Below are 115,343 nucleotides of genomic sequence, written 5' to 3' on the forward strand. Positions count from 1 at the left end.
CCAGGGCGACCTGAACAACCAACACAACCTCGCCGCCCGCGACAGCATCAGCCTCAGCGCCGGCGGCCGGCTGAGCAACAACGCCATCATCGAAGCCGGGGTCAACGCCGACAACAGCCGCAATACCGACGGCGACGTCAGCCTGAGCGCGCAGACCCTCGATAACCGCGGCAAGAGCGTGGTCGCCAGCCGCCACCTGACGGTCAACGCGGCGCAAACCCTGAACAACCAGGGCGGGACCTTGAGTGCGGGGCAGAGCGCCAATATCAATGCCGCGACGCTGGATAACCAGAGCAAGGGGCGGGTTTTGAGTGGCGGAAGCCTCCATTTGACAGCCAGTCAGGTGCTCAATGGCCAGGGCCTGATCAGCGGCGACGGCGACCTCAGCGCCACGTTGGGCCATCTGAATAACCACGAGGGCGAAGTCTCCAGCGCCGGCATCACCACCCTGACGGCCAGCAGCCTGGACAACCGCACCGGTCAGGTCAGCGGTGACGTGGCGTTGAACATCGGCTTGATCGGCGCCCTGAACAACCAGGGCGGCGTGCTGGGTTCCGGCAAGCGAGTGAGCATCAGCGCCGCCAGCCTGGATAACCGCCATGCAGGCAGTCTGGCCAGCGATGGCAGCCTGACCACGCGGATCGCGGGTCTGTTCGATAACCAGAACGCAGGAGACCTGGGCGCCAAGGGCGTGGTGGACCTGCAGGCCGGCACTCTCGACAACCGTGGCGGCAGCCTGACCGGCAAGGATCGCCTGACCCTGGACACGGCTTCGCTGGACAACCGCGGGGGCAAGGTACGCGCCGACAAGGACCTGCAACTCGATGTCGGCCAGCTCGACAATCGCGAGAAAGGTGTGATCACCAGTCAGGCAGGGATCGGCCTGACCGGTACCCGCCTGGACAACCGTGGCGGCTTGCTCAGCGCCGTCGGCCCAGTGACGCTGAAGGCTCAGAACGTGCAAAACGCCCTGGGGCGGATCGCCAGCCAGGACGATGTACAGGCGACCGTCGACAGCCTCCAGCAGCAGGGCGGCACCCTGGTGGCGCAAGGCAACCTGACGTTGATCGGCAGTGTTCTCGACAACCGTGACGACGGCCTGGTCGCGGCGACAAAAGCGTTGAAACTCGAGGTTCAGGGCATCGACAACCGTGCCGGAAAACTGTCCAGCGGAATTAACACTGAGGTTGACGGCCAGCAGCTCGACAACAGCGCCGGCGGCAGAGTCCTGGCCGGCAGCGATCTGGAGCTGAAGGTTGCCCATCTTATCAATCAGAGCAAGGGGCTGATCCAGGGCAAGGGTTCCTCGACGCTGAACAGCCAGAGCCTCGATAACACCGATGGCGAGATCGACAGCCGCAACGGGCTGGAGATCACCCTGGCCGGTGGGCTCGACAACACCCGCGGGCTGGTCCGCAGCAACCGCACACTGACGCTGGTCACCAGCAAACTGACGAACACCGCCGGCCGTATTGAGAGCGTGGAAGACCTGTCGGTCACCAGCCGTGGCGAACTGCTTAATCAAGGTGGCTCCATCAAGTCCGAGAAGGGCTTGACTGCCGCCAGTGGCGATCTCGATAACAGCCACAATGGCCTGCTGTCCGGCAAGCAGGCCACGCAAATCACCGCGACGATTCTCAACAACAGCCAGGGCGGACGCCTGCGCAGTGAAAGCAGCCTTGGCCTGATCGCCACCCAGGTCAATAACGCCGATGGCAGCATCAGCAGCGCACAGGACCTCACGGCCAGCGTGACCGGGCTCGATCAGCAACATGGGGAGCTGTTCAGCGAAGCCGCCCTGAGCCTGGACCTGAACAACGGACAGCTCAATAACCAGGGGGGCTACATCCATGCGCCGGGAGCCCTGCTGCTCAAGAACCTGAAGGGTGTCGACAACCGAAAGGGTGAGATTTCCAGCGCCCGGGCTTTCAGCCTGGAAGCGCAAAGCCTGGAAAACAACGGCGCCAAGCTGATCAGTGGCCAGGGGCTGACACTGCGCATCGCCGAGGCCCTGAACAACATAAAGGGCCTGGTCAGCGCCAGTTCCCTCGACAGCCACAGCGTCAGCCTGGACAACACTGATGGCGTGCTCAGCACGACCGGCAATCTGGACCTGAAGGTCGATACGGTTTTCGCTAACCAGCGCGGCACTGTTGTTGCCGACGGCGCGTTGTTGCTCACTGCTGCCAGCCTGGACAACCGCGCCGCCGATATCTCCGGCAAACAGGATGTGACCGCCCGGATCGGCACCCTGGACAACCAGGACGGCAAGTTGATTGCCACTGGCGTGCTGGACCTGACGGGGGCGAGCCTCGATAACCGTCAAGGCGGTCTGGTAGGGGCTACAAAAGCGCTGAAACTCAAGGTCGATAGGCTCGACAACCGAGGCGGCGAGCTTTCTACCCAGGCCGGCCTGAGCCTGACAGGCAAGCACCTGGATAACAGCGACCAGGGCCTGGTCGAGGCCCATGACACACTGACGCTCAAGGTCGATGAGGTGATCAACCAGGCTGCTGGCTTGATCAATGCGCTGGCCGACCTGACGATCACGGGTGGGCGTATCGATAACCGCAGCGGGAAAATCCAAAGCCAGCAAGGCCTGGACCTCATACTCAAGGGCGACCTGCAAAACAACCAAGGGCTGATCAATAGCCAAGCCACCCTTGATGTGGCCGCGGCAGCCCTGGATAACAGCGGCGGTCGTCTCATGAGCGCTGCTGCGCTGGAACTCGGCGTTCGTGGCGCCTTGAGCAACGTGGACGGCAAGCTGGTGAGCGAGGGCGGTGTGCAGTTGCGCAGCGCCAGCCTGGACAACAGCCACAAAGGCGTGATCAGCGGCAAGGGCGCGGTACAGGTCACGACCGGCGACTTCGATAACAGCCAGGCCGGCAGCCTTGACAGTGGCGACACCCTGGACCTGACGGCGGCAAAACTGACCAACGCGGCCGGGCGCATCGGCAGTGAAAAGGCACTGACCGCGAAGGTCAGCAGCCTTGAACAGCAGGGCGGCCAACTGTTCAGCAACACGCGCCTGAGCCTGGACCTGAACCATGGTCGGCTGAACAACCGGGACGGCTTCATTCACGCGCCGGGTGCGCTGCTGCTGAAAAATCTCAGTGACGTCGACAACCACAACGGCGAAATCTCCAGCGACACGACGTACGAACTCAACGCCAAGAGCCTGAACAACGACGACGGCAAGTTGCTCGGCAACCAGGCATTGACCTTGCGGGTCGAACAGGCGCTCAGCTCCATCAAGGGCAAGATCGGTGCCGCGGCGCTGGAGGTACAGGCCGCCAGCCTGGATAACAGTGCCGGCGAATTGACCAGCCGTTCGGGGCTGAAACTGACGGTACAGGGGCAACTGACCAATCAGGACCAGGGGCTGATCAATGCCATTAACGGCTTGAGCATCGCCAGTGGTGACTTGAACAACCGTCACGGTTCCGTGCTGGCGGGTGACTGGCTGAACCTGTCGGCCAAGGCGCTGAACAACACGGACAGCGGGCTGATCAACAGTAAAGGCGCGCTGGAGCTGACCGCGCACCAGTTGGACTCAAGCGATGCCGGTGAGGTGTCGGCCAAGGGCGACATGAACCTCAAGGTCACGGGGCTGACGCAGCGTGGCGGTCGCCTGTTGGGCGACGGCGCGGTGACCCTGGACCTGGCCAATGGCGATCTCGACAACCGCCTCGGCCGGCTGAATGCCAAAGGCTTGTTGAGCATCAAGCAACTGCAGGACCTGAAGAACCAGCAGGGGACATTGTCCAGTCGCCAAGGCTTCACGCTGACTGGCCGCACACTGGATAACACCCAAGGCAAGTTGATCAGTGAGGCGGCGCTGGGCGTCGTGTCCAGCCAGTTGCTGAATGAAAATGGCCTGGTATCGGGGATCAACGGCCTGACCGTCGAGACGGGGAGCCTGGATAACCGCAACCACGGGACGCTCTCCAGCAAGGCGGGCAACCTGGTCGTTGACGTCAGCGGCGCCCTGCTGAACAGCGGCGCCGGTGCCCTGGCCAGCAATGGCACGCTCAAGCTGAGCGCTGCGAGCCTGGACAACAGCGGCGAAGGGGTGGTCTCCAGTGTCGGCGGCCAGACGCTCACGATCGCCGGCCTGCTGAATAACGCGGGCGGCGGTCTGCTCGACAGCGGTGCCACCCTTGATCTCAAGGCGGCGACCTTGAATAACCAGGCCGGCAACCTCAGTGCGTTGCAAGCGGTCGATCTGCGCGCCGGCAGCCTGGACAACAGTGGCGGCAGCCTGGCGACAAAAGGTGCCCTGACCCTGGACGTGGCGGCCAGCCTGGACAACGTCCTGGGTACCATCAGCAGTGACGGGGCCTTGCTGCTCAAGCATGCGGCTCACGTCGATAACCGCGGCGGCAAACTGATCGGCCAGGATCTGTTGACCTTCAACGCCGACAGCCTGGACAACCGTGACCACGGCACCGTGGCAGCCAACCGGCAAGCCACGCTGGGTGTCGCGGGAGCTATCCAGAATGCTCAGGGCGGCTTGATTTACAGCCGCGATGCGGGCCTTGAACTGAAGGCTGCCAGCCTCGACAACAGCAAGGCCGCGGTGCAAAGCCAGAACGGACTGACGCTGAACATCAGTGGCGACTTCAACAACCAGGGCGGCAAGGTCATCGGTCAGGACGGCGCGGTCAGCATTACCGCGGCCAATGTCGACAACCGTGGCGGGGTGCTGTCGAGCCTCAAGGGAGCTCTTGAAACCCACATCAGTGGCGTGCTGCTCAACGGTTATGACCTGAATGACCAGCGCCAGCGTGGCGTGATCGAAGCCCAGCGCTTGAACCTACGTGCCTTGGCCGGGCTGAACAACAACGGGGGGCGCATTGCCGCGCGCCAGGGCGATGTCATCGTCAACACCGCCGGCTTCGATAACCGCAATGGCGGGCTTTACGCCAGCGGTCAGCTTGGCGTCACCGCGACTACGTTCGACAACGGCGGTGACAAGGGCGGGCAGGTCGCTGGCCAAGGGATCGATCTCGGCTTGAGCGGCGCCTTGAACAACCGCCTGGGGGTTATCGAGAGTGACACCTCGTTGCTCATTCGCGCGGCCAGTATCGACAACGCTCAGGGTCAGCTACGGGCCGCCGGGAGCGGCGGTAAGAGCCTGTTCCAGATCGGCGGCTTGCTGGACAACCGTAATGGCCGCATCGAAGTGGCCAGTGCCGACCTGGGCCTCAGCGCGACCAGCTTCCAGAATGCGGGCGGCACTCTGCTGCACTCCGGCAAGGGGCAATTCGATATCTCGATGGCGAACGTCAGCGGGGCGGGCGGCACCTTGGTCACACAAGGGGGGCTGACCCTCAATGCCGATTCGTGGAACAACACCAGCGTCATCCAGGCTGGACGCCTGAAAGTCAACATCAACAACTTCTACCAGAGTGCCAGCGGCCAGCTGCTGGCCTCCAACAGCTTCGACGGTGGTGGCGGCAACTGGACCAATGATGGCCTGATTGCCAGTGACGGCAGCCTGAACCTGCAACTGTCGGGCGTCTATGGTGGCAATGGGCGACTGACCAGCCTGGGCGACATGAGCTTTGGTGCCGCCCAGCTCGACCTGCCAGGCACCGCGACTATCGCCGGAGGCGGCAACACCTGGATCAATGTCGGCGGGGTGCTTACCAATCGCGGGCGCCTGAGTTCCGCCCAGGGGCTTACGGTCAATGCCGCGGCGATCAATAACCATGGTTCGCTCGGTAGCGCCGGGGCGCTGACTCTTAATACCGGGGCGCTGCTCAACTCCGGTGTCAGCGATGCCGAGCACAGCTCGATCTTCAGCGGCGGTGACATGCGGTTGTTGGGCAACACCTTCAACAATCGCTATGCCGACGTTTACAGCATGGGCAGCCTGCTGGTGGCGGCCAATGCCGGGCAGGCCCAGTCGAGCTTGCTGGAAAACCGCTCCGGCACGATCGAAAGCCTGGGTGACATGACCATTCGCGCCATGACCGTGAAGAACGTCATGGACATCCTTACCTACTCGGAGCACGAGAAGTACTACGCCAGCATCGTCGAGCTGCCGTGTGGCCCCTTTGGTGTATGCCATGTCAAGAAAAAGGGCAATCGGCGTAATGCGGTGTGGCAGCTCACCGAGCGCGATCGCCTGCAGGTGACGGCCAGTACGGCGGCCTCCAGCATCTCCAGCGGCGGGCAATTGAACATCGGTGCCCGGGACCTGAGCAACGAAAGCAGTTTTATCGCTTCTTCCGGCGACCTGGCGATCAATGCCGCCAGCATCAAGAACATGGGGGTGGTGCCCCAGGACATTGAAACGACCACCATCAAATACAACCATGTGTACGAGTACCAAGGCGCGGTCGCCGCGGTCGCGGCCTTCAATGCCAGAAATGGCACCAAGCCGTCTGCTACCTTCGAAGCCGACCTGGCGCGGTTCAATGCCCTGATGACCGGTACTCGAAAACTGGCGGGTGGTGGCACCAAGACTTTGGCAAGCAGCGACGGCAAGGCCTTCGACGCCATCATCCAGTCCGGCGCCAATGTCCAGCTCAACGCCTCGGAGAAGATCGACAACAGCGTAGTGCGCGGTTATTACGCCTATGTCGGCGGCGGCAAGAAGGTCGGCGATACCTCGGCGGGCAGCCAGTATTCGACACCGATCTACATCAACTCCCAATTGCCGCCGGATCTGGCCAAACAGCAGGTCAACCCCTTGGCTCTGCCAGGCTTCGTGTTGCCCGTCGGGCAACACGGTCTGTTCCGCCTGAGCAGCGAAGGGGCCGGCGACACCACGGCGACCCAGCGCAAACCGGCGCCGATGGACTGGAGCATGGGCAGCATCAGCCTGCGATTCGCCGAGCGCGAGCAGAACCTGGCCCAGAGTCAGGCGCGGACGCTCCAGGTCGGCCCAGTGGCCCCGGTAGCGGCGACCGAGCGCAAGCTGGCGCAGGTTGGCGCGGTGCAGCCTGGTGTCGATGCCAGTCTGCCGACGATTAGCGTCACGACCCCGACGGACAGTGGAGCGGCTCAGGGGGCGGTATACAGCCGCACCCCTGCGGAACAGGCGCAAGGCGCTATTGCGCGGGTCCAGGGCCTCCCGACGTTCGACAATCCCCCTCAAGCGCACAAATACCTGGTTGAAACCAACCCGGCGCTGACCAACCTGAAACAGTTCATGAGCTCGGACTACCTGCTGTCGAACCTGGGCTACAACCCCGACAACAGCTGGAAACGCCTGGGCGACGGGTTCTATGAGCAACGGCTGATCCAGCAGGCGGTAGTCGCCCGCACCGGCCAACGTTTCATCGATGGCCAGGACTCCGACGAGAAACTGTTCAAGTACCTGATGGATAACGCGCTGCAGAGCAAGCAGCAGCTCAACCTGGCGATCGGCACCTCGCTGACCTCCGAGCAGGTCGCGGCCCTGACCCACGACATCGTCTGGCTCGAATCGCATCAGGTGAATGGCGAGAACGTGCTGGTGCCGGTGCTGTACATGGCCCACGCCAACAACCGCCTGGCCGCCAACGGCGCGCTGATCGCCGGGCAGGACATCAGCCTGATCGCCGGCAAGGACCTGCTCAACGCCGGCACCCTGCGCGCCACCAACAACCTCTCGGCCAAGGCCGGCAACGACCTGGTCAATAGCGGGCTGATCGAAGCCGGCAATCGCCTGGACCTGCTGGCGGGCAACAACCTGGTGAACAAAGCGGGCGGCATCATCGCCGGCCGCGATGTGAGCCTGAGTGCGCTCAACGGCGACCTGATCAATGAACGCACGGTCACCAGCCACCAGAACAGCGGCGGCGATCTGCAACAACGGCGTGACTTCCTCGACAGCGCCGCACGTATCGAAGCCGCCAATGACCTGACGCTCAAGGCCGGTCGCGATTTCAATAACGCCGCTGGCGTACTGCAAGCGGCGCGTGACACCACCATCAACGCCGGCCGGGACGCTAACCTCACAGCTGTCGAGCAGCAGGACAACGAAACCCGCACCAACTACCTGCGCTCCAGCACCGCCCAGCACGGCTCGGTGCTCACCAGTGGTCGCGACCTGACGATCAACAGCGGCCGCGACCTGTCGGCCATCGCCAGCCAGATCGACGCCAAACGCAACCTCGCCATGGCCGCCGCCGGCAACCTGACGCTGGCCTCGGCGGCGGACGAACAGCACTCGTACTCCAGCTCCAAGAAGTACAAGGGCCAGTCTGACAAAGTCAGCCAGGTCTCCACGGCGGTGACCGCAGGTGGCAGCGTGGCACTGAGTGCCGGCAAGGATCTGGAGATGATTGCCAGTCGGGTGAGTGCGGGGGATGAGGCGTATCTGGTGGCCGGTGGCAACCTGGCGCTGGAGTCCGCGGAGGACAGCAACTACAGCTTCTACAGCAAGACCAAGAAGAGTTCGTCGGGCAAGAAGAGTCGGCTTGATGAGGTGGCTAGCACCACCAATATCGCCAGTTCTGTCACCTCGGGTAATAACAGCGTGTTGATCGCTGGCAACGACTTGTTGGTCAAAGGCAGCGAAGTCGCGGCAGACAAAGGCGCTGCCCGGCTGACGGCGGGTAATGACGTGCAAATCCTGGCCGTCAGCGACTCCAACAGTGCGCGCCACGAGAGCAGTAAAAGCAAAAGCAGCTGGGGCGGCCTGAAGGCCAGCAAGGTCCAGGACAAACTGGCGGAAACCCAGACCAAGGCGGTCGGCAGCATCATTTCCGGCAACACCGTGGACGTGGTTGCCAAGCACGATGCCACCGTCACCGGTTCCGCGCTGGTCAGCACCAAAGACCTGAGCGTTCAGGCCGGCAATGACCTGACCATCGATGCGGCTGAAAACACCTTCACCCGTAGCGAATTGCACAAGCAGAAGAGTCGCGACCTGACCGGCGTGCTCACGGCCAACAATCTGGGCGTGGACGACATCACCGGTAACCAACACCTGTCGATCAGCAGCGGTAATCACACCGGCAAGGCGGCGCAAACCACCTTGACGGGCAGTACGGTGGGTTCGAGCGAAGGCAATGTGAAGCTTGAAGCGGGGCGTGAGTTGAAGGTGGTGGCCAGTGATCTGGTCAGTACCAAGGATATGGCCCTTAAAGGTTCCAACGTCACCATTACCGCCGGTATGGAGAGCGCTAGCCAGAGCTCTACCGACAAGTCCAAGAGCCTTGCCGTGGGGCGTGTGATCGGCGGCATGGTTGTGGATACGGCCAGGAGTATTCGTGATGGGGTCAAGGCCGCAAAAGAGGCGGATGACCCGCGCCTAAAGGCCGTGAAGTTGGCCCAGGTCGCCATGGATGCCTACAACCTTGGCGGGTACGCCTCGGATGCCAATGGTCAGCGTTCCGGTTTCAAAGACAAGCAAGGTGGTACGGCCAGCAACGGTTCGTTGATCAAGATCGGTACTGAGCTTGCCAACACCCGCAGCAAGAGCACCAGCGAATACACCAGTGAAACCGCCAAGCAAAGCACGCTGAATGTGGGTAAAGAACTGTCTGTCGTGGCAACGGGTAAGGCAGCAGATACCCAGGGCGATATCCATGTGGTGGGCAGCGACCTGAAGGCGGGCAGTACCACGCTGGTGGCCAAAAACGACATCACCCTGGAAAGTGCGCAGAACACCACTGAGCGAAAAAACGACAGTAAAAACAACAAAACCAGCATCGGTGCCAGCTTCAACATCGGTGAGCAAAACGGTTTCACGCTGGACCTGGGGGCGCAGATTGCCAAGGGCATGGGTTCGGGCAGCTCGGTCACTCAGGTCAACAGCACGTTGGAAACCGGTGCACTAGTCCTGAACAGCGGTAAGGACACGACCCTGGCCGGTGCCCAGGTATATGCCGACAGCATCAAGGCAAATATCGGTGGCGACCTCGACATTACGTCGCGCCAGGACACCGACACACAGAAGAGCAAACAAAGCAGCGGCGGTTTTGGGGCCAGCATTTGTGTACCACCGTTCTGTTACGGTTCCACCGTTACTGCTTCTGGCAGCGTGTCTGCCGGTTCCATGAACAGTGATTACAAGGCTGTTACCGATCAGTCGGGACTGTACGCGGGCAAGGGCGGCTACACGATTGATGTCGGCAAGAACACCACGCTGCAAGGAGCGGTCATTGCGAGCGAGGCCAGTGCTGACAAGAACCTGCTCATTACGGATCGTCTGTTAGCCAGCGATATCAAGAACACCAGCGAAATCAAAAGCACATCGGCCAGCGTCAGTGTTTCCAGTGGCTCGGGAGGCACGGCGCTGGGGGCTCCAATGGGCATGGCGCTCAGCGAGTCGGACCATAGCCGGACTCGATCGGCGGTCAGCGAAGGCACGATTATCGTGCGCAACCCTGAGGGCGCCAATGACCTGGTTGGCCTCAATCGCGACACGGCCAATGCCAACAAGAAACTCGACAAACCCGATGAAAAGGCCATGCGCGAGCGTATGGACCTGATCACCAGTTCGGTGGCGCTGGCGCAAAGCATTGGCAATACCATCGCTACAGACAAAATCCGCGAGGCAGAAGATGCCAATAGCGACACGGCGAAAACGGCGCGGCAAAAACTGTTGGACAAGGGCATTGCCAATCCGACAACCGAGCAGGTAAAGCAGCAGGTCCAGCAAGATTACGGCGTGGGCAGTAGCTTCCAGCGCACCACCCAGGCGGTGACGGCCATCGTGCAGGGAATTGCAGGTGGGAATATCGGAGCAGCCGTCGCGGGGGCCTCGGCGCCGTATCTGGCACGGACCGTGAAGGAGATGACCGAGGGCGATACCGCCGCGAACCTCATGGCTCACGCAGTGTTGGGCGCAGTGCTGGCCAGGGCCGGCGGTAATTCGGCACTGGCAGGGGCAGGCGGCGCTGTAGCCGCTGAGGTCACGGCGAAGTTGATTCGCAGCCAGCTGTATGGCGGTGTCAGCAACGAAGAGCTGACGCCGGAGCAGAAGCAAACGATTTCCGTATTGTCGACATTGGCGGCGGGTATTGCGGGTTCTGCTGTGGGCAAGGACGCGCTGAATGCGGTGGCGGCGGCTCAGGTTGGGAAGAATGCGGTTGAGAACAACCTGCTGAGCTCGAAAAATGTCATGGACCTTCGGACTGAGCTCGTTGAAGCGAATAAGAAGGGCGAGTCGACAGAGGCCATCTGGGAGAAATATAAAAATCTGAGTGCTGAGCAGCGGGCAGAGATGTTGGCTGGCTGCGCAGGCACGGGAGGTTTTTGTACCCTGTCTTACCAGTCTGAAGCTGAAGGTGGAATACAGATTGCCGATGGTGTAAGTAGCTTGCGCTGGCTTTTTGGTCTGTCAAAAGAAGACGCTGCACGCCTGAACCAATTTGTCACTGCTGAAAATCAGAATGACATGGGGTTGTTGTACAACTCGTTGCCGGCCTGGGAGAAAGCGGCTTTAATCGGAAAAGAGCTGCTCAGCGCTTCAGGTACTTCGATAGGGCGTGATAAAACCTCCATTGCTTCAATAGTCGGGAAGACTAAGGGTACTGGAGCGTCAGGAACCCAAGCTGCGGGTACTCAAGCAACTGGTGCAAAAGGCATAATTAAGGCGAGTGAAACCATTGGTCAGCCAGTAGAGGCTGTGATAGGTGGGCGTAAGCGCCTGTTGCGGGTTGATATCGAACCTAATGGTAAGCTCCAAATACAGTCGGGGGGTGGGAAAGAGTCGATCGTAGACTTCAGGCCGGACCTATCCAAACCATTGGCTCCACAGATTAATACAGCATTCAAACGACTACCTCAGTCAGCAAGAGACCAGTTGATCAGAAATGCTGAGAAAGGTCTAAAACGGTTACAAGAAACAGGAAATATGTAATGAGTAGTAGATACGCTGTTGTTTTGGGACCGGGATCTATCTTACCTGACAGAGGGTTCTTGATCAGTCAGGCTTGGGGTGATGTACCTGTCTCTTATGTCCAGGATCATGAAATTTTCAATGAGTGCAGATTTCTCGACTTGAAAATCAATAAATGGGAGCTCAATAGTCAGTGGAGTAATAAACAGGATAGCGAGCCCTGGATAAGGATTGAAATACTTAAAGAGCAAGTGCTTGAGGAGTATTTGCAGAATGAAGGCTGTCCTTTGTCTGTAGAGGTTGCACGCGAAACTCTCATGATTTTTGACCTGGACGAAGGAGGGACTGCGGTGGACGACATGTTATTGCTGCGTCTGGTGTCAGTTTTTTATGACCGCTTCAGGGTCTACAAATGGTCTGAGCGTATTGAGGAAATGAGCGCAAATACCATTGCCTCTCTACCGTCACGAGACACCGTTCGTGAGCGACTGTTCAAGTGTGAGTAGACGCAAAAGGTATTTCTCTCAAGGTGACAGCAGAGAGCCACATTGGCGGAGAGACTTTCAAAGATGTTAACCAGACTGCTCGGCCTAGCTCTCAAACAGATCCAAGCAAACCTACTCTAATTGCGGATAGGGTTGCAGATAAAACTGCAGCTAAACCAGGGAAACAATACCCGAATGGAAATATGAAAGATGCACACGCAGAAGTTGGGGTAATTCAGCAAGCGTATGATTCTGGTAAACTGTGGGTACAGATATGTCTATGACTGTTACTGGAAGAGATGTCTGCGGCTTGCAAGGGGGACGCTGCTGCAGATGCGGAAAAGGCTGGTTTGAAGTCTCTTACTGTTCAGACTGTAAATGATAAAACGGGGCTCCCCAAAACGTATCACTGGAGTCCAGGAATGAAATCTCTTAAGGAGAAAAAATAATGAAGTTGGGAGGGTATATCGTTGGCACCGAATCCGGGCGCCTACAGATTCCGATTGTTTCTAATTCGTCGCCTTTCGATGTTGAAGCTGTCATCAGTCAGCTTCAATGTCGAGATGGTGTTGTTTGTTTGTTTGTTTGTAAATCCTGCACCGGATTACGGTCCATATGAATTAAACCTATATGCCGACTCAAGCAATTTTTTTCTTATGCTTAATAAGTATCTTGAAGGTGGTGATCCCGAAACTGAAGTGATTGATAATCCCCGGGCAGGGGATGAAATGATTGATATATTGGGCGACCGTTATCCAGCGAAAGCCGTGACAAAGAATATTGAATTAATATATTTTTGCTTTAAAAAATTCTTGAGGTTGGGTGATTTGTGTTCGGAGTCCCTTAGGGTTGATTAGGTTTTGTACGCAAAGTCGGCGCAAGTAGAATCTCCGCCATGACAGGCTGGAGGCCTGCATGGCAAGGCGTTACAGGGTTATGATGCCAGTACTGCGACCGCGACCGGATGCAGCCGGTAATCCTTGCGCGCACCGTGAAGGGCAAACCTAAGCCAGGGTTTCCCAGGCTTTTTGACCATCCGATATACCGACAGCGGAATATCATTGTGCGGATGTTTGGCTGGTTGAAGGGGAGTCGAAGGTTCGGTACTCGCTACGATAAGTTGGCCAGGAGTGAAGCGGTCATGACTGGAACTTTGGTAGATATTCTTTTTTCTGTGGGATCTGGCTGTAGGCTTTATCCAATTCGCCCTCCTGAGCTAGTTCATATTGTAGTGGTCAACTAATCCCGGACACGACGGCGATATCACCTACATTTGGGCGCAAGGAAAGTGGCATTACCTGGCTGTCGTACTGGATCTTTGTGCACGTCGGATCGTGGGGTGGGCGCTGTCGGAAAAGCCAGACGCAGGCTGCCCCATATCGTTTCGCCCAAGCCCAACTCGTCTTACAACGCCTTCACCGGAATACAGATCTCACACTCCAGTTCCCCCGTCTTCATGTCGTATTTCGCGTCCACCGGATAGCGCTCGAACGCCGGTCGGGCGTCGAATTGCATGCCGCTCTTGGGCAGCCAGTCGCGGCACAGTTCGGTCCAGGCGTCGGCGATGTCGGGGCCTTTGCCTTGGTAGTGGGCGATGGCGTAGAGGCCGCCGAGCAGGGTGGTGGTGACGGCGGGGGAGCTGGCCTTGAAGTCGGCGGGGACTTCGACGCAGGCGTCGTAGCGGCATTTTTCAGGTGGCGTGACGTACGGGTCGTCGTGGCCGATGCCGTAGCGCACGCGGCCCGACAGGCCGTTTTCGCTCATCCAGGGTGCGACGGTTTCGCGCCAGAAGGTGCCGATGCCCGGCCCGTAGGGGCCAATGTAGCGCAGGTAGGCGACGTGCACTGGTGGCAGTTCCTTGAGGGTGACCTTCATCGTGAGTTCCTTCAGGTGAATGAAGGCGTCAGGATCGTCGAAAGCCGGGATGTGTGTCTGATCAGGATTGCTCAATTCCCGCAGGCGACGTTCGCGGATGTCGCTGAGGCGGCGGTGCCAGCGTTTGGGTTCGGTGCTGCGCCAGGTGCTTGGGGTGACCGAAAAATGCTGCTTGAAGGCCCGTGAGAAAGCTTCGCCGGAGCTGAAGCCGACTTCCAGCGCTACCTCCAGAATGCTCATTTCTGGATGGCTGGCCAGCTGATAGGCGGCGCAGGCCAGGCGGCGTCGGCGCAGGTAGTCGCCCAGTGTTTCGCCGACCCAGGCGGTGAACAGGCGATGAAAGTGAAAGGGCGAAAAATGCGCGACCTGCGCGAGTTGTGCCAGCTCCAGCGGCTGGTCCAGGTGTTGGTCGATATGCTCCAGCACCCGGATCATGCGTTGGGTGTATTCGTGGAGGCTGTGATGGGCAGGGGTCATGCAGGCAAGTTTAGCCGGGGCCTTGCCACGAGTCTGCGGCGGCGGGTTTTTTCCGCCGGCCGGATGGGGATCGCGAGCAAACTCGGTCCCTGAGGCGCAAGTTTGCTCGCGATTGCGCTCTATCGCTCAGGACTCGCCATGGCAGCAACTGGCGCCTGGCTTGTCGTCATAACGGTCATGGTGCCTGACCCATCCCATGATCTGTTCTTCGTTGCGCCCCTTGGGCGTCAGGTCCAGGTAGTTGTAGGCGCCTACCAGCAGGTCCAGGCCGCGGGCGTAGGTGGAGTAGGTGTGGAAGATTTCACCGGCTTCATTGCGGTAGAACACGCTGAGGCCGGGCAGCTCTTCTTCGGCGCCGTCGGTTTTTTCGTAGTTGTAGGTGGCGGTGCCGGCGGCGACCTCGTCGGGCCGCAGGCTGACCCCGAAGTCGTAATTGAAGTCACAGCCGACGGATGAAACCCAGTCGAACTTCCAGCCCATGCGCCGCTTGAACGCCTGGAATTCGGCGAACGGTGCATGGGACACCGCCACCAGCGCGACGTCGTGATGGGCCAGATGCTGGTTGGCGCCGTCGATATGATCGGCAAGGAAAGAGCAGCCCGGGCAACCTTCGTCCCAGCCTTCGGCAAACATGAAGTGGTAGATCACCAGCTGGCTGTGATCGCCGAACAGATCGGCCAGGCTCAGCTCGCCATGGGGGCCCTGGAAGCGGTAGGGCTTGTCGACTTTCACCCAGGGCAGCGCGCGCCGCTCGGCGCTTAGTTGGTCGCGCTGGTGGGTGAACGCCTTTTCGTGAATCAGGTGCTGCTTGCGGGCCTGTATCCATTGTTCCCGGGATACGACCGGATGATCGTTGAGGTGCATGATGTCTTCTCCTGCGACAAGTGGCGCGGCGACAGTGCCTACACAGGCTAGTCGTTTCGCCCGCGGGCAGATCGACAGCCGCCGGACGGTTCCGCCCAACGGTCAGGCCGATGAGCTGAGGGGCGATGCCTGCTTGGCGATGGTTGCGAGCGGTTAAGAGCCTGCGCAGGCAAGCGCCCTGGCGGCAAAAAAATGCTTATTCCTGGCGTGCCGTATGCATGCAGTCCAATGCTTCGAACTCATCGCGCACGTTCTGCAACTTGTTGTGCAGGTGTTCGCGCTGGGCTGGCGTGCTGCTGGCCATCACGTCCACCAGCAGACTGCGCGCCGCCTGTTCGCTGTTGGCAGAGGCCTGGCGATAGGCCGGTGTCCAGAAGCTTTCGCGATCGACCAGCAGGCGCTCGATGCGTTTGCCGAAATCGCTGCTCTGGCGTTGCTCCAGCGCGGCACTGAACTGCGCCTGCCAATTGGCGCGGTTGGCGAGCCAGAGCTGGTTCTGCTCGCCCAGGGATTTTGACCAGTCCAGCACCCGCCGGGCCTGGTCAGGCGTGAGCGGCCCCAGCCAGGTGGTTAGGCGTTTGTCCATGCGTTCGGCGCGCCGTGCGATCTGTTGTTCCAGCGGCGGCTTGAGGTATTTGCTCCGGCGTTCGCGCATGTCCTTGGCAAAGGCTTCCTTCATTTGCGCCACCTGACCATCGTCCAGCCCTTGCAGCAGCTCGATGGCCGACGGTGCAATGGCACGCGCGGTCTGGGCGATGGCTTGCTTGGCTTCCCGGGTACGCTCCTGCAGCGCGGCATCGTTGACCTGATCGCGGAGCACCATCTGCTGCAGGCGCTCCAGCCAGTCAAGGTAGCCGGGCAATTGCGTGCTGCAATGCCAGCTCAGGTGTTCCTTGAGGCGTTCGTTGAACCAGCTTTTCTGCTTGCGGTTCATTTCCAGGTAGTCGTTGAGCGTCCAGGGAATGATCACATCGAGGTTGCGATAAGCCAGGCCGACACGGTTACAGGCGGTCAGCACCAGGCTTAACAGCAATAGGAGGGTGAGGTGCTGCAACCGACGCGACATGGCAAGTCCTTGCGAAGGCCCGGGTTTTCAAGACGGGTTTTCTCATCTGAACCCGGAAAACCTCCCGCAGTTCAGCCGCTCAATAAAACGCATGCTCGGCCTTGAAGGTGAGCAGACTGTCGCATTGCGCGTTATGTCCAGAATAGGCCGAACAATCGCTGCCGTTGAGATTGGAGTCGCTGTAGATCAGCTTCAGGTCGATGCCCATCCAGGGGCGGGAGAGCTTGACCGACCAGTCGTTGAAGCTGCCGACGTAGCCGTTGCTTACCGATACCGGGTTGCCCAACTGATGAGTGGTGTACTTGAGGCTGACGCCGATGCCGAAGGGCTGGTTGCCGCCCAGGTCGGCGAACAGGGTGCTGTTGCGCTTGTCCGGGTCCTGGCTGAAGGCGGCGCCGAAGCGGCTGCCCAGGAGTGTCAGGCCGCCGTAGAACTCCTGGCTGTTCTGCGGGGCCAGCTGCGGGTAGCTGTACTGGATCATCCCCACTTCATAGCCCAGGGTCTGATCGAAGGGGCGCTTGAAGCCCAGGTAGGAATCCACTTCCAGGTCGCTCTCGCCCAGGCCCATGCTCGGCGACCATTGGCCGATGTACCAGCCGCTGTCGTGGGTCAGGTCCAGGCCGCCGTGGAACGAGCCGGTGGCCGACGGCTTGACCAGGCCCTGGGCCATGCTGCGGCTGGGCGTGCTGCTGAGCTTGAGGTCGAAGTCGCCCAGTTCGCGCTGGAAGATCTGCCCGTGCGCCAGGGGGCTGGCAAGGAGGCTGGCAAGCAGCAAAAGGGAGGGTTTAAACATGCTTCACTCCATGAAACGCGAGGAGCAGGAACCGCGGAACCTACTGAAACGTCCAATCCAGACGTGAAAAGGATACCGGCGAAACCTCGGGGATGAGGGCCGTTCGTCGATTTTTAGCAGAGGGGGACAGGTGGTGGGGCTGGACTCTAGTCCTAGCGCCTTGAGACTCAAAGCGCTTAGGGACCAGGAGGTGTAGCGGGGATTACTTCTTGCCCAGGCTGATCTGCTTGGACGGGCCGAAAGTCTGGCCGCTGACGCCTTTGGCAATTTGCTGGATCTCGCCACCGGATTTCAGGAAAGCAGCAATCTGATCGTTGATCGATTCGCTGGTTTCAACGGCTGGAGCTGGCTTTGCTTTGCTGTTGGATGCTTTTACACGCATGGCGGCCATTAACCTTTGGAAAATTAATTTGGCCAGCCATCATACATGAAATGCTTGACAATTGCTTGATAAATATCCTTTGGAAATAACAGCGGAAAAACTCCCGCTCGATCCTAAGTTGATCTCGGGAATATCTCCATAAGCTGCTGTTTTAAATAAGGACACTGCAAAAAACGGACGCCTGTACGGGCGCGTGCCGGGAAAAGTCGGTAGCGGACCGTCTGACGGACGGAGCCGATGGCTGGCGCAAAGCCATAAAAATCAAGGCATTCAGCAAATATCAGGGCTATCCGGCGACTCGGGCGAACCCGGCCCGGAAAACCGGGTAGAATGCCGCCCACGCAATGAGGGTATTGGAAATGGCTTTAGTCGGGCGCTACAACAGTTTGCAAGTGGTTAAACACACTAACTTCGGTTTATATCTGGACGGCGGGGCGGACGGCGAAATATTGCTGCCCAATCGTTATATTCCCAAGGACATTCCCAGTGAAGATGAAGACTGGTTGAATGTTTTTGTTTATCTGGATAGTGCCGACAAGTTAATTGCAACTACCGAAAAACCAAAAGTTCAAGTCGGTGAGTTCGCCAGTCTTAAAGTCGTGGAAGTTAACAGTATCGGTGTATTCCTCGACTGGGGCCTGCCCAAGGACTTGCTGCTGCCTTATTCCGAGGAAAAGCGCCAACTGACCGCCGGCGAATATTGCGTGGTGCATGTCTACCTCGACAAACACACCCGGCGCATCACCGCCACGGCGCGCCTGGACCGCTACCTGGACAAGGCTCCGGTGACCTACAAGGTCGGCCAGGAAGTTGACCTGCTGGTGGCCGAGAGCACCGACATGGGCTTCAAGGCGATCATCAACAACAAGCATTGGGGCCTGATCCACAAGAACGAAGTGTTCAAGTTCTTGCGCCCGGGCAAACAGGAAAAAGGCTTCATCAAAGAGATCCGCGCCGACGGCAAGATCAGCCTCAGCCTGCAACCAGTGGGCGAAGAACTGGCCAGCAGCTTGAACGCCAAGATCCTCGCCAAGTTGCGCGAAAACAACGGCACCCTGCCGGTCAGCGACAAGAGCGATCCAACAGTGATCAGCAGTTTGTTCGGGGTCAGCAAGGGCAACTTCAAGAAGGCCATCGGCGCCTTGTACAAGAATGGCCAGATCGTTATTCATGCCGACCGCATTGAACTGACCTGAGTATTTCGTTCTCTCGAAGCTCTTTTTCGGGCGTTTTTTTCTGTCCGTTTGGTTGATAATCGACAGCACATTCATTCTTCGCCCCGGAGCGCTTCCGGGGCTTTGTCGTTTCTGTCGAGTAACTGCCATGTCCATGAAACTGCCCGAGGGGCTGCGGTGAGCATCGAACGGCGCAACGCCGACGGCTTCGCGCTGCAAGTGATGTTGGGGCTGTGCCTGATCTGGGGCGTGCAGCAGGTGATGATCAAATGGGCCGCGGCGGATATCGCGCCGGTGATGCAGGCGGCCGCGCGCTCGGGCATTTCGGCGCTGCTGGTGGCCCTGCTGATGTGCTGGAAGGGCGGCTGGTCGCAGATCGGCAGCACCTGGCGCGGCGGCCTGCTGGCCGGCAGCCTGTTCGGCCTGGAGTTCCTGTTTATCGCCGAGGGGCTCAAGCTCACCAGCGCCGCGCACATGTCGGTGTTTCTCTACACCGCGCCGATTTTTACCGCGCTGGGGGTGAACTGGCTGCTGCCCAGCGAACGCCTCAGGCCCCTGCAATGGCTGGGGATCCTGCTGGCGTTCATCGGCATCGGCGTGGCTTTTGCCGGCGGCATCTCGCTGGACAGCCTGGACACGCGCATGTTGCTCGGCGACGCCCTCGGCGTGCTGGCCGGCCTGGCCTGGGGCGCGACCACGGTGGTGGTGCGTGCATCGCGCCTGTCCGAGGCGCCGGCGACCCTGACCCTGTTCTATCAGCTGATTGTCGGTTTTGTCGGCCTGCTGCTGATCGCCGCGCTGAGCGGCCAGGCCACCCATGTCAGCCTGACTCCGGTAGCGGTGGCCAGCGTGCTTTTCCAGGGGCTGGTGGTGTCCTTTTTCAGCTACCTGACCTGGTTCTGGCTGCTGCGCCGTTACCTGGCCGCCAACCTGGCGGTGTTTTCCTTTATGACGCCGCTGTTCGGCGTCACCTTCGGGGTCCTGTTGCTGGACGAACCTCTGAGCCTCAACTTCGTGATCGGCGCGGTGCTGGTGTTGCTGGGCATCACTTTCGTCAGCGCCGAACAATGGTTGCGCCGGCGGATTCGCAGCCTGTTGTAGCGGCAGGTCCAGGCGATGGCATGGCATTGCCGGGCAACCGGCAGTCTGCCGCACTACCTGGCCGATATGACGCAGGGGCATGCTCGGCGTTGATCTTGATGCCTGGATCGAGCTGCAACAGGCGAGCCAGACCGACCGACGGCCAGCGCCGCGGATGCAGGGCCGAAACGGGCCGGCAGATTCGGATCAATCCGGTAACAGATCATTGCTATCCGGGGGGAGCACTGCGCCAAACTTAGCGCTATTATCAGAGCTAAGCGGCTCAAGAACCCAGCCGCTAGGCACGACCCTTAAGGGGGGCACTATGAAAGAGAAACTGCAAAACTGGCTTCATGACCTCGGGGTCGCACTGGGGCTGATCGAGCCGCCATTGCAGCCGGTGCCAATTCGCACAGACGACGAACAACGGCGTCGGCAACAGCGCCGCCGTTAATTATCGACTCGGGAGTGGGGCAGGCTTTTCAGCCTGCTCCCGTCACTTTTCGGCCGCGCGTGGGCAGGTTCGCTCGCGAATGGTCGTAGCCTTCTGCTTCACACCCGCAATTCAACCACTCATCACCCACTCGCGGCGCCCGATGCCGTGAAATCCAGGGCCGTGAAATCCACTGCCGTAACTTCTAGTGCCGTGAAATCTTCAGTAGAAACCGGCTCAAGTCATTGGCGCTGTTCGCCGCCTTGAGCATCTGGTCTTCTTCGTGGGTAAAGGCGGTCAGTCCAAATTCATCTTCCAGGTGGAAGATCAAATCCTCGATATCCTGCTTGTCCAACCCCAGCTCCTGCAGGCTCGCATCGTCGGAAAACCCATCATTGCCCTCCAGCAGGCGGCTGATGAAGTCGTGCACGACTTGGCGAACTTCGGCTCTTTTCATCTTGGCTCTTTGCAGGCGGAGGGGCGGGCGCGCGGGCTGCGAAACGGGCGTATTTGTGGGCAGTACAGCACAGCTTCATGGGTGCCGACGGATCCAATCCTCGATCATCGTGCGCAGCTGCGCGCCGGAAAAACTGCCGAAATGGCCACCGTGCACGGTACGCACCGGCAACTCGTACAAGCGTCTGAGGCTGGCGGCGTAGTCCTCCAGGTTGGAATGGTAGGCGTCTTCGACCAGCGGGCCGTCGTAGATGATGTCGCCGCTGAACAAAATGCCGCTGGCCGGCTCCCAAAGGCTGATTCCCCCGGGGGAGTGGCCGGGCGTATGTAGCACCTGGAGGGTGCGGTCGCCCAGGTCGAGCACGTCGCCTTCCTCGATCAGGCGCGTGGCCGGGGCGGCCTTGACCCGATATTCGGCGTAGCACAGCGGGCAATCCGGGTGGGCCTCGAACATCGCGTCGCCGACACAGGCGGCAGACAAGGTATTGGCGCCATCGGGCGCGGCGAGGATTTGCGCCTCGGCCGGGTGCACCAGGCGTTCGGCGAATTCGTGATGGCCGGCGATATGGTCGAAATGGCAATGGCTGGCCACCGCCAGCAACGGCCGTTCGGTGAGCCAGGGCAACTGCTCGCGCAAGCTGACCAGGCCGGAGCCGCTGTCCAGCAGCAGGTCCTTGTCGCGGCCCTGGATATGCCACAGGTTGCAGCGGTAGAACGGGCGGATATAAGGCTCGTGAATCAGCCGAACCCCGTCGCTCAGGGGTTTGACTTCGAACCAGCGGTCGCGGCTGACAATCTTCATCGGCTTTGCTCCAGGCGAAAAAAAACGGGTGCAGCCACCGACGCTGCACCCGCCGAAGAAAAATGTACGGCGTCTGACCTGAGGTTAGATCGCGTTGGCCAGGGATGCCGGGCGACGAGACAACAGGCTTACCGCCACGAAGCTGACCAGGCTGATCGCCAGGCTGTAGTAGATCGGGGTGTTGGCGTCCAGGCCGTCCTTGAACATGAACACCAGCGCGGTGATGAAGCCCAGGCCCATGCTGACGATGGCGCCGGTGGTGGTGGCGCGTTTCCAGAAGATCGCGCCGATCAGCGGGATCAGCATGCCGCCCACCAGCAGGTTATAGGCCAGGGTCAGGGCGCTGATCACGTCGTTGACCACCAGGGCGATGCCCAGGACCACGATGCCGGTCAGCAGGGTGAACAGGCGGTTGATCCCCAGGCTCGACTGCTTGCCGCCACGCAGCTTGGGCAACAGGTCTTCGGTCAGGGTGGTGGAGGCGGCCAGCAGGCCGGCGCTGGCGGTGGACATCATGGCGGCCAGGGCCGCGGCGATCACCAGGCCACGGATGCCGTCCGGCAGCGAGGCTTTGACGATGGCGGCGAAGGCGTTGTTGACGTTGTCCAGGTCCGGCAGCAAGACATGCGCGGCCATGCCGATCAGGGCGCAGGCCAGGCCGTAGAGGATGCAGTAGAAGCCGGCGACGGTGCCGGCGTATTGCGCGACTTTTTCGGTCTTGGCGGTGAACACCCGTTGCCAGATGTCCTGGCCGATCAGGATGCCGAAGAAGTAGATCATGAAGTAGGTGACGATGGTGTCCCAGCCGATGGCGGTGAAGCTGAAGCTGGATGCCGGCAGCTTGGCCACCAGCTCATCCCAGCCGCCGACGCGGTACAGGCAGATCGGTAGCAGGATGAACATCAGGCCGACGGTCTTGATCACGAACTGGACGATGTCGGTCAGGGTCAGCGACCACATGCCGCCGATCGCCGAATAGATCACCACCACGCCGCCGCCCAGCAGCACCGAGATCCAGAACGGCAGGCCGAACAGCACTTGCAGCACGGTGCCGATGGCGAGGATCGAGGTCACGCCGATCATCAGCGCGTAGGCCAGCATGATCACCGCGCTGGCCTGGCGGGCCATCGGGTTGTAGCGCTTTTCCAGGACCTGGGTAACGGTGAAGATCCGCAGCTTGAGCAGCGGTTTGGCCAGCAGCAGGTTGAGGGCGATGATGCCCGCGCCCAGCGCGGCGCACAGCCAGAAACCGGAAATGCCGTGGACATAGCCCAGGCGCACGGTGCCGACGGTGGAAGCTCCGCCCAGCACGGTGGCGGCCATGGTGCCCATGTACAGGGTAGGGCCCAGGTTGCGGCCGGCGACCAGGTAATCCTCATGGGTCTTGGCCTTGCGCATGCCGTAATAGCCGAGCACCAGCATGCCGGCGGCGTAGATGAGTACGACGAATAGATCTAAAGCCATGGTGGCGTGTCTCCGATTGTCTTTCTTATAGAGGCTTGCTGTAGGAGCGAGGCTTGTCGCGATCAAGGCGACGGGGTCGGGCCCCGTCGTGTGCGGCGTGATCGCGGGCGAGCCTGCTGCTACAGGTCATGCATGGGTCAGGCGGTTTGGCGCATGACCGGTTTAGCGAGCGAATCCGTGCTCTTGCTGCGTGGATCGTTGGGGCCGTAGACCGCGGCCGGTTCCGGGAACAGCCTGAGCAGGGCCAGGTACACCAGCGAGGCCAGGCCCAGGGTCACCGGCAGGCTGATATCGATGCCGTCGGCCAGGTTGCCCAGCGGGCCGACGAACTGCCCGGGCAGGTTGACGAAGCACAGGCCGACCAGCGCGCTGGGGATCCAGGCCCCCAGGCCACGCCAGTTCCAGCCGTGCTGGAACCAGTAGCGGCCGCCCGTCTCGCCACGGGTGAAGACTTGCAGGTCGTCCGGGCAGTAGAAGCCGCGACGCACCAGCAGGCCGATCAGCATGATCACCATCCACGGGGTGGTGCAGGTGATGATCAGCACGGCGAAGGTCGACACGCTCTGCACCAGGTTGGCGGCGAAGCGCCCGATGAAGATAAAGGCGATCGACAGCAGGCCGATCAGCAGGGTCGCCTTGACCCGCGACAGCACCCGCGGGAACACGCTGGACATGTCCAGGCCGGTGCCATACAGCGAGGTGGTGCCGGTGGACATGCCGCCGATCACCGCGATCAGGCACACCGGCAGGAAGAACCAGCTCGGCGAGACCGCCAGCAGGCCGCCGACGTAGTTGTTGGCGGCGATGTAGTCGGGCGCCTTGACCGCGACGATGGTGGCGGTGGCCAGGCCGAACAGAAAGGGAATCAGGGTGGCGAGCTGCGCGGCGATCACCGCCAGCATGATCCGGCCTTTCGGGGTTTCGCGGGGGATGTAGCGCGACCAGTCGCCGAGGAACGCGCCGAAGGAAATCGGGTTGCTCATGGCCACCAGCGCGGCGCCGATAAAGGCCGCCCAGAAACCCGCCTGACCGAGGGCCACGGTACCGGCGAACTGGCTGTCGAAGGCCGGCGCGAAGGCGAAGATCCCCAGCAGGAACAGCAGGCTCGCCGCCCACACGGCAATGCGGTTGACCCACAGCATGAAGCGAAAGCCGTAGATGCACACCGTCAGCACCAGGATCGCGAACAAGCCGTAGGCCAGGCCCAGGGTCAGGTCGGTTTCCGGCAGGTCGGCCAGGCGCTTGGCGCCGCCCACCAGAGCGTCCCCCGAACTCCACACGGAGAGCGAAAAGAAGGCGATGGCGGTCAGCAATGACAGGAACGAGCCGACGATCCGCCCGTGCACGCCGAAATGCGCACCGGAAGAGACCGCGTTGTTGGTGCCGTTGATCGGCCCGAACAAACCCATCGGCGCGAGGATCAGTGCCCCCAGGATCACGCCCAGCACAATCGCCCAGGCCCCGGCCTGGAAGGACAGGCCGAACAGCACCGGGAAACTGCCGAGCACGGCGGTGGCAAAGGTGTTGGCGCCGCCGAAGATCAGGCGAAACAGGTCGCTGGGCCGGGCGTCGCGTTCATGGTCCGGGATCTGTTCGACCCCGTTTGTTTCGATGCTGCTAAGGCTTTTTTCTTTGTTGTTGTTATTCATGATCTGCTCCGATCACAAAGGCGCGCTCATTGTTTGTGAGCGTCACCTGTCTGGCTAAGGGGGTGGCAGCCCTTCCGGCATTGCGGACAAATGTTCGTGGCAGGCCAGCCATAGGCCTTGTTGTTGTGTGGCGGACCCTTGCTTGCGAAAAACAATGGTCTCGCGCTCCTGGCTGAAGTGTTGCTCCCCTTGCATGCGCAGCTCGGTGGCGACGTCATGAATAAATACCGCGGTGTCGCCCTGCAGGCTGACAAACGCGTTGCTCGAGGTGCAGGACAGCACCTCGAAGCCGTCCTCGCGGCGCCAGCTGTCCCACAGCGCCTGGTAGGCGTCGCGTGACAGCAAGGGCTGGGCGAGGGTGTAGAAGACGAAGCTGGCGTCAACGCTGAACGCGCCGAAATAGGCTTCGCGATCGTTACGGGCAAAGGCCGCCACCAGATCGGCGGCGGCTTTGAGGACCTGCTCGTGCTCGTTCATGGCCGGGCCTCAGCGACGCGCCACGCCCGGCAGCACGCAGAGCATTTCGTACAGCAGGTTGGCGCCCAGCAGCGAGGTGTTACCGGTGGTGTCGTATGGCGGCGAGACTTCTACCAGATCGCAGCCGACCAGGTCGAGGCCCTGGCAGCCACGGACGATCTCGATCGCCTGGATGGTCGTCAGGCCGCCGATTTCCGGGGTGCCGGTGCCCGGCGCCCAGGCCGGGTCGATGCCGTCGATGTCGAAGCTCAGGTACACCGGGCCGTCGCCGACCTTGGCCCGTACTTCGGCCATCAGCGGTTCCAGCGATTTGTGCCAGCACTCTTCGGCCTGCACCACGCGAAAGCCCTGCTTGCGGCTCCAGTTGAAGTCTTCGGCGGTGTAGCCCTGGGCGCGCAGGCCGATCTGCACCACGCGGTCGCAGTCCAGCAGGCCTTCTTCCACGGCGCGGCGGAAGGTGGTGCCGTGGGCGATCTTCTCGCCGAACATGTGGTCGTTGACATCGGCGTGGGCGTCGATGTGCACCAGGCCGACCTTGCCGTGCTTCTTGTGGATGGCGCGTAGGATCGGCAGGGTGATGGTGTGGTCGCCGCCCAGGGTCAGCGGGATCACGTTGTGCTCGAGGATGCCGTCATAGGCTTCTTCGATGATGCGCACGGCGTCCAGCAGGTTGAAGGTGTTGATCGCCACGTCGCCGATGTCGGCCACGTTCAGCGAGTCGAAGGGCGCGGCGCCGGTGGCCATGTTGTACGGGCGGATCATCACCGATTCGGCGCGGATCTCGCGGGGCCCGAAGCGGGTGCCGGCGCGCAGCGAGGTGCCGATGTCCAGCGGGACGCCGACAAAGGCGGCATCCAGGCCGGCTGGGGTAGGCACATGGGGAAGACGCATCATGGTGGCGATGCCGCCGAAGCGCGGCATTTCGTTGCCGCCCAGTGGTTGGTGGAGAATCTTGTCCACGGGATTGGCCTCATCGTTGTTTTATTTATGGGGTTTGCGCCGCAGCAAAGATTGCCGGCGCAACCGAGTGGGGCCGATTCTGCGAAATGTAGTAGGCGAGAAGAATCGCTACGGGCAAATACTTAGTTCAGGATTTTCTAAACTAATGGCGGCGGTAACGGATAGACTTTGGCGCCATCGGGAGCGGTATAGCCCGGAGCGGGCATGCGGTCCCGTAGGAGCGAGGCTTGCCCGCGAATGGCTGCCTGGCGGCCTGATCACCGCTGAAGCCGCCTATATGCAGGCACGCCAACAGGCGCCGGCTGGGCCTGGCACTTGATTCCCGTTGTCGATTTTCCTTGTGGAGTTCCCATGGCCAACGCTTTACCTGATCTGAAACTATTACGCATCTTCGTCAGCGTGGTGCGGCATCAGGGGTTCGCCAATGCCCAGCACGAGCTGAACCTCTCCACCTCGGCCATCAGCACCTACATGAGCCAGCTCGAATCGGCCCTGGGGTTGGTGTTGTGCCACCGTGGCCGTGGCGGTTTCAGCCTGACCAGCAAGGGCGAGCTGTTCCATCAGGAGACCCTGCGCCTGCTGGCCGAGCTGGAGGGCTTCGAGCAATATGCCGCGGCGCTCAAGGGCGAGTTGCGCGGCACCCTCAACCTGGGGGTGATCGACTCGACGGTAAGCGACAAGGCCCTGCCGTTCGCCGAAGCCATTGGCGCCTACAGCCAGGAACACCCGGCGGTGCATTTGCACCTGTCGGTGCTCAGTCCCTACGAATTGCAGCTCGGCGTGCAGGACAACCGCCTGGACCTGGCCATCGGCGCGTTTTCCACGCGCATGAGCGGGTTGGTGTACATGCCGCTGTACCGCGAGCAGCACTGGCTGTATTGCAGCAGTCGGCACCCGCTGTTCAACGAGCGGCGCATTCCCGAGCAAGTCATCACCCAGCAGCGCATGGTCGGTCGTGGCTACTGGAGCCAGGCCGAACTGGCGCGCCATGGCTTCAAGCACAGCGCGGCGACGGTGGAAAGTATGGAGGCGCAGCTGATCCTGGTGCTGTCCGGCGCCTACATCGGTTACCTGCCGGAGCATTACGCCCAGGCCTGGGCCGACAAGGGCGATTTGCGCGTGCTGTTGCCGGCCACCTTTGGCTATCAGGCGCCGTTCTCGATGATCGTGCGTCGTGGCCGCAGTCGCGAACCCTTGATCCAGACATTCCGCGACCTGCTCAAGGCGCAGCTCAACCAAGCCTGAGGAGGCGCCCATGTCGAGACTTCAATGCCCGCGCTGCCTGCGCCCGAAAACCCATTGCCTGTGCCCGCTGATCCCGCGGTTGGACAGCCGCACCCGGGTATTGCTGCTGCAGCACCCCAGCGAAGTGAACCACGCGCTGAACACCGCGCGGCTGGCGGCGCTGGGGCTGAACAATGCCGAGTTGATCGTCGGCGAGGTGTTTGCCGATTTGCCCGCGCTGTTGAACTGCCCCGGGTATCAGGCGCGCCTGTTGTTCCCGGCGGAGGATGCGCAGCCGTTGCAGGCCTACTCCAGCGTGCCGGACGAGCAGCCTTTGCTGCTGGTGGTGCCCGATGGCACCTGGCGCAAGGCGCGCAAGTTGCTGCACCTCAATCCGCTGCTGGCGGCGCTGCCACGGGTGACCCTGGCCGAGGGCACGGTTTCCCGTTACCGGTTGCGCAAGGCACCCGGGCCGGGGGCCTTGTCGACCATCGAGGCCATCGTCCAGGCCCTGCAAGTCCTGGAGGCACCGGCCACGTTCGCGCCCTTGCTAAAGCCCTTCGAAGCCCTGATCGACGGACAGATCGCGGCAATGGGCGAAGACACCTACCAACGCAACCACCAACAGACCAAAGGCCTGTAGCCGCTGCCGAAGGCTGCGATCGCCCGCGAAGCGGGCGCCGCTCCGGGTGGCGTGGTCTTTCAGGGAGAGCGTGGTGTCAGGTCCAGGGGCCGCTGCGCACCCCATCGCAGCCTGCGGCAGCGGCTACAGGGATTGGTGGCGTTTGCGCATTTTGATTGATGGGCAGATTGCGGCGAAATGGGAAGGTCCTTGCAACGCATGGCAGGCGAAACCTGTAGCCGCTGCCGCAGGCTGCGATCGACCGCGAAGCGGGCGCCGATCCGGCGCCTGGGTCTTTCAGGAAATACGCGGTGCCAGGCCCTGGGGCCGCTGCGCGTCCCGGCGCAGCCTGCGGCAGCGGCTACAGGGATTGGCGGCGTTTGCGCATCTCGCTCAACGGGCAGATTGCGGCGAAATGGGAAGGCCCTTGCAACGTAGGGCAGGCGAAACCTGTAGCCGCTGCCGCAGGCTGCGATCGACCGCGAAGCGGGCGCCGATCCGGCGCCTGGGTCTTTCAGGAAATACGCGGTGCCAGGCCCTGGGGCCGATGCGCGTCCCGGCGCAGCCTGCGGCAGCGGCTACAGGGATTGGCGGCGTTTGCGTATCTCGCTCAACGGGCAGATTGCGGCGAAGTGGGGAGGCCGTTGCAACGTAGGGCAGGCGAAACCTGTAGCCGCTGCCGCAGGCTGCGATCGCCCGCGAAGCGGGCGCCGCTCCGGGCGCCTGGGTCTTTCAGGAGATACGCGGTGAGAGGCCCTGGGGCCGCTGCGCGCCCCGGCGCAGCCTGCGGCAGCGGCTACAGGGATTGGCGGCGTTTGCGTGTTTTGATTGATGGGCAGATTGCGGCGAGGGGGAAGGGCCTTGCAACGCATGGCAGGCGAAACCTGTAGCCGCTGCCGCAGGCTGCGATCGACCGCGAAGCGGGCGCCGATCCAGGCGCCCCGGTTTTTCAGGAGGTACGCGGTGACAGGCCCAGGGGTCGCTGCGCGCCCCATCGCAGCCTGCGGCAGCGGCTACAGGAGGTTTTTCAGCGTTCGCGCATCGCTTCGGTCCGGGCCTTGAGCACGGGTTTGAGCAGGTAGTCGAGCACGCTTTTCTCGCCGGTGATGATGTCCACCGTGGCGACCATGCCGGGGATGATCAGCAGCGGCTTGAGGTCGCCACCCAGGTGGTTTTTGTCGGTGCGCACCTGGATCAGGTAAAAGCTGTTGCCCTTGTCGTCGGTGATGGTGTCGGCGCCGATCAGCTCGAGCTTGGCGCTCAGGCCGCCGTAGATGGTGTAGTCGTAGGCGCTGAACTTGACCATGGCTTTCTGCCCGGGATGAAGGAAGGCCACGTCTTGCGGGCGCACTTTGGCCTCGATCAGCAGGTTGTCCTCCAGCGGCACGATTTCCAGCATGTCGCTGCCCGGCTGGACCACGCCGCCGATGGTGTTGACCTTCAACTGCTTGATTACCCCGTGCACCGGCGAGGTCACGGTGGTGCGGGTCACCCGGTCGTCGATGGCGATGCTCGAGGCGGTGATTTTCGACAGTTCGGTGCGTTTCTCGTTGAGCTCCTTGGCGGCATCGGAACGGAAGCCTTGTTCGGATTCGTCGATCTTGCTCCTGATCTCGTTGATCGCCGATTCCGCCCGGGGAATGGCCAGGGTCGTAGCATTGAGCGAGCCACGGATTTCCACCGCGCTGCGCTTGAGGCGCAGGATCTCCACCGGCGACACCGCGCCGGTATTCACCAGCGGCGCCGACATGTTCATCTCCTGGTTGAGCAAGGCCAGGCTGGAGCTGAATTGCCCTTGTTTCGAGCGGAACTCCGCCAGTTCCTGGGTCTTTTGCCGCAGCTGTTCGCTCAGGGTCCGCTGTTCGCTGGCCAGGCGGCGCTGGCGCTGTTCGTACAGCGAGCGTTCGTCTTCCGCGACCTGGGGCGCCTTGCTCGTCACTTCGTCGGACGGCTTGAACGGCCGGCCCTCGGCTTCCGCGGAGAGGCGCTCGACCTGGGCCATCAAGGCGTAGCGGTCGGCCTCGCTTTCGCCCTTGTTCGACAGAAAGCGCGTGTCATCCAGGCGCAGCAGGGTGTCGCCCTTGTTCACCATCTGCCCTTCGCGCACGAAGATCTCGGTGACGATGCCGCCTTCGAGGTTCTGCACCACCTGCACCTTGCTCGACGGGATGGCCTTGCCTTCGCCGGTGGTGACCTCCTGGAGCACGGCGAACTTGGCCCAAAGCAGTGCGCTGACAAGCAGCGCGGCAGTCAGCCAGACGATAACGCGCGAGCCGCGCGGCGAGTCCTGCAGCGAGGCGCCGGCGGTTTCGGGCATGAACTCGCTTTCCGCGCTTTTGCGCAGGCTGGCGAAGTAGCCGCGGGATTGCGATGAGGCAGGCATGGGGCGACTCCTAGACCGCCGCAGAGCCGACACGGCCCTTGCGCAGTGCATCGATGACCGCTTCTTTCGGGCCGTCGGCGACGATCCGTCCGTTATCCAGGACCACCAGCCGGTCCACCAGGCTGAGCATCGAGGTGCGGTGGGTCACCAGCAGCAGGGTCTTGCCTTGCACCCAGGTATGCAGGCGCTGGCGCAGGGCGTCTTCGCTGCTGTTGTCCATGGCGCTGGTGGGTTCGTCCAGGAGCATGATCGGCGGGTCCAGCAGCAGCGCCCGGGCCAGCAGCACGGCCTGGCGCTGGCCGCCGGACAGCAGCTGGCCACGCTCGCCCACCGGCCGGTCGAAGCCTTGGGGATGCTGGCGAGCCAGTTCGGTAACGCCGGTCAGCTCGGCCACTTCGAGCATGCGCGCGTCGCTGATGTAGCGGGCGCCGAGGGTCAGGTTGTCGCGCAGGCTGCCGGCCAGCAGCGGCAAATCGTGGGCGACATAGCCGATCTGCTGGCGCAGGTCGGCCACGTCGAGCTGGCGCAGGTCGAGGCCGTCGAGCAGCAACTGGCCTTCCTCGGGCGCATAGAAGCCCATGACCAGGCGCCCCAGGGTGCTCTTGCCGGAGCCGCTGCGGCCGATGATGCCGATGCGCTCGCCGCGCTGCATGCTGAAGCTGATATTGCTCAGCGCCGCGGCATTCTGCCCCTGGTAGCGGAAGGTCACCTGGCTGAGCGCCAGCGCGCCCTGCAACTGCGTGCGCTCCAGCGGGTGCTGGCGGGCATCGCGTTCCTGAGGCAGGGCCATCAGCGCGTCGGTGCTGCGCATGGTCAGCTGGGCCTGCTGGTAGCGGGTGATCAACCCGGCGATCTGCCCCAGCGGCGCCAGGACCCGGCTGCCGAGCATGTAGGTGGCCACCAGCGCGCCGACGCTGAGGTTGCCGGCGATGATGCTGTAGACCCCGGCGACTATGGTCGCCATGCCGCAGAACTGCTGGATGAACAGGGTGCCGTTGCTGGCCAGGGCCGAGAGGTTGCGCGCGTGGCTGTCGAGGCGGGTGAGGGCGCCGTGGGTGCTTTCCCATTTGTGCTGGCGTTCGCTTTCGGCGCTGCAGGCCTTGAGGGTTTCCAGGCCGCCGAGGGTCTCGATCAGCAACGCCTGGCGTTCGGCGCCCAGGCTCAGGCTCTTTTGCACGGTGTCGCGCAGGCGGGCCTGGATCAGCATGGCGAAGGCGATGGTCAGGGGAAACGCCAGCAGCGGAATCACCACCAGCCAGCCGCCGAGCAGGCCGATCACCAGCAGCATCAGCACGGCGAAGGGCAGGTCGATCAGGCTGGTCAGGGTCACGGCGGTGAGAAATTCGCGCAGGCCCTGGAAGTCATGGATGCTCTGGGCGAAGCCGCCGACGGTCGCCGGCTTGGCTTTCATCGCCATGCCGGTGATGCGCTCGAACAGGGTGGCGGAGAGAATCACGTCGGTGCGCTTGCCGGCGCTGTCCAGCAGATGGGCGCGCACCACCCGCAGCACCAGCTCGAAACCGGTGCCGATCAGCAGCCCGATGGCCAGCACCCAGAGGGTCGAGGTGGCCTGGTTGGGCACCACGCGGTCATAGGTCTGCATGACGAACAGCGGCACCATCAGGCCCAGCAGGTTGATCAGCAGGCTGGCGAGGATCGCGTCGCTGTACAGCCAGCGCGAGAGTTTCAGGGTGTCGCGGAACCAGGCTTCGACGCGCGGCACCAGGGAGTTGCGCAACTCTTCCAGTTCATGGCGTGGCCGGGCGAACAGCGCCTGGCCACTGTAATCGTCGTTCAGCTCGGCCTGGCTGACCCATTGTTCGCCTCCTTCGGCTTCGCTGGGCAGGATCAGCGCCTGGCCGTCATCGCCCCAGCGGCGCAGGACCGCGCAGCGGCCATGCTTGAGGATCAACAGCACCGGCAGGTTGAGTGTGGAGATCGCCGACAGTTCGCGGCGCAACAGGCGCGCCTGCAGGCTGGCGCGGGCGGCGGCGCGGGGCAGCAGGTCCAGGCTCAGGCGTTGCTGGGCCAGGGGCAGTCCCGCACTGAGGCTGGCCCGGCTGACGTTGCAATCATGCAGCTTGCAGAGGATCAACAATCCATCCAACAACGGGTCATCAAAGCTCAGGCGCGGATCGACGCCTGTGCTCCCGGGTTCCATGCTGGTCACATCGAAGTCCTCCGCGGACTTAACGCATCAATGCATCAACGCATCTCCGGCAGGCGAGCGTCGCTCTTCACTTCGGTCTGGGCGATCGCCTCGGCGGGCACCACGACCTTTTCCTTGTTCAGCAACTCGCCCATGTTCGCCAGCACGCGATACATGGAGAACTCCTCGGTGTAGCGCACTTCGGTGTAGCGGCGGTTGGAGTTGTACAGCTCGTTCTCGCTGTCCAGCAGGTCGAGCAGGGTGCGCTGGCCCAGGCCGAACTGGTCCTGGTAGGCGGCGCGGACGCGAGCCGTGGTCTCGGCGTATTCGCGTGCGGTGGGGGTCTGCTTCTTGGCGTTGACCATGGCGTTCCAGGCCAGGGTGATGTTCTCGTTGAGCATGCGCAGCGCGTTGTTGCGGATGTCCAGGGCCTGGTTGATCTTGTGCGCGTCCGATTGCAGGCGGGCCTTGTCGCTGCCGCCGCGGAACAGGTTGTAGTTCATCACCACGCCGACCCGCCATTCATTGTCGTGGCCCTTGTCGCCCTGCACGTTGTCGTTGGCGCCCACCGCGGCCTCGGCATCGAAGCGTGGATAGAACGGCGACTTGGCGACTTCGTACTGGCTCTCGGCGGCCTGGACGTCGGCCTGGGCCGATTTCAGGTAAGGGTTGTTCTCCAGCATGCTTTGCCGGGCGTCCGGCAGGCTGGCGGGGATCTCGCCGCGGATCGAGGGCAGGCTTTCCAGTTCGTCGGGCATGCGGCCCACGGCGCTGAAGAAGTTGGCCTCGGCGTCGGCCAGGTCGACCATCGCGGTGTCGTAGTTGTTTTCCGCCAGGGCGCGACGGGCGCGGGACTGGTCGAGGTCGGCGGTGCTGCCGACGCCGCGTTCGCTGCGCAGGCCGATCTGGTCGTTGACCCGCAGGTGCGCCTGCAGGTTGTTCTTGGCCAGGGTCACCAGCTCGCGGCGCTTGAGCACTTCCAGGTACACCTCGATGGTGCGCAGGGCCAGGCTCTCGGCGGTGCCGCGGGTGTAGTAGGCCCGCGAGTTGGACACCGACTGGGTGCGCCCGACTTCGTTGGCGGTATTGAAGCCGTCGAAGAGCATTTGCCGCAGGCGCAACTCCGACTGGGTATAGGTCAGGGTCTCGGTGTGATGGTTGCCCAACGCGCGCGTGGTGGTGTTGTCGCTGTAGCCACGGCCATAGGCCGCATTCAGGTCCAGCGATGGATAGAAGCCCCCTTTGGCGACCTTGACGTCTTCATCAGCCGACAGACGGTTGTTCTGGCTCGCGCGCAGTTCCGGGTGGTTGTCCAGCGTGCTTTGAATCGCTTCCGTCAGAGACATGGCTTGGGCCTGATGAATACAGGCCACGGCTAATAAAATCGCGCTACTGAGGGGGGTAAAAACGCGCATGAGGTACATCTCCCTGATCCATGTATGGTGCTTTGCAGTCGCCAAAAAAATGACGAAATTTAGAGGTCAAACCGTTTCAGGCTTGTAACAACAGAGCTAAGAACATCCTGAGCGGAAGCTAAGAAGAATTTCTCATAAGGCATATGCTGAAAAAAACTTATGCAGTCTAAGAAAACCGGCACATTGTTCAGTGCACAAGCCCCGTATTTATAGGCTTTAGGGAGCTTTTTCGAGGCTTGAAAAGGTTCAATGAATTTTTCGACATAGGGCGGGAGAGGAGCGGTGGGGAGGGTGCGATACGGATGATGCGGCGACATTTTTTTGTCACTTGCAACCTTTGAATCCGTGTCGCGACTTTCGCGGGAGGGCTGTCCGAAGCCTGAATGCACCTGATTGCATTCGGTTTTGTCTTCGGCAGAAACAGCAGGCCAGCGAGGGACGAGCGAAATGGAAAGGCCGGTGCACCGGTTCGGCTGAATAGATGTCAGCGGACCTTCAGGCTGGCGTTTCCGGTCGGTGACCCGATAACGCCATAGCACTTTTCCGTGCAACCAGATGCCGATGGCTGTCGGCAGCGGAGGAAGTGCTCATGGCTAGGTTAATCGGTGTCGTCAGCAAGGTAGTGGGTCAGGTGATGGCGGTCGCGGCGGATGGTAGCCGGCGCGTCCTGGTAGAAGGCGATCGCCTGTTCGCCGGGGATCAACTGGTGACCGGCGCCGAGGGCGCCATAGCCGTGCGCCTGCAGAACGGCCAGGAGCTGACGCTCGGGCGCGACAGCAGCCTGCAATTGACCCCGCAACTGCTGGCGCACCAAGCGCCCCATGTACAGACACCGGAAGCCGTGGCCCCCAGCGATGCGCAGTTGAGCGATGTCGAGCAACTGCAGAAAGCCATCGCCGCCGGCGCCGACCCGACGCAAACCGGCGAAGCCACCGCGGCCGGCGCCGGCGCTACGGGGGGCAATGCTGGCGCCCTGGGTGGCGGGCATACCTTTGTATTGCTCGAGGAAGTGGCGGGCCGGGTCGAGCCGGTCATTGGTTTCCCCACCGCAGGCTTCAACGGCATTCCCGAATTCGTGCTTGAGCGGATTGCCGACGTGCCGCCAACCGACGACAGCGACATCGTGCCGCCGCCCGCTGCGAACAACCCGGTGACCCTGGGCGGCCTGTCGGTCGCCAATGGCGAGCTGACCCTCAGCGAAGCCAATCTGCCCCAGGGCTCGGCGAGCAATCCGGCGGCGCTGGTGCAGAACGGCACGTTCAGTGTTTCCGCGCCCGACGGGCTGCTCAGCCTCAATGTGGGCGGGATCGCCGTGGTCAGCGGCGGGGTGGTAGCCGGCTTCCCGCAGTCGATCGCCACCGCGCTCGGCAACACCCTGACCATCACCGGTTTCGATCCGGCCACGGGCATCGTCAGCTACAGCTACACCCTGCTCGGCAACGACATTCATTCCGCCGCTGAGGGCGCCAACAGCCTGAGCGAGCATTTCACCGTGCTGGTCAGCGACAGCAATGGCGACTCGTCGAGCAACACGCTGGACATCAATATCACCGACGATGTGCCCCAGGCGTTCGACGACGGCAATGGCATCGCCTCGGAAAACCAGCTGACCCTGAGCGGCAACGTGCTGACCAACGATATACAGGGCGCCGACCGGGTGCCCGGCGGGCCGATAGTCGCCGGGACCTTCAATGGCACCTACGGCACCCTGGTGCTGGCCGCCGACGGCACCTACACCTACACGCTCAATATCTCGGACGCCGACTTCAGGGCCTTGCGGGGCGGTGGCAGCGGCACCGAGACCTTTACCTACACCCTGACCGACGCCGACGGCGACAGCAGCACCGCCAACCTGGTGTTGCAGGTGCACAACAACGACGACCCGGTGGTGATCCGGGGGCTGGACCTTGAAGGCGCCGAAATCACGGTCTACGAGAAGCACCTGGCGCAGGGCAGCAGCCCGGATGCGGGCGCGCTGACCCAGAACGGCACCTTCACCCTGTCGGCGCTCGATGGCCTGCATAGCCTGACCGTCGGCGGCCTCTCGCTGTTCAGTGGCGGGGTGGCCGCCGGCTTCCCGCAATCGATCACCACCAGCCTGGGCAACATCCTGACCATCACCGGTTACGACGCCAGCACCGGGGTGGTCAGCTACAGCTACACCCTGGCCGGCACCGACACGCACCTGCTCGGCAACGGCGGCCATTTGCTGGGCGAGAACTTTGCGGTGAGCACCACGGATATCGACGGCGGTGGCGCCAATGGTTTCCTCGATATCAACGTGATCGATGACGTGCCGACGGCGGTCGACGACAGCAATGGCATTGCCTCGGAGAACCAGCCGACCTTGACCGGCAACGTGCTGGCCAACGACGTGCAGGGCGCCGACCGGGTGCCCGGCGGGCCGATTGTCGCCGGGACCTTCAACGGCACCTACGGCACCCTGGTGCTGGCCGCCGACGGCACCTACACCTACACGCTCAATATCTCGGACGCCGACTTCCAGGCCTTGCAGGGCAACGGCAGCGCTACCGAGACCTTTACCTACACCCTGACCGATGCCGACGGCGACAGCAGCACCGCCAACCTGGTGCTGGCCATCCATAACACCGACGATGGCGTGACCCTCAACGGCCTGGATACCGATGGCGGCGAACTGGCGGTCTACGAGAAGCACCTGGCGGACGGCAGCAGCCCGGACGCGGGCGCCCTGACCCAGAGCGGCACCTTCAGCGTGACGGCCCTGGACGGCCTGCAAACCCTGACGGTGGGCGGGATCAACGTGGTGATCGGCGGAGTGCCCGCGGGCTTCCCGCAATCGATGACCACGGCCCTGGGCAACATCTTGACCATCACCGGCTACAACGCCGCCACCGGGGTGATCAGCTACAGCTATACCCTCACCGACAATGAGGCTCACCCAACCGCCAACGGCGCCAATAGCCTGAGCGAACACTTCGACGTGGTCGCCACCGATGTCGATGGCAGCACGGCCAGCGGCTCGCTGGATGTGAACGTGGTGGACGACCTGCCAATGGCGGTCAACGACAGCAATGGCGTGGCCTCGGAAAGCCAGCTGGTGCTCAGCGGCAATGTCCTGGCCAACGACGTGCAGGGCGCCGATCGCGTACCCACGGGCCCAGTCACCCCCGGCACTTTTGCGGGCACCTACGGCACCTTGGTCCTCGCGGCCGATGGCACCTACACCTACACGCTCAACACCGCGGACGCCGACTTCAAGGCCTTGCAGGGCGGTGGCAGCGGCACCGAGACCTTTGCCTACACCATCACCGATGCCGACGGCGACCCGAGCACCGCCAACCTGGTGCTGAACGTCCATAACAATAACGATTGCGTGACCCTGCACTGCCTGGATATCGAGGGTGGCGAGCTGAGGGTCTACGAGAAACACCTCAGCGATGGCACCAGCCCCAATGCCCCGGCCCTGACCCAGAGTGGTTTTTTCCTGGTCAATGCGCCGGACGGCCTGCACACCCTGACGGTGGGCGGGATCAATGTGGTGACTGGCGGGGTGGCCGCGAGCTTCCCGCAGTCGATCCTGACCGCCCTGGGCAACGTGCTGACCGTTACCGGCTACGACGCCAACCTCGGTGTCGTCGCCTACAGCTACACCCTGCTCGACAATGAAAACCATCCGACGGGGCTGGGGGCCAACAGCATCGCCGAGCATTTCAATGTGTTCGCCAGCGATGGCGACGGCAGCAGCGCCTCCGGGGTGCTGGATGTGAATATCGTCGACGACCTGCCCACCGCTCACCCTGATGTGGCGATGGCCGATGAAGGCACGACCATCAGCGGGAATGTGCTGGGCAACGACATTGGCGGCGCCGACGGTCCGGCAATCACTGGCGCGGTGGTCGGCGTGCGCGCCGGCAGCGACACCTCGACCTCGGCCATTGGCGGCTTGAACACCACCATCAACGGCCTGTACGGCACCTTGACCCTGGACGCCTTCGGCAACGCGACCTATCACAGCTACCCGAACTCGGTTACCGCTCACGATTCGCAGGATGTGTTCGTCTACACCGTGCGGGACGTGGACGGTGATGAAAGCACCACCACCATCACCATCCAGATCTGCGACACCGAGCTCAGGGCCGTCAATGACGAGGATGTCACTGTCTTCGAAAAAGCCCTGGACCTGAACCAGGACGGCCAGGACCTGGCGGCCGGCACGGTGACCGGCAGTGACCCGGGCCATACCGGCGAAACCGCCACCGGCACCCTGGTCGGCTCGGTCATCGGCGGCAGCGGTGCGATTACCTACACCCTGGTCGGCAGCGCCACCGGCACCTACGGGCAGATCCTGCTCAACGCCGACGGCACCTACCGCTACACCCTGACCTCGGCGCCGAAAACCCTGCCCAATGCCAACGACGGCCCGAACGTCCTCAGCGAAAGCTTCACCTACAGGGCCACCGACGCGCTGGGCAATACCACCACCAGCACCATCCAGATCGCCATCGTCGACGATGTGCCCAAGGCCGTTGCCAGCGAGCGGGCGGTGACTGCGCAGGAGGTCGATTCCAACCTGCTGCTGGTGATCGACGTCTCCGGCAGCATGGCCGACCCTTCGGGCGTCGCCGGCCTGTCGCGCCTGGAGCTGGCCAAGCAGGCGATCAGCGCCTTGCTCGACAAATACGCCGACATGGGCGATGTGAAGGTGCAGATCGTCACCTTCAGCAGCAGCGCCACGGACAAGACGCCGATCTGGGTCGATGTGGCGACGGCCAAGTCGATCATCGCCTCGCTGACCGCCGGCGGCGGCACCAACTACGATGCGGCGGTGGCCGCGGCGAAGTTGGCGTTTGCCACCAGCGGCCAGCTCAGCGGGGCGCAGAACGTCGGTTATTTCTTCTCCGACGGCAAGCCCAACGACGGCCAGGAAATCGGCACCGCCGACGAAACCGCCTGGAAAGCCTTCCTCGATGCCAACGGCATCAAGAACTATGCAATCGGCCTGGGCAGCGGCGTCAGTAACAGCAACCTCGACCCGCTGGCCTATGACGGCAGCGCCCACCTGGATACCAATGCCGTGGTGGTCACCGACCTGAACCAGCTCGACTCGGTGCTGGCCGGCACGGTACAGGGCACCCCGGTCACCGGCAGCCTGCTCGGCGAAGGCGGCTCGTTCGGCGCCGATGGCGGCTTCATCAAGAGCCTGGTGGTCGACGGCACCACCTACACCTATGACCCCAGCGGCAACGGCAACCAGGGTGCGCTGGGCTTCAGCGGCGGGGTCAACCACGGCACCTTCAACACCCTGGACAACAGCCTGAGCATCGCCACCAGCAATGGCGGCACGCTGGTGGTGAAACTCGACACCGGCGATTACACCTACACCTCGCAGAATGTCGACAGCGTGGTGCTGACCGAGACAATCGGCTTCACCGTCAGCGACAACGATGGCGACCTGGCAAGCTCGACCCTGGTGATCAAGGTCAACCCGAATGTGCCGCCGGTGGCAGTCGACGACCACATCATCACCAACATTCTGGCGGGCACTATCGTGGTGCCGGCCGATGCCCTGCTGGCCAACGACAGCGACGCCGACGGCGATCCGCTGACGGCCGCGCCGACCAGCTTCAACACCGGCTGGCTGTCGCCGGGCTCCGACTTCACCGCCGCCAGCCTGCAGACCATTGCCTTCACCGGGGGCACCAGCCAGACCCTGAGCGTGGCCCGGGCCTCCTTCAATGCCAATACCCTGGCCATGACCGCCGTGGTGGTGGTCAGCGGCTTGCTGGGCAGCATCAACAACGGCAATGACAATGACGAGGATGTGATCAGCGTCAGCCTGAAACAGGGCGAGACCCTGACCCTGGATCACAACGTGGTGGCGGGCCGGGTGGGCATGGAATATGCGTTCAATGGCGGGGCCTACACCGCGATCGCCGATGGCGGCTCGTTCACCGCGGGGGCGGACGGGATCTACCAGATCCATCTCATCAACCTGCCCAACCCCAGCGGCAGCAACGCCAACGGTTCGCAAAACTACCTGCTGACCATGACCGTCGACTACACCGGCGCCCAGGATTCCATGCCGGACTACCACGGCACCTATACCGCCAGCGACAACCATGGCGGCAGCGACAGCGCGGCCGTGAGCATCAGCTATCAGAGCGGCCATACCCTGACCGGTACCGCAGGCGACGATGTGCTGCTGGCCGGCAGCGGCGACACGGTGATCAATGCCGGCGACGGCAACGACGTGCTCGTGGCCGGCAGCGGCAACAACACCCTGCACGGCGACGCGGGTAACGACCTGCTGTTCGGCGGGCCGGGCAACGACCTGCTCGACGGCGGCACGGGCAACGACACCGCCAGCTACGCCCATGCCAGTGCCGGGGTCACGGTCGACCTCGCGCTGCTCGGTGCGCAGGACACCGGCGGCGCCGGCACCGACCTTCTCACGGCCATCGAGAACCTGGCGGGTTCCAACTACAACGACATCCTGAGCGGCAACAACAACGCCAACATCATCACCGGCGGCCTGGGCAACGATGTGCTCAATGGCGGCGGTGGCGACGACCTGCTGATCGGCGGGATGGGCAACAACACCCTGACCGGTGGCAGCGGCAGCGATACCTTCCAGTGGCAGCAAGGCAACAGCGGGCATGACCTGGTCACCGACTTCACGCCGGGCACCGACAAGCTCGACCTGTCGCAGTTGCTGCAAGGCGAGAACGCCAGCGCCGCATCGCTGGATGACTACCTGCACTTCACCGTCAGCGGCAGCGGCCCGTCGCTGATCACCAGCATCGATGTCAGCACGGCGGCGGGGGCCGCGCCGAGCCAGACCATCGACCTGGCCGGGGTCAACCTGGCGGCGCACTACGGGGTGACGCCGGGGGCGGGCGGGGTGATTGCGGGCGGTGCGGATACCGCGACCATCATCAACGGCATGCTCAACGACCATTCGTTGAAGGTCGATACCGTCTGAGCCTGGCAAGGCATGGCGCCAGCCTCGGCTGGGGGTGGCGCCGAACGGCCGGATGAGTGCCTACATCGGTTCCGGTGGGCCGATCAGCCGCCCCATGACCCCGAACAACCCCAGGGCCTTGAGGGTGTCCAGTTCGCCCTGGGTTTCGACCCGTTCGGCGATCAGCGGCAGGTCGATGCTGTGGGTGGCGCGAAAGACCGCTTCGATGAACAGCTGCTTGTCGGTTTGCCGGTCGATGTCGCGGATGTAGCTGCCGTCGACTTTCAAATAGGCCAGGCCCAGGTGGGCGAGGTTGCCGATCTGGCTGAAGTTGCCGCCGAAGTGCTGCAGGCCGATCCGGTAGCCGCTGTCGCGCAGGCTCTGGCTCAATTGCTGCAACTCGCTGGCCGAGGGTAGTTGGCGTTCGTCGATTTCCAGGGTCAGGAGCCTCGCCAGGTCGGGCAGGGCCTTGAGCTGGGCGAGAATCTGCTGCAACGCCTCGGGGTCGCGCAGGGTGCTGCCGGACAGGCTCAGGGCCAGCGGCCAGGCATGTTCGAGCAGGTAATCCAGGGTGTGCTCGAGCATGGCCAGGTCGAAACGCGCCGACCAGCCCAGGCGCTCGATCCACGGCAGGAAGTGCCCGGCGGCAATGGCTTCGCCCTGCGGGTCGAGCAAGCGCGCCAGGACTTTGTGATGCAGCACTTCGCTGGTGTCGGCGCAACGCACCACCGGCTGGAAATACAGCTTCAACTTGCCGTTGCTCAGGGCATCGTCGATCCAGGCGCGCCAGTCATGCTGCGGCTGGCTGGGGCCCGCGGCGAAGTCCTGCAGCAACGCCCAGGGGCGCTCGGGATGCTGCTGGGCCTGCGCCAGCGCCTGATCCAGGCGCAGCCATACGCCGGCCAGCGAGTCGCCGGCCTGGTAGGCGACTATGCCCAGGTGCGCCACCGGCGTGCAGTCGCTGGCCCCGGTCAGGCGCAGGTTCTCCAGGGTGGCGCTGATCTCCATGGCCAGGCGCTCGGCGCTGCGGCTGTCCAGGCCCGGGGTGAGCAGGCTGAACTCGCCGCCGCGATTGCGCGCCGCCAGCCAGTGGCGGCGGTCGTTCTGGGTGCTGATGCGCTTGAGCAGGTCGCCGATATTCTTGATCAAGGCATCGGTGCGCTGGCCGCCCAGGCGCTGGTTGAGGCCGCTGAGGTCGTTGACCCGCAGCATCAGCAGGTAGCCGTCGCCGTTCTGCTCGTTGAGCAGCAACAGGTCGTTGAGCTGTTCATCCAGCAGGCGCCGGTTGGCCAGGCCGGTCAGGCTGTCCTGGTAGGACTCGGCCCGCAGCTTCTCGCTGCGCGCGGACTCTTCGGCGAACAGGCCCTTGAGCTTTTCCACCATCTGGTTCATGGCCAGGACCACCCGCTTGAGTTCGGGTGTGCGTGGCACCGTCGGCAGGCTGAGGAATTCACGCTGGCTGATGGCCTCGGCCTGCTTGGCCATGGCGTCCAGCGGCCGCAGCTGGCGCCGCAGCAGCCAGCCACCGAACACCGCGCTGAGCAGGCCGCAGACCAGCAGCCAGAGCAGGCCGCCGAGGCTGCTGTCCCAGAGCCTGGCCAGGGCGAACTGCGGGTTGCTCAGCACCTCCACCCGCGCCACCTGTTCCCAGCCGCGCATCACCAGGGCGTCGCCGCCTTGCGGGGGCAGGTTCACCAGCCTGACGAACCACTCGGGGACGCCCTCGACGCTGGCCGGCGCCGAACGCTCCAGCAGAATGCCCTCGTCTTCGATGCTCACCACCCGGATGCTGTTGTAGTAACCGCTGTCGAAAATCGAGCTGACCATCAGTTCCATCATCGCCGGGTCGTCGACCTGGCTGGTCAGGGACAGGCCCAGGGCGGTGGCTGCATCCTGGGCGTGGGAGCGAAGCTGGCCGAGCATCTGCTCGCGAGAACTTTCCAGGCTGACAACGAAGCTGCCGCTGAAGGCCACCAGCAAGAACAGGCAGATGGCGATAAACAGTTGCTTGAGTAGCGACATGCGGCACTCCCTTGTCGAATCAGCCGTTGCCCACGGTAAAGCCCTCGGCCCGCATCTTTTTCAGTACGTCCTGCCAGCGCGAAAGTTTCTTCGGATCGATGCTGCGCGTGTCGCCGGCCGCCCCGGGCAGGTACAGCCCCTCGGCGTTGAAGGCGTATACCGGGTTCGGGTCCTGGCGCTGGGCGGCGGAACGAATGTCGCTGCTGAGGTTGTCCAGTATCAGCGGTCCGGCGCTGGGGCTGGGGTAATAGGCCAGGACCATGTGCGGTTGCTTGCCGCGCCTGGCCTTGACGTAGGTAAGGCGCAGTTTGTCGCTGGAAACCCCCAGGCTGCGCAGGCTGAAATACTTGGCCAGGGCATAGTCCTCGCAATCCCCGGCGCCCTTGAGCAGGGCCTCGATCGGCGTGGCCCAATAGTCGCGCTGCTGCCAGGTACGCAGGTCTTCCTTGAAGCTCAGGTGCTGGTTGAAGAAGCGGTTGATGGCATGCAGTTGCTCAAGCTCCGGTCGCCCGGTCACGTCTTGCAGCAACTGGTTCCAGGCGACCAGACGCTCGCGGGCAGGGCCCAAAACGCGATGGCGATGCTCGAAGGTACTCAGCACAGAGACGAATTCCCAGTTCGCCCGCACATTGCCCGGGTCGGTCCATAGACAGATCAGCAGCAATGACCAGCCGGCCAGCCGAAGCCGGAGCAGTGTCCAGTCGAGGCGGGGCGAACTTGCGGACATGGCAGGCTGCTCGAATGCAGGTGTGTGAAGTCTAGGCGGTATTTTTTGCGAGCATGGGCAATTGGTCGGGTCGCCATTCGAGGCGCGGGCGTGTCGCAGGGGAGGGGGCAGGCCCGCTCAGGGCTTGTGCAGAGTTTTCTGGCGCAGGATGTAGATCGTCACCAGCACCGCGCTGGTGAGCATGAAGCCTCGGGCCCAGAGCAGCGGCACCAAAAAGCAGGACAAACCGATGCTCAGCCACATCAGGCCGATGGCGTAGACCTTGCCTTTGAGCGGAATGCCGTGGCCGTCCAGATAATCGCGGATCCACGGGCCAAGCCGTGGATGATCCACCAGCCATTGATAGAAGCGCGGCGAACTGCGGGCAAAGCAGGCGGCGGCCAGCAGCAGGAAGGGCGTGGTGGGCAATACCGGGAGGAAGATGCCGGTCACCCCCAGCACTACGCTCAGCCAGCCGATGGCCAGCAGAACGTAGCGCAGGATCAGGGGGCGGTTGCCTATGGGCTTGGCCATAGGCAAGGGCTCAGTGGTGGCGGGGCTTGAGAATCGCCGGTTTCTCGTCCGGCGCGTTGCACAGCAAGTACAGCGCGGTCAGGGCCTCAGGGATCTGCACGATCATGTCGTCCATCAGGTTGGCATCGCTAGCGATGTCGGAGAACTCGGGCTGTTCGTCGAACAGGCCGGAACCGACCATGATCGGCAGGAGCATCTCGCTGACTTCTTCCTCGGCGGTTTCGAACCAGGCCGCTTCGCGCAGGAATACGCCTTCCATGAAGCCGATGCACCAGCCACGCAGGTCGGAGTCGTCCGGCTCGTCGCCGAGGTCGAGGTCGCACGGCAGCTCGAACTCTTCATCGGAAGCCAGTTGGCGGGCGATGTGGGCCTTGAGGGCAATCAGGGTGGATTCGATCTCTTCGCGCTGGGTGTCGTCGCTGTAATGCGGCTCCTCGGCGAACAGGGCGTCGATCCATTCACGGTCGGGAACGCTTTCGGAACAGATGGACAGCGCAGTCAGGTAGCCATGGGCGGCCACGTAGTCCAGCGCCTCGTCATGCAGCTCATCGGCGTCGAGGAAGGCTTGCAGGCGGGTTAATTGCTCAGCGAAGGACATTGAAGGACTACCTTGGGAATAAACGATGCTGAATTCTAGGCCTTCTTGAGCGCCCAGGCCAGCCGCAGCGCAGATTTGCGCGCTTCTAAAGGTTACCAGCGGTCCATTGTCGGCACCCTTCGCCGGCAAGTGCTCGGGTATACTTGCGCGTTTTGTGATGCCCGGCAGGCGTCATGACGGTCCAGGAAAAGTCCGCTAACGGATTTGTCAGTGAAAACCGTGGTCTTTTCGGCCAGCCTGCGCACAGGGATTTCAGCGATTTTTGGAGTTTTTCATGCTCGAACAGGCTCAACGCGTCCTCAAGGACATCTTCGGCTACGACAGTTTCCGTGGCCGCCAAGGTGCGATCATTGAGCGCGTAGCCAGTGGCGGCGACGCCCTGGTGCTGATGCCTACCGGCGGCGGCAAATCGTTGTGCTTCCAGGTCCCGGCCTTGCTTCGCGACGGCCTGGCGGTGGTGGTCTCACCGTTGATCGCGCTGATGGACGACCAGGTCGCCACCCTGGAGGAACTCGGGGTCGCCGCGGCGGCGCTGAACTCCACCCTGAGCGCCGAGCAGCAGCGCGACCTGGCCGCCCGCATCCGGCGTGGCGAGGTGAAGATGCTCTACCTGGCGCCGGAGCGCCTGGTGCAGCCGCGCATGCTGGCGTTCCTGCAGAACCTCGATATCGCCTTGTTCGCCATCGACGAGGCGCATTGCGTGTCCCAGTGGGGGCATGACTTCCGTCCGGAATACCTGCAACTGGGCCAACTGGCGGAAATGTTTCCCCAGGTGCCGCGCATCGCCCTGACCGCCACCGCCGACAAGCGCACCCGCGAGGAAATCGTCAATCGCCTGCACCTGCAGGACGCCGAGCGTTTCCTCTCCAGTTTCGACCGTCCGAACATTTTCTATCGCATCGTTCCCAAGGAGCAGCCGCGCAAGCAACTGCTGGCGTTCCTCAATGAACGGCGCAGCGATGCCGGCATCGTCTATTGCCTGTCGCGCAAGAAGGTCGACGAGGTTGCCGCCTTCCTCTGCGAGCAGGGTTTCCCGGCATTGCCGTATCACGCCGGCTTGCCCAGCGAGCTGCGTGCCTATCACCAGAAGCGCTTCCTCAACGAGGAAGGGCTGATCATGGTCGCGACCATCGCCTTCGGCATGGGCATCGACAAGCCCAACGTGCGCTTCGTGGCGCACCTGGACCTGCCCAAGTCCCTCGAGGCCTATTACCAGGAAACCGGGCGTGCCGGGCGTGACGGCCTGCCCGCCGATGCCTGGATGGCCTACGGCCTGCAAGACGTGCTGATGCTCAAGCAGATGCTGCAGAACTCCGAGGGCGACGAGCGCCACAAGCGCCTGGAGCAGCACAAGCTCGATGCCATGCTGGCGCTGTGCGAGGAAACCCGCTGCCGGCGCCAGACGCTGCTGGCCTATTTCGACGAAGACATGCCGCAGCCGTGCGGCCACTGCGACAACTGTGTCGATGGCGTGCAGACCTGGGATGCCACCGAACCGGCGCGCCAGGCGCTGTCGGCGATCTATCGCACCGGCCAGCGGTATGGCGTCGGCCACCTGGTGGATGTGCTGCTGGGCAAGGACACGGAAAAAGTGCGCAGCTTCGGCCACCAGCATCTTTCCGTATTCGGCGTGGGCAAGGCGCGCAGCGAAGGCGAATGGCGCTCGCTGTTCCGCCAGCTGGTGGCTCGCGGCCTGGCCGACATCGACCTGGAAGGCTATGGCGGCCTGCGACTGAGCGACAGCTGCCGGCCGCTGCTCAAAGGCGAGGTGAGCCTGGAACTGCGCCGTGACATAAAGCCGCAGGCCGCCGCCAAGAGCAGCACCAGCCAGGCCAGCCAACTGGTACGTGGCGAAGAGCGCGAACAGTGGGAAGCCTTGCGCGCCCTGCGGCGCAAACTGGCGGAAGAACATGGCGTGCCGCCCTATGTCATTTTTCCCGATTCCACCTTGCTGGAAATGCTCCGCAGCCAGCCCGGCTCCCTGGCGGAAATGGCCCGGGTCAGCGGCGTCGGCGCGCGCAAGCTGGAGCGTTACGGCGAGGCCTTCCTCGAAGTATTGGGTGGCCAGGCCGAAGCGCCGAAAGTGCTGGCCGACATTCGCCACGAGCTGATTACCCTGGCCCGCGCGGGCATGACGCCGCTGCAGATCGCCGGGCAATTGCAGTGCTCGGAAAAGAACGTTTACACAATGCTCGCCGAGGCGGTGGGCAAGCAGCAGCTGTCGCTGGAGCAGGCGCTGGACCTGCCGGAAGACTTGCTTGGCGAGATCCAGGACGCCTTTCTCGACGGCGAAGGCGAGCTGCCATCGGTGAGCGAAGTGACCGAGTTGTTCGCCGGCCGCGTGCCCGAAGGCGTGTTGTATTGCGTTCGCGCGGCACTGGAATCGGAATTCGAGATGTGAATCCCGCTGCGGCAAGATGTAACGATTCAGTTCATGGCAAACCTTGCCACTCGGCAACTGTCATGCTTAGCTGACTAATAATTAGTTTTTCTTAATTTTCAGTCTACTAACTCATGAGTTGTTTATGCCGTTAACCGATCAACACCGTTTTGGCATGCAGTTGGCGCAGATGTCCCGAGGCTGGCGCGCCGAGCTGGATCGCCGTTTGGCCGGACTTGGCCTGTCTCAGGCCCGCTGGCTGGTGCTGCTGCATCTCGCCCGTTTTGATGAAGCCCCAACCCAACGTGAACTTGCCCAGAGTGTCGGCGTCGAAGGACCGACCCTGGCGCGGCTGCTCGACAGCCTGGAAACCCAGGGGCTGGTGCAACGGCAGTCGGTGGTCGAGGATCGCCGGGCGAAGAAGATCGTTCTGTGCGCTCCGGCGCTGCCCTTGATCGAACAGATCGAAACCATCGCCACCGCCTTGCGCCGTGAGTTGTTCGTCGGTGTCGATGAAGAAGATATGCGGGTCTGCATGCGGGTTCACGCGCATATCCTGGCCAATCTGGAAAAGTCTTGAGGCATAACTAACGCCGCGGATTTTTGAGCTGGCGACACCGGCCGACTATAAGAATTACCAGGTCCACAGCGGCATGCGCAGCCAGCGTATCGCCGCTGTGGTCGTTTTCGGTCGCGACAAAAGGGTGCTCATGTTCCAGAGTCTGCTGGCCGCTTTGCGCGGCTCCGTCGGGTCGTCTTGCGTAGCGAGACGTCATTCCTGGCTCCTTCTACCGGTATTGGCGATCTCGTATTCGCCTCTCGCCTCGGCGGTGGGCCTGGGCCAAATCACCGTGCATTCGGCGCTCAACCAGCCACTGGAGGCGGAGATCGCCCTGGTGCAGGCGCAAGGTTTGGGGGAGGGCGAGTTGTCGGTCGGCCTGGCGACGGCTGGCGAGTTCAAGCAGGCCGGTGTGGAGCGCTTGCCGTTTCTCGAAGACTTGCGTTTTATCCCGGTCCTGCAGGGGGAACGCAGGGTGATCCGGGTGGTGTCGAGCAAGCCGGTGAACGAGCCTTTCCTGGATTTCTTGTTGCAGGTGAACCAGGCCAATGGCCGACAGCTGCGCGAATACACGCTGCTGATCGATCCTCCGGGAAGCCCCGAAATAACGCCGGCCCCGGCACCGATCGGGGAGCCTGCGAAACCTGGGCCGGCGATGGCTACCCAGGCTCCGCCCGCGGCTGCCAAGGCGGCTGATCCCATGGCCGGACAATTGGCGCAGGCCATGCAGGCCAGCCAGCAGTTGCAGAACCAGGTGCAAGAGCTGCAAGGCACATTGCGGCTGCGCGACGAACAGTTGGCCCTGCAGCAGCAACAATTGCTGGCGCTGCAACGTCAGTTGGCCGAGGTCCAGCGCAAGCCTGCTGCTAATCCCGTCCCGGCTCAAGCCGCCGCACCCGCACAGCCGACGTCCCGTCCAGCCGAACAGGCGCCAGAAACCGCGGGCTCGAATCCCTGGCTGATGGTTGCAGCGCTGCTGCTGATGGCCCTGCTGATACTGCTGGTGGTGCGCCGCCGTCGTCAGTCCGCAGGCTTGCCAGGTAGGCAAGTGCCCGCCGAGCCTCGGCCAACGCAAACGCTGGCCAGCGCTGTGGCCGCGGTGGCTGCCCAGGAGCCGTTCAGGTCAGCGGCCGCTGCGGTCCCGGTACCGCCCATGCCCATGGTCGAGGAGCGCTTGGCCGATCATGAGCCATCGATCGATGTCGACTGGGACCTGATCGCGCCTGGCGAGCCTTCCAGCACGCCGGCGCCTGCCGCTGCCGTTCCGGCGCCGTTCAATGCCGACTCGATCGTCTGGCGCCTGGAGGAACCTGACGAGCCGGGCTCCAGCGCCCAGGCCGAGGCGGAGACTGAGACTCAGAAGGTCTGGCCCAGGTTGAGGTAAACCGCCTTCTGGTTGTCGTCGTTGATGCCATAACTGAAGTTCAGCGGCCCCAGCGGCGTATCGAAGCCGAGGAAAATGCTGGCGGCATTGATGTAGCCACTGTCGAACTCGTTGTCGTTGTTCCAGGCACGACCTCGCTCCAGGGAGCCGCCGATGTACAGCGGGAAATCCAGTGGCAGGTAGGAACGGGGCGTCAGCCGTCGGTAATACACGCCCCGCAGCAGGCTGGCGTTCTGGCCCGAGATGGCGTCCTGGCGGAAGCCCGACAACTGGCGGGCGCCGCCCAGCACGAAGCTTGAAGTCACCACCTCGGCTTCATCCAGGGTCCGGCCATATCGACCGCCGAGGATGAAAGTGTTCGGCCCGCTGCTCAACGCCTTGTCCAGCTTGAACTCCCATTGCCGGTAGCGTTTGTCCGAGCCCAGGCTAGGTTCGAACTGGCGCAGTGACAGGCCGATGTCTTCGCCCGCGTGGGGGAAGTAGACATTGTCCAGGGAGTCGAACGAATAGCGCAGTTCGTAAAAGCCTTCATTGAAGCTTTCGCTGGGCAGGTCCTGGTCGCCGACGCGCACTTCGGCCTTGCCCCAGGCCTCGCCGACGCCGAAGCGGATTTCGCCGCTGTTGCCGATCTGGCGTCCGATGTTGAGGCCGAAACCGTAGCGCTCCAGGCGGTATTCGGCGATCGGGTCGTTATCCAGCACGGCCTCGATGTTCTGCGATTCGATACCGATATACGGCGCGATGAAGTAGCGCGAGCCGACATCCAGTGGCTGGTAGAACTCGCTGTAGAGCTCTTGCTGATCGCCGATCTGCACCCGGGTCAGCCATTCGGCGCCGAGGCTGTTGATGCCGTTGACCCGGTAGCTGGCGCCCAGGTTGAAGGCGCTGTCGCCGCGCATGTCGTCGGACAGGTTAAGCCCCAGGCGCAGGTAATCGGTGCCGCTGCGTTTGCCCCGGGCGTTGATCACCAGGGTGTGGTCGTTGCCTTTGTGGACCACGCGGTATTGCACCTGCTCGAAGTAGTCCAGGCCGTACAGCGTGCCCATGTCGGTCTGCAGCCGGCCCAGGTCGAGAGGCTCGCCGATATGCTGGCGGATGTAATAGCGGATCACGTCGTCGCTGACTTTCGAATCGTTTTCCACCCGGATCGCGGTGATGATCGGGGTGCGCTGGCTCGGCGTGCGCGCGGCGCTGAGTTCGGCATCCATGGGTTCGGCCGGCCGCAGCGATGCCAGGCGGGCGTCGAGGATGCGGGTGGCGCGGTAGCCGGCATCGATCATTTCCTGGGCGCGGCCGAAGTCGGTGACGCCGAAACTGGCCAGGGGCGGCTGGATCAGTACGTCATCCTTGTGCAGCGACGCCAGTTGTTCTTCGGAATTGCGCCGGGTCATCAGGGTGATCGACTGGTTCAGCACATCGACCACGGTGTTCAGCTGCTGGCGCGAGCGCAGCGGGGTGCCGATGTCTACCACGATGGCGATATCCACGCCCATGTCGCGGGCCACGTCCAGCGGAATGTTGTCGGTCATGCCACCGTCCACCAGCAGCCGGCCATCCATCTCCACTGGGGCGAACACCGCCGGGATCGACATGCTGGCGCGAATCACCCGGGGCAGGTGGCCCTTGCGAAACACCACCTTCTCGCCGCTGGCGATGTCGGTGGCAACCGCGCGGAACGGGATCGGCAGTTTGTCGAAGTCGCGGGTGTCGCTGGCGTGGGCCAGCATGCTTTCCAGCAGCAGGGCCAGGTTCTGGCCCTGGATGACCCCCAGCGGCAGGCCGAGGCTGCCGTCGTCGCGGAAGCTGAGCTTCTGTTTCACCAGGAAGTCGCGGTCATCCTGTTTGCGACGAAACGGTATGTCCTCGCGCGGCGGCGCGTCGGACAGCGCCTGTTGCCAGTCGATGCTCAGGGCCAGTTTTTCCAGCTCGTCGATCTTGTAGCCCGAGGCATACAGGCCGCCGATCACCGCGCCCATGCTGGTGCCGGCAATCGCGTCGATCTTCACGCCTTGCTCTTCCAGGGCCTTGAGCACGCCGATGTGCGCCAGGCCGCGGGCGGCGCCGCCGGACAGCACCAGGCCGATCTTCGGCCGTGGCGCCTCGGCGGCATGCAGGAACACGGGGAGCAAACACAGGACCAGGCAGGACAGCAAACGACGCATCGGGGATCTCGGGGGGCGCGATAAAGGCGGCTATTATAACGGCGCCCTTGAGCCCAGGAGTCGGCAGCACCATGACAGAACGTAAACCCGAAGTAGTTATCACCTATTGCACCCAGTGCCAGTGGCTGCTGCGCGCCGCCTGGCTGGCCCAGGAACTGCTGAGCACCTTCAGCGACGACCTGGGCAAGGTATCCCTGGAACCGGCCACCGGCGGCACCTTCCGCATTACCTGCGACGGCGTGCAGATCTGGGAACGCAAGGCCGATGGCGGTTTCCCCGAGGCCAAGGTGCTCAAGCAGCGGCTGCGCGACCAGATCGACCCGCAGCGCGACCTCGGCCACAACGACCGCACTCAGTGAGAGGCGACTTCCGCCGCGACGGCTTTTTTGCCCGAGCCGGACAGGCTGCTGGAGACCACGATGGCGAAGATGATCAGGACGCCGCCGATCAGCATGCGCAGCGTCGGTGTCTCGCTGAATAGCAGCCAGGCCACGGTAATCCCGTAGACCGGCTCCAGGGCGAACACCACCGCCGCGGTGCGGGCCTTGATCACCGCGAGGCTGGCGACGAACAGGCTGTGGGCCAGGCCGGTGCAGAAGATGCCGAGCAGGCCGATCCACAACCAGTCGATGGCGCGCACCTCGCTCAACCCCGGCGCCGCCACCGGCACCAGGCACAAGGCAACCACCACGTTCTGGCACAGCGCCGCCTGCACCGCCGGGATGCGCGCGGAACTGGCACGGTTGTTCAGTGACAGCAGCGCGAACAACAGGCCCGATCCCATGGCCCAGAGCAGCCCGTTGGTGGCTTCGCTGGCGAGGTCGAAGTCCGGCGTGACCAGCACCAGGCCGAGGCTGACCAGGGCCACCAGGACGATTTCGTTGAGACGGATCCGCTCACGAAAAATCAGCCCCTCGAGGATTACCGTGAAGGCCGGGAAGCTGGCGAAACCCAGGGTGGCGATGGCCACGCCCGCGACTTTCACCGCAATGAAGAAGCTCACCCAGTGCCCGGCCAGCAGCAGGCCGCTGAGCAGCAGGCGACGCCAGTCCGTGGCTTGCAGGCGTTGCCAGCGGGTGCTGCTGGCGAAACGGGCGAAGAACGCCAGGGCGAGCACCGCGAACGCTGCGCGACCGAAGACGATGATGGCCGGCGAGGCAGCAGCGAGTTTGCCGAAAACACCGGTGAGGCCGAACATCAGTGCGCCGATATGCAGGGCGCCAAGGGCAGTGCGCGGAGTCATTTCAATCCTTCAAGACGGTTGAGCGGAGCGTGCCAGTCTAAAAGCCCGGGGCGGATCCGGTCTGTCGCGATCCTCGCGTTTTTTGTCGACAACCTAGCGCTTGCCTGTGGCGCGTCGCAGCTTGCCGGGAGAGACGCCAAACTCGCGCAGCACTGCCGCGGCGAAGGCGCTCTGGGAGCTGTAGCCGACACGGCTGGCAATTTCACCGATGGGCAGCGCCGAGTCGCGCAACAGGCCGGCGGCCATGTGCAGGCGCCGGCTGCGGATGTAGTCCATCGGCGTTTGCCCGCATTCGGCGACAAACCGTGCATGCAGGCGGGCGCTGGACAGCCCGGCGACCTGCGCCAGGTCGACCACCTGCAGCGGATGGGCCGCGTGCCGGTCGATATGCGCATTCAAGGCGGCATAGGGCAGGCGCCGCCCGCCGAGGCTGGCGGCGCTGGCCTGGTTGAGGCTGGCCAGCAACAGCACGGCGCCTTGCTGGGCGATCAGCGGATCGTTGACCGGGCTGCCGGCCAGCCAGTTGACCAATTGGCTCTGCGCCGCATCCAGGGGCAGGCGCCCGGGGTTGTCGAGCAGGCGGCGACTGGCATCGGCGTGATCGCCCAGCGACTGCACCAGCCAATGTTCGTCGGGCACATCGAGCACCAGGCAGCGACTGCCGTTGGGGCTGCCGCAGGCGTGATGAGCACCGGAGGGCACCACCACGAAACTCTGCTGGACCACCTGGCTGCCCAGGCCGTCGACCTCGAAGTCGAGCTGGCCCGACAGGCCGAACACCAGCTGCGCGTGTTCGTGACTGTGGACGATCAAGTCATGGCTGTATTGGCGTAGCGTGAGGATCGGTCTCATCGCAGTCTCCTTGGCAGGACGGCAGTCTACACCGGCGACCCGCGGGCAGGCGCTGTCATCGGACTGCCGTATTTCTGTCACGGGCGATTAATCGCCTGGGCGCAAGCTCGCAAAAAATGCAGGAGCGTGCCCATGACCAGTGCCGAACTCGCCAGACCCAGCCGCAAGCAACGCGTGCGCACCTTGTGGATTTCCGATGTGCATCTTGGGACCCGGGACTGCCAGGCGGAGCACCTGTCGCAGTTTCTCAAGGGCTATCACGCCGACCGGATCTACCTGGTCGGCGATATCATCGACGGCTGGAAGCTGCGTGGCGGCATGTACTGGCCCCAGGCCCACACGAATGTCATCCGCCGCCTGCTGACCATGAGCAAGCGCGGCACCGAGGTGATTTATGTCACCGGCAACCATGACGAATTTCTGCGCCGTTATTCGAAGCTGATCCTGGGCAATATCCAGCTGGTGGACGAGGCGGTGCACGTCACCGCCGATGGCCGGCACCTGCTGGTGATCCACGGCGACCAGTTCGACGTCATCACCCGCTACCATCGCTGGCTGGCCTTTCTCGGCGATTCGGCCTACGAATTCACCCTGACCCTCAATCGCTGGCTGAATCATTGGCGGGCGCGCTATGGCTACGGTTACTGGTCGTTGTCGGCCTACCTCAAGCACAAGGTCAAGACCGCGGTCAGCTTTATCAGCGACTTCGAGGAAGCCATCGCCCATGAATGCGTGAAGCGCGAGTTGCACGGCGTGGTGTGCGGGCACATTCACCATGCCGAGATCCGCAAGGTCGGCGAGGTGGATTACCTCAATTGCGGGGATTGGGTCGAGTCGTGCACCGCGCTGATCGAGCACTGGGACGGCACCATCGAGCTCTATCGCCTGGCCGATGCCCAGGCGCGGGAGGCGCAGCGCAAGGCAGAGCTGGCGAAGGTGGCAGAGCTGGCTTGAGCGGCAGGTGCTGGCCGGGCGGATGTCATCGCGGGCAAGCCTCGCTCCTACGGTTTCGGGGGCGCGCGACTTCAACCTGTAGGAGCGAGGCTTGCCCGCGATGGCCTGCGCAGCTGTCCTCAGGCCGGTGCGTGTTCCTTTATGGCCGCCTTGTAGATCGAGTTTTTCGGTTGGGCGAACAGGCGTTCGAGCATGGGTTCGAAAAAGCTCAGCGGCAGGCTGGCGTAGTCCGGATCGAACGCCGCGGCGTCGTACTTGGCACAGAACTCGACGGTCCGCAGGTACAGCGGGTGGTCCTTGAATTGCTCGCGCAGGTGGCGGTCCATGCCCAGGTGATGGAAGAAGTAATAGCCCTGGAAGATCCCGTGTTTCTCCACCATCCACAGGTTCTCGGCGCTGATGAAGGGCTTGAGGATCGCCGCGGCGATGTCCGGATGGTTGTAGGAGCCCAGGGTATCGCCGATGTCGTGGAGCAGGGCGCAGACCACGTATTCCTCATCGCGGCCGTCATGCCAGGCCCGGCTGGCGGTTTGCAGCGAGTGCGTCAGGCGGTCCACCGGGAAGCCGCCAAAATCGCCTTCGAGCAACTTCAGGTGTGCCACGATGCGCGCCGGCAACTGTTTGGCGTAGGCACTGAAGTCCGCGGCGATGATCGCCCAGTCTTCCTGGGTGCCATCCTGCATGTGGGTGAAACGGGCCTGAGCGTTCATCGGCAATCCTCTTATAGTTTTTTTCAACGATTGCAGTCTATGCCCTGGATCCAATCCGGCACTGGCTACGCGGGACGGCTTGCTGTCCGGGGAGGCCTAAAACGGCACCTTGCCCAGCAACATGTCGCGGTACATGACGAAATCACCCAGAAGGCTATAAAACGGATGCTGGAAAGTGGCCGGGCGGTTCTTCTCGAAGAAGAAATGCCCGACCCAGGCGAAGCTGTAGCCGGCCACAGGCAGGGCCAGCAGCAACAGCCAGGCGCCCTTGCCGATGGCGAAGGCAAGAATGAACAACACCAGGGTGGTGCCAACGAAGTGCAGGCGGCGGCAAGTGCTGTTGCTGTGTTCGCTCAGGTAATACGGATAGAACTCGGCGAAGTTGTTGAATTGCTTGCTGTTATCCACGACTGCGATCTCTGTGGTTATTTGTCCTGTCAGCGGCATGCTCCGCGCGGAGCTTATTTGAGTCTAGAGTCATCAATGGCGGGAGCCAGTGACAATAGGCGCCACTTTAGTATCCTTGGGAAATCGGCCGTAGCATGCGGCTCATCATGTAAAGAATCCCACCATGAGCGAACGAACGACTTCGGCAAGCTGGGCGATGGGAATTGTCAAAGCTCTGGAGATGGACGGCCTGGATTGTCGTGCATTGTTCAAGCAGATCGGGCTCGACTATGCCGCGCTGGAGGATCCGGACGCGCGTTTCCCCCAGGACTCGATGACGCGTCTGTGGCAGCGGGCGGTGGAGCAGTCCGGCAACCCGGCCATCGGCCTGAACATGGGCAAGGTGGTACGCCCGGCTTCCTTCCATGTGGTCGGCTATGCGCTGATGTCCAGCCGCACCCTGGCCGAGGGTTTCCAGCGCCTGGTGCGTTATCAGCGAATCATCGCGGAAAGCGCCGATCTGAGTTTCCAGCTTTTGCCTGAAGGTTATGCGCTGATTCTGACGGTGCACGGCGATCACCTGCCGCCGACCCGGCAAAGTGCCGAGGCCTCGCTGGCCTGCGCGCTGACGCTGTGCGGCTGGCTCACCGGGCGCACGCTGCAACCGCGCCAGGTGCTGATGCAAGGTGCCGTGCCTGTCGACCTGGAACCTTACAAGCAGGCGTTTCATGCGCCGTTGGTGTTCAACGCGCCCTACGATGCACTGATTTTCGAGCGTGCCGACATTGAGGCGCCGTTGCCGACCGCCAATGAAGCCATGGCGCTGCTGCATGACCGCTTTGCCGGCGAGTACCTGGCGCGGTTCTCCGAAAGCCGGGTGACGCACAAGGCGCGTCAGGCGCTGTGCCGGTTGTTGCCCCAGGGCGAACCGAAACGCGAGGCTGTCGCCCAGACCCTGCACCTGTCCCAGCGCACACTGCAACGGCGCTTGCAGGAGGAGGGCACCAGTTTCCAGACCCTGCTCGACGACACCCGTCGCGAGCTGGCCGAACAATACCTGGCGCAGCCGAGCATGACCCTGCTGGAGATTGCCTACCTGCTGGGCTTTGCCGATCCGAGCAATTTTTTTCGCGCTTTCCGCCGCTGGTTCGATACCACGCCCGGCGAATACCGGGCGCGGCTGCAGGAGCCTGTGGCCGCTGTCAGTGACGCCAGAACGCCGGAATACACAACACAAACACGGTAATGATTTCCAGCCGGCCGAGTAGCATGCCCAGGGACAGAATCCACTTGGCGGCGTCCGGCAGGGTGGCGAAGTTGCCGGCCGGGCCGATGGTTTCGCCCAGGCCCGGGCCGACCCCCGACACCGTACTGGCCGCGCCGGTCAGGGCGGTCATCCAGTCCACGCCCAGCAGCGACAGGGCCAGGGCGATTATGCAGATGGTGATGGTGAAGAAGAACGAGAAGGTCAGGATCGAGCGGACGATTTCCTCGTCGAGGCGGTGACCGTTGTACTTCTGCTTGATCACCGCGCGCGGGTGGATCAGCTGGTTCAAGTTGGCCTTGAGCAGGATATAGGCGACCTGGAAGCGGAAGATCTTGATCCCGCCGGCGGTCGAGCCGGAACAGCCGCCGACAAAGCCCAGGTAAAAGAACAACATCAAGGAGAAGTTGCCCCACAGGCTGTAGTCGCCCAGGGCAAAACCGGTGGTGGTGACCACCGAGGTGACGTTCAGCGCGACATGACGCAGGGCTTCCAGCCAATGCAGCTGGGTGGTCCACCAGTACCAGGTGCCGAGCACCAGCCAGGTCACCAGCAGCATCCCGAGCAGGCCCTGGACCTGCTGGTCCTTGATCAGCGCCCGGCGGTTGCCGCGCAGGGTGGCGACGTACAAGGTGAACGGCAGGCTGCCGAGAATCATGACCACCACGGCCACCCAGTGCACCGCCGGTTGCGGCCAGTGCGCCAGCGAGCTGTCGGACGTGGAGAACCCGCCGGTGGAAATCGCCGACATCGCGTGGTTGATCGCGTCGAACAGGCTCATGCCGGCCCACCAGAACGCCAGGCTGCCGAGAATGGTGATGCCGACATACGCCGCCACGATCAGCCGCGCCACCATGTGCGAACGCGGCATGACCTTTTCCGAGCGGTCCGAGGATTCGGTCTGGAACAGGCGCATGCCACCGATGCGCAGCAGCGGCAGGATCGCCACCGCCATGCCGATGAAGCCGATGCCGCCGAGCCAGTGCAGCAGGGAACGCCACATCAGGATGCCCGGCGACATGGTGTCCAGGCCGCTGAGCACGGTGGCGCCGGTGGCGGTAATGCCGGACATGCTTTCAAAGAACGAGTCGGTGTAGCTGATGTGCTGGGTCAGCAGGAACGGCAAGGCGGCGAAGATGCACACCACCACCCAGCTGGATACTGTCAGCAGGTACATGTCCCGCGGCCGCAGGTGCACGTGTTCCGGGCGTCCCGGTATCACCAGGGCCAGGCCGGCGACGAAGGTGATCATGCTCGCCCAGAGGAACGATGGCAGGTCGCCGGTGCGCTCGAACAGCACCAGCGTCGCCATCGGAATAACCATGGCGATGGCCAGGGTAATCAGGAAAATGCCGAGGATGAAACCGATGATCCGTAGGGTCGGCAAGGCCATGAGGTCCGCTCGGGGCTGATAAGGAGGGCGCCATTCTACCTGCAGCGCAGAGCATGTAAACCGGCACCCGGAAGGCACTTACCGGTAGAATGCCCGGACATTTTTTTCAGGAGGTGGCCGATGGAGGCTCTCGACGCATTGCTCAAGCGTGTTTCCGTACCGCGACTGGTGGACCCGGCGCCAACGGCGGAGCAGCGCGAAGCGCTGTTCGCGGCGGCATTGCGCGCCCCGGATCATGGCCAGTTGCGGCCGTGGCGCTTTCTGACGGTGGAAGGCGCGGCCCGCGAGCAGTTGGGCGAGTTGCTGGTTGAGGCGGTGCAATTGCAGGGAGACGAAGTGACCCAGGCGGCCCTGGACAAAGCCCGCGCCATGCCGCTGCGCGCGCCGTTGGTGGTGGTTGTGGTGGCCCGCCTGCAGGAACACGTCAAGGTGCCGAAGTCCGAGCAGCGGCTGGCGGCCGGCTGTGCCGCGCACGGCATTCTGCTGGCGGCCTATGCCCAGGGCATCGGCGCGGTCTGGCGTACCGGCGAGTTGTCCTATTCGGCCCATGTCGCCCAGGGCCTTGGCCTGGGTGAGGATGAAGAAATCATTGCCTTCCTCTACCTGGGCACGCCGCTGAACGAGCCGCGGGTCGCGCCCAAGGTGGATACGGCCGAGTTCGTCAGTGCCTGGCCGGGCAAGGCCTGATCCTAGAGTCGCGGTGTAGCGGATAGCCAATCGCGGGCAAGCCGGATTGCCGCCCGCGAAGCTTTTCAGGCCTGGACGGTAACGCCAGGCACCAACGGCAATTCCAGGCTGGCGATAAACCCGCCTTGCGGATGATTGGCCAGCATCAGGCTGCCGCCATGGCGTTCCGCGGCGCGCCGGGCGATGGCCAGGCCCAGCCCGTGACCGGGCGCGGTCTGGCCCGGGGCGCGGTAGAAGGGCTCCCCCAGCTGGCGTAAATGTTCGGCATCCACGCCGGGGCCATGGTCCCGCACGCTGAGCACGATCCTCTCTCCCTGACGCATTGCCTGCACTTCGATCGGCTGTCCGGCCGGGTTGAAGCGCTGGGCATTGCGCAGCAGGTTGTCCACTGCCCGTTCGATCATGGTCGGCCAGCCCTTGAGGCTGAGCTGCGGCTCGGCATGGATTTTCACCGTCTGTTCCGGGCAGGCCAACTGGGCATCCTTCTGCAGGTTGGCGAGCAGGGCGTTGAGGTCGACCGCTTCGGCACTGGCGTTATCGGCGTCGACCCGGGCCAGCACGAGAATTTCACTGATCAGCGCTTCCAGGCGATCGCATTCGCGGGTCAGGCGCGGCCACAGGCGCTCGCGTTCCTCGGCCGTGGCCCGTTCGGCCAGCGCCAGGGCGATGCGCAGGCGCGCCAGTGGCGAGCGCAGTTCGTGGGAAACATCGCGCAGCAACTGGCGCTGGCTGCCGATCAGGCTTTGCAGGCGCGACCCCATGCGGTTGAAATCCTTGGCCAGCACGCCGAACTCATCGCGGCGAGCGGCCAGGCGGGCCAGGCTGTTCTGCTGATAAGTGGTTTGCCCCAGCTCATGCACCGCACCGCGTAAGCGGCTGAGCGGGCGGGTGATGGACAGGGTCACCAGCAGGCTGAACAGGGTCAGCACCACCAGCGCGATGGCCAGGGCGCTCAGCGGCCACAGCAGGCTGTCGCGGTGCCAGGCATCCAGTTCCGGGTGCGGAATGCGGTAGATCAGCAGGTAGGTTTCGCCGGTTTTCGGGCTGGTGTATTCGTCGGTCAGGCGTCGCCAGGGCAGGCGCCGGTCATCATTGTTCTGCCTGGCCTCGAACGCCGCCGCGCGGCGCGGAAAGGTCCCGCGGACCACCGGGTCGCCGGCTTCGTTGAGCACTTGCACGTTGACGTGATACTGGTGCTTGCGCTGTTCCAGGATGCCCTGGGCGGCGTCTTCGCCTTGTTCTTCGTAGGTGCGCGTCCATTCCTCGGCCAGGGTATTGAGGCCCGGATGGCGACTGAGAATCCAGGCATCCTGGTTCAACATGTGCCCAAGCAGAATCGACAGCCCCGCAACCAGGGCGATGGCCAACCAGAAGCTGGCGAGGATGCGCCAGAACAATGAACGCACGGGAAGTCCTCAAACAAGGAAAGCCCAGTGGGGAGCGCCACTGGGCTGTGGGATAAGCGCTAGGTTCTGTACGTAAACTGCCTGCGCATCGATCATGCTGCGTTAAAAACAGGCTCGTGCGCGAGTCCGATCGGAATGCTCATTTAGGCCCCTAAACTCTGCTTCCTCGCCTGTTTTGATTCGCTGCGCTTACCCTTCGGGCCAGCCTGCGGCTGTTACTCCCGTTGGTCGTTGCGCCTTGCCTGATCGCCGCTCGGCGACTTTACGTACAGAGCCTCGAGCATTATTGCGCTTTTTGCGGCTGTTGCGCTTTCCAGGCCTTGAACTCGGCCCATTCGGCGCGGCGCTCGGCTTGTTTCTTCTGGATGGCGTCAAACTCTTTCTGCTGTTCCGGCTTGAGCAGGGCGCGGATATCCGCTTCGGTTTTCTGGCGCTTGGCGGCGATCTCGTCCTTCATGGCCTTCTGGTCGGCCGGCGACAGTTTTTCCAGGTACTTCTGCACCAACTCCTTGCGTTCGTGCATCTGTTCACCCATCAGCTTGCGGATCTGCTGACGCTGTTCGCGGCTCAGGTCCAGCTGGCTGTAAGGGCCTTTGCCACGCATGTGTTCGCTATGGTGCGGGCCATCCATCGGGCCCATGGGGCCGGCACCTTCCGGCATGGCCATGGCCACGGTCGGCAGGGTAGCGGCGAACATCAGAGCGATCAGGGTCTTGCGCATGGTGTATCTCCTTGTCTCATTCCCGGTCAGTTCCGGATGTGTGCAGATTACGGAGATCAAGGTCAGCGGCGGTCAGCGAAGGGTAAAGCTTGGGTAAAGACGTTTTTGGCGAAACTGACACAACCCCCTGTAGCCGCTGCCGAGCCCGCGAGGCTGCGAACGACCTGTACGGTCGCAGGGATCTTCCGAATGCAGGAAGGCCTGCGGCCTATCGCAGCCTGCGGCAGCGGCTACAGGACCAGGGATCGGTTCAGAGTCAGAGGCTGTAGTAATAGCCACGGCTGCGCAGGGCGACGATGCGCGGACGGCCGTCGGGGTGCGGGCCGATCTTCTTGCGCAGGTTGCTGACGTGCATGTCCAGGCTGCGGTCGTACAGGGTCAGCTTGCGGCCCAGGGCGATCTGCGCCAGCTCCTGCTTGTCCAGCGGTTCGCCCGGCTGCTTGAGCAAGGCTTCCAGCAGGCGGCTTTCGGAAACGGTGAGGGTGATGTCCTGCTGGTCGATGCTGACCACGCCGCGGACCGGGCTGAAGCACAGGTCGCCCAGCTCCATCTGGCTGGACACCGCCGCCGGGTGGCTGCGGCGCAGCACCGCGCGCAAGCGGGCGGTCAGTTCACGCGGATCGCAGGGCTTGGCCAGGTAATCATCGGCGCCCAGCTCCAGGCCGAGAATGCGGTCCAGGGGCTCGCCGCGGGCCGAGAGCATCAGCACCGGCAAGTCCGGGTGGTCGTTGCGCAGTTGCTTGAGCAGTTCCAGGCCGCTGCCGTCGGGCAGCATCACGTCCAGCACCACCGCCGCCGGGGCGTGATCGGCCAGGGCGCGCCGGGCGCTCAGGCCATCGTGGCAGGCCCGTACCTGAAAACCTTCCTGGCCCAGCCAGCTGGTCAGCAGCTCGCAGAGCTCCTGGTCATCGTCAATCAGTAACAGGTCGCTCATGAATCACTCAATTTAGCCATTGTCGACGCCTTCTATGCCCACCACTGGCGAAGATACCGCAGAGCAGGGCCAATAGCGCAACCCCGGCGCCCGTGACAAACCACTGTTGCTGATCGGTCAGCAGGCGCGGCAGCGAACTGGCCTGGGCCTCGCGCAATTGCAGCTTGAGGCGCTGGTTTTCCTGGCGCAGGCGGCCCAACTGGGCGCTTTCGCGCTCGCCGTCGGCAGCCTGCAATTGCCGGGTCAGTTCTTCGCGTTGGCGCTCGCTGTCTTTCAGGCGCTGCTGCAATTCACTGATCTGGCTGCCGGCGCTCAGCGACAAGGGCGTCGAATACCCGGCGTCCGTGGTTTCTTCGGCAGAGGCGCTCGCCCCGATCGTTAACATGACCAACAACAGGCACAACAGACCTTGGCGCATCGGAACTCCTGATTCCAATCGAGTGTTGGGCAAGTTGTCGGCAGTCAAACGAGAATAATGAGCGATTGAGAGCACGATGAACCGATAAGGTTCACCGCGCGGGGAGGATCTACGGCAGGACTTGCTTGAACGGCTTGACCAGAACACTGGCATAGACGCCGGCGGCAATATAGGGATCGGCATCGGCCCAGGCCTGGGCGGCGCTCAGCGAGTCGAATTCGGCGACGATCAGGCTGCCGGTGAAACCCGCGGCGCCAGGATCATTGCTGTCGACGGCAGGGTGCGGCCCGGCCAGTACCACGCGACCTTCGGCCTTGAGCTGCTGCAACCGCTCCAGATGCGCCGGGCGGGCGGCCAGGCGGTTTTCCAGGGAGTTGGCGACGTCTGTAGCAATGATTGCGTAAAGCATGTCAGTCCTCGGTTTTCGACGTGGTGGGTTCGGTGTCGTGGAGATGGCGCGACAGGTAGACGCCCTGGCCGACCAGGAACAGCACGGTCATGCCCAGGCTGCCGAAGACTTTGAAGTCGACCCAGATGCTCTGGAAGGTGAAGGCCACGAACAGGTTGGCGGCGCCGCAGAACAGGAAGAAGGCGATCCAGGCGATGTTCAGGCGGGTCCAGACCGGATCCGGCAGGCTCAGCGCGTGGCCCATGATGCGCTTGATCAGCAGGCGGTCGCCGATGAAATGGCTGCCGATAAAGGCCAGGGCGAACAACCAGTTGACCACCGGCGCCTTCCATTTAAGGAAGGTTTCGCTGTGGAAGGCCAGGGTCAGGCTGCCGAACACCAGGCAGGCGACCAGGGTCAGCCACTGGCTCTTCTCCAGCTTGCGCTGGGAGATGAACAGCGCGCCATAGACCACCAGGGAACTGATGATCAGCACCGCCGTGGCGCTGTAGATACCGCCTACGGTCAATTGCTGACCGGCAATGTCGACGACTCGGGGATCGATTTTGTAGACGATGAAAAACAGGAACAGCGGGATGAAGTCGATGAATTGTTTCACAGTGGCAGCCAGAAGCAGGATGTGCCGGCATAATAACAAACATCCATGGCAGCGAAAGCGCCAGCTGACTCGAGGTTGAACAGTCCCGTGAATGTTGATTTGCACTGCCACAGCACGGCCTCCGACGGCGCCCTGGCGCCCGCGGCTCTGGTTGCGCGTGCGTTCGAGAAAGGCGTGCGAGTCCTGGCCCTGACCGATCATGACACCCTGGAAGGCCTCGACGAGGCCCGCCTCGCCGCGCAGGAACTGGGCATGCAACTGGTCAATGGCGTCGAATTGTCCTGCACCTGGGGTGGGGCGACCATTCATGTGCTGGGTTACGGCTTCGACGTCAATGCGCCGTCATTGGTCGAGGCCATCGGCAAATTGCACGATGGCCGTTGGCTACGGTCCGAAGAAATAAGCCGCAAGCTCGCGCTCAAAGGCATGCCGGGCGCCCTCGAAGGGGCCCGGGCGATCCAGCAGGAGCTGGGCGACAGCGGCAATGCGCCGGCGCGGCCGCATTTTGCCGATTACCTGGTGCGCGCCGGTTTCGTGAAGGACCGCGCCGAGGCTTTTCGCAAGTGGCTGGGGGCCGGCAAGCTGGGTGACGTCAAGCAGCATTGGCCGACCCTCGAGGAAACCGTCGAGACGCTGCGCGCGGCGGGTGCCTGGGTCAGCCTGGCGCATCCCTGGCATTACGATTTCACTCGCAGCAAACGTCGCCGCCTGATTGCCGACTATATTCAAGCAGGTGGCCACGCGATCGAGGTGGTCAACGGCCATCAACCCGCCGAGCAGGTGGGCAGCCTGGCCATCCTTGCTCGGGAGTTCGGTCTGCTGGTGAGTGCCGGCAGTGATTTTCATGGCCCTGGGGGCTGGTCCGAGATAGGCGAATATCGCCCGGTTCCGGAGGATCTGCCGCCACTTTGGTGTCGGTTCAAACATGAGCCAATTATTGCCGCCGTCTGAACAGGTAGAGAATGTGAGTCAATTTTTCCAGATTCATCCGGAAAACCCGCAACTGCGCCTGATCAAACAGGCTGTCGAAATCATCCGCTCGGGTGGCGTGGTGATCTATCCGACGGACTCGTCCTACGCCATTGGCTGCCAGATCGGCGACAAGAACGCGGTCGAGCGTGTGCGGCGTCTGCGCCAGCTGGATGACAAACACAACTTTGCGCTGATCTGCAGCGACCTGTCGCAGCTGGGCCTGTTCGCCAAGATCGATACCGGCACCTTTCGCTTGCTCAAGGCCCATCTGCCCGGGCCTTACACCTTTATTCTCAACGCCACCCGCGAAGTGCCGCGGTTGTTGCTGCACCCCAAGAAACGCACCATCGGCCTGCGGGTGCCGAGCCATCCGATTGCCCTGGCCCTGCTGGCCGAGCTCGGCGAGCCGCTGATGAGCGTCAGCCTGATCATGCCCGGCGAAACCGAGCCGATGAGCGATCCTTACGAAATGCGCCAACTGCTCGAGCATCAGGTCGACCTGATCATCGATGGCGGTTTTGGCGGCATCAAGGCCTCCACCGTGATCAACCTGGCCGATGGCGAGCCGGAAGTGATCCGCGTCGGCTGCGGCGACCCGGCCCCCTTCATGGTCGAGGCCTAGATGTCTGCAGTGGAACACGTTGACGACCAGGCCGGAGCGCAGCAGGAGCTGCCCTTCGCGATGGTCTATGGCCAGGCGGTCATGGAAATGCCGCTGGACCTGTATATCCCGCCGGACGCCCTGGAGGTCTTTCTCGAAGCCTTCGAAGGCCCGCTGGACCTGCTGCTGTACCTGATCCGCAAGCAGAACATCGACATCCTCGACATCCCGGTGGCGGAAATCACTCGCCAGTACATGGGCTATGTCGAACTGATGCAGTCGGTGCGCCTGGAACTGGCCGCCGAATACCTGGTGATGGCGGCCATGCTGGCCGAGATCAAGTCGCGCATGCTGTTGCCGCGTTCGGCCGAGGTGGAAGAGGAAGAGGAAGACCCGCGTGCCGAGTTGATCCGGCGCTTGCAGGAATACGAGCGTTTCAAGGCCGCCGCCGAAGGGATCGATGGCCTGAGCCGGGTCGGTCGCGACGTCATCGTGCCCAAGCTCGACGCGCCGGAGGCCCGGGCGCGCAAGCTGTTGCCGGATGTCGCCCTGGAAGAGGTGCTGATGTCCATGGCCGAGGTGCTGCGCCGTGGCGACATGTTCGAAAGCCATCAGGTCAGCCGCGAGGCGCTGTCCACCCGCGAACGCATGAGCGATGTGCTGGAGCGCCTCAAGGGCGGCGGGTTTGTGCCTTTTGTCGAGCTGTTCACCGCGGAGGAGGGGCGCCTGGGAGTCGTCGTGACCTTCATGGCGATCCTCGAGCTGGTCAAGGAATCCCTGGTCGAGCTGGTACAGAATGAGCCTTTCGCGGCTATCCACGTGCGGGCGCGAGCCGAATAACGAGCTGAAACAATGAATCTGACTGAACCCCGCGAGCTGGCGCCACTGCTTGAAGCTTTTCTGTTGGCCTCGGGAAAACCGCAATCCATGGAACGCCTGTTCGAGCTCTTCGAGGACGGCGAGCGGCCGGACCCCGCGGTCTTCAAGAAAGCGCTGGCGATTCTTGGCAAGTCCTGCGAGGGGCGGGCCTTTGAACTCAAGGAAGTAGCCTCCGGTTATCGCCTGCAGGTGCGGGAAAAGTTCGCGCCCTGGGTCGGCCGTTTGTGGGAAGAACGGCCCCAGCGTTATTCCCGGGCGATGCTGGAAACCCTGGCGTTGATTGCCTACCGCCAGCCGATCACCCGGGGCGAAATCGAGGATGTGCGGGGCGTGGCGGTCAACAGCCAGATCGTCAAGACCTTGCTCGAGCGCGAGTGGATTCGCGTGGTCGGCTACCGTGACGTGCCAGGCAAGCCGGCGATGTTCGCCACCACCAAGGCGTTTCTCGATCATTTCAACCTGCAGAACCTCGACGACCTACCGCCGCTGGCCGAGCTGCGCGAAATCGAAACCGAGCCGGTCCTCGACTTCGACGACGCACCGGTGCCTGCCAGCCTGCAAGCTTTGGCCGACGCCAGCGCCGAGCCGGAAGAGCCCAAGGAAGAAACCAGTTTCCACACCTTGCTGCTGGAACTGGATTCGATGGAAGAGGGCATCAAGACCGATTTCGACGATCTGCACCGCGACGGCGCGGTCGAGTCGCCCGCAGGCGACCTCGCCGTAGGCGCCGAGGGCGCTGCCGGATTCGATCCCGCAGCCGAAACTCCTGTCGAAGCCGAAGCCGAAGCCGAAGCCGAAGCCGAAGCCGAAGCCGAAGCCGACGCGCAAGCGCAAGCCGAGCCCGAAGCGGGCGCGGGCGACGAACAGGAGCAGGCCGAGGAGGATGTGCTAGGCGTCGCCGAAGCCCGGGCCAAGCTGCTGGCCGCCGTAGCGGCGCTGGAGCCTCCTGCGCCGCAGCTGAGCGATGAAGAGGCCGAGGCGCTGGCGCTGGCCGAGGCCATCGAAAACGAAAGACGCCTGCTCGAAGACGACTGAACCCCGCCCGCTCCTACGGGGGGCGACAAGGGTGGCGCTGTCACCGGCCAGCGGAAAAACCGCTGGGCCGCCACTTATCGACTAGTCTCTGATGCGCAACCGGCGCCATGAGCGTATGATTCGCGACCCCTTTGGCGAACCCTTCGCCACAAGATCTGTTTTTACTACCGTTCAGGCCGCTCAAGCCTGAATCGACACACCGGGAGGTGCCCAGATGAGTGAAGATCAGCAAGACCACCAGGAAATTGGCCCCGCAGGCGAAAAACTGCAGAAAGTCCTCGCCCGTATCGGCGTCGGCTCGCGCCGTGACGTGGAGTCCTGGATCAGCCAGGGCCGGATCAAGGTCAATGGCAAAGAAGCCACCCTTGGCCTGCGCGTCGACCTGCATGACGCCATTTCCATCGATGGCAAGGTCATCAAGCGCGAAGAGGCGTCCGAATCGGTCCGCCGCGTGATCATGTACAACAAGCCCGACGGCGAAATCTGCACCCGCGACGACCCGGAAGGCCGTCCGACCGTGTTCGACAAGCTGCCGCGTCCGCGAGAAGGCCGCTGGATCAATATCGGTCGCCTCGACATCAACACCACCGGTCTGCTGATGTTCACCACCGACGGTGAGCTGGCCAACCGACTGATGCACCCGTCCTATGAAATGGACCGTGAATACGCGGTACGTGTGCGTGGCGAAGTCGACGACGAGATGATCGAGCGCCTGAAAGCCGGCGTGATGCTCGAAGACGGCCCGGCCAAGTTCACCGACATCCAGCAAGCGCCGGGTGGCGAAGGCTTCAACCATTGGTACCACTGCGTGGTGATGGAAGGCCGTAACCGCGAAGTGCGTCGCCTGTGGGAATCCCAGGGCCTGGTGGTCAGCCGTCTGAAGCGCGTGCGTTTCGGCCCGGTGTTCCTCAACTCCGACCTGCCGATGGGCCGCTGGCGCGAAATGAGCCAGTACGAAGTGGACGTCCTCAGCGCCGAGGTCGGCCTGACTCCGGTGGCGATGCCGCAACTCAACGCCAAGAGCAAGGACAAGCTGGAGCGCATGCAGCGTAAATCCTCGCGCCCGGTGGGCAAGAGCGAGCGCGTGCGCACCCTGCGTCCGGCCCATGGCGCGTCAGCTGCCGGTGCTCCACGGCCGTCGCGCGAGCCGCAGATCGAAGGCGAGCGTCCGGGCCGCAAGCCTGCACCGCGCCAGGATGGCGAGCGTGCTCCACGGGCGCCGCGTCCGGCTGCCGGCCGTGGCGAGTCGGGCCGCGGTACGCCAGTGGCGGATCGTCCGAGCGACACCAAGCGCCCGGCCAAGCCAGCGCCGAAGTCCAAGCGTCCAGGCATTGTCCTGGTCGACAAGGACGCGCCGTCGGGCAAGCGCCGTGGCGCTCCGGCCGGTTCCGGCCAGCGTCCGGGTTTCGGTCGCCGCAAGCCTGAGTAAGGGCTGAGCCGGAAAGCAAAAACGCCAACCTCAGGGTTGGCGTTTTTTTTTGCCTTTATGTAGCCGCAGGCTGCGCCAGCGGCTACAGGGCTAGAACACGAAGCGCCCATCGAACACCGGCTTGTCGTCCAGCGCCAGTACTCCGCTGGCAAAGATCAGGTCCAGGTGATGGCTGCCCTTGGCCCCGCCGCCCAGCCCCAGGTGCAGGCCGCAATGGCGCTCCTCGAAGCCCGAATTACGCGCGTACAGGTCTTTTACGCCTTCGTTGGTGCCGATCCCCAGCTCCTCGATGCGCCGGTTGGACGGGTTGGCATCCAGGTATTTGTTGAAATCGTCCGCCAGCCCCGGCACGTCGGTGGCGATCCGGTTGATGGTGGAGTTCTCGATCCACAGTTCCAGCGGCGATTGCAGCACGCCGTACTTGCGCGCGAAGGGGATGGTGCCGAGGAAGGTGCCGACGAATTTCACCCGGCCATTGATGGCCTCGCTGTGGCTGGCGATTTCCCCCGGCGCCAGGTCGTAATTGCCCACGCCATTGATGTTCGTCCACTTCTTGATGCTGTCCAGCGGTGCTTCGAAGTACGAGCCGTGGTCGTCGCGAAAGCTCAGGGTGGTGGCCTCGGACATATGGCGGATCAGGGTCGCGTTGAGCTTGGCGATACGTTGCGGCTCGACGCTGAAGGTGTCGTAGAAGTAGTCGCCGTAGTCCTTGAACAGCAGCGACTTCTTCCAGTTTTCGGCCATCACGCCCTGCAGCGCCTGGATGAATTCAGGGCCTTGCGGACGGGGCGGCGAGAGGGTGGAGGAGTCGTAGAAGAAGATGTACAGATCGCAGTCTGCAATGGCCTGGGCCAGGGCCGGGGTGGGCTCGAGGTCGAGGCGCAGGGCGGTGAAGCTAAAGGGCTCGCCGGCCTGCTCGACGATGGCGGCGCTGGTGGCGGCGTATTCGGCGGTGTGGCCGATCAGGACCTTGGCGTCCTGGCGGTCGACCAGCGCCGGGTGGTGTTCGAGGTAGTAAAGGAAATGGCGGATGGCAGCGGTGTTGTCCATGGATCCTCCCTGGCGGACAGCGAGTGGAGGCGGGGAGCGACCGCCGGGTCGCTCCCCGCCTGAAGGCCTTTTTACAAAGGCCACATCGCCGTGCCGAACGGCACCACCGCGTCGGCCTGCATCATTTCCACCGCGGCCTCGTGGGTCGCTGCTTCAAACCAATCGTCCAGTTGCAGTTCAGTGTCCAAGTCTTTTTCCAGTGCTTGCATCGTGAATCTCCTAGATGACTTTACGGATAAAAGCAGTCGGTAAGGCGCCTCGGGCATTCCGCGGGGGAGTACTACGCGGTGCGTGAAAACCCAGGCGGCTCAACGGGGCCGCTCGGCTTGCCGGCGCATGGCCTGGCAAGTGGCTGGAAACCTAGTCCAGGGTTTTTTGAAATGCAAAAAAATAATTGAAATATTTTTATTGAACTTTTTGTTCTGTTTTTGCGTGGGAAAATTCTCAAGGAAAAACAAAAAGCTGAGCGAAAGGACAGGTTAAAAAATACCGTCCGTCAATTTGCAGTCGCCGATCGGGCTGATCTGGAGTGGAAAAAATACGTTCCGCCTTGTAAAGAATTGCTTACGAAAAAACCGCTATTGCGTCATGGAATCGGCCCTTGTCCTGCGCTGTAAGAAAAACCTTCCGACGGCCGCCGAAGATTGCCCGCCAAGGGGCGCCAAGCCGCTTGTTCCGCGGCCTCAAGGCAGGTGTCATGCAGCCCATGCCTATGTGCAGGTGCATAACAAGAAGGAGGCGCAATGAACGCCGTGACTCACCTCAACCGATTCCCACCGAAGGGCGATTGCTGTCGTACCTTCGCCGACGACCCCGATGGGACCGTCCCGAACCTTGCCGCCGATGCCAGGCATCGAGCAGGCCCCGTGCGATTCCGGCACCCGACGCGCTGATAAGCCGCGTCTGGCGGCAGGGAGTCAGGGGTGTACAATGCGCGGCGTTTTAACTGTGACCCAACTGCGTATCCGCGCATTTTGCGCCCCAACGACTGTTTTCGCTGCGTGACGAGCCCAGGCTCGAATGTTCGAAACACGCTCCCAAGGCCAATAATCTCAAGGCTATCCGCCTTGTTCACTCCGCCGCGCCACAAGCGTGGTGGGTTCGATTTCGTCACAGATAAAAACAAACAGGTGACGCATGACCGTTAAACAAACGCTGGACTCCTGGTGCCTGCGCTGGGGTTTGATCCGCGCTGCTTAAGCCTGCTGTCGGCTGCAACGTCTATCGAACATCATCAAACCTTGCGTGAGACCCTTTCATGAGTGGACAAAACTCGCATTCAGGCGAGCTGAAACGCGGCCTGAAAAATCGCCACATTCAACTGATCGCCCTGGGCGGCGCGATCGGTACCGGATTGTTCCTGGGCTCCGCCGGCGTGCTCAAGTCGGCCGGGCCGTCGATGATCCTCGGCTACGCCATCTGCGGCTTCATCGCCTTCATGATCATGCGCCAGCTGGGCGAGATGATCGTCGAAGAGCCGGTGGCCGGTTCCTTCAGCCATTTCGCGCACAAGTACTGGGGCGGTTTCGCCGGTTTCCTCTCGGGCTGGAACTGCTGGATCCTGTACATCCTGGTGGGCATGTCGGAGCTGACCGCAGTCGGCAAATACGTGCACTACTGGTGGCCGGAGGTGCCGACCTGGGCCTCGGCCGCGGCGTTCTTCGTGCTGATCAACCTGATCAACCTGGCCAACGTCAAAGTCTTCGGTGAAGCCGAGTTCTGGTTCGCGATCATCAAGGTGGTGGCCATCGTCGGCATGATCGCCCTGGGCAGCTACCTGCTGGTCAGCGGTCACGGCGGCCCGCAGGCCTCGGTGAGCAACCTGTGGGAACACGGCGGGTTCTTCCCCAATGGCGTCAGCGGCCTGGTGATGGCCATGGCGATCATCATGTTCTCCTTCGGCGGCCTGGAGATGCTCGGGTTCACCGCAGCTGAAGCCGACAAGCCGAAGACCGTGATTCCCAAGGCCATCAACCAGGTGATCTACCGCATCCTGATTTTCTACATCGGTGCCCTGGTCGTGCTGTTGTCGCTGACCCCATGGGACAGCCTGCTGGTGACCCTGAATGCTTCCGGCGATGCCTACAGCGGCAGCCCGTTCGTCCAGGTGTTCTCGATGCTGGGCAGCGACACCGCGGCGCACATCCTCAACTTCGTGGTCCTGACCGCGGCCCTGTCGGTGTACAACAGCGGCACCTACTGCAACAGCCGCATGCTGCTGGGCATGGCCGAGCAGGGCGACGCGCCGAAAGTCCTGGCGAAGATCGACAAGCGCGGCGTGCCGGTGATGTCGATCCTGGCCTCGGCGGTGGTGACCTTCGTCGCGGTGGTGCTCAACTACCTGATCCCGCAGCACGCGCTGGAGCTTCTGATGTCGCTGGTGGTCGCGACCCTGGTAATCAACTGGGCGATGATCAGCTACTCGCACTTCAAGTTCCGCCAGCACATGAACCGCACGAAACAATCGCCGCTGTTCAAGGCGCTGTGGTACCCCTACGGCAACTACGTCTGCCTGGCGTTCGTGGTGTTCATCCTTGGCGTCATGCTGATGATTCCGGGTATCCAGATCTCGGTGTACGCGATTCCAGTGTGGGTCGCCTTCATGTGGGTCTGCTACGGCATCAAGAACAAGCGCAGCGCGCAGCACGCGCTGCAGGTCGCCGGTTCTTCGGTGAAATAACACCGGCGCGGCAACGACAAACCCGGCTTCGGCCGGGTTTTTTTGTGCCCGTCGCAACTTTGTAGGAGCGAGGCTTGCCCGCGATCCGCGAAGCGGCCATCTACCAGCGTTGCTGGAGCGGACGCCATCGCGGGCAAACCTCGCTCCTACAGGAGAACGCGTGATTCGCGGTATCCTGAACGCCCTGAAAGCGGATGTCTTTTTCCATGCTGGTGATTTCCAACAACGTGCATCTGCCGGATGCCGAGATCGAGTTGACCGCCATTCGCGCGCAAGGCGCGGGTGGGCAGAACGTCAACAAGGTTTCCAGCGCGGTGCACCTGCGCTTCGACATTCCGGCATCGTCGCTGCCGCCGTTCTACAAGGAGCGGCTGCTGGCGCTGCGCGACAGTCGCATTACCAGCGACGGGGTGATCGTCATCAAGGCCCAGCAATACCGCACCCAGGAACAGAACCGCGCCGATGCCCTGCAGCGGCTGGTGGAGTTGATCCTCAGTGCCATCAAGGTAGAAAAGAAACGCCGGCCGACCAAGCCGACCCTGGGCTCGAAGACCCGCCGCCTGGAGTCCAAGAGCAAGCGCGGCAATATCAAGGCGGGGCGCGGCAAGGTCGACTACTAGGCTTTTGCGGCCAGCCCAGCCTTAGCGCTCGCTACGCTCCTCGCGATACTTCGGCGCCTGGCGGTACAGGTAGAGGCTCAGCAGCAGGCCGCTGCAGGCGGCGAGCGCGGCGAACAGGAAGATCGAGGCAAAGCCGAAGCCGGCGGCGATTGCCCCGGCCAGCGGTCCGGTAATCCCCAGCGACAAGTCGACGAACAACGAATAGGCCCCCACCGCCGCGCCGCGGCTGGATGCCGGCACCAGGTTGACCGCTTCCACTCCCAGTGCCGGGAATACCAGGGAGAAGCCGAACCCGCTCAGCGCCGCGCCGGCCAGGGCCCAATGGGCGTCCGGCGCCAGCCACAACAGCAGCAGGCCGAGGGTTTCCACCGACAGGCAGGCGATTGCCACGCGAAAGCCGCCGAGGCGGTTGATCAGGTTGCCGAACAACAGGCGCGCGCCGATAAAGCTGGCGCCGAACAGGCTCAGGCACAGCACGGCGTTGGACCAGTTCTGCGTGGCGTAATACAGGGTGATAAAGGTGGCGATGGTGCCAAAGCCGATCGAGCCCAGGGCCAGGCCGCAGCCATGGGGAAACACCCGGCCCAGCACGTGGATGAACGGCAAGCGCTCGCCGGCGACGATCGGTGCCGCCAGCTTTGGCCAGGCCAGCGCCAGGCCGAGAAGCGCCAGCAGGATGATGCTCAGTCCCATGCTCCACAGCCCCAGGTGATCCACCAGCCACACCCCCAGCGGCGCGCCCACGGCCAGTGCGCCGTAGCTGGCGATGCCGTTCCAGGAAATCACCTTGGCGGTGTTCTGCGCGCCGACGCGGCCGATGCCCCAGCCAATGGAGCCCGAGCCCACCAGGCTCTCGGCGCTGCCCAGCACCAGGCGGCCGATCAGCAGGCTGGCCAGGCTCAGCACCGGTAGGCTGTGCAGCCACGCCGACAGCAGCATGAACACCCCGCTCAGGCCGCAGCCGGCCAGGCCGTACATCACCGCGCGCTTGCTGCCCAGGTTGTCGATGATTTTCCCGGCATAGGGACGGCTGAGCAGGGTGGCCAGGTATTGCACGCTGATCACCAGCCCGGCGATGACCGCGCCGAAGCCCAGCTCGCTGTGCACGTAGCCCGGCAGCACGGCCAGTGGAATACCGATGTTGAGGTAGCCGATAAAGGTGAAAAGGACGATGGAGACGACTTGCAGCGTGACCGCCAACGGGCGCTGGGTATCTGGCATGGGAAAGGTCCACGGCGCGGCAGAATAGATAGGCTGCTTATGATACCGAGGGTTGAAACGATTCAGGTGGAGAAATCGACGCTCAGGCGCAAGTTTTTGCGCTGGGCAGGCTCAGGCTTTTGCGGGGGCCAGCAATTGCGTGGTGACCAGGGCGGCCAGGGCGTTTTCCTGGGTGCCGAAGCGGGCCAGCAGGGCGGCCTGTTTTTCCGGAGTCAGGCGGTTCCAGATCTCGATCATCTTTTCGGCGGTGCCGATCAGCACGCTGGCTTGGGTTTCGCTGAAGGCGTCGGTCATGGGGAGGTTCTCTAAAGCGGGGTTTCAGGCGGTGTGGAAAGCGCATCAAAGAGCGCTTTCCACACGGTCTGGGTACTGCGGTCAGTCTTCGCTGTCGGCGCTATGGCCGGGTGCGGCTTCTTTCGGCTCGGGCTGTTGGGCGCCGGCTTGTTGCGGGGTTGTCTGCTCAGTTTCGTGCAGGCTTGGGAAGGGGAGATTAGGAATCTCGTGCATGTTCGTTGCTCCTCGCAAAGTCTGTTTTTTAAATCGCTGGGTAGATCCGCGCTTTTAAAAAGCCTGGGCAGGATACAGCACTGCAAATGACAAAAAGATTTTTATCTGGGGTTTTGGGATGAAAGGTGTTTCATCCGGCGGGGCGTTTTTTAAGCATCCCGGGCAAGCCTGCGCCCCGTAGGAGCGAGACTTGCCCGCGATGTTTTTTTTCAGTCTTTGCAGACTTCGGCGATGGCCTCGGCCAGCAAATCCAGGCGCGTGGCGTCGATACCGGCGACGTTGGCCCGGCCGGAGCTGACCATGTACACGCTGTGCTGGTCGCGCAATTTGCCCACCTGCGCCGGCGTCAGGCCGGTGTAGGAGAACATCCCGCGCTGCACGCCGATGTGCGCGAAGCGTTCGGCCAGGCCGAAGGGTTGCAGCGCTTCCACCAGGCCCGAACGCAGCTGGGCGATGCGCAGGCGCATGGCTTCCACTTCGTCGGCCCAGAGGCTTTTCAGCTCCGGGTCGCCGAGGATGGTCGCGACCACCGCGGCGCCGTGATCCGGCGGGGTGGACCACAGGTTGCGGGCGATATGGGCCAGCTGGCTGCGCACATCCAGAAGTTTTTCGGCATCGCGGGTGCAGACGATCAGCGCGCCAGTGCGGTCGCGATACAGGCCGAAGTTCTTCGAGCAGGAACTGGTGATCAGCAGCTCCGGCAGCTCGGCCGCGAACAGCCGTACCGCCCAGGCGTCCTGCTCCAGGCCGTCGCCGAAGCCCTGGTAGGCGAAGTCGATCAGCGGCAGCAGGTTGCGGCTGCGCACCACATCCAGCACCCGGTGCCAGTCATCGTGGCTCAGGTCGAAGCCGGTGGGGTTGTGGCAGCAGGCGTGCAGCAGCACCACGTCGCCCTTGGGCACCTGGTTCAGGGTTGCCAGCATGGCCTCGACGTCGAGGCGGTTGTCGCTGCCGACGTAAGGGTAATGGCTGACCTGGATGCCGGCGGCGGCAAAGATGGTTTCGTGGATCGGCCAGGTCGGATTGCTCAACCACACGCCACGGCCCGGCAGGCAGTGGGCGATGAAGTCGGCGCTCAGGCGCAGCGCGCCGGTGCCGCCCGGGGTCTGGGTGGCGCCGGCGCGGCGTTCGGCGATCAGCTGCGAATCGGCGCCCAGCACCAGTTCGTTGATCACCTTGCCAAAGGCCGCGTCGCCGTGGCCACCGATGTAGATCTTGGTGGTCTGGCGGTCGACCAGGCGCTGCTCGGCCAGCTTGACCGACCGAGGGATCGGCGTCAGGCCCTGGGAATCCTTGTAGACACCGACGCCGAGGTCGAACTTGCGTGGGTTGCTGTCCGACGCATAGGCCTCCATCAGGCCAAGAATCGGGTCGCCGGGTACTCGGCCTATGGCGTCGAAATGCATTACTTGCGTCCTTCTGCGGTCTTGGCCACTTCGTCGGTGCGGGCGGCCATGATGAAGTCGTTGCGGTGCAGGCCCTTGATGGAGTGGCTCCACCAGGTCACGGTGACCTTGCCCCATTCGGTGAGCAGGCCAGGATGATGACCTTCTGCCTCGGAAATTTCACCCATTGCGTTGGTAAAGGCCAGGGCGAACTTGAAGTTTTTGAACAGGAAGACTTTTTCCAGTTGCATGACGCCATCGCGCACTTCGATGTTCCAGTCGGGGATCTGCTTGATCAGTACCGGCAGTTCTTCGTCGCTGACTTGTGGGGCATCGGCACGGCAGGCTTCGCAATGGGCTTGGTTCAGAGCGGTCATGGTGAGGTTCCTGAAATCGATTCTTGTTGGAAATTACGGGTTTTATGAGCGCCGCGCGAGGGCAGGGCGCTCAGGCCGCCTTGGGTTTGGGCGGAAACTTGGGTGCGTGCAGGCCCATCTGCATGCCCTGGTGCACCAGGGCCATGATGTCTTCATGGGCCAGGTCGAACAGGCGCTTGAGGTTGGGCAGCACAAAGTAGACCGGTTGCAGGATGTCGATGCGGTACGGGGTGCGCATCGCCTCCAGCGGGTCGAAGGCCTGGTGCTCGGGCACGTCCGACAGGCAGTAGACGGTTTCCTTCGGCGAGGAGAGGATGCCGCCGCCGTAGATGCGCTTGCCTTGCGGGGTGTCCAGCAGGCCGAATTCGATGGTCATCCAGTACAGGCGCGCCAGGTACACCCGTTCTTCCTTGGTGGCCTGCAGGCCGAGCTTGCCGTAGGTGTGGGTGAATTCGGCGAACCAGGGGTTGGTCAGCAGCGGGCAGTGGCCAAAGATCTCGTGGAAGATGTCCGGCTCTTGCAGGTAGTCCAGTTCCTCGCGGGTACGAATGAAGGTCGCGACCGGAAACTGTTTGCTGGCGAGCAATTCGAAAAAGGTCTGGAAGGGAATCAGCGCGGGCACCCGGGCGACCTGCCAGCCGGTGGTTTCGCCCAGCACCTTGTTGATTTCGCCCAGCTGCGGGATGCGGTCGTGGGGCAGGCCGAGTTTATCGATACCGTCCAGGTATTCCTGGCACGCACGGCCCTCGATCACTTTCAGTTGGCGGGTGATCAGGGTATTCCACACCGCGTGCTCTTCGTCGGGGTAGTGGATAAAACCTTGCGCGTCGGGCTCGCGGGCCACGTACTGCGTCTGTTTCATGCTGCTCTCCTGTCAGGGGCTGCGTTCTTGTTATCAGTTGACGCTAGAGATAACCCAAGGTTGCAGCCCGTGCAGCAGGTTGACGTGAACGTAATGGGCGTATTCGGCGGTAATTCGTAAAGTTTTCGTTACGAAAGCGCCGAAAGGCCGCTAATACTGAGAATAGTCGATTTGAAAAGGCCGGCGGCTGTCACATAATCTTGACGATTATCTGCGCCACAGCGCAGAAAGTTCCTGCCAGGCGGTGCCATAAGTGCCGCTTTCTGGCGTTCACGCCCTCCATTCCTGTTTCGGGCCTTTCTTTATGCGTATCAAAGTCCACTGCCAGAACCGCATCGGCATCCTGCGCGACATTCTCAACCTGCTGGTGGAATACGGCATCAACGTCGCCCGGGGCGAGGTGGGCGGCGAGCATGGCAATGCCATCTACCTGCATTGCCCGAACCTGATCAATCTGCAGTTCCAGGCCTTGCGTCCCAAGTTCGAGTCGATCGCCGGAGTGTTCGGGGTCAAGCGGGTCGGGCTGATGCCCAGCGAGCGGCGGCACATGGAGCTCAACGCGCTGCTCGGGGCGCTGGAATTCCCGGTGCTGTCCATCGACATGGGCGGCTCCATCGTCGCCGCCAACCGAGCTGCGGCGCAGCTGCTGGGCGTGCGGGTGGACGAGGTGCCGGGGATTCCGCTGTCGCGCTATGCCGAGGATTTCGACCTGCCGGAGCTGGTACGGGCCAACAAGTCGCGGATCAATGGCCTGCGGGTGAAGGTCAAGGGCGACGTGTTTCTGGCGGACATCGCGCCGCTGCAATCGGAGCACGACGACAGCGAGGCCATGGCCGGCGCGGTGCTGACGCTGCACCGGGCGGACCGGGTCGGCGAGCGCATCTATAACGTGCGCAAGCAGGAGTTGCGCGGCTTCGACAGCATCTTCCAGAGCTCGAAAGTCATGGCCGCGGTGGTGCGCGAAGCGCGGCGCATGGCGCCGCTGGACGCGCCGCTGCTGATCGAGGGCGAGACCGGCACCGGCAAGGAACTGCTGGCGCGCGCCTGTCACCTGGCCAGTCCGCGCGGGCAGTCGCCGTTGATGGCTCTGAACTGCGCCGGCCTGCCGGAATCCATGGCCGAGACCGAGCTGTTCGGCTACGGGCCGGGGGCCTTCGAGGGCGCCCGGGCCGAAGGCAAGCTCGGGCTGCTGGAGCTGACCGCGGGCGGCACGCTGTTTCTCGACGGCGTGGGCGAGATGAGCCCGCGCCTGCAGGTCAAGCTCCTGCGCTTTCTGCAGGACGGCTGCTTCCGCCGGGTCGGCAGCGACGAAGAGGTGTACCTGGACGTGCGGGTCATCTGCGCGACCCAGGTCGACCTGTCCGAGCTGTGCGCCCGCGGCGAGTTCCGCCAGGACCTGTATCACCGCCTCAATGTCTTGTCCCTGCATATCCCGCCGCTGCGCGAATGCCTCGACGGCCTGACGCCGCTGGTGGAGCACTTCCTCGACCAGGCCAGCCGGCAGATCGGCTGCGCCTTGCCCAAGTTGGCACCGGCGGCCATGGAGCGCCTCAGCCATTACCACTGGCCGGGCAATGTGCGGCAGCTGGAAAACGTGCTGTTCCAGGCGGTGTCGTTGTGCGACGGCGGCACGGTCAAGGCCGAACACATTCGCCTGCCGGACTACGGCGTGCGCCAGCCCCTTGGCGACTTCTCCCTGGAAGGCGGGCTCGATGAAATCGTCGGGCGTTTTGAAAAGGCCGTGCTCGAGCGCCTGTATTCCGAGCACCCCAGCAGCCGCCAATTGGGCAAGCGCCTGGGCGTGTCGCACACCACCATCGCCAACAAACTGCGCGAATACGAAGTCGGCAAAAACGCCGAGGAAAACTGAATCCTGTAGCCGCTGCCGCAGGCTGCGATCGGCTGCGCAGCAGGCGCCAGACCTTAAGTCTGCGATCGGGTCGAGGTCATGCGTTGCCCCTTGCGAGTCCTGCGGCCTCGATCGCCGCCAGCGGCAGCGGCTACGGGAGCTGCGGCGAGGCAGGGGAGTGCCCTGGAGGTCGAGGCTTGCCGTAAGCGGCATATCCGCGCCGGTTTTTCGTCTTTGACACAATCCCCCGATTCCCTTCGAACGCCCTCAAGTTCCCGGATTTCCTGCCTCTTGCCGCCCGAAAAATAAGTTGGTGCGCTTATTGCTTATGGCTCAGCAGTACAGCGGTGGACGGCAAACGTCCGACATGCAGAGGAAAGACTGTGGACAAGTACCTTTATGTGGCCATGACCGGTGCCAGCCAGAATGCGCTGGCGCAAAAGGCGCATGCCAACAACCTGGCGAACATCTCCACCAACGGTTTTCAGCGCGACCTGGAGCAGGCGCGCTCGATGCCGGTGTTTGGTGACAGCTTTCCGGCGCGGGCCTTTGCCATGTCCGAGCGGCCGGCAACCGATTTCACCCCGGGCTCGCTGGTGGAAACCGGCCGCGAACTCGACGTGGCGGTCAGCGGCAATGGCTGGATTGCCGTGCAGACTCCGGACGGCGGTGAAAGCTATGTGCGCACCGGCAGCCTGAACATCGACGCCCTGGGCGTGCTGCGCGCCGGCAACGGCATGCCGGTGATCGGCAACGGCGGCCCGATCGCCGTGCCGCCGGAGCAGCAGGTGGAAGTCGGCCAGGACGGCACCATCAGCATCCGCGCCATGGGCGAGGGCCCGCGGGTGATGGCCGAGGTCGACCGCATCAAGCTGGTCAATCCGGACCTGAAGAACATGACCAAGGGCCTGGACGGTTCGATCCACACCAAGGACGGCCAGCCGGCGCCGGCCGACGCCAATGTGCAACTGGTCTCGGGGTTCCTCGAGTCGAGCAACGTCAATGCGGTCGAGGAAATGACCTCGGTGCTGGCGCTCTCCAAGCAGTTCGAGCTGCACATCAAGATGATGAACACCGCCAAAGAAGACGACCAGGCCATGGCTCGGGTCTTGCAGATCAGCTAATTACCAGTACGTCGCGCCGTAAAACAGGCGCACGAGGAGAATCGAATGCTTCCGGCTCTGTGGGTTGCCAAAACAGGTCTGTCCGCCCAGGACACTAACCTGACCACCATTTCCAACAACCTGGCGAACGTTTCGACCACGGGTTTCAAACGTGATCGCGCCGAGTTCCAGGACCTGCTGTATCAGATCAAGCGCCAGCCTGGCGCCCAGTCGACCCAGGACAGCGAGCTGCCATCGGGCCTGCAGCTGGGTACCGGTGTGCGCATCGTCGGCACCCAGAAGAACTTCACCGCCGGCAGCCTGCAGACCACCGAGCAGCCGCTGGACATGGCCATCAACGGCCGCGGCTTCTTCCAGATCCTGCAACCGGACGGCACCACCTCCTATACCCGCGACGGCACCTTCCACCTGGACTCCAACGGCCAGATCGTCACCGCCAACGGCTTCACCCTGGAGCCTGCGATCGTCGTGCCGAACGATGCCCAGACCTTCACCGTGGGCCAGGATGGCACCGTCTCGATCACTACCGCCGGCAACCCGGCCTCGCAAGTGATCGGCAACCTGCAGACCGCCGACTTCATCAACCCGGCCGGCTTGCAAGCGGTGGGCAACAACCTGTTCCTGGAAACCGCCGCCAGTGGCGCGCCGCAAGTCGGCACCCCGGGCCTCAACGGTTTCGGCACCACCCTGCAGAACACCCTGGAAACCTCCAACGTCAGCACCGTTGAGGAGATGGTCAACATGATCACCACCCAGCGCGCCTACGAGATGAACTCCAAGGTGATCTCCACCGCCGACCAGATGCTCTCGTTCGTCACGCAGAATCTGTAATCAAGTCCTGGGGCGGCCCAGCGGCCGCCTGCAACACCATGAGGTAGGGTCATGAATCGCTTTGTATCTGTTCTCGCACTGAGTGGGGTCGTCGTGCTCGCGGGCTGCGTGGCCCCGACGCCGAAGCCCAATGACCCGTATTACGCTCCGGTGTTGCCGCGTACTCCGTTGCCGGCCGCGGCCAACAACGGCTCGATCTACCAGGCCGGCTTCGAGCAGAACCTGTACAGCGACCGCAAGGCGTTCCGCGTGGGCGACATCATCACCATCACCCTCAACGAGCGGACCCAGGCGAGCAAGAACGCCAACTCGCAAATCGACAAGAACAGCAAGGCCAATATCGGCCTGACCTCGTTTTTCGGTGGCGGCCTGAGCACCGAAGACCCGGTGGGCAGCGGCAATCTGAGCCTGGACGTCGGCTATGAGGGCGATCGCGCGACCAAGGGCGACAGCAAGTCCGGGCAGAGCAACAGCCTGACCGGCTCGATCACCGTGACCGTGGCCGACGTGCTACCCAACGGCATCATCGCCGTGCGCGGCGAGAAGTGGCTGACCCTCAACACTGGCGACGAGCTGGTGCGGATCGCCGGCCTGGTGCGCGCCGACGACATCGCCACCGACAACACGGTTTCCTCGACCCGCGTCGCCGACGCACGCATCACCTACTCGGGCACCGGTGCCTTTGCCGATGCGAGCCAGCCGGGCTGGTTCGACCGTTTCTTCCTCAGCCCGCTGTTCCCTTTCTAGGTGGCTACGTTGAATTTCAAACGCCTCATGCTGGCCGCGCTGTTGTTCTCGGCGGCCTGCAACGCTCACGCCGAACGGCTGAAGGACATCGCCAGCATTTCCGGCGTGCGTTCCAACCAGTTGATCGGCTACGGCCTGGTGGTCGGGCTTAACGGCACCGGCGACCAGACCACCCAGACCCCGTTCACCCTGCAAACCTTCAACAACATGCTGTCGCAGTTCGGCATCAAGGTGCCGCCGGGATCGGGCAACGTGCAGTTGAAAAACGTCGCGGCGGTATCGGTGAGCGCCGATCTGCCGGCGTTCGCCAAGCCGGGGCAGCAGGTGGATATCACCGTGTCGTCCATCGGCAACTCCAAGAGCCTGCGCGGCGGCACCTTGTTGCTGACGCCGCTCAAGGGTATCGACGGCAATGTCTACGCCGTCGCCCAGGGCAACCTGGTGGTGGGCGGTTTCGACGCCGAGGGGCGTGACGGTTCGAAGATCACCGTCAACGTGCCGTCGGCCGGTCGCATCCCTGGTGGTGCGTCGGTGGAGCGGGCGGTGCCGAGCGGTTTCAACCAGGGCAACAGCCTGACGCTGAACCTCAACCGTTCCGACTTCACCACGGCCAAGCGCATCGTCGACAAGATCAACGACATGCTCGGCCCGGGCGTGGCCCAGGCCATCGACGGCGGTTCGATCCGCGTCACCGCGCCGCTCGATCCGAGCCAGCGCGTCGACTATCTGTCGATCCTCGAGAACCTGGAAATCGATCCGGGGCAGGCGGTGGCCAAGGTCATCATCAACTCGCGTACCGGCACCATCGTCATCGGCCAGAACGTCAAGGTTTCGCCGGCCGCCGTGACCCACGGCAGCCTCACCGTGACCATCACCGAAGACCCGATCGTCAGCCAGCCGGGCCCGTTGTCCAACGGCGAGACCGCGGTCGTGCCGCGCTCGCGGGTCAACGCCGAGCAGGAAGCCAAGCCGATGTTCAAGTTCGGCCCGGGCACCACCCTCGACGAGATCGTGCGTGCAGTGAACCAGGTCGGCGCCGCACCGGGTGACCTGATGGCCATCCTCGAAGCCTTGAAACAGGCCGGCGCGCTGCAAGCCGACCTGATCGTGATTTGAGGTAGAGGCCATGGATATTCGCAAGAGCGGTCTGGTCAGCAGCGGTGATTCGGGTTCCTACTCGGACCTCAACCGGCTTAACCAGCTCAAGGTCGGCGACAAGAACAGCGACGCCAACATGCGCAAAGTGGCGCAGGAATTCGAGTCGCTGTTCCTTAACGAAATGCTCAAGTCCATGCGCTCGGCCACCGAAGCGCTCGGCAAGGACAACCCGCTCAACACCCCGGCGGCCAAGCAGTACCAGGAAATGTACGACCAGCAGCTGGCGGTTTCCATGTCGCGCGAGGGTGGCGGCATCGGCCTGGCCGATGTGTTGATGCGCCAGATGTCGAAGAACAAGGCCACCAGCCCGGCCGCGGCGGCGACCTTGCCTGGCGCCCAGGCCGAACAGGCGGCGACGGCGCAAAAGGTGGCTACGCCCACCGCTATCGCCGCCGGCACCACGGCGTTGGGCGGCCCGTTGTCGCGGGTCAATGGCCAGCGTCCGTTGTGGGCCTCCCGGGCGCTGGAGCCGCAGCGCGTTGCCGACAGCGCTGTGCATAACGATATGGCGCTGCTCAACCAGCGGCGCATTTCCCTGCCGAGCAAGCTGACCGATCGCCTGCTGGCGGGCATCGTGCCGTCGGCCGACAACGCCGCGGCCAGCAATCGCGGCGCCTTGCCCGAGCGCACCACGGCGGCTACCGACGCGCTGCTCAAGAACAACTCGCGAAGCTTCGCCGCCGTGCCGCACGGGCGCATGCAGGTCTACGGCCGCGCCGTGGCCCAGCCGCCGTTGGCGCCGGCGAAGAAAGCCTTCAGCTCGGCGGACGAATTCGTCGCCACCATGCTGCCGATGGCGCAACAGGCCGCCGACCGCATCGGCGTCGATCCGCGCTACCTGGTAGCCCAGGCGGCGCTGGAAACCGGCTGGGGCAAATCGGTGATGCGCCAGCAGGACGGCAGCAGCAGCCACAACCTGTTCGGCATCAAGGCCGGCAGCAGTTGGAAGGGCGACCAGGCGCGCGCCATCACCAGCGAATTCAGAAATGGGCAGATGGTCAAGGAGACGGCCGAGTTCCGTTCCTATGCCTCGTATCAGGACAGCTTCCACGACCTGGTGACCTTGTTGCAGAGCAACAATCGCTATCAAGAAGTGCTGAAGTCGGCCGATAACCCCGAACAGTTTGTACGCGAGTTGCAAAAGGCCGGGTATGCGACCGACCCGGACTACGCAAGCAAGATTTCGCAGATTGCCAAGCAGATGAAGAGCTACGAAAACTACGCTGCGGCGGGCGTTTCCACGAATTTATAAGGTTTGAATCATGAGTTTGCTCAATATCGGGATGTCGGGGCTGTCAGCCAGCCAAACGTCGTTGATGACCACGGGTAACAACATTGCCAACGCCGATACCGCCGGTTATTCGCGCCAGCAGACCGTGCAGGGCAGCAAGGCTTCGAACCAGTACGGCAACGTCTTCATCGGCAGCGGCACGACCCTGGCCGATGTGCGCCGGGTGTACAACAGCTACCTGGATGCCCAGCTGCAGACCACCACTTCGCTGAACAGCGACGCCGCTGCCTACCTGGGGCAAATCACCCCGGTGGACAAGCTGCTGTCGGACAGCGGCACCGGCATCACCGGCGCGCTGACCAAGTTCTTTGCCTCGATGCAGAACGTCAACGCCAAGCCCACCGACGATGCCTCGCGCCAATTGCTGCTCAGCGACGCGCAAGCCCTGAGCAACCGTTTCAACTCGGTTTCCAGCCAGCTGAACGAACAGAACGCCAATATCAACGGCAACCTGAGCAGCATGGCCGACCAGGTCAACAAGCTGGCGGCGACCATCGCCCAACTGAACCAGAAGATTTCCGAAGTCTCCAGCAGCGGCGGCATGCCCAACGACCTGCTCGACGCGCGCAACGAGACGCTGCGCCAGCTGTCGACCTTCGTCAAAGTGGATGTCTCGGAGCGCGGCTCGAACATCGACCTGTACCTGGGCAGCGGCCAGCCGCTGGTCGTGGGCAACACTTCCAGCACCCTGGAAGTGGTCGCCGGCAAGACCGACCCGACCCGTTCCTCGCTGCAGCTCAATCGCGGTTCGAGCGTCATCGACGTGACCTCGGTGGTCACCGGCGGCGAGATCGGCGGCCTGCTGCGCTATCGCAACGAGGTGCTGGACCCGGCGATGAACGAACTGGGGCGCGTGGCCCTGGTGATCGCCGACCAGGTCAACAGCCAGCTCGGGCAAGGCATCGACAAGAACGGCGAGTTTGGCGCGGCGCTGTTCAACAACATCAACAGTGCGGCCCTGATCAGCCAGCGCAGCATTGCCAACGGCAACAACAGCGCCGGCTCGGGCAACCTCAATGTGACCATCAAGGACACCGGCAAGCTGACCATCAGCGATTACCAGGTGACCTTCACCAGCGCCACCGACTACACGGTCAAGCGCTCCGACGGCACCAGCCTGGGCGCATTCAGCACCACCACCACGCCGCCTCCGGTGATCGACGGTTTCACCCTGAGCCTCAACGGCGGGGCGATGAGCGCCGGCGACAGTTTCAAGATCACCCCGACCCGCAACGCGGCCACCACTATCAAGACCGAGCTGACCGACGCCAAGCGCCTGGCCATCGCCGCGCCGCTGAATGCCGAGGTACTGCCGGGGGCCACTGGTTCGCTGTCGATTCCCGGCCTGCCGACGGTCAAGCCGGCGCTGGACATCTATAACCCGGCCGCCAACGCCGAGATGCAGACCGCGATCAAGAACTCGGTACCGGTCAAGCTGGTCTTCGACGCTCCCGCGAGCGGCAGCCAGGGTTACAAGTATTACGATGCCAAGGGCACGTTGATGGGCACCGGTTCGATCGTTCCGGGGCAGAACAACACCCTGAACCTGCAGATCAAGATGGTCGATGCCAGCGGCAACCCGATCACCGACGGCGGCACACCGCCGGTGCAGAAAACCTTCACCGTGGAAATGAGCGTCGCCGGTTCGCCGAAGGAAGGCGAAGGGCTGAACGTCAAGTTCAATGGCGCCGGCTCCACCGACAACCGCAACGGCATCGCGCTGGCGGGCCTGCAGACCAAGCAGACGGTCGATACCGGTTCGGCCAGCAAGGGCATCACCCTGGTCGATGCCTACGGCAAACTGGTGGAGAGCGTGGGCGCCAAGGCCAGCCAGGGCAAGCTCGACAGCGCCGCCACCGAAGCGATCCTGGCCAACGCCAAGGGCGCGCGGGACTCGCTGTCCGGGGTCGACCTGGATGAAGAGACCGGCAACCTGGTCAAGTACCAGCAGTACTACACCGCGTCCTCGCAGATCATCAAGGCTGCGCAGGAAACTTTCGCCACCCTGATCAACAGCCTTTAAGGAGTCGTAGTCCATGCGTATTTCTACCGCCCAGTTTTACGAGTCCTCGGCTGCCAACTATCAGAAGAATTTCGCCAACGTGGTCAAGAGCAGCGAAGAGGCCAGCAGCCTGGTTCGCGTCAACACCGCGGCCGACGATCCGGTGGGCGCCTCGCGCCTGTTGCAGCTGGGCCAGCAGGCTTCGCTGTTGAGCCAGTACTCGGCCAACACCACCTCGATCAAGGCTTCCCTGGGCCAGGCCGAATCGGTCCTGACCAGCATCACCAGCGTCCTGGCGCGTGCCCAGGAACTGGCGAGCGGGGCCGGCAACGCCGGCTACACCGACGACGACCGCAAGGCCAACGCCGCCGAACTGGCACAGATCGAAGAGCAGTTGCTGAGCCTGATGAACACCCAGGACGAAAACGGCAAGTACATCTTTGCCGGTTCCCAGGGCGACACCGTGCCGTTCACCCGCAACTCCGACGGCACCTACAGCTACAACGGCGACCAGACCACGCTGAACCTGCCGGTGGGCGACACCATGTCCATGGCCACCAACACCACCGGCTGGGCCGCTTTCCAGCAAGCCATCAATACCAGTCGCAGCCAGGTCACCATGACCGCGCCGGCGGTGGACGATGGCCGGGTGACGCTGTCCAACGGCCAGGTGTCTTCGAATCCGAAGTACAACAGCGAGTTCCGCAGCGGCGAGCCGTACACCGTTACCTTCCTCAGCAGCACCCAGTTCAAGATCACCGACAGCGCCGGCAACGACGTGACGTCCGAGGCCAGCCAGAACGGCTCCTTCAGCTCCAGCAAGGGCGCGGAAGCGCAGACCGTCAGCTTCCGTGGCGTCGACTTGCGCCTGAGCATCAACCTGAAGTCCGGCGATGCCACCCCACCTGACGCGGTGATCGCCGGCCACAGCTTCACCCTGGCGGCCAAGCCCGATTCCTTCAACGTCTCGCGCAGCCCGGGCAACCCGTCGACCGCGGTCGTCACCGGCGGCAGCGTCAGCGACAGCAACGCCTACAACGCCAGCTTCCCGAGCGGCGGCGCGATCCTCAAGTTCACCAGCGCCACCGACTACGAGCTGTACGCGTCGCCGATGACCGCCAACAGCAAGCCGGTTTCCACCGGGACCATGGCCGGCTCCACCGCCACGGCATCGGGCGTGGACTTCACCTTCAGCGGCACGCCGGCGGCGGGCGACCAGTATGTGGTGGCGGTCAACAACCACCAGACCCAGAACGTCCTCGACACCATCCACCAGCTGCGCACCGTGCTCGATACACCAACCAACGGTGATCCGATCGCTATCCAGAAACTCAACGCCGGCCTGCAGGCGGGGATGGCCAACCTGGCCAGCGGCGCCAACCAGGTGGCGAGCGCGGTCAGCGACATTGGTGGACGCGGTTCGGCGCTGGATATCCAGAACGAAACCAACATGAGCCTGAGCACGGCCAACACCCAGACCCAGTCGGCGATCCGCGATTCCGACCCGGCCGAGGTGATGACCCGCCTGACCCTGCAACAGACCATGCTGCAAGCCTCGCAACTGGCCTTCAGCAAGATTGCCCAGCTGGGCCTGTTCAACAAGGTCTGAGCATGAGCCGGCCGCGCTCCTGTGAGCGCAGCCGCACCGTCGAGCCGCCAGCCGTCTTCATTAAGCGGTTCCGGGGCCCGCGCCTGACCAGGCCGGGCCCGCCGCTCGAGAGTTTCCCGCCGTGAATCAACGCCCTCTAGTCAGCATCGTCATTCCAGCCTTCAATCCGCGCTTCTTCAGCCAGGCGTTCGAGAGCGCGCTGGCCCAGACCTGGGAGCAGGTCGAAATCGTCATTTGCGACGACTCGGCCGGCGACGAGATCCGCGCGGCGGTCGAGGCCATCGCCCAGCCGCCCCATCCGGTGCGCTATGTGCGCAACCCGCAGCGCCTGGGCCTGCAGAAAAACCTGCTGCGGTGTGTCGAAGAGGCGCGCGGCGAGCTGATCAAGATCCTCTGCGACGACGACCGCCTGTTCGCGCCGAGCATTGCCATGCAGGCGCAGGTGCTGGTCGATCATCCCGAGATCAACCTGGTGTGCGCCCTGCGCATGTTGAGCGACGCCGGCAACTTCATTCTGCCGCCGCGGGTCGAGAACGCCCGGCTGTCGCCGAACGACGCCATGCTCAAGGGCGACGACATGCTGGCGATCCTCGAGAGCACGCCGCGCAACTTCCTCGGCAATTTCAGTTCGACCCTGATGCGCCGCGCCGATGTGCTGGAGCTGCTGCCGGCCTTGACGCAAGAGGGCGCGGGGTTTGTCGCGCTGCTGGACCTGGCGCTGTTCGTGTGCCTGATGCGCCGCGGCAACCTGGCGTTGCTCAACACCGTGCTGAGTACCGAGCGCCTGTATCCGGAGCGCTTGAGCAAGCAGCCGGAAATGCAGCGGGCGGAGAAGCTCGAATGGGACTGGCTGGCGCAGATGCTCGCCGCGCGCAGCGGCGAGTCGGCCCCGGCCTCGGGCTGGGTGCGTTGCGTCGACCTGGCAAAAATGTCCGAGCCATCCTGGCAGTGGGACGAACTCTGCGTGAGCCGTGTGCTCGGCAACCGCAATACGGTGGTCAGTGGTCGGGTCGGCGGCGAGAGCGAAAGCTACGCCGAGTTCTACCAGGAGTGGCTGGCCATCCGGCGTTTCAGCGAGACCGAGAAGCGCCACTTGCCGCAGCGCATCGCCAGCTGGCCGGTGCGGCCGCAGATCGTGCCCATCGTGATCGACCTGGACGCCGATGGCATGGCTTTGGAGTCGACCCTGCAGAGCTTGGGGCAGCAGTTGTATGCGCCGCAGGCGATCCTGGTCCTGTCCAATGCCGAATGCGCGGAGCACGAACGCGTGCTGCAACTGCCGCTGGAAATGCAGTGGCCGCAGCAGCTCAATGCGCTGGTGCCGCAACTGGAAGGTTGCCACTGGTTTTACCTGCTGCGCGCCGGCGATACCTTGCAGGAATCGGCGCTGCTGATCCTCGCCGAACGCATCGCCGGCACCCCGGGCGCACTGTGCATCTACAGCGACGAGGGGGCGTTGGTCGAAGGCGAGCCGAGCGATCCGGTGTTCAAGCCCGATTTCAACCTGGACCTGATGCGCGGCTATCCCTATGTCGGCCGCACACTGGCGTTCGAACGCCAGCGCTTCATGGCCCTGGGCGGGTTCCAGGCGCATTTCGGCGAGCTGGCGCCCCACGACCTGCTGTGGCGCCTGGTGGAAGAGGCCGGGCCGCAGACCATCGAGCACATCGCCGAAATCCAGCTGCAATCGCTGTTCAACTATGCCGACTGGCTGTCGCTGCCCGAGGTGATCGAGGGCAATGCCGGGCTGGTGGGCGCGCATCTGGAGCGGATCGGCGTGGAGCACCGCATCGGCCACGACGAGATGCCGCTGCTCAACCGCATCGACTACCTGCACCCGCGACGGCCGCTGGTCTCGATCATCATCCAGGCCGGGGATTCGCTGGCGGCGCTGCAGCATTGCACCGAGAGCCTGATCGAGAAAACCGCCTACAACCATTACCAGATCTTGATCGTCGACAGCGGCAGCCGCGACCCGGCCATGGCCGGCTGGCTGGAGGCCATGGCGCAGATGGGCACGGACATGCTGCAAGTGCTGCGTTTTTCCGGCGCAGGTGGCGCGGCGGCGATCGGCAATTACGCGGCGCAACAGGCCCGTGGCGAATACCTGCTGCTGTTGAGCCCGAACAGCCTGATCGGCACGGGCGACTGGCTGGACGAAATGCTCAACCATGCCCAGCGTCCGGAGGTCGGCGTGGTCGGCGCGCGGATGCTTGCCCTGGACGGTTCGATCGTGCATGCCGGGTTGATCCTCGGCCTGGCCGGAGCGGCTAGCTCGCCGTTTTATGGCGAGGCCGCCAGCGCCCGCGGCTACATGCAGCGCCTGCAAGTGCCGCAGAGCTGGAGCGCGGTCAGTGGCGATTGCCTGATGGTGCGCAAGGAAGTGTTCGACAGCGTCGGCGGCTTCGATGAGGTCGAATACGTATACGGGCTGGGCGATGTCGACCTGTGTCTGCGGATCAATGACAACGGTTACCTGGTGGTCTGGACGCCATACGCCAGCGTGCTCCAGAGCGCTCCTCGCGAAGTCTCGCAAGCGCCCGGCCAGCTAGCCTTGCAGGAGCGCGAGAACGAGACCTTCTACCGGCGCTGGATGCCGAAAATCGCCCGCGACCCGGCGTACAACCCGGCGTTGAGCCTGGGCTATTCCAGCTTCAGCCTGGAGGCCGGCCTGCGCAATAACTGGAACCCGTTCTGCAGTCGCGCGGTGCCCTTGGTGCTGGGGCTGCCGGTCAACAGTTCAGCGGTGGGCCACTATCGGGTCACCGCGCCGCTGGCCGAGCTGGAAGCGACCGGCCGGCTGATCGGCCGGGTGGCCTACGAGTCGCCTTCGACCGTGGAAATCGAACGCATCGCCCCCGACTCGATCATCCTGCAATGCCGCTACAGCGACGGCGCGGTGAGCGACATCCTGCGCATGAAGAAATATTCCAGCGCGCTGCGGGTGTTCGAGCTCGACGACTATGTGGTCAGCGCGCCGAAGAAAAACACCCACGCGCGCAACCAGCCAGTCAATACCGAGGCAATGCTGCGCCAGGGCATCGCCCTGTGCGACCGCGTGGTGGTGACCACCCAGCCGCTGGCCGATGTCTTGTCGAGCATGCACAGCGATATCCGCGTGGTGCCGAACATGTTGCCGGCCGACCCCTGGGCCACGCTCACCAGTCGCCGCGGCACCTCGCGCAAGCCACGAGTGGGCTGGGGCGGTGGCACCAGCCATACCGGCGACTTGGAAATCATCGCCGAGACAGTGCGCGAGCTGGCCAACGAGGTCGACTGGGTGTTCTTCGGCATGTGCCCGGACGAGCTGCGTCCCTACGTGCATGAGTTCCATCCGGTGGTAGGCCTGCAGGCCTATCCGTTCAAGCTGGCGAGCCTCAACCTCGACCTGGCCCTGGCACCGCTGGAATTCCATATCTTCAACGACTGCAAGAGCAACCTGCGCCTGCTGGAATACGGCGCCTGCGGTTATCCGGTGATTTGCACCGACACCGAGGCCTATCGCGGCTATTTGCCGTGTACCAAGGTCGTAAGCAACAGCACCCAGGAGTGGATCGAGGCGATCCGCATGCACCTGGCCGACCCCGACGCCAGCTACCGCATGGGCGATGCACTGCGCGAGGAAGTCCTGCGCGACTACATGCTGCGCGGGAACAACCTGAACCTGTGGATGCAGGGGTGGTTGCCCGACTGAGGGCGGCGCAAACCCGACAAGCCAGGCTTTCCACGCCTGGCTTTTTTTATGGCGCTCATTGGCTGGCCGGCTGGGGTTGGAGAAGCGGGTTTTTCGCGGTTGCAGGCGTTCCTCGTTGTGCGGCCCTGCCAGGTGGTCCGGCTGCCCCCGGGCCGGGGGGGCGGGACCCAGGAGCTGGCGCGTTTCCTGCAAGCCCCCCTGAATATCGCCATAAAACGAGCGCTCGCCGCCTAATCGTGCAGCGCCGCCACCGGCACAAGGTTTTATCCAGAAGGCCCGCAAAAAGCTCGTTGCAGCTTGGCAGAGCCCTGTGACGTACAAGAGGGGAGACGATGAAGGCAGTTATTTTGGCGGGTGGCCTGGGCACGCGCATCAGCGAGGAGTCCCATCTCAAGCCCAAGCCGATGATCGAGATTGGCGGCAAGCCAATTCTCTGGCACATCATGAAGCAGTACTCCGCCCACGGCATTCACGACTTCGTGATCTGCCTGGGCTACAAGGGGTACGCGATCAAGGATTTCTTCGCCAACTACTTCCTGCACACCTCCGACGTCACCTTCGACATGCGGGAAAACCGCATGGACGTTCACCAGAACTACAGCGAGCCCTGGCGCGTGACCCTCATCGACACCGGTGAGGAAACCATGACCGGCGGCCGACTGCGCCGCGCCGGGCGCTACCTGGAGAATGAAGAAGCCTTCTGCTTCACCTATGGCGACGGCGTGTCCGACCTGAATATCGGCGCCCTGGTGGATTTCCACCTGGCCCACGGCAAGCTGGCGACGGTCACGGCGGTGCAGCCGCCTGGCCGCTACGGCGCCCTGGAGCGCAACGGCGACAGCGTCCTGGGCTTCACCGAAAAGCCCCGCGGTGACGGTGGCTGGATCAACGGCGGGTTCTTTGTGCTGTCGCCCAAGGTGCTGCCGCTGGTGACCGCCGACGACACCGTGTGGGAAGCCGACCCGCTGACCACCCTGGCCCGGCAAGGCCAATTGCACGCCTTCCAGCACGACGGCTTCTGGCATCCGATGGACACCCTGCGTGACAAGAACCACCTGGAGCAGCTCTGGCAGAGCGGGGAGGCCCCATGGAAGCAATGGGACTGAGCCCGCAGTTCTGGCGCGGCAAGCGCGTCCTGCTGACCGGCCACACCGGCTTCAAGGGCAGCTGGCTGACCCTGTGGCTGCAAAGCCTGGGGGCTGAGGTCAGCGGTTTTTCCCTGGACCCTGCGACCGAGCCCAGCCTGTTCGAGCTGGCGCGGGTGGCCGAGGGCATCAACGACCAGCGCGGCGACTTGCGCGACCTCGGCGCCTTGCTGGAGCTGATCGCCGAGACCCAGCCGGAAATCGTCCTGCACCTGGCGGCGCAACCGCTGGTGCGCGAGGGCTATCGCGATCCGCTGGGCACTTACTCCAGCAACGTGATGGGAACGCTGAACCTGCTGGAAGCGATCCGCCAGGTCGGCGGCGTGCGCGCCTGCGTGCTGGTGACCACCGACAAGGTCTACGCCAACCAGGAATGGCTGTGGCCGTACCGCGAAAACGAAGCCCTGGGCGGGCATGACCCTTACAGCAGCAGCAAAGCGTGCTGCGAATTGCTGGCGCAGTCCTACGCCGCCTCTTTCTTCCCGGCCGAGCGTTATGCCGAACATGGCCTGGCCCTGGCCACGGCGCGCGCCGGCAACGTGCTGGGCGGCGGCGATTTTGCTCCCGAACGGTTGATTCCCGATGTGCTCAAGGCCTGGTCGGCCGACGAGCCGGTGACCCTGCGCTACCCGCAGGCGGTGCGCCCATGGCAGCACGCCCTGGAACCGCTGGCCGGCTACCTGCAACTGGCCGCCGGGCTCTACGAGCAGGGGCCGCAGTTCGCCGGGGCCTGGAATTTCGGGCCGAGCGAAGCGGACATGTGCAGCGTCGGCGAAGTGGTCGAGCTGCTGGCCGCACGCTGGCCGGCGGCCCCCGGGCTGCGGATCGAACCGAGCGAACTGCACGAGGCCGGTTTGTTGCGCCTGGACAGCAGTCGCGCCCGCCAGTTGCTAGCCTGGCAGCCACGCTGGACGCTGCAGCAATGCCTGGCGCAAACCCTGGACTGGCACCTGGCCTGGCAGCGTGGCGACGACATGCGCGCCGTCACCCTCGAGCAACTGGACCTGTATCGGGGGGCGCTGTGAGCGAGTTTTCCTTGAAACAGCTGCCGCTGGCCGGGCTGTTCAGCGTCCAGCACAAGCGCTTCGAAGATCAGCGCGGACATTTCGCCCGGCTGTTCTGCGAAGGCAGCCTGAGTGCATTCGGCAGCGAGTTTCATATCCGTCAGATCAACCATTCCTGTACCCGCGAGAAGGGCAGTGTGCGCGGTCTGCATTACCAGAACGCCAATGCCCCGGAAGCCAAGCTGATTACCTGCCTGCGCGGCGAGGTGTGGGATGTGGCGGTGGATCTGCGTCCGGACTCCGAAACCTTTCTGCACTGGCACGCCGAGTACTTGAAGGCCGGCGATGGCCGTAGCCTGCTGATCCCGGCCGGCTTCGCCCACGGTTTTCAGACCCTCACCGACGACGCCGAGCTGCTCTACCTGCACAGCGCCGATTACGCCCCGGAGCATGAGGGCGGGCTGTCGGTGAACGATCCACGGCTGGCGATTGCCTGGCCGTTGCCTGTCAATAATCTGTCGGCCAGGGATGCCAGCCATCCCTGGCTCGATGCCGAGTTCGCTGGAGTGCGTCTATGAACTGCCGCGGTTGTGGCACCCCGTTGAGCCTGCCCCTGATCGACCTGGGCACCTCACCGCCGTCCAACGCCTACCTGCGGGCCGAGCAACTGGAGCAGGCCGAGCAGTGGGTGCCGCTGAAGGTCCAGGTGTGCCAGGCCTGCTGGCTGGTGCAGACCGAGGACTACACCCGCGCCGACAGCCTGTTCGATGCCGACTACGCGTATTTCAGCTCCTACTCCAGCACCTGGCTCAAGCATGCCGAGCGCTACGTGGCCGAGATGGTCGAGCGTTTCGCCCTGGGGGCCGACAGCCGGGTAGTGGAAGTCGCGGCCAACGACGGCTACCTGCTGCAATACGTGGCCGGGCGTGGCATCGCTTGCCTGGGCGTCGAGCCGACCCACAGCACGGCGCAGGCGGCGCGGCAGAAGGGCCTGGAGATTCGCGAACTGTTCTTCGGCCGCGAGGCCGCGCGCCAGTTGCGCGAAGAGGGCTGGGCGGCAGACCTGATGGCGGCCAACAACGTGCTGGCCCACGTGCCGGACATCAACGATTTCCTCGGCGGTTTCGCCAGCTTGCTCAAGCCGACGGGCGTGGCCACCTTCGAGTTTCCACAGCTGCTGACGCTGATGGCCGGCCAGCAGTTCGACACCCTGTATCACGAGCACTATTCCTACCTGTCGCTGAGCGCGGTGCAGGCGCTGTGCGAGCGCAATGGCCTGGAAGTCTTCGACGTCAGCCAGTTGCCGACCCACGGCGGTTCGCTGCGGGTTTTCGTGCAGCGCAGCGACGGCCCGCGCCGCGCCGTGCAGGCCGCGGTGCAACAACAGTTGCAGCTCGAGCTGCAAGCCGGGGTCAAGACCGCCGAGTATTACGCGACCCTGGCGCCGGCCGCCGAGCGGATCAAGCATGAGCTGCTGCGCTTTTTGCTGCAGGCCAAGGCCGAAGGCAAGCGGGTGGTGGGCTACGGCGCCGCGGCCAAGGGCAACACCTTGCTCAATTACGCCGGGATCAAGCCGGACCTGCTGGCCTGGGTCGCCGACGCCAGCCCGCACAAGCAGGGCAAGTTCCTGCCCGGCAGCAGGATTGCGGTGGTCGCGCCAGAGCGTATCGAGATTGAGCGCCCGGACTATGTCCTGGTGCTGCCGTGGAACCTGTTGCAGGAAGTCAGCGAACAGTTGGCGCATGTCCGGCAGTGGGGCGCGCGCTTCGTGATCGCCGTGCCCGAGTTGAAGCTGCTGTGACGGGCCTGAAGGTACTCGTCACCGGGGCCAGTGGTTTTGTCGGCCGGCACCTGGTCGCCGCCTTGCTGGCGCGCGGGTGCCAGGTCCGGGCGCTGGCCCGCGACCCGCAGAAGCTGGCCGGCATGCCCTGGGCCGCGGCGGTGGAGCAGGTGACGGCGGACGTGCATGGCGCCGACACCGATATCGCCGCCCTGGTCGACGGCGTCGATGCCCTGGTGCACCTGGCCTGGCCGGGCCTGCCGAACTACAAGGCGCTGTTTCACTTTGAGCACAACCTGATGGCCGACTACCGGTTCATCAAGGCCGCGGTGGAGGCGGGCGTGGCCCAGGTCATGGTCACCGGCACCTGTTTCGAATACGGCATGCAGAGCGGCCCGCTCGACGAGCAGGTGCCGGCGCAGCCGAGCAATCCCTACGGGCTGGCCAAGCACAGCCTGCGGCTGTTCCTCGAGAGCCTGCAGCAGCAAGTGCCTTTCACCCTGCAATGGGTGCGGCTGTTCTACCTCTACGGCGACGGGCAGAACCCCAACAGCCTGCTGGCCGCCCTGGACCGGGCGATCGACGCCGGCGATGCGGTGTTCGACATGTCCGCCGGCGAACAGCTGCGCGATTACCTGGCCATCGAGGACGCTGCCGCCAACCTTGCGGCGCTGCTGTTGCGGCGGGAGTTTTGCGGCGTGGTCAATTGTTCCAGCGGCCAGCCGATATCGGTGCGGGCGCTGGTCGAGCGGCGGGTGCGCGAGCGCGGCTCGATGATCCGCCTGAACCTGGGGCATTACCCTTATCCCACCCACGAACCCATGGCGTTCTGGGGGGCGAACCAGCGCCTGCAACAACTATTGGGAGCAGAACATGGGGCATGAGTTGTATCGGGTCATGGACCTGCCGGTGCTGCAGAACCGCACCTTCGCCGACGCGCACAGCGCCAGGGCCTCGGCTTCGGCCGACATGGTGCTGGTGCAGGACGAGGAGAGCGGCCTGATCTTTAACCAGGCCTTCGACCCCGACAAGTTGAGCTACGACAGCGACTACCAGAACGAGCAGGCCCATTCGGCGCAGTTCCAGCGTCACTTGCAGGATGTCGAGGGCATCATCGCCCGGCATTTCAAGGGGCGCGAGCTGATCGAGGTCGGTTGCGGCAAGGGCTATTTCCTCGAGCTGTTGCGCGAGCAGGGCTACCGCATCACCGGCATCGACCCGGCCTACGAGGGCGATAGCGCCGACGTGATCAAGGCGCCGTTTACCCGTGGCCTGGGCCTGTCGGCCGATGCCGTGGTGTTGCGCCATGTGCTGGAACATATCGCCGACCCGCGGGCGTTCCTGGCGGAGATGGCCGAGGCCAACCAGGGCGGGCAGATCTACATCGAGGTGCCGTGCTTCGACTGGATTGTCGAGCACCGGGCCTGGTTCGACGTGTTTTACGAGCATGTGAACTACTTCCGCCTGGACGACCTGCGCCGCATGTTTGGCACCGTCCACGAAGCCGGCCATCTGTTCGGCGGCCAGTACCTGTACGTGGTGGCCGACCTCGGCACCTTGCGAGGGCCGGGCGAGACGCCGGTCGAGCGCCTCGAGATGCCGCGGGATTTCACCGCCAGCATCGAGCGCGCCAAGCAGATCATCCACGAGCAGCCCGAAGCCGGCTCGGCGATCTGGGGCGCCTCTTCCAAGGGCGTGATCTATTCGCTGTTCCTGCAGCGGGCGGGCGTCTCGGTGGACCAGGTAGTGGATATCAACCCGGCCAAGCAGGGCCGTTACCTGCCCCTGAGCGGCGCCCGCGTGTCGTCCCCCGAGGAGGTCATGGCGACCTTGCCCGCGGGCGCCAACCTGTTTGTGATGAATTCCAACTACCTCGAAGAAATCAAGCGCATGACCGATGGACGCTACGTCTATCACGCGGTCGACAGCGCTTCGTTCAAATGACGTTTATTGAGACCCGACCATGACCGACAACACCATCATCCAAGCGTTCGAAGCCGAGTGTCAGGAGCAGATCCGCGCCCAGGGCGAGGACCAGAAACTCAAGGGCCTGGCACGCGACTTCTTCAACGAGTCCGCCGGCCACAAGTACAGCTATCACTTCTCCTGGATGGGCCGCCCGATCATCCAGCTGCCCCAGGACATGATGGCCATGCAAGAGATCATCTGGCGGGTCAAGCCGGACCTGGTGATCGAATGCGGTATCGCCCATGGCGGCTCGATCATCTACTACGCCTCGCTGCTCGAATTGCAGGGCCATGGCGAAGTGCTGGGCATCGACCTGGATATTCGCGCGCATAACCGCGAAGCCATCGAGAGCCATCCGATGAGCAAGCGCATCAAGATGATCGAAGGCTCGAGCATCGATCCGGCGATCGCCGAGCAGGTGCGCGCCGCGGCCGCGGGCAAGAAGGTCATTCTGGTGCTGGATTCCAACCACACCCATGAGCACGTGCTCGAAGAGCTGCGCCTGTATGCGCCGCTGGTGTCGGTGGACAGCTACTGCGTGGTGATGGACACGGTGGTCGAAGACATGCCGGCCGACTTCTTCCCGGACCGCCCATGGGGCCCGGGCGACAACCCGAAAACCGCGGTCTGGGCCTACCTGGAAGAGAACCGCGACTTCGAGATCGACTATCAGATGCAGAACAAGCTGCTGATCACCGTGGCGCCGGATGGCTATCTGCGTCGCGTTCGTTGAATTAAATGGTTTGCAGGTAACAGCACTTTGCCGGTTGTGGGGAAACACTGATGCAGGTTCAAGACAAGGCTCAAAACACTAGCGCACCGTTGAGCGAGCGTTTCACGCTGGTGGTGATGTCCCACAATCGCAAGGCGTTCTTGCGCCGTACCTTGCAGTACTACAGCACCTACCCCTGCAAGATCCTGGTGCTGGACTCCTCGCTGCACGCCGACGACAGCCTGGCCGGCCAGTTCCCCCGGGTCGATTACCGGCATCTGCCGCAATACACCTACAAGGGCCTGCAGGACAAGCTCACCTACGGCGTTGGCCAGGTGACCACGCCGTACATGGTGTTCGCTGCCGACGACGACTTTTTGCTCCATGGCGCGCTCACCGAATCGGTGGAGTTTCTTGAAGCCAACCCCGACTACGGCCTGTGCCACGGCTACGGGATGATGTACCTGGCCCGTGCCGCCGAGGTGAACTACTACAAGCGCGATTGCCGGGTGATCGAGGACTACGCCTCGGAAGACGCCAGCGAGCGGGTCATGGCGTTCATGGGTCATTTCCTGCCGCCGTTCTACGCCGTGACCCGCACCGACCTGCTGCAACAGTGGTACAGCCTGCTGCCGCCGGGGACCAGTTTCGAGTGGCAGGAAATCGGCCATACCTTCTTCCTGCTGGCGTCGGCCAAGGCGCGGATCCTGCCGATTCCCTTCGCCGTGCGCGAGGTCAACTACAACGCCTCGGAGCACAATACCGATGTGCTGACGGTGCTGACCTACGGCGACGCGAAGTCGGTGGCCCAGCGCGAGGCGTTCGCCGGGTTCCTGGCGTCGTTGCCCACCGGTTTGAGCGGCCTGGACCCGCAGCGGGCCAAACAGATTGCCCTGGACAGCTTCACGGCCATGGCCGAGTGCCTGCTCACCGGTCGCTCGCTCAACGGCAAGATGATTTTCCGTTCGGCCTGGCTCGAGCCGGGGGCCGAGCCGGTGCGTTCGTTCGGCCCGGAACAGTTCGTCGAAATGCCGTTCTACAACAAGCCGATGTTCGATCTGTTGACCGAATTCGAATTCCTCATGCATGGGATGCCGGCCGGTCGCCTGCAACTGCAGGAGCTTGAAGGCGTGCTGCTCAAGCAGCAGGAGCTGATGCAGGTACAGCCCAACGACACCGAGCGTACCCTGCGCAGCCGCCTGTGGGAGGCGCTGTCGTGCAACCTGTTCAACCTCGAAGTGGTCCGCCGCCTGGCGGCCTCGCTGCAGGCTTGCAATGGGCAAGATCCCCAGGAGCTGGACGATGCCCGCAAGCTGCAGGCCTGGGCCGAGCGCCTGGAGTCGCTGCCTTTCCAGGACAGCCCGGCGCTGTTGGAAAACATGCCTTCGGGGCGCCTGCTGAAATGGCTGGAGGCGCGCAACCCCGAGGCGCAGCAGCTCAAGGCGATCAACGAGCACCTGGCGCGGCACAACGGCGGCCCGACCTTCGGCATCCTGCTGCTCGACCTCGAGGCCGACATGGTCAAGCTGCAGGCGACCTTCGACAGCCTGGTCAATGGCCATTGCCGGTCCTTCCAGGTGGTGGTCTTCACCACGGGCGACCTGCCGGCGACCACCAGCGCCCAGGACACCGTGCATTTCATCAAGGTCAGCACCGCCAACCATGTGGAGCGGATCAACCAGTTCGTCGTGCAATCTTCCCGCGACTGGTTGCTGCTGGCCCGTGCCGGCGAGCGTTTCACCGCCAGCGGCCTGCTGCGCGCCAGCCTCGAACTGCTCGGCGCGCAAGGGTGCCGCGCGGTGGCCATGGATGAACTCCAATACGGTGCCGATGGCGCGCTCAAGGATGTGTTCCGCCCGGGCGTCAACCTCGACCTGCTGCAAAGCGCGCCGGACCTGATGGCCGGCCACTGGCTGATTCGCCGGGAAGTGCTGGTGGCCGCCGGCGGTTATTCGACGGCGTTTGCCCAAGCCATGGAATACGACCTGCTGCTGCGCCTGATCGAAGACGGCGGGCTGGCGGGCCTGGCGCACCTGGCCGAACCGCTGTTGATCGGCCAGGCCGCGACGACGGAGGAGAACCCTCAGCAAAGCCAGGCGCTGACCCGCCACCTGGGCCAGCGTGGCTATCGCGGCCAGGTCAGCGCGGCGCAGCCTGGGGTCTATCAGGTCAACTACGGCCATGCCGAACGTCCGCTGGTCTCGATCATCCTGCGCAGCGAAGACAACCTGGAGCAGTTGCAGCGCTGCCTGGTCAGCGTGCTGCAACGCACGCGCTACCAGCGCTACGAAGTGGTCATCGGCGATAACCACAGCCGCTGCGAAGAACTGGCGAACTGGCTCGCCAGCCTGGAGCAGAAGGGCGACCGCATCCGCGTGGTGCGCAGTCCGCAACGCCTGAGCGCCTCGGCGCTGTATAACGCAGCGAGCCAGGAAGCCCGGGGCGAGTACCTGGTGCTGCTGGCGGCCGATGCCGAAGTGGTCAACGCCGACTGGCTGGAGAGCCTGCTCAACCAGGCGCAGCGGCCGGAAGTCGGGGTGGTCGGCGCGCGCCTGGTCGACGCCAAGGGCGCGACCACCTCGGCTGGCCTGGTTCTCGGCTTGAACGGGCATCTGGGGGCGGCGTTCGCCGGTGAGCCGAAAGGCGCCAGCGGCTACCTGAATGGCTTGCTCGCCGAACAGAACTATTCGGCGGTCTCCGGTGCCTGCCTGATGATTGGCAAGGACGTCTACAACGCCGTCGGCGGCCTGGACGAAGAACACCTCGCCGAGGCATTCGCCGATGTCGACCTGTGCCTGAAGGTGGCCGATGCCGGGCTGTTGACGGTCTGGACCCCGCAGGTGCAGATCCTCCACCCGGGCACCCTGGCGGACAATGCCCAGGCCGCGGCGGCGCTGCGCGACAAATGGCAGGCCCGCTTCGAGCACGACGTGGCTTACAACCAGAACCTGAGCCTGACCGGCAAGGGTTTCACCCCTGGCGCTCCTGCCAGTGTCGACTGGGCACAGCTGCTTGCATAAGCCTGGCTGACAGGTAAAAGGACTCAACGCATGTTTAATGGCAAATCGATTTTCATCTCAGGCGGCACCGGCTCGTTCGGGCGCAATTTCATTCGGCGTCTGCTGGAGCAGTACCAGCCCAAGCGGGGTGCGAGTAATCCGCATTTCCTTTTGCTTGGTCAGGTCGTCGGGCTGTATACCGAGTCATCGGTATGATTCCTTATGCACGCCAGAGTATTGACCAGGCTGATATTGACGCTGTGGTGGCGGTGCTGCAGTCAGATTGGTTGACTCAGGGGCCGACCATCGAGCGCTTCGAGCAGGCCATGGCCGCCCGCTGTGAGGCCGGTCATGGCGTGGCGGTGTGCAACGCTACGGCAGCTCTGCACATTGCTTGCCTGGCCGCCGGTCTGGGACCGGGAGACCTGCTGTGGACCACGCCCAACACCTTTCTGGCCTCGGCCAATTGCGGACGCTATTGCGGTGCCGACGTGGACTTCGTCGATATCGACCCCCATACCTGGAATATGGATGCCCGGGCGCTGGCCGATAAGCTTGAAGCCGCCGAACGTATGGGCCGCTTGCCTAAAGTGGTGGTGGCTGTTGCGTTTTCTGGGCAAAGCTGCGACATGCGGGCCATGGCGCAACTGGCACAGCGGTATGGCTTTGTGCTGATTGAGGACGCAGCTCACGCAGTGGGAGCATATTATGCCGGGCGCCCAGTAGGCTGTGGCGAGTTTGCGGCGATGACGATCTTCAGTTTCCATCCGGTGAAAATCATCACTAGCGCCGAGGGCGGTATGGTGATGACCAACAACCCACAGCTGGCGAACCGTTTGCGGCGTTTGCGTAGCCACGGCATGACCCGTGATCCGGCGCAAATGACTGAGCCCAGTCAAAGTTTCTGGTACTACCAGCAGATCGAGTTGGGCTTCAATTACCGGATCACCGACCTGCAGGCTGCGCTGGGGCTATCCCAGCTGGACAAGCTCGATGGTTTCCTTGCCAGGCGCCAGCAACTTGCTGCTCGTTATGACCGCTTGCTGGCCGACTTGCCGGTAACCTTGCCGCAGGCTCAAGATCAGGCACAGTCATCGTGGCATCTGTACGTGGTGCGTCTGCAGTCCAACCGTATCCGTCGCTCTCGCGCTGCAGTGTTCGAGGCGTTGCGTGAGGCTGGGGTTGGGGTAAACGTGCATTATATTCCGGTACATCTGCAGCCGTATTATCGCGACCTGGGGTTCGCTGCTGGCGATTTTCCCGAGGCTGAGCGTTACTACGCCGAGGCAATCAGTTTGCCGATGTTTCCTGCGCTGGATGACAAACAGCAGGAGTACGTAGTCGAGCAATTACGCCAGCTTGTTTTGGAGCATGTCGAGTCTTGAGTGCCATCGCAATCATTCCCGCCCGAGGTGGCAGTAAGCGTATAGCTAGTAAAAACCTCAAACCCTTTAACGGCATACCGATGCTTGCCCGTTCAATTGCCACGGCCCGGGCATCGGGGCTATTTGATCAGGTGCTGGTTAGTACCGACGATCCGGAAATCGCCAAGTTGGCCAAGGCTTGTGGCGCGACAGTACCATTTACACGTCCGGCAGAGCTGGCGAATGATTTCATCGGCACAGCGCCTGTGATCGTGCATGCCTTGAATGTACTGCAGGAGCGTGGCGAAGTATTCGATTACGCCTGCTGCATCTACGCCACTGCTCCCTTGTTGCAGGCACGTTACTTGCGGCAAGGCTTCGTGGCGCTGGATACTCATCCAGGAAAATCATTTGCCTTTTCTATCTGTAGCTTTCCTTTCCCTGTGCAGCGGGCCCTAGTCTTCGACGAGCAGGGCTCATTAACGGCGCTCCATCCAGAATTTAGCGGTACCCGCTCCCAGGACCTGCCGCCGGCCTATCAGGACGCCGGGCAGTTCTATTGGGGGCGCAGCGAGGCCTGGTTGCGCGGCGACCTGATGTTTTCTCCCCTCAGCCTGCCGGTGATCCTGCCACGCCATCTGGTCCAGGACATCGACACCGAAGAAGATTGGCTGCGTGCGCAATATCTCTACAGGGCACTTAAGGCCGGTGGAGAGCTGGAGTGAGGGTGCTGATCCGGGCCGATGCCTCGCCGGCCATTGGCAGCGGCCATATCGCCCGTTGCCTGACCCTGGCCAGGGCGTTGAGCGAGCAGGGCGCCACCGTGGCTTTCGCTTGCCGAAGCCTGCCCGGGCAGCCATTGGATCGCCTGGTCGAACTGGGTTTCCAGACCTTCGCCCTGCCGGCGAGTTATCCAGGCGAGTGCGCAGGGGACATCGAGGCGCCGCTGCCCTGGCAGGCGGATATCGCCGCCTTGCAGGTAGCGTTGCAGGAGCAGCCGCGATTCGACTGGGTGCTGGTCGACCATTACGGCCTCGACTGGCAATGGCAGCAGGCGGCGCGGCAATGGGCGCCGCGGATTGCCGCCATCGATGACCTGGCCAACCGGCGACATGCGGCCGACCTGTTGCTCGACCAGAACTTCAGTGGCACGCCGCAGGCCTATGCCGGCCTGATCAAGGCGGATTGCCGGGCGTTGCTGGGGCCGCATTTCGCCCTGCTGCGCGAGGAGTTCCGCCGCCCGCCGATTGCCATTCGCGAGCAGGCGCGCCGGGTCCTGGTGAATTTCGGTGGTTTCGATGCCGCCAGCCAGACGTACAAAGCGATGCAGGCGTTGAGCGCTTTCGACGCGCTGCAAGTGGATTTCGTCGCCGGGGCCGACAACCCGGCCTGGGCGCAGATGCAGGAACTGGCCGCCGCTCGCGAACACTGGCGCTTGCAGGCTTATGTCAGCGATTTTTCTCGCTTGATGAGCGAAGCGGACCTGTTTATCGGTGCCGGTGGCGGCACCAGCTGGGAACGCGCCGCGCTGGGCCTGCCGACCCTGTGCATCAGCGTGGCCGGCAACCAGGAGGCCAACGCCCGGCTGTTGGCCGAGGCGGGCATGCATGTCTACCTGGGGCCCAGCGAGCAGGTGAGCGTCGAGCAACTACGCCAGGCAGTCGCGGCGCTGATGGGCGATTACCCGCTGCGCCGGAGCCTGGCGCAGCGCTCCCGGCAGTTGGTCGACGGGCAGGGCGCATCGCGGGTGGCGGCAGCCCTGTTGGAGATGACCGGCAACCCATTACGCCGCGCCGGTGATGCACCGGCCCCCGGCGAATTTACGCGTGAATCGAAGGAAACCCCCAATGACTAGTTTCAAGATCGGCTCGCGCTCGATTGGCGCAGGCTCGCCGCCGTTCATCATTGCCGAGATGAGCGGCAACCATAACCAGTCGCTGGACGTTGCCCTGCAAATCGTCGAAGCCGCGGCCAAGGCCGGCGCCCATGCCTTGAAGTTGCAGACTTATACCGCCGACACCATGACCCTGGACCTGGACCACGGCGAGTTCTTCATCAAGGATCCGGCCAGCCTGTGGGCCGGCTCTTCACTGTATGCCCTGTATGAAAAGGCCCATACGCCCTGGCAGTGGCACGCGCCGATCTTCGCCCGTGCCAGGGAATTGGGAATGCTGGCGTTCTCCACGCCGTTCGACGAGAGCGCCGTGGACTTTCTCGAAAGCCTCGATGTGCCGGCCTACAAGATCGCCAGTTTCGAAAACACCGACCTGCCGCTGATTCGCCGGGTGGCGGCCACCGGCAAGCCGCTGATCATTTCCACCGGCATGGCCAGCATCGCCGAGCTGGACGAAAGCGTGCGCGCGGCCCGCGAGGCCGGCTGCAAGGACCTGGTGCTGCTCAAGTGCACCAGCACCTACCCGGCCTCGCCGGAAAACAGCAACATCCTGACCATCCCCCATCTGCGTGAACTGTTCGGCTGCGAAGTCGGTTTGTCCGATCATTCCATGGGCGTCGGGGTATCGGTGGCCGCGGTGGCGCTGGGCGCGACGGTGGTGGAAAAACACTTCACCCTCGACCGCGCCGCCGGCGGGGTGGATGCGAGTTTTTCCCTGGAGCCGGCGGAGCTGCACAGCCTGGTGGTGGAAACCGAGCGCGCCTGGCAGGCCCTGGGCCAGGTGCGATACGGCGCGACCGAGGCCGAGCGGCAGTCGGTGCTGTACCGCCGCTCCCTCTACGTCACCCGTGACATGGCGGCGGGAGAGGTGTTCAGTTGCGAGAATGTCAGGGCCATTCGTCCGGGTCTGGGGCTTGCCCCCAAGCACATCGACGCAGTCCTCGGGCGCTGCGCGCGCCAGGCCCTCAAGCGTGGTACCGCACTGGATTGGGCGTTTGTCGAATAGCCGTTTGTATGGCTGATTCGGCAAAATCGCGTGACCTGCGAGTCATAACGCGCATCTTCACTGTATTGTATTGACCGGAAAGATGGCGCCTGGCCGGTAAACGGTGCAGTGATAGCCTTCTGTTCTTTCCGCTGTCGCCCCCCGGGGCGGCAGAACGTCTGTTTATCGGCAGCCCTGGTCAAGGTGGTCGGGGTATTCAGCTGTCTATTATTGGGAAGCCGTAATGATTGGCATAAAGAGCATTGCGAGCTACGTGCCTGTAGCCGGCGTAGACAATTACGCACAAGGTGCAAAATTCGAGAAGGATGAAGAATTCATCCTGGGCAAGATCGGTTCGGCCTTCCTGCCGCGCAAAGACGCCGCGCAGGAAACCTCGGACCTGTGTGTCGAAGCAGTCAATGCGCTGTTCGCCAATAACCCGCAACTGTCGCGCGAGTCGATCGACGCGCTGATCGTCGTCACCCAGAACGGCGACGAAGAAGGCCTGCCGCACACCGCGGCCATTGTCCAGGACAAGCTGGGCCTGCCGACTCACGTCGCGGCCTTCGATATTTCCCTGGGCTGCTCCGGTTATGTCTACGGCATCTACGCGCTCAAGGGCTTCATGGAAGCCGCGGGCCTGAAGAATGGCCTGCTGGTCACCGCCGACCCATATTCGAAGATCGTCGATCCGGAAGACCGCAACACCACCATGCTGTTTGGCGACGCGGCGACCGCTACCTGGATGGGCGTGGATGCTCCCTGGCAGTTGGGCAAGGCCAAGTTCGGCACCGACGGTTCCGGCGCTCCGCACCTGAAAGTCACCGATGGCGTGTTTTTCATGAACGGTCGCCAGGTGTTCAACTTTGCCCTGCTGAAAGTCCCGGCGCACTTGCAAGAGCTGCTGGACGAGTCTGGCCTGCAGGCTGAGCAGATCGATGCATTCTGCATCCACCAGGGCAGCGCGGCGATTGTCGACGCCGTGGCGCGCCGTTTCGAAGGCGAGCCGGAGAAGTTCATCAAGGACATGGTCGAGACCGGCAACACCGTGTCGTCGAGCATTCCGCTGCTGCTGGAAAAGCACGTTCTCGAATCGAAGTGGCAGCGCGTAGCCCTGAGTGGCTTTGGCGTGGGGCTGTCCTGGGGCTCGGCGATTATCTATCGCCCATGAGTTGATCCCGCGGCATCCAAAATAGCGCTCAGGGTGTAGTACCCTGAGCGCTATTTTTTTTGCATGAAGATAGGCGAGGCAGCATGAGCGACAGCTTTGAGGGCAATGCCCAGGCAATACGGGCTCGCTGGCCGCGACTGCTCGAGCGGTTGCTGGCGGAGGACAGTGCTGCGTTGCAGGCGGATCTGGTCGAAGGCCTGGGTTCGACCTTGAGTATTTCCGGCATCCAGCTCACCAGCCGTCATGATCGCGCGGCGGAGGCGCGGACCCAGGCGGCAAGCCTGCCGGCCGACAGTCCGGTGATCCATCTGTATGGCACCGGCTTGGGCGACTTGCAGCATGTGCTGCTGAAAAATCCCGCGCTGCAACGCTTGCATGTGCACATCCTCAACGGCGCGGTCTTTGCGCTGGTGCTGCAATTGCTCGATCAGCAAGACTGGTTGAACGATCCTCGAGTCGAGCTGGGGTTTGCCGGCGACCTGGCGGAAATCCAGTTGCCATTTTTCGCCTTGCCCTCCGAGCTGGTGCTGGCGGATGACTACAACGCCAAGATCCGTGATCGCCTGGTCAGTGAAGTGCACCTGGCTTTCAATAACCGGGATTTCGTCGCCGATTCCCCGGAAGTCGCCCAGCGCCTGCAATCGAGTGCCGGGCTGGTGGCCAGCGACAACGATGTGGCGCAACTGTTCGGCACCCAGCCAGCAAGCGAAGTCTTCGTGATCGCCACCGGGCCGAGCCTGGAGCGGCATTTCGAGCGTTTGCGCGAAATTCGCGCGCACAGCCAGCGTCCTCTGTTTATCTGTGTCGATACCGCCTACCGGCCATTGCGCAAGCAAGGGATCGAGCCGGATATCGTGATCAGCATCGATCACCGGATTTCCAGCCTGCACTTGCCCCCTGAAGATTCCGCAGCCATTACCCTGGTCTATCTGCCGATGGTCGATCCGCAGATCCTGGCGCTCTGGCAGGGGCCGCGTTACGTCGGTTATTCCGCCAGCCCGATTTACACACAGATGCGCGAACGGCTGCCCAAGGCGCAGCTGTATGTCGGCGGCAGTGTGATTCATCCAGCGGTGGACCTGGCGGTGAAAATGGGCGCCGGGCAGGTCACCTTGTTCGGTGCCGACTTCGCCTTCCCGATGAACAAGACTCATGCCGGCTGGCTCGACGGTGAGCTCGGGCCGCAACTGGGAGCGGCCCGGCACTGGGTGCTGGACGGCCATGGCCAGCGGGTCAGGACGCAACTCAATTTCCGCAGCTACCTGTGCGAGCTGGAGCGTTTTATCGCCGGTCATCCGCAGGTGCGCTTCTATAACAGCAGCCGGGACGGAGCGATGATTGCCGGGACGACTTACCATCCGGAGTTCAGCCAATGAACGCGATCGACGGGCTGATCGCCCGCTTGCAGCAATGTGCCGAGGGCTTTCGCCTGGGGCACGATGTCGAGATGGCCATGACCATGGTGCAGTTGATGGGGGCGATCCAGCCGCTGATCGATACCGCGCAGCCAGAGCAACGCCAGGACTGGGAGACTTTGCTTGGCCTGATGTTCGAATGCCAGCAAGGGCAAAACTGGTTGGCCCTGGCCGATTACCTGCAATACGAATGCGTTGAAGTGCTGCGCTCCGTCTCCGCCGCCTGAAACACTCCTCTGCTTGCCCGGGCGGTTTGGCGCCCGGGGCCTCTGCGGCATTTTCCTGGCGTCATTTTTCTACTGCTTAAAGTCGGCAAGCCCTTGATTTACGAGGGGTGGCACGCTGATGGCAAATTTTTTTGAAAATGCCCTAAAGCAACTTGCCTTCGCGACGATAACTATTACGAAGGTTCTCTAGGCCATACCCGGCGGTTGCCAGGGCCGGAAGCCGCAGTACCCAACCAACGAGGAATTCGTCATGGCTTTAACAGTAAACACTAACGTCACATCGTTGAACGTTCAGAAGAACCTGAACCGCGCTTCCGACGCTCTGTCGACTTCGATGACTCGCCTGTCTTCCGGCCTGAAAATCAACAGCGCAAAGGACGACGCCGCCGGCCTGCAAATCGCTACCCGCATGACTTCGCAGATCCGTGGTCAGACCATGGCGATCAAAAACGCCAACGACGGTATCTCCATCGCTCAGACCGCTGAAGGCGCGATGCAGGAATCCACCAACATCCTGCAACGTATGCGCGAACTGGCTATTCAATCGCGAAACGACTCCAACGGTACCGCTGACCGTGTTGCACTGAACAAAGAATTCGCTTCGATGTCGGACGAGCTGACTCGTATCGCCAAGTCGACCAACCTGAACGGCAAGAACCTGATCGACGGCAGTGCTGGCACCATGACCTTCCAGGTCGGTTCCAATACCGGTGCTACCAACCAGATCACCATCACTCTGGCCAGCGGCTTCGACGCTGCAACCCTGAGCGTAGGTTCTGCAACCATCGCCATCACCGGTAACAGCAGCGCCACCGCCGAAGCCAGCACCAAGGCTTCGATCGACGCAATCGAAAAGGCCCTGGCAACCATCAACTCCAGCCGTGCTGACCTCGGTGCTGCACAAAACCGTCTGACCAGCACCATTTCCAACCTGCAGAACATCAACGAAAACGCCAGTGCTGCACTGGGTCGCGTACAAGATACCGACTTCGCTGCTGAAACTGCGCAGATGACCAAGCAGCAGACTCTGCAACAAGCTTCCACCGCAGTTCTGGCTCAGGCCAACCAACTGCCGTCCGCTGTACTGAAACTGCTTCAGTAATAGCTGACTAAGCTTTGGCGGGGGAGTGCGCTGGTCGTGCTCTCTCGCTTTTTACTTTTAGAGGTGATGGACATGGATATGAGCGTGAAGCTGAACTTGTCTTATCCAGCGGCCAAGCCGGCAACGCCTGTTGCTGACAAGCCTGTGGAGAAGCCTCAAGCGGACGTTGTGGCGCTGTCGACTGTCAAGGAAGAGAGTAAGAGTGCGCAAACCGAGCAGGACAAACTGAAAATGGCCATTCAGGAAATTGAAAAGTTTGTGCAGTCGGTCAAACGTAATCTGGAATTCTCTATCGACGAACCTTCTGGCAAGGTCGTCGTCAAGGTCATTGCCAGCGACTCCGGTGAGGTGATTCGTCAGATCCCCAACGAAGAAGTCCTGAAGTTGGCCAATAGTTTGAATGATGCGAGCAGCTTGTTGTTCAGCGCTAAAGTCTGACAGCTGGCATGAAATTTGTTGCTATGTTCTTTTGGGCGTTGTAATGGTCAAAAGACCGGCGACACACTGAAGGGAGATCTCCATGGCAAGTCCAATTCTACCGGGTACCGGTCTAGGCTCCGGCCTCGATACCGGTGCTATCGTCAAAGCCTTGGTAAACGCTGACAAAGCGCCCAAGCAAGGTCAGATCGACCGGGGAACTGCGAACAACACCGCAAGCATCTCCGGCATCGGCACCTTGAAGTCTTTGTTGTCGACCTTTCGGACCACCATTACCGAGCTCAGCAGCAAGACCAATCCGCAATTTCCCGGCTATGCCGCCACCACTTCCGACAACAAGTATGTAACGGCGGTCGCTGGCAACACCGCGGTCAACGGCAATTATGTCGTCTCGGTCGGCAATCTTGCGAGCGCCTCGAAAGTCACCAGTGCTGCCTTCGCTGGCGGCACTACAAGTGCTATTCCGACTGGTACCCTCAAAATCAGTCAAAATGGCTCTAACTACAATCTCGATATAAAAGCCGGCGCTACCCTGCAGTCGGTGCGTGACTCGATCAACGCCGATGCATCGCTCAAGGGCGCAGGTATCAGCGCGAACATCGTGACCGACTCCTTTGGGTCGCGCCTGGTGGTGGGTTCGACCACTACCGGTGCGGGGTCCGATATTTCTCTTAGTGGTATTGCCGGTCTGGAAATCAACGGTAGCAACGTCGTGGGGGCTTCCGGTTCGCCGATGACCGCCACTTCCGCCGGTTCCATTGGTGCCCTGGCCAAGGATGCCAATTTCACTGTTGACGGCATGGCCTTGACCAGCAAGAGCAACGCCGTGGACAAGGCGGTTTCCGGGATGACCTTCAATCTGGTCGCTCCAGGCACCTCGACCATTACCGTCGCGGCCAACACCGATGGCTTGAAGGCTTCGATCCAGAAGTTCGTTGACGCCTACAACGCGGTGGCCAACAGTGTGACCGCGCTGACCAAGCCGTCCCTGGATGACAATGGCAAGCTGACTATCCCGGCGCAGCTGACCGGCGACTCGTTGCCGCGTTCGATCCTGGCGGCCATTCGTGCGCCGCTGTCTGAGGTCGGGTCTGGTGACAAGCTGACCGTTCTGTCGCAATTGGGGGTTACCACCAACCCGAAGACCGGTGCCCTGGATTTCGATTCCACCAAGTTCACCGCGGCGATGAACGACAAAAAGCTCGGTGGCGAGGTGCAGACCCTGTTCACCGGTGAAAACGGCCTGCTAAGCCGCATGGACGACGCCATCAAGCCTTTTGCCCAGACTGGCGGTGTTCTCGATCAGCGCACCACTGAGCTGAACAAGGCCAAGGCCAAGCTGACCCTGGATCAGGAGGCCCTGGATCGTCGTATCGAAACTCTGACGACGGTACTGACCAAGAAGTACAACGACATGGATACTTTGGTGGGCAAGTTGAAAGCCACCGCCAGCAACATTACCTCGATGTTCGAGGCGTTGACTGCGCAACAGAAAGGCTGATTGATGCAAGTGCCAAAAGCCCGGCAACGTTCGTAGCGTTCCGGGCTTTTGGCTTTTGATCTAAAGTTTTTTGACGCGGCGTCGATACGCTGGTTATACGAACCCTTGAGTTTTGATGAGGTAGAACATGAATCCGATGTTAGCCCTTCGGCAATACCAGAAAGTGGGTGCCCAGGCGCAGACTTCCGAAGCCAGTCCCCATCGTCTGGTGCAGATGCTGATGGAAGGCGGCCTGGATCGTATCGCCCAAGCCAAAGGGGCGATGGAACGCAAGGATATCCCCAACAAAGGTGTGTTCATCAGCAAGGCCATCGGCATCATCGGCGGCTTGCGCGAAGGGCTCGACCTGGAAAATTCAGCCGATACCCTGGGTGACCTGGACGGCTTGTACACCTACATGATGACGCGCCTCACCGAGGCGAACATCAAGACCGATCCAAAGATTCTCGACGAGGTCGCCGACCTGCTGCGCACCGTCAAGGAAGGCTGGGACGCTATCGCTGAGCCGGGCCCGCAGTTCTAAGGAGATCACCATGAGTCTTGTATTGCAGCGCATCGAAGAAACCCGTGAAGCATTGGTCGCCGCACTGGCCGAGCGTAACTGGGAAGCGATTGGCCAGTTGGACCTGGCCTGCCGTTCCTGCATGGAAGACATCTTGAGTGAAACTTTGGAAGATGAGGCGGCGCTGCGCGAGAACCTGCAGGAATTGCTGGGGGTTTATCGGCAGTTGCTTGAAGTGACGACAGGGGAGCGACAGGCGATAGTCGACGAGATGTCACAGATCCATCAAGCACAGAACGCGGCAAAGGTTTACCATCTGTTCGGTTAATTAACCCTCTAAGTTAATCCGAATCCAGTGCGCCATAAATTTGACTGTGCACGCTTTTTTGACTTAACTAGTGGCTGTTTTCAGATTTCAGACGTCTATCAGGCTCAAAATGCCTACAAGCGTCTAGCTTGCCTGATTCCGGGCATTGAGTTGACTAGGGAAGTTGCTATTGCATGTGGCGTGAAACCAAAATTCTGCTGATTGATGACGATAGCGTCCGCCGCCGCGACCTGGCGGTGATTTTAAATTTTCTTGGCGAAGAAAATTTACCCTGCGGAAGCCATGACTGGCAGCAGGCTGTCGGCTCATTGTCATCAAGTCGAGAAGTAATCTGTGTCCTCATTGGGACTGTAAATGCTCCTGGCGCACTTTTGGGCCTGTTAAAGACACTCTCAACCTGGGATGAGTTCCTTCCAGTTTTGTTAATGGGCGATAATTCTTCCATTGACTTGCCGGAAGACCAGCGTCGTCGAGTGCTTTCCACCCTGGAAATGCCGCCCAGCTACAGCAAGTTGCTCGATTCTTTGCACCGCGCCCAGGTCTATCGTGAAATGTACGATCAGGCCCGTGAGCGTGGTCGCCATCGCGAACCCAACCTCTTTCGCAGCCTGGTCGGCACCAGCCGGGCGATCCAGCATGTCCGGCAGATGATGCAGCAAGTGGCCGATACCGACGCCAGCGTGCTGATCCTCGGTGAGTCCGGGACGGGCAAGGAAGTGGTTGCGCGTAACCTGCACTATCACTCCAAGCGTCGCGAAGCGCCGTTCGTGCCCGTCAACTGTGGCGCGATCCCCGCCGAGTTGCTGGAGAGCGAGCTGTTCGGCCATGAGAAGGGCGCCTTCACCGGAGCCATCACCAGCCGTGCCGGGCGTTTCGAACTGGCCAACGGCGGCACCCTGTTCCTCGACGAGATCGGCGACATGCCGCTGCCGATGCAGGTCAAGCTGCTGCGCGTGCTGCAGGAACGTACTTTCGAACGCGTGGGCAGCAACAAGACCCAGAGCGTCGACGTGCGGATCATCGCCGCGACCCACAAGAACCTCGAAAGCATGATCGAGGTCGGCAGTTTCCGCGAAGACCTGTATTACCGCCTGAACGTGTTCCCGATCGAGATGGCACCGCTGCGTGAGCGCGTGGAAGACATCCCGCTGCTGATGAACGAGCTGATCTCGCGCATGGAGCACGAGAAGCGCGGTTCGATCCGTTTCAATTCTGCGGCGATCATGTCGCTCTGCCGTCATGGCTGGCCGGGCAACGTTCGCGAACTGGCCAACCTGGTGGAGCGCATGGCGATCATGCATCCCTACGGTGTTATCGGCGTGGTCGAGTTGCCGAAGAAATTCCGCTATGTCGACGACGAAGACGAGCAGTTGGTGGACAGCCTGCGCAGCGACCTGGAAGAGCGAGTGGCGATCAACGGCCACACGCCGGATTTCGCCGCCACCGCCATGCTGCCGCCCGAAGGCCTGGACCTCAAGGACTACCTCGGTGGCCTGGAACAGGGCCTGATCCAGCAGGCGCTCGACGATGCCAACGGCATTGTGGCGCGGGCTGCGGAGCGCCTGCGTATCCGCCGCACCACGCTGGTGGAAAAAATGCGCAAGTACGGCATGAGCCGTCGCGAGGGTGACGAACAGGCGGATGATTGACGCCTGTTTTTTAACCTGTTGAAAACCGGGCGGTTTTTTTTCGGCACGGGTATTGCTAAGTCTCTCTCAACGTTCCGTTTAACTGACGGTCAGCCACGCGAGAGAGCACGATGCCCCAAGCCGCCCAGATGTCTCCTGTTCCTGAAATCCAGGGGCAAACGTCGTCCGTAGAGCAGGCAAGCCGGCTTGGCCTTGAGCAGGCGTTCGCCTTGTTCAACCAGATGTCGAGCCAGCTTACCGATTCCTACAGCATGCTTGAGGCTCGGGTGACCGAGCTCAAGGGCGAACTGGCTGTGGTCAGCGCCCAGCGAATGCAGGAACTGGCGGAAAAAGAGCGTCTGGCCAACCGTCTGCAAAACCTCCTCGATCTGCTGCCGGGCGGCGTCATTGTCATCGACGCCCAGGGCATTGTCCGCGAAGCCAACCCTGCCGCCTGCGACCTGCTCGGCCTGCCCCTCGAGGGCGAGCTGTGGCGGCATGTCATTGCCCGTTGCTTTGCGCCGCGAGAAGACGACGGCCATGAGATTTCCCTGAAGGACGGGCGACGCTTGTCGATCGCCACTCGTTCGCTGGATGCCGAGCCTGGCCAGTTGGTGCTGCTCAACGACCTGACTGAAACCCGTCATTTGCAAGACCAACTGGCCCGTCATGAGCGCCTGTCGTCCCTTGGGCGCATGGTGGCGTCCCTGGCGCATCAGATCCGTACTCCGCTGTCCGCCGCGCTGTTGTATGCCAGTCACCTGACCGAGCAGGAATTGCCCGTCGCCACCCAGCAGCGTTTTGCCGGGCGGCTGAAAGAGCGGCTGCATGAGCTGGAGCATCAGGTCCGCGACATGCTGGTGTTCGCCCGGGGCGAGCTGCCGCTGACCGACCGCGTGACACCCAAGGCGCTGCTGCAATCGCTGCAGGCGGCGGCCCTGACCCATGTGCAGGATGTGCCGGTGCGCTGGCAGTGCGACAGCCATGCCGGCGAGTTGCTGTGCAACCGCGACACGCTGGTGGGGGCCGTGCTCAACCTGATCGAGAACGCGATCCAGGCCAGTGCTGGCCAGGTGCGTCTGAAAGTCCATCTTTATACCCGCGGCAACAGCTTGCGGCTGTGTGTCAGCGATAGCGGCAGCGGTATCGATGCGGCGGTGCTGGCGCGCTTGGGCGAACCGTTTTTCACCACCAAGGCCACCGGAACCGGCCTTGGGCTGACGGTCGTCAAGGCGGTGGCGCGTGCCCATCAGGGAGAGTTGCTGCTGCGCTCGCGTCCTGGGCGCGGTACCTGCGCGCTGGTGGTTCTGCCACTGTTCTGCGGCGCTCAAGGAGTGGAGTGAAGGTAATGGCAATCAAGGTTCTACTGGTTGAAGACGATCGCGCCCTGCGCGAGGCCCTGGCGGATACGCTGTTGCTGGCCGGTCATGACTACAAGGCGGTCGGCAGCGCGGAAGAAGCGCTGGAGGCGGCGTCTGGCGAGTCGTTCAGCCTGGTGGTCAGCGACGTCAACATGCCCGGCATGGACGGTCATCAGTTGCTGGGCTTGCTGCGTGCGCGCCAGCCGCAATTGCCGGTGTTGCTGATGACCGCCCATGGCGCGGTCGAGCGAGCGGTCGAGGCCATGCGTCAAGGCGCCGCCGATTATCTGGTCAAGCCCTTCGAGCCCAAGGCCCTGCTGGATCTGGTGGCGCGACATGCCCTGGGTTGCCTGGACGCGGCCGAGGGCGAAGGGCCGGTGGCATTCGAGCCGGCCAGCGCGCAGTTGCTCGAGTTGGCGGCGCGGGTGGCGCGCAGCGATTCCACGGTGCTGATTTCCGGCGAGTCCGGCACCGGCAAAGAGGTGCTCGCGCGGTACATTCACCAGCAGTCGCCGCGTGCCAGCCAGCCCTTTATTGCGATCAACTGCGCGGCGATTCCGGACAACATGCTCGAGGCCACGCTGTTCGGCCACGAAAAGGGCTCCTTTACCGG

General features: G+C 62.9%; 94 protein-coding genes and 2 pseudogenes (1 of these 96 running past the window's edge). 57 read left to right on the forward strand and 39 right to left on the reverse strand.

Annotated elements, in window-relative coordinates:
• From BLV20_RS31550 to BLV20_RS16395, 4 genes and pseudogenes are all read left to right on the forward strand, one after another.
• A partial coding sequence (locus tag BLV20_RS31550) for a hemagglutinin repeat-containing protein (RefSeq protein ID WP_177345377.1) occupies window positions 1–11,809 on the forward strand: 11,809 nt, incomplete at its 5' end.
• A complete protein-coding gene (locus BLV20_RS16390; protein WP_092303183.1) occupies window positions 11,809–12,294 on the forward strand; it encodes a hypothetical protein in 486 nt (161 codons plus the stop codon). The genes BLV20_RS31550 and BLV20_RS16390, both read left to right, overlap by 1 nt.
• A 506-nt stretch (window positions 12,295–12,800) precedes the next feature.
• A complete protein-coding gene (locus BLV20_RS31030; RefSeq protein ID WP_175540218.1) occupies window positions 12,801–13,130 on the forward strand; it encodes a DUF6911 family protein in 330 nt (109 codons plus the stop codon).
• A gap of 86 nt (window positions 13,131–13,216) precedes the next feature.
• A pseudogene (locus BLV20_RS16395) lies at window positions 13,217–13,516 on the forward strand (hypothetical protein); the annotation flags it as partial.
• Window positions 13,517–13,677: 161 nt separating this feature from the next.
• Here BLV20_RS16395 and BLV20_RS16400 read toward each other — a convergent pair.
• From BLV20_RS16400 to BLV20_RS16420, 5 genes are all read right to left on the reverse strand, one after another.
• Window positions 13,678–14,625, reverse strand: a complete 948-nt coding sequence (locus tag BLV20_RS16400; protein ID WP_092303185.1) for an AraC family transcriptional regulator — start codon at window positions 14,623–14,625, stop codon at window positions 13,678–13,680.
• A gap of 126 nt (window positions 14,626–14,751) precedes the next feature.
• The gene (locus BLV20_RS16405) at window positions 14,752–15,489 is read right to left on the reverse strand and encodes a DUF899 domain-containing protein (RefSeq protein ID WP_092303187.1); all 738 of its coding nucleotides are present in this window, start codon (window positions 15,487–15,489) and stop codon (window positions 14,752–14,754) included.
• A 196-nt stretch (window positions 15,490–15,685) separates the two neighbouring features.
• Window positions 15,686–16,555, reverse strand: a complete 870-nt coding sequence (locus BLV20_RS16410; RefSeq protein WP_092303189.1) for a DUF6279 family lipoprotein — start codon at window positions 16,553–16,555, stop codon at window positions 15,686–15,688.
• Window positions 16,556–16,634: 79 nt separating this feature from the next.
• Window positions 16,635–17,348 (reverse strand): TorF family putative porin, encoded by a 714-nt coding sequence (locus BLV20_RS16415; RefSeq protein WP_092303191.1) that lies wholly within the window; start codon window positions 17,346–17,348, stop codon window positions 16,635–16,637.
• Between the two features lie 202 nt (window positions 17,349–17,550).
• Window positions 17,551–17,739, reverse strand: coding sequence for a hypothetical protein (locus BLV20_RS16420; protein WP_016702300.1), 189 nt, complete (start codon window positions 17,737–17,739; stop codon window positions 17,551–17,553).
• Window positions 17,740–18,089: 350 nt separating this feature from the next.
• Here BLV20_RS16420 and BLV20_RS16425 point away from each other — a divergent pair, with 350 nt between their 5' ends.
• The 3 genes from BLV20_RS16425 to BLV20_RS31765 all read left to right on the forward strand — a co-directional run bounded on the left by BLV20_RS16425 (window position 18,090) and on the right by BLV20_RS31765 (window position 20,439).
• Complete coding sequence (locus BLV20_RS16425; protein ID WP_092303193.1) at window positions 18,090–18,926, forward strand: CvfB family protein; 837 nt, start codon at window positions 18,090–18,092, stop codon at window positions 18,924–18,926.
• Between the two features lie 156 nt (window positions 18,927–19,082).
• Window positions 19,083–20,006 (forward strand): DMT family transporter, encoded by a 924-nt coding sequence (locus BLV20_RS16430; protein WP_092303195.1) that lies wholly within the window; start codon window positions 19,083–19,085, stop codon window positions 20,004–20,006.
• 304 nt (window positions 20,007–20,310) lie between these two features.
• Window positions 20,311–20,439, forward strand: coding sequence for a PA1414 family protein (locus BLV20_RS31765; RefSeq protein ID WP_009042667.1), 129 nt, complete (start codon window positions 20,311–20,313; stop codon window positions 20,437–20,439).
• Between the two features lie 184 nt (window positions 20,440–20,623).
• Here the strand turns inward: BLV20_RS31765 and BLV20_RS16435 are convergent, their stop codons facing one another.
• The 6 genes from BLV20_RS16435 to speB form a co-directional block, all read right to left on the reverse strand.
• Window positions 20,624–20,875 carry a phosphopantetheine-containing protein gene (locus tag BLV20_RS16435; protein ID WP_092303197.1) on the reverse strand — a complete coding sequence of 84 codons (252 nt, stop codon included), beginning with the start codon at window positions 20,873–20,875 and terminating at the stop codon, window positions 20,624–20,626.
• A 75-nt stretch (window positions 20,876–20,950) separates the two neighbouring features.
• Window positions 20,951–21,676 carry an MBL fold metallo-hydrolase gene (locus BLV20_RS16440; protein WP_092303199.1) on the reverse strand — a complete coding sequence of 242 codons (726 nt, stop codon included), beginning with the start codon at window positions 21,674–21,676 and terminating at the stop codon, window positions 20,951–20,953.
• A gap of 84 nt (window positions 21,677–21,760) precedes the next feature.
• A complete protein-coding gene (locus BLV20_RS16445) occupies window positions 21,761–23,140 on the reverse strand; it encodes a sodium:solute symporter family protein (RefSeq protein ID WP_092303201.1) in 1,380 nt (459 codons plus the stop codon).
• Between the two features lie 137 nt (window positions 23,141–23,277).
• Window positions 23,278–24,789 (reverse strand): purine-cytosine permease family protein, encoded by a 1,512-nt coding sequence (locus BLV20_RS16450; RefSeq protein ID WP_092303203.1) that lies wholly within the window; start codon window positions 24,787–24,789, stop codon window positions 23,278–23,280.
• 54 nt (window positions 24,790–24,843) lie between these two features.
• Complete coding sequence (locus BLV20_RS16455; RefSeq protein WP_092303205.1) at window positions 24,844–25,266, reverse strand: YybH family protein; 423 nt, start codon at window positions 25,264–25,266, stop codon at window positions 24,844–24,846.
• A gap of 9 nt (window positions 25,267–25,275) precedes the next feature.
• Window positions 25,276–26,226: an agmatinase gene (speB, locus tag BLV20_RS16460; RefSeq protein WP_025805128.1), complete on the reverse strand. Its 951-nt coding sequence runs from the start codon at window positions 26,224–26,226 to the stop codon at window positions 25,276–25,278.
• 351 nt (window positions 26,227–26,577) lie between these two features.
• Between speB and BLV20_RS16465 the strand changes: the two genes are divergently transcribed.
• Window positions 26,578–27,471, forward strand: coding sequence for a LysR family transcriptional regulator (locus BLV20_RS16465; protein ID WP_092303207.1), 894 nt, complete (start codon window positions 26,578–26,580; stop codon window positions 27,469–27,471).
• Between the two features lie 10 nt (window positions 27,472–27,481).
• Window positions 27,482–28,093 (forward strand): tRNA-uridine aminocarboxypropyltransferase, encoded by a 612-nt coding sequence (locus tag BLV20_RS16470; protein ID WP_092303209.1) that lies wholly within the window; start codon window positions 27,482–27,484, stop codon window positions 28,091–28,093.
• Window positions 28,094–29,099: 1,006 nt separating this feature from the next.
• Here BLV20_RS16470 and BLV20_RS16475 read toward each other — a convergent pair.
• Genes BLV20_RS16475 through BLV20_RS31040 form a run of 4 tightly spaced genes read right to left on the reverse strand, consistent with a single transcriptional unit; the run spans window position 29,100 to window position 34,570 of the window.
• Window positions 29,100–30,455 carry an HlyD family type I secretion periplasmic adaptor subunit gene (locus tag BLV20_RS16475; protein WP_092303211.1) on the reverse strand — a complete coding sequence of 452 codons (1,356 nt, stop codon included), beginning with the start codon at window positions 30,453–30,455 and terminating at the stop codon, window positions 29,100–29,102.
• A 10-nt stretch (window positions 30,456–30,465) separates the two neighbouring features.
• Window positions 30,466–32,625 (reverse strand): type I secretion system permease/ATPase, encoded by a 2,160-nt coding sequence (locus BLV20_RS16480; RefSeq protein WP_092303213.1) that lies wholly within the window; start codon window positions 32,623–32,625, stop codon window positions 30,466–30,468.
• A gap of 35 nt (window positions 32,626–32,660) precedes the next feature.
• On the reverse strand, window positions 32,661–34,019 hold the full coding sequence (locus BLV20_RS16485) for a TolC family outer membrane protein (RefSeq protein ID WP_092303636.1): 1,359 nt from the start codon (window positions 34,017–34,019) through the stop codon (window positions 32,661–32,663).
• Between the two features lie 59 nt (window positions 34,020–34,078).
• Complete coding sequence (locus tag BLV20_RS31040; protein WP_139192714.1) at window positions 34,079–34,570, reverse strand: hypothetical protein; 492 nt, start codon at window positions 34,568–34,570, stop codon at window positions 34,079–34,081.
• A gap of 38 nt (window positions 34,571–34,608) precedes the next feature.
• Between BLV20_RS31040 and BLV20_RS16490 the strand changes: the two genes are divergently transcribed.
• On the forward strand, window positions 34,609–40,983 hold the full coding sequence (locus tag BLV20_RS16490; protein WP_092303216.1) for a retention module-containing protein: 6,375 nt from the start codon (window positions 34,609–34,611) through the stop codon (window positions 40,981–40,983).
• A gap of 60 nt (window positions 40,984–41,043) precedes the next feature.
• Here the strand turns inward: BLV20_RS16490 and lapD are convergent, their stop codons facing one another.
• The 4 genes from lapD to BLV20_RS16510 form a co-directional block, all read right to left on the reverse strand.
• Window positions 41,044–42,984, reverse strand: a complete 1,941-nt coding sequence (gene lapD / locus BLV20_RS16495; RefSeq protein WP_092303218.1) for a cyclic di-GMP receptor LapD — start codon at window positions 42,982–42,984, stop codon at window positions 41,044–41,046.
• 19 nt (window positions 42,985–43,003) lie between these two features.
• A complete protein-coding gene (locus tag BLV20_RS16500; RefSeq protein WP_092303220.1) occupies window positions 43,004–43,711 on the reverse strand; it encodes a transglutaminase-like cysteine peptidase in 708 nt (235 codons plus the stop codon).
• A gap of 117 nt (window positions 43,712–43,828) precedes the next feature.
• Window positions 43,829–44,224: a YbaN family protein gene (locus tag BLV20_RS16505; RefSeq protein ID WP_092303222.1), complete on the reverse strand. Its 396-nt coding sequence runs from the start codon at window positions 44,222–44,224 to the stop codon at window positions 43,829–43,831.
• Between the two features lie 10 nt (window positions 44,225–44,234).
• Entirely contained in the window at window positions 44,235–44,822 is a 588-nt protein-coding gene (locus tag BLV20_RS16510) for a UPF0149 family protein (RefSeq protein ID WP_092303224.1), read from the reverse strand.
• Between the two features lie 274 nt (window positions 44,823–45,096).
• Between BLV20_RS16510 and recQ the strand changes: the two genes are divergently transcribed.
• The 3 genes from recQ to BLV20_RS16525 all read left to right on the forward strand — a co-directional run bounded on the left by recQ (window position 45,097) and on the right by BLV20_RS16525 (window position 49,145).
• Complete coding sequence (gene recQ, locus BLV20_RS16515) at window positions 45,097–47,223, forward strand: DNA helicase RecQ (RefSeq protein ID WP_092303226.1); 2,127 nt, start codon at window positions 45,097–45,099, stop codon at window positions 47,221–47,223.
• A gap of 124 nt (window positions 47,224–47,347) precedes the next feature.
• Entirely contained in the window at window positions 47,348–47,782 is a 435-nt protein-coding gene (locus tag BLV20_RS16520) for a MarR family transcriptional regulator (RefSeq protein WP_092303228.1), read from the forward strand.
• A gap of 250 nt (window positions 47,783–48,032) precedes the next feature.
• Window positions 48,033–49,145: a type IV pilus assembly protein FimV gene (locus tag BLV20_RS16525; RefSeq protein ID WP_256577810.1), complete on the forward strand. Its 1,113-nt coding sequence runs from the start codon at window positions 48,033–48,035 to the stop codon at window positions 49,143–49,145.
• Here the strand turns inward: BLV20_RS16525 and BLV20_RS16530 are convergent.
• On the reverse strand, window positions 49,118–51,307 hold the full coding sequence (locus BLV20_RS16530) for a patatin-like phospholipase family protein (protein WP_092303230.1): 2,190 nt from the start codon (window positions 51,305–51,307) through the stop codon (window positions 49,118–49,120). The two genes, BLV20_RS16525 and BLV20_RS16530, sit on opposite strands and share 28 nt — an antisense overlap.
• A gap of 71 nt (window positions 51,308–51,378) precedes the next feature.
• Between BLV20_RS16530 and BLV20_RS16535 the strand changes: the two genes are divergently transcribed.
• Window positions 51,379–51,666: an Rdx family protein gene (locus BLV20_RS16535; protein ID WP_092303232.1), complete on the forward strand. Its 288-nt coding sequence runs from the start codon at window positions 51,379–51,381 to the stop codon at window positions 51,664–51,666.
• Here the strand turns inward: BLV20_RS16535 and BLV20_RS16540 are convergent.
• Window positions 51,660–52,550: a DMT family transporter gene (locus BLV20_RS16540; RefSeq protein ID WP_092303234.1), complete on the reverse strand. Its 891-nt coding sequence runs from the start codon at window positions 52,548–52,550 to the stop codon at window positions 51,660–51,662. The genes BLV20_RS16535 and BLV20_RS16540 overlap by 7 nt on opposite strands.
• A 93-nt stretch (window positions 52,551–52,643) precedes the next feature.
• Window positions 52,644–53,402, reverse strand: coding sequence for a helix-turn-helix transcriptional regulator (locus BLV20_RS16545; RefSeq protein ID WP_092303236.1), 759 nt, complete (start codon window positions 53,400–53,402; stop codon window positions 52,644–52,646).
• Window positions 53,403–53,534: 132 nt separating this feature from the next.
• Between BLV20_RS16545 and BLV20_RS16550 the strand changes: the two genes are divergently transcribed.
• Window positions 53,535–54,356: a UDP-2,3-diacylglucosamine diphosphatase gene (locus BLV20_RS16550; RefSeq protein WP_009042684.1), complete on the forward strand. Its 822-nt coding sequence runs from the start codon at window positions 53,535–53,537 to the stop codon at window positions 54,354–54,356.
• Window positions 54,357–54,475: 119 nt separating this feature from the next.
• Here BLV20_RS16550 and BLV20_RS16555 read toward each other — a convergent pair whose 3' ends face one another.
• Window positions 54,476–55,066 (reverse strand): HD domain-containing protein, encoded by a 591-nt coding sequence (locus BLV20_RS16555; protein ID WP_092303238.1) that lies wholly within the window; start codon window positions 55,064–55,066, stop codon window positions 54,476–54,478.
• Window positions 55,067–55,162: 96 nt separating this feature from the next.
• Window positions 55,163–55,474 carry an Mpo1-like protein gene (locus tag BLV20_RS16560; protein ID WP_092303240.1) on the reverse strand — a complete coding sequence of 104 codons (312 nt, stop codon included), beginning with the start codon at window positions 55,472–55,474 and terminating at the stop codon, window positions 55,163–55,165.
• Between the two features lie 163 nt (window positions 55,475–55,637).
• On the opposite strand from BLV20_RS16560, the gene BLV20_RS16565 reads away from it, so the two are divergent.
• Window positions 55,638–56,699: an AraC family transcriptional regulator gene (locus BLV20_RS16565; RefSeq protein WP_092303242.1), complete on the forward strand. Its 1,062-nt coding sequence runs from the start codon at window positions 55,638–55,640 to the stop codon at window positions 56,697–56,699.
• Here the strand turns inward: BLV20_RS16565 and BLV20_RS16570 are convergent.
• Complete coding sequence (locus tag BLV20_RS16570) at window positions 56,656–58,110, reverse strand: TrkH family potassium uptake protein (RefSeq protein ID WP_092303244.1); 1,455 nt, start codon at window positions 58,108–58,110, stop codon at window positions 56,656–56,658. The two genes, BLV20_RS16565 and BLV20_RS16570, sit on opposite strands and share 44 nt — an antisense overlap.
• Window positions 58,111–58,230: 120 nt before the next feature.
• On the opposite strand from BLV20_RS16570, the gene BLV20_RS16575 reads away from it, so the two are divergent.
• Window positions 58,231–58,797: a nitroreductase family protein gene (locus BLV20_RS16575; RefSeq protein ID WP_092303246.1), complete on the forward strand. Its 567-nt coding sequence runs from the start codon at window positions 58,231–58,233 to the stop codon at window positions 58,795–58,797.
• A 65-nt stretch (window positions 58,798–58,862) separates the two neighbouring features.
• Here the strand turns inward: BLV20_RS16575 and BLV20_RS16580 are convergent, their stop codons facing one another.
• From BLV20_RS16580 to BLV20_RS16605, 6 genes are all read right to left on the reverse strand, one after another.
• Window positions 58,863–60,203: a sensor histidine kinase gene (locus BLV20_RS16580; RefSeq protein WP_092303248.1), complete on the reverse strand. Its 1,341-nt coding sequence runs from the start codon at window positions 60,201–60,203 to the stop codon at window positions 58,863–58,865.
• A gap of 283 nt (window positions 60,204–60,486) precedes the next feature.
• Complete coding sequence (locus BLV20_RS16585; protein ID WP_092303250.1) at window positions 60,487–60,924, reverse strand: Spy/CpxP family protein refolding chaperone; 438 nt, start codon at window positions 60,922–60,924, stop codon at window positions 60,487–60,489.
• A gap of 256 nt (window positions 60,925–61,180) precedes the next feature.
• Window positions 61,181–61,858 (reverse strand): response regulator transcription factor, encoded by a 678-nt coding sequence (locus BLV20_RS16590; protein WP_092303252.1) that lies wholly within the window; start codon window positions 61,856–61,858, stop codon window positions 61,181–61,183.
• 7 nt (window positions 61,859–61,865) lie between these two features.
• Complete coding sequence (locus BLV20_RS16595; RefSeq protein ID WP_092303254.1) at window positions 61,866–62,276, reverse strand: SH3 domain-containing protein; 411 nt, start codon at window positions 62,274–62,276, stop codon at window positions 61,866–61,868.
• Window positions 62,277–62,385: 109 nt separating this feature from the next.
• Window positions 62,386–62,685: a YciI family protein gene (locus BLV20_RS16600; protein ID WP_092303256.1), complete on the reverse strand. Its 300-nt coding sequence runs from the start codon at window positions 62,683–62,685 to the stop codon at window positions 62,386–62,388.
• A gap of 1 nt (window position 62,686) precedes the next feature.
• Window positions 62,687–63,283: a septation protein A gene (locus BLV20_RS16605; protein WP_092303257.1), complete on the reverse strand. Its 597-nt coding sequence runs from the start codon at window positions 63,281–63,283 to the stop codon at window positions 62,687–62,689.
• An 87-nt stretch (window positions 63,284–63,370) separates the two neighbouring features.
• Between BLV20_RS16605 and BLV20_RS16610 the strand changes: the two genes are divergently transcribed.
• The 5 genes from BLV20_RS16610 to rluB all read left to right on the forward strand — a co-directional run bounded on the left by BLV20_RS16610 (window position 63,371) and on the right by rluB (window position 68,199).
• Window positions 63,371–64,234: a PHP domain-containing protein gene (locus BLV20_RS16610; protein WP_092303259.1), complete on the forward strand. Its 864-nt coding sequence runs from the start codon at window positions 63,371–63,373 to the stop codon at window positions 64,232–64,234.
• Between the two features lie 13 nt (window positions 64,235–64,247).
• Window positions 64,248–64,877 (forward strand): L-threonylcarbamoyladenylate synthase, encoded by a 630-nt coding sequence (locus tag BLV20_RS16615; protein ID WP_092303640.1) that lies wholly within the window; start codon window positions 64,248–64,250, stop codon window positions 64,875–64,877.
• Window positions 64,878–64,997: 120 nt separating this feature from the next.
• Window positions 64,998–65,696 carry a segregation and condensation protein A gene (locus BLV20_RS16620; protein WP_175540222.1) on the forward strand — a complete coding sequence of 233 codons (699 nt, stop codon included), beginning with the start codon at window positions 64,998–65,000 and terminating at the stop codon, window positions 65,694–65,696.
• A 12-nt stretch (window positions 65,697–65,708) separates the two neighbouring features.
• The gene (scpB, locus tag BLV20_RS16625; RefSeq protein WP_092303263.1) at window positions 65,709–66,770 is read left to right on the forward strand and encodes an SMC-Scp complex subunit ScpB; all 1,062 of its coding nucleotides are present in this window, start codon (window positions 65,709–65,711) and stop codon (window positions 66,768–66,770) included.
• A gap of 214 nt (window positions 66,771–66,984) precedes the next feature.
• Window positions 66,985–68,199: a 23S rRNA pseudouridine(2605) synthase RluB gene (rluB, locus tag BLV20_RS16630; protein ID WP_092303265.1), complete on the forward strand. Its 1,215-nt coding sequence runs from the start codon at window positions 66,985–66,987 to the stop codon at window positions 68,197–68,199.
• Window positions 68,200–68,289: 90 nt separating this feature from the next.
• Here the strand turns inward: rluB and BLV20_RS16635 are convergent, their stop codons facing one another.
• Window positions 68,290–69,249, reverse strand: a complete 960-nt coding sequence (locus tag BLV20_RS16635) for a CgnE/CgnB domain-containing protein (protein WP_092303267.1) — start codon at window positions 69,247–69,249, stop codon at window positions 68,290–68,292.
• A gap of 71 nt (window positions 69,250–69,320) precedes the next feature.
• Complete coding sequence (locus BLV20_RS31435; protein WP_007930088.1) at window positions 69,321–69,458, reverse strand: hypothetical protein; 138 nt, start codon at window positions 69,456–69,458, stop codon at window positions 69,321–69,323.
• Window positions 69,459–70,507: 1,049 nt separating this feature from the next.
• Between BLV20_RS31435 and BLV20_RS16640 the strand changes: the two genes are divergently transcribed.
• Together BLV20_RS16640 and arfB are read left to right on the forward strand one after the other, a co-directional pair.
• On the forward strand, window positions 70,508–71,929 hold the full coding sequence (locus BLV20_RS16640) for an amino acid permease (protein ID WP_092303269.1): 1,422 nt from the start codon (window positions 70,508–70,510) through the stop codon (window positions 71,927–71,929).
• A gap of 206 nt (window positions 71,930–72,135) precedes the next feature.
• Complete coding sequence (arfB, locus tag BLV20_RS16645) at window positions 72,136–72,549, forward strand: alternative ribosome rescue aminoacyl-tRNA hydrolase ArfB (RefSeq protein WP_092303642.1); 414 nt, start codon at window positions 72,136–72,138, stop codon at window positions 72,547–72,549.
• A gap of 21 nt (window positions 72,550–72,570) precedes the next feature.
• Here the strand turns inward: arfB and BLV20_RS16650 are convergent, their stop codons facing one another.
• The 6 genes from BLV20_RS16650 to phhA form a co-directional block, all read right to left on the reverse strand.
• Window positions 72,571–73,770, reverse strand: a complete 1,200-nt coding sequence (locus BLV20_RS16650) for an MFS transporter (protein WP_092303271.1) — start codon at window positions 73,768–73,770, stop codon at window positions 72,571–72,573.
• A gap of 111 nt (window positions 73,771–73,881) precedes the next feature.
• Entirely contained in the window at window positions 73,882–74,064 is a 183-nt protein-coding gene (locus BLV20_RS16655; RefSeq protein ID WP_092303273.1) for a hypothetical protein, read from the reverse strand.
• 81 nt (window positions 74,065–74,145) lie between these two features.
• Window positions 74,146–74,277 carry a hypothetical protein gene (locus tag BLV20_RS31770; protein ID WP_256577811.1) on the reverse strand — a complete coding sequence of 44 codons (132 nt, stop codon included), beginning with the start codon at window positions 74,275–74,277 and terminating at the stop codon, window positions 74,146–74,148.
• Between the two features lie 209 nt (window positions 74,278–74,486).
• Window positions 74,487–75,683 (reverse strand): amino acid aminotransferase, encoded by a 1,197-nt coding sequence (locus BLV20_RS16660; RefSeq protein ID WP_092303275.1) that lies wholly within the window; start codon window positions 75,681–75,683, stop codon window positions 74,487–74,489.
• Window positions 75,683–76,039: a 4a-hydroxytetrahydrobiopterin dehydratase gene (locus BLV20_RS16665; RefSeq protein WP_007930096.1), complete on the reverse strand. Its 357-nt coding sequence runs from the start codon at window positions 76,037–76,039 to the stop codon at window positions 75,683–75,685. Before BLV20_RS16665 ends, BLV20_RS16660 begins: the two co-directional genes overlap by 1 nt.
• Before the next feature lie 70 nt (window positions 76,040–76,109).
• Window positions 76,110–76,901 (reverse strand): phenylalanine 4-monooxygenase, encoded by a 792-nt coding sequence (gene phhA, locus BLV20_RS16670; protein ID WP_092303277.1) that lies wholly within the window; start codon window positions 76,899–76,901, stop codon window positions 76,110–76,112.
• A 304-nt stretch (window positions 76,902–77,205) separates the two neighbouring features.
• Here phhA and BLV20_RS16675 point away from each other — a divergent pair, with 304 nt between their 5' ends.
• The 33 genes and pseudogenes from BLV20_RS16675 to fleR all read left to right on the forward strand — a co-directional run.
• Entirely contained in the window at window positions 77,206–78,771 is a 1,566-nt protein-coding gene (locus tag BLV20_RS16675) for a sigma-54-dependent transcriptional regulator (RefSeq protein ID WP_092303279.1), read from the forward strand.
• 362 nt (window positions 78,772–79,133) lie between these two features.
• Window positions 79,134–79,874 (forward strand): flagellar basal body rod protein FlgF, encoded by a 741-nt coding sequence (locus BLV20_RS16680; RefSeq protein WP_092303281.1) that lies wholly within the window; start codon window positions 79,134–79,136, stop codon window positions 79,872–79,874.
• Window positions 79,875–79,919: 45 nt separating this feature from the next.
• Window positions 79,920–80,705: a flagellar basal-body rod protein FlgG gene (gene flgG, locus BLV20_RS16685; protein WP_092303283.1), complete on the forward strand. Its 786-nt coding sequence runs from the start codon at window positions 79,920–79,922 to the stop codon at window positions 80,703–80,705.
• Between the two features lie 51 nt (window positions 80,706–80,756).
• Window positions 80,757–81,452, forward strand: coding sequence for a flagellar basal body L-ring protein FlgH (gene flgH / locus BLV20_RS16690; RefSeq protein WP_092303285.1), 696 nt, complete (start codon window positions 80,757–80,759; stop codon window positions 81,450–81,452).
• A 27-nt stretch (window positions 81,453–81,479) separates the two neighbouring features.
• Entirely contained in the window at window positions 81,480–82,568 is a 1,089-nt protein-coding gene (locus BLV20_RS16695; protein ID WP_092303287.1) for a flagellar basal body P-ring protein FlgI, read from the forward strand.
• A 10-nt stretch (window positions 82,569–82,578) separates the two neighbouring features.
• On the forward strand, window positions 82,579–83,862 hold the full coding sequence (flgJ, locus tag BLV20_RS16700) for a flagellar assembly peptidoglycan hydrolase FlgJ (RefSeq protein WP_092303289.1): 1,284 nt from the start codon (window positions 82,579–82,581) through the stop codon (window positions 83,860–83,862).
• A 10-nt stretch (window positions 83,863–83,872) separates the two neighbouring features.
• On the forward strand, window positions 83,873–85,924 hold the full coding sequence (gene flgK / locus BLV20_RS16705; RefSeq protein ID WP_092303291.1) for a flagellar hook-associated protein FlgK: 2,052 nt from the start codon (window positions 83,873–83,875) through the stop codon (window positions 85,922–85,924).
• A 13-nt stretch (window positions 85,925–85,937) separates the two neighbouring features.
• Window positions 85,938–87,512 (forward strand): flagellar hook-associated protein 3, encoded by a 1,575-nt coding sequence (locus tag BLV20_RS16710; RefSeq protein ID WP_092303293.1) that lies wholly within the window; start codon window positions 85,938–85,940, stop codon window positions 87,510–87,512.
• A gap of 121 nt (window positions 87,513–87,633) precedes the next feature.
• Complete coding sequence (locus BLV20_RS16715; RefSeq protein WP_092303295.1) at window positions 87,634–91,206, forward strand: glycosyltransferase; 3,573 nt, start codon at window positions 87,634–87,636, stop codon at window positions 91,204–91,206.
• Between the two features lie 332 nt (window positions 91,207–91,538).
• Window positions 91,539–92,312, forward strand: a complete 774-nt coding sequence (gene rfbF / locus BLV20_RS16725) for a glucose-1-phosphate cytidylyltransferase (protein WP_092303299.1) — start codon at window positions 91,539–91,541, stop codon at window positions 92,310–92,312.
• Window positions 92,294–93,376, forward strand: coding sequence for a CDP-glucose 4,6-dehydratase (rfbG, locus tag BLV20_RS16730; RefSeq protein ID WP_092303301.1), 1,083 nt, complete (start codon window positions 92,294–92,296; stop codon window positions 93,374–93,376). Before rfbF ends, rfbG begins: the two co-directional genes overlap by 19 nt.
• On the forward strand, window positions 93,373–93,933 hold the full coding sequence (locus tag BLV20_RS16735; RefSeq protein WP_092303303.1) for a dTDP-4-dehydrorhamnose 3,5-epimerase family protein: 561 nt from the start codon (window positions 93,373–93,375) through the stop codon (window positions 93,931–93,933). The genes rfbG and BLV20_RS16735 overlap by 4 nt, the downstream gene beginning before the upstream one ends.
• Window positions 93,930–95,156, forward strand: coding sequence for a class I SAM-dependent methyltransferase (locus tag BLV20_RS16740; protein ID WP_092303305.1), 1,227 nt, complete (start codon window positions 93,930–93,932; stop codon window positions 95,154–95,156). Before BLV20_RS16735 ends, BLV20_RS16740 begins: the two co-directional genes overlap by 4 nt.
• A gap of 5 nt (window positions 95,157–95,161) precedes the next feature.
• Window positions 95,162–96,019: an NAD-dependent epimerase/dehydratase family protein gene (locus BLV20_RS16745; RefSeq protein WP_175540223.1), complete on the forward strand. Its 858-nt coding sequence runs from the start codon at window positions 95,162–95,164 to the stop codon at window positions 96,017–96,019.
• Entirely contained in the window at window positions 96,009–97,079 is a 1,071-nt protein-coding gene (locus BLV20_RS16750) for a class I SAM-dependent methyltransferase (protein ID WP_092303308.1), read from the forward strand. The genes BLV20_RS16745 and BLV20_RS16750 overlap by 11 nt, the downstream gene beginning before the upstream one ends.
• Window positions 97,080–97,098: 19 nt before the next feature.
• Window positions 97,099–97,836: a cephalosporin hydroxylase family protein gene (locus tag BLV20_RS16755; protein ID WP_092303310.1), complete on the forward strand. Its 738-nt coding sequence runs from the start codon at window positions 97,099–97,101 to the stop codon at window positions 97,834–97,836.
• 50 nt (window positions 97,837–97,886) lie between these two features.
• Window positions 97,887–100,835, forward strand: a complete 2,949-nt coding sequence (locus BLV20_RS16760) for a TIGR00180 family glycosyltransferase (protein ID WP_092303312.1) — start codon at window positions 97,887–97,889, stop codon at window positions 100,833–100,835.
• Window positions 100,836–100,865: 30 nt separating this feature from the next.
• Complete coding sequence (locus BLV20_RS31440) at window positions 100,866–101,030, forward strand: hypothetical protein (RefSeq protein ID WP_175540216.1); 165 nt, start codon at window positions 100,866–100,868, stop codon at window positions 101,028–101,030.
• Complete coding sequence (gene pseC / locus BLV20_RS16765) at window positions 101,027–102,199, forward strand: UDP-4-amino-4,6-dideoxy-N-acetyl-beta-L-altrosamine transaminase (RefSeq protein WP_092303314.1); 1,173 nt, start codon at window positions 101,027–101,029, stop codon at window positions 102,197–102,199. The genes BLV20_RS31440 and pseC overlap by 4 nt, the downstream gene beginning before the upstream one ends.
• Window positions 102,196–102,903, forward strand: a complete 708-nt coding sequence (gene pseF / locus BLV20_RS16770; RefSeq protein ID WP_092303316.1) for a pseudaminic acid cytidylyltransferase — start codon at window positions 102,196–102,198, stop codon at window positions 102,901–102,903. The genes pseC and pseF overlap by 4 nt, the downstream gene beginning before the upstream one ends.
• A pseudogene (gene pseG, locus BLV20_RS16775) lies at window positions 102,900–103,940 on the forward strand (UDP-2,4-diacetamido-2,4,6-trideoxy-beta-L-altropyranose hydrolase); the annotation flags it as partial. The gene pseF and the pseudogene pseG, both read left to right, overlap by 4 nt.
• 85 nt (window positions 103,941–104,025) lie before the next feature.
• Window positions 104,026–105,078 carry a pseudaminic acid synthase gene (gene pseI / locus BLV20_RS16780; RefSeq protein WP_092303320.1) on the forward strand — a complete coding sequence of 351 codons (1,053 nt, stop codon included), beginning with the start codon at window positions 104,026–104,028 and terminating at the stop codon, window positions 105,076–105,078.
• 223 nt (window positions 105,079–105,301) lie between these two features.
• Window positions 105,302–106,228, forward strand: a complete 927-nt coding sequence (locus BLV20_RS16785; protein WP_092303322.1) for a ketoacyl-ACP synthase III — start codon at window positions 105,302–105,304, stop codon at window positions 106,226–106,228.
• Window positions 106,229–106,311: 83 nt separating this feature from the next.
• A complete protein-coding gene (locus tag BLV20_RS16790) occupies window positions 106,312–107,604 on the forward strand; it encodes a motility associated factor glycosyltransferase family protein (protein ID WP_092303324.1) in 1,293 nt (430 codons plus the stop codon).
• Window positions 107,601–107,870: a hypothetical protein gene (locus tag BLV20_RS16795; RefSeq protein ID WP_092303326.1), complete on the forward strand. Its 270-nt coding sequence runs from the start codon at window positions 107,601–107,603 to the stop codon at window positions 107,868–107,870. Before BLV20_RS16790 ends, BLV20_RS16795 begins: the two co-directional genes overlap by 4 nt.
• 250 nt (window positions 107,871–108,120) lie before the next feature.
• Entirely contained in the window at window positions 108,121–108,972 is an 852-nt protein-coding gene (locus BLV20_RS16800) for a flagellin domain-containing protein (RefSeq protein WP_007922647.1), read from the forward strand.
• Window positions 108,973–109,044: 72 nt separating this feature from the next.
• Complete coding sequence (locus BLV20_RS16805) at window positions 109,045–109,410, forward strand: flagellar protein FlaG (RefSeq protein WP_092303644.1); 366 nt, start codon at window positions 109,045–109,047, stop codon at window positions 109,408–109,410.
• Window positions 109,411–109,492: 82 nt separating this feature from the next.
• Entirely contained in the window at window positions 109,493–110,911 is a 1,419-nt protein-coding gene (fliD, locus tag BLV20_RS16810) for a flagellar filament capping protein FliD (protein ID WP_092303328.1), read from the forward strand.
• A 127-nt stretch (window positions 110,912–111,038) separates the two neighbouring features.
• The gene (gene fliS / locus BLV20_RS16815) at window positions 111,039–111,434 is read left to right on the forward strand and encodes a flagellar export chaperone FliS (protein WP_092303330.1); all 396 of its coding nucleotides are present in this window, start codon (window positions 111,039–111,041) and stop codon (window positions 111,432–111,434) included.
• Between the two features lie 10 nt (window positions 111,435–111,444).
• A complete protein-coding gene (gene fliT / locus BLV20_RS16820) occupies window positions 111,445–111,741 on the forward strand; it encodes a flagellar protein FliT (protein WP_092303331.1) in 297 nt (98 codons plus the stop codon).
• Between the two features lie 173 nt (window positions 111,742–111,914).
• Complete coding sequence (locus tag BLV20_RS16825; RefSeq protein ID WP_007922638.1) at window positions 111,915–113,390, forward strand: sigma-54 dependent transcriptional regulator; 1,476 nt, start codon at window positions 111,915–111,917, stop codon at window positions 113,388–113,390.
• 128 nt (window positions 113,391–113,518) lie between these two features.
• A complete protein-coding gene (locus tag BLV20_RS16830; RefSeq protein WP_175540224.1) occupies window positions 113,519–114,712 on the forward strand; it encodes a sensor histidine kinase in 1,194 nt (397 codons plus the stop codon).
• Window positions 114,713–114,717: 5 nt separating this feature from the next.
• Window positions 114,718–115,343, forward strand: the 5' end (the start) of a protein-coding gene (fleR, locus tag BLV20_RS16835) for a sigma-54-dependent response regulator transcription factor FleR (RefSeq protein WP_092303335.1). The gene runs 784 nt beyond the window's last position; 626 of the gene's 1,410 nt are visible here — the first part of the coding sequence; the start codon lies at window positions 114,718–114,720; its stop codon lies off the right edge, out of view.

The sequence above is a fragment of the Pseudomonas sp. NFIX28 genome, from assembly GCF_900107395.1.
GTDB lineage: Bacteria > Pseudomonadota > Gammaproteobacteria > Pseudomonadales > Pseudomonadaceae > Aquipseudomonas.

Coding starts and splice junctions, on each gene's coding strand:
- rfbF (WP_092303299.1), top strand. CDS start 91,539: ATGAAGGCAGTTATTTTGGCGGGTGGCCTGGGCACGCGCATCAGCGAG.
- BLV20_RS16665 (WP_007930096.1), bottom strand. CDS start 76,039: ATGACCGCTCTGAACCAAGCCCATTGCGAAGCCTGCCGTGCCGATGCC.
- BLV20_RS16465 (WP_092303207.1), top strand. CDS start 26,578: ATGGCCAACGCTTTACCTGATCTGAAACTATTACGCATCTTCGTCAGC.
- fliS (WP_092303330.1), top strand. CDS start 111,039: ATGAATCCGATGTTAGCCCTTCGGCAATACCAGAAAGTGGGTGCCCAG.
- recQ (WP_092303226.1), top strand. CDS start 45,097: ATGCTCGAACAGGCTCAACGCGTCCTCAAGGACATCTTCGGCTACGAC.
- arfB (WP_092303642.1), top strand. CDS start 72,136: ATGCTGGTGATTTCCAACAACGTGCATCTGCCGGATGCCGAGATCGAG.
- BLV20_RS16785 (WP_092303322.1), top strand. CDS start 105,302: ATGATTGGCATAAAGAGCATTGCGAGCTACGTGCCTGTAGCCGGCGTA.
- pseC (WP_092303314.1), top strand. CDS start 101,027: ATGATTCCTTATGCACGCCAGAGTATTGACCAGGCTGATATTGACGCT.
- BLV20_RS16585 (WP_092303250.1), bottom strand. CDS start 60,924: ATGCGCAAGACCCTGATCGCTCTGATGTTCGCCGCTACCCTGCCGACC.
- BLV20_RS16520 (WP_092303228.1), top strand. CDS start 47,348: ATGCCGTTAACCGATCAACACCGTTTTGGCATGCAGTTGGCGCAGATG.
- flgG (WP_092303283.1), top strand. CDS start 79,920: ATGCTTCCGGCTCTGTGGGTTGCCAAAACAGGTCTGTCCGCCCAGGAC.
- BLV20_RS16790 (WP_092303324.1), top strand. CDS start 106,312: ATGAGCGACAGCTTTGAGGGCAATGCCCAGGCAATACGGGCTCGCTGG.
- BLV20_RS16405 (WP_092303187.1), bottom strand. CDS start 15,489: ATGCACCTCAACGATCATCCGGTCGTATCCCGGGAACAATGGATACAG.
- flgK (WP_092303291.1), top strand. CDS start 83,873: ATGAGTTTGCTCAATATCGGGATGTCGGGGCTGTCAGCCAGCCAAACG.
- BLV20_RS16530 (WP_092303230.1), bottom strand. CDS start 51,307: ATGCGTCGTTTGCTGTCCTGCCTGGTCCTGTGTTTGCTCCCCGTGTTC.
- BLV20_RS16675 (WP_092303279.1), top strand. CDS start 77,206: ATGCGTATCAAAGTCCACTGCCAGAACCGCATCGGCATCCTGCGCGAC.
- BLV20_RS16805 (WP_092303644.1), top strand. CDS start 109,045: ATGGATATGAGCGTGAAGCTGAACTTGTCTTATCCAGCGGCCAAGCCG.
- scpB (WP_092303263.1), top strand. CDS start 65,709: ATGAATCTGACTGAACCCCGCGAGCTGGCGCCACTGCTTGAAGCTTTT.
- BLV20_RS16710 (WP_092303293.1), top strand. CDS start 85,938: ATGCGTATTTCTACCGCCCAGTTTTACGAGTCCTCGGCTGCCAACTAT.
- BLV20_RS16470 (WP_092303209.1), top strand. CDS start 27,482: ATGTCGAGACTTCAATGCCCGCGCTGCCTGCGCCCGAAAACCCATTGC.
- BLV20_RS16695 (WP_092303287.1), top strand. CDS start 81,480: ATGCTGGCCGCGCTGTTGTTCTCGGCGGCCTGCAACGCTCACGCCGAA.
- BLV20_RS16445 (WP_092303201.1), bottom strand. CDS start 23,140: ATGGCTTTAGATCTATTCGTCGTACTCATCTACGCCGCCGGCATGCTG.
- lapD (WP_092303218.1), bottom strand. CDS start 42,984: ATGTCGCTACTCAAGCAACTGTTTATCGCCATCTGCCTGTTCTTGCTG.
- BLV20_RS16565 (WP_092303242.1), top strand. CDS start 55,638: ATGAGCGAACGAACGACTTCGGCAAGCTGGGCGATGGGAATTGTCAAA.
- BLV20_RS16600 (WP_092303256.1), bottom strand. CDS start 62,685: ATGCTTTACGCAATCATTGCTACAGACGTCGCCAACTCCCTGGAAAAC.
- fliD (WP_092303328.1), top strand. CDS start 109,493: ATGGCAAGTCCAATTCTACCGGGTACCGGTCTAGGCTCCGGCCTCGAT.
- BLV20_RS16435 (WP_092303197.1), bottom strand. CDS start 20,875: ATGAAAAGAGCCGAAGTTCGCCAAGTCGTGCACGACTTCATCAGCCGC.
- BLV20_RS16800 (WP_007922647.1), top strand. CDS start 108,121: ATGGCTTTAACAGTAAACACTAACGTCACATCGTTGAACGTTCAGAAG.
- BLV20_RS16390 (WP_092303183.1), top strand. CDS start 11,809: ATGAGTAGTAGATACGCTGTTGTTTTGGGACCGGGATCTATCTTACCT.
- BLV20_RS16475 (WP_092303211.1), bottom strand. CDS start 30,455: ATGCCTGCCTCATCGCAATCCCGCGGCTACTTCGCCAGCCTGCGCAAA.
- flgJ (WP_092303289.1), top strand. CDS start 82,579: ATGGATATTCGCAAGAGCGGTCTGGTCAGCAGCGGTGATTCGGGTTCC.
- BLV20_RS16590 (WP_092303252.1), bottom strand. CDS start 61,858: ATGAGCGACCTGTTACTGATTGACGATGACCAGGAGCTCTGCGAGCTG.
- BLV20_RS16540 (WP_092303234.1), bottom strand. CDS start 52,550: ATGACTCCGCGCACTGCCCTTGGCGCCCTGCATATCGGCGCACTGATG.
- BLV20_RS16505 (WP_092303222.1), bottom strand. CDS start 44,224: ATGGCCAAGCCCATAGGCAACCGCCCCCTGATCCTGCGCTACGTTCTG.
- BLV20_RS16750 (WP_092303308.1), top strand. CDS start 96,009: ATGGGGCATGAGTTGTATCGGGTCATGGACCTGCCGGTGCTGCAGAAC.
- BLV20_RS31440 (WP_175540216.1), top strand. CDS start 100,866: ATGTTTAATGGCAAATCGATTTTCATCTCAGGCGGCACCGGCTCGTTC.
- BLV20_RS16825 (WP_007922638.1), top strand. CDS start 111,915: ATGTGGCGTGAAACCAAAATTCTGCTGATTGATGACGATAGCGTCCGC.
- BLV20_RS16550 (WP_009042684.1), top strand. CDS start 53,535: ATGACCAGTGCCGAACTCGCCAGACCCAGCCGCAAGCAACGCGTGCGC.
- BLV20_RS16500 (WP_092303220.1), bottom strand. CDS start 43,711: ATGTCCGCAAGTTCGCCCCGCCTCGACTGGACACTGCTCCGGCTTCGG.
- BLV20_RS16535 (WP_092303232.1), top strand. CDS start 51,379: ATGACAGAACGTAAACCCGAAGTAGTTATCACCTATTGCACCCAGTGC.
- BLV20_RS16660 (WP_092303275.1), bottom strand. CDS start 75,683: ATGCATTTCGACGCCATAGGCCGAGTACCCGGCGACCCGATTCTTGGC.
- BLV20_RS16740 (WP_092303305.1), top strand. CDS start 93,930: ATGAACTGCCGCGGTTGTGGCACCCCGTTGAGCCTGCCCCTGATCGAC.
- fliT (WP_092303331.1), top strand. CDS start 111,445: ATGAGTCTTGTATTGCAGCGCATCGAAGAAACCCGTGAAGCATTGGTC.
- BLV20_RS16655 (WP_092303273.1), bottom strand. CDS start 74,064: ATGACCGACGCCTTCAGCGAAACCCAAGCCAGCGTGCTGATCGGCACC.
- BLV20_RS16440 (WP_092303199.1), bottom strand. CDS start 21,676: ATGAAGATTGTCAGCCGCGACCGCTGGTTCGAAGTCAAACCCCTGAGC.
- BLV20_RS16490 (WP_092303216.1), top strand. CDS start 34,609: ATGGCTAGGTTAATCGGTGTCGTCAGCAAGGTAGTGGGTCAGGTGATG.
- BLV20_RS16510 (WP_092303224.1), bottom strand. CDS start 44,822: ATGTCCTTCGCTGAGCAATTAACCCGCCTGCAAGCCTTCCTCGACGCC.
- BLV20_RS16640 (WP_092303269.1), top strand. CDS start 70,508: ATGAGTGGACAAAACTCGCATTCAGGCGAGCTGAAACGCGGCCTGAAA.
- BLV20_RS16410 (WP_092303189.1), bottom strand. CDS start 16,555: ATGTCGCGTCGGTTGCAGCACCTCACCCTCCTATTGCTGTTAAGCCTG.
- BLV20_RS16555 (WP_092303238.1), bottom strand. CDS start 55,066: ATGAACGCTCAGGCCCGTTTCACCCACATGCAGGATGGCACCCAGGAA.
- BLV20_RS16450 (WP_092303203.1), bottom strand. CDS start 24,789: ATGAATAACAACAACAAAGAAAAAAGCCTTAGCAGCATCGAAACAAAC.
- BLV20_RS31770 (WP_256577811.1), bottom strand. CDS start 74,277: ATGCACGAGATTCCTAATCTCCCCTTCCCAAGCCTGCACGAAACTGAG.
- BLV20_RS16420 (WP_016702300.1), bottom strand. CDS start 17,739: ATGGCCGCCATGCGTGTAAAAGCATCCAACAGCAAAGCAAAGCCAGCT.
- BLV20_RS16595 (WP_092303254.1), bottom strand. CDS start 62,276: ATGCGCCAAGGTCTGTTGTGCCTGTTGTTGGTCATGTTAACGATCGGG.
- rfbG (WP_092303301.1), top strand. CDS start 92,294: ATGGAAGCAATGGGACTGAGCCCGCAGTTCTGGCGCGGCAAGCGCGTC.
- BLV20_RS16400 (WP_092303185.1), bottom strand. CDS start 14,625: ATGACCCCTGCCCATCACAGCCTCCACGAATACACCCAACGCATGATC.
- BLV20_RS16755 (WP_092303310.1), top strand. CDS start 97,099: ATGACCGACAACACCATCATCCAAGCGTTCGAAGCCGAGTGTCAGGAG.
- BLV20_RS31435 (WP_007930088.1), bottom strand. CDS start 69,458: ATGCAAGCACTGGAAAAAGACTTGGACACTGAACTGCAACTGGACGAT.
- pseI (WP_092303320.1), top strand. CDS start 104,026: ATGACTAGTTTCAAGATCGGCTCGCGCTCGATTGGCGCAGGCTCGCCG.
- BLV20_RS16415 (WP_092303191.1), bottom strand. CDS start 17,348: ATGTTTAAACCCTCCCTTTTGCTGCTTGCCAGCCTCCTTGCCAGCCCC.
- BLV20_RS16830 (WP_175540224.1), top strand. CDS start 113,519: ATGTCTCCTGTTCCTGAAATCCAGGGGCAAACGTCGTCCGTAGAGCAG.
- BLV20_RS16425 (WP_092303193.1), top strand. CDS start 18,090: ATGGCTTTAGTCGGGCGCTACAACAGTTTGCAAGTGGTTAAACACACT.
- BLV20_RS16650 (WP_092303271.1), bottom strand. CDS start 73,770: ATGCCAGATACCCAGCGCCCGTTGGCGGTCACGCTGCAAGTCGTCTCC.
- phhA (WP_092303277.1), bottom strand. CDS start 76,901: ATGAAACAGACGCAGTACGTGGCCCGCGAGCCCGACGCGCAAGGTTTT.
- BLV20_RS16795 (WP_092303326.1), top strand. CDS start 107,601: ATGAACGCGATCGACGGGCTGATCGCCCGCTTGCAGCAATGTGCCGAG.
- flgH (WP_092303285.1), top strand. CDS start 80,757: ATGAATCGCTTTGTATCTGTTCTCGCACTGAGTGGGGTCGTCGTGCTC.
- BLV20_RS16455 (WP_092303205.1), bottom strand. CDS start 25,266: ATGAACGAGCACGAGCAGGTCCTCAAAGCCGCCGCCGATCTGGTGGCG.
- BLV20_RS31765 (WP_009042667.1), top strand. CDS start 20,311: ATGAAAGAGAAACTGCAAAACTGGCTTCATGACCTCGGGGTCGCACTG.
- BLV20_RS16575 (WP_092303246.1), top strand. CDS start 58,231: ATGGAGGCTCTCGACGCATTGCTCAAGCGTGTTTCCGTACCGCGACTG.
- BLV20_RS16635 (WP_092303267.1), bottom strand. CDS start 69,249: ATGGACAACACCGCTGCCATCCGCCATTTCCTTTACTACCTCGAACAC.
- BLV20_RS16760 (WP_092303312.1), top strand. CDS start 97,887: ATGCAGGTTCAAGACAAGGCTCAAAACACTAGCGCACCGTTGAGCGAG.
- BLV20_RS16545 (WP_092303236.1), bottom strand. CDS start 53,402: ATGAGACCGATCCTCACGCTACGCCAATACAGCCATGACTTGATCGTC.
- rluB (WP_092303265.1), top strand. CDS start 66,985: ATGAGTGAAGATCAGCAAGACCACCAGGAAATTGGCCCCGCAGGCGAA.
- BLV20_RS16485 (WP_092303636.1), bottom strand. CDS start 34,019: ATGCGCGTTTTTACCCCCCTCAGTAGCGCGATTTTATTAGCCGTGGCC.
- BLV20_RS16570 (WP_092303244.1), bottom strand. CDS start 58,110: ATGGCCTTGCCGACCCTACGGATCATCGGTTTCATCCTCGGCATTTTC.
- BLV20_RS31030 (WP_175540218.1), top strand. CDS start 12,801: ATGTTGAAGCTGTCATCAGTCAGCTTCAATGTCGAGATGGTGTTGTTT.